The following is a 110689-nucleotide window of genomic DNA, read 5'->3' as shown; positions in this document are numbered from 1 at the left end:
TCAAGGGACCATAGCCCATGTCGAAACGCCCGCCCACGAACACCGGCGGCGAGTTGACCGAGGCGCCGATGGGCTGCTTGCGCAACCGGTAGACCGTGCCGTCGGCGTCCTTCTGCGGGTCACTGCCCAGCAGGTAGCGGACAAAGCTCTCGTCGGGGGCCTGTTGCTTGTCGACATTGAGCAAGGCGCGGAAATCATCTGGCAGTTTGTCCAGTCTGGTGCCGTAGGTCAGTGCCATGCGCAGGGCCGTGGCGGGCATCGTGGGATCGTAGTTCGACAACGCGAAGATCGTTCGCTTGTCGGCGGCCGGCATCCTGGCATTGGCGGACCAGGCCGGGATCGGCTTGCCGGCTTTGTCGACCGCGTTGTAGTCGCCGTCGGCATTCAGTTCGAAGGCCTTGATGTCGCCGCTGTTGTCCGCGGTCTGGTATTCGGTCGTGTACTTGTATTGGCCTTGCAGCGTCTGGAACTCGTTGCTGTTGCCCGACACGGCCACGCCGGCGTCGTTGCCGGATCCGACCATGCTGCTCAGTGCGTTGTCGAGTGCCCGGCGCACGTCGTCGCCCGAGTACACGCTGTAGGCACGGCCGCCGCCGGTGAAGCCGGCGCGGATGAAGTCGTCCACGCGCTGTGCATCTGTCGTCTTGCTGCCGTCGTTCAGGTCACCGGTGGGCCAGTTGGGTTTCTTCGCCGTGTTGCCGGCGAGCCAATCGTTGTTGTAGCTCTCGATCTGCGCCCAGGTCAGCCCCCCGGTCTTGCCTGCGTCGCCCGAGGGCGTCAGGCCCCAGCCGATGGTGAAGGTGGTCATGTTCTGCCAGAACGTGGGGTTGTGCTGGCCGCCCATGGGGGGAACGTCGTTGGGGAGCGTCTTGGAGAAATCCGTATGCCAGAAGTAGCGGGCCGTGAGGTCGGCAAACCCGTTGCTGCTGGTGCCGCCGTCGCCGTAGGGGATGTACGTGTTTCTGGCGTTCAGCTTCTTGATCGCATCCGTGTTGTCGTAGCCGGGCGCACCCTTCGGGTCGTAGCTGAATGCAGTGGCACTTGCAGACGGCTTGCCGTCGAAGTTGATGCTTGCGCTGCTGGCGGTATAGCGCGTGTCGATGCCTTGCGCGGTCTTCGCGTTCCAGGCGCCGTCGGACAACACGATGCTGTAGGCGCGCCGGCAACTCAGCTCACCGCTCTTCGGGTCGTTGGGGTCGTTCTTCCAGGGGCTGCTCAGGGGGGAGGAGGTGATGGACTTCGTTGCGGTGCCGGCGTAGTAGCTGGCTGCGAGCACCAGGGCGTTGTGGCTGGGTGTTCCTCCCTTGGGGTTGATGCCGTAGATCCAGTCGTAGAAGCTGGTCTTCCACTTCTTTCCGTTCGCGGCCGCTTCGTCCCTGAAGTAGTTGACGCCACTCACGATGCCCAGCGCATCGTCTCCGTTGTTGTTGTACTGGACGTAGCCCACCCGGAACTTGTTGTCGTAGCTTTGCATCGCCAGGCCCAGGGCCGTGCTGACCGCCAGCGTGCGCGAGCGGTACCACTCATACCAGTTCGCGATGTTCTTGCGTTCTTGCTCCGTGGTGCACCGGGTGGCGTTCGGCCCGCAGTCGGTTCGCCTGTGTCCGCCGGGCAGTTCGACGGTGTCCGTGGTGGATGGCGCGCTGATGGTGGTCACGGACCTGTTGGTGGCCATGGCGCAATTGGCGTCCTTGCATTGCACGTAGGTGAACTTCCTGGAACCCGCCGTGGTTCCGGATTGGTGATTCGGACTCGTGTCGTTCGACGACTGGTTGTCCACGAAGAAGGTGGGGTTCGTCTTCGGCGTGCCCTTCGAGTCCACCCTGGCTGCATAGGTGATGGACGGGTTGTAGTACTGCGTATTGACGTTGCTCGATCGCATGGCATACCAGCCGAACTTGTCTTCGCAGTTGTGGCCGCCATCTCGGCCACCGTCCCTGCCGCCGTCCCTTCCGCCTTCGCTGCTGCCATCCTTGCAGTTGTCCCGGACCGGATAGCCTTCCTGCGACTCCTCGTCCATCGACCCGGAGTTGTCCAGCACGAACATCAGGTTGGGCTTGGCGCCCGGCACGGCGTTGTAGAGCGGGGCCTGGCTCGGCGTCGTGGCAGCCAGCGCATCGCCAATGGGAACAAGCGCCGCGCCCCAAGCGGCAGCGAGACTGATGAACGTTCGCAGCGTGCGTTCGGCCTTGGCGGCCGCCGGAACAAGAAGTTGGCGCGTGGCGGTCATGCGGTTTTCCTTGCGGTTGAAAGTGGGGCGCTGAGGAGGCGTGCGAGATTCATCGCCAGCACTCCTTCGTCAGCAGTCCCGTGACTTCGTCGTCCATGTCCTTCACCCCTAGGCCGCTCAAGGTCAGCGTGCCGCACCGGTCGCCGGCCATGCTGCCGGTGCGGGTGGCCTTGAGCATGTAGCTGGGTGGGTTGTCGCGCGCGAAGACGGCGATGGTGTAGTTGGCGGTGCCGGATTTCGGCGACTGCTGCAAAGCCTTGGGCAGCAGGCTCTCCGCGCCTTTCTTCTGCTCGGTCTCGTCGCCGGCATCCCCTGCGACAGCGGTGTAGCGGTCGTTGGCCGAGTAGTAGCGCTGCATGAACTGTGCGGCTTCCATCAGGATGCCCTGGGCTTCCGCGCGCTTGGAACGGCGCACGTGCTCCTGGTAGTTCGGCAGCGCGATGGCGGCGAGGATGGCGACGATCGCGACGACGACCATGACCTCGATCAGTGTGAAGCCGCGGCGGGAGCGCGAGGAAGCGGAAGGCAGGTATGTCATGGCGATGAGGGTCATGAAGTCATTTGTCGCGCGTCAGCACGGACTGCAGCCACGCTTCGGCGCCCTGGGTGGCGACGCCGGTCGACGTCTCGAACCGGGCGTTGTTGGCAAAGCCCCGGGCGGTGATCAGGTAGCCGGTCAGCTTGGGCGTCGAGGTGGTGGCGATCTTCTGGATGAGGCAGCGCGGTTCGATCTCCAGGGGCGTGGCGTCGACCGTGGTGCCGGTGGGCTTCTTGTTGACATACGCCTTCGGAACGGCGATCGCGCTGTTGCCGACCCAGCTGGCCTTCTTGCGCCATGCCGCGTCTTCGTCGAACTCCGAGCCGATGGGGGTCGTGATGATCCGGGCGCGCATGCCGACGGAGGCGTACTCGGTGTAGTCCTTGTCGTCACCGTCGAAGATGGCCACCTGTTCGCAAAAACGCAGCGCGGTCTCGGCGGCCTCGCGCGCGACCTCGGTTGAACGGATGCCGTTCACGCTGCGCTCGCTCTGCGTGGCATTGCGGATCGCGAAGGTGCCGACCAGCGACAGGATCACGACCAGGATCAGCGTGACGATCAGTACGACGCCGCGTTCGTACGCACGGCCGGCGATGCGGCGCGGAAGAGGGGATGGCTTCGTGTTCATGGGGTGATCAGGCGGTTGCGCAGCAGCACCGTGGTGGTGAAGGTCCTGCGCAGGTAGCCGTCGGTGCCGGTGCGGTCGGTGTTGTCGCATCGCTTGTAGGCAAGGCCACCGTCGGGCACGTCGCGCACCGGCCGGTCGCTGCGCATCTGCAGGCACACGCGCACGCTCAGCACGCGGCTCCAGCGGTCTTCGGCGAGATCGGCAAGAACGCCGCTGCCGGGCAGGGCATCGACACCCGCGGCATCCAGGTACTTGACGATCTGGTGTCGCAGCGGGTCGTAGGTGGCCGCCAGTTCGATGCTGGGACGGTTGGCCACGCCGTACAGAATGCGCATGCTCTCGACGTTGGCGAGCAGCGGTTGCGAGGCACCGATGGCGTTGACGGCGTCGCGCTTTTCCATGCCGCGGCACGACAGCATCGGCGCCGTGCTCGCGTCTGTCACCAGATAGCGGTTGTCAGCCAGTGCGTAGTTGGCGGGTGGGGGCGCGCCGGGGGCAGGCGTGGGAGGCGGGCTCACCTGCGATGGCGTGAGCGCGTTGATGCCGTTGCCCAGACAGTTCGTTGCCAGCTTGGCGTCGGTGCCCGTGGGCATGGTGTTGTCGGTGGTGGCTTCGTAGCGGATGGCGATGGCGTCGCTGCCTTTGCCCGTGCACGACAGCTTGTCGAAGGCGGCTGCGGCGTCGGTGAATCCGCCGGTGCAACCGCGCACGGCGGGGCCGGCGTAGTTGCCCATCACCGTGGCGCCGTTGCTCGGGATGAGCTGCTGCGAATAGCCGGCCTGCTTGAGCTGCTGCTGGATCAGGTTGAGCGCGAGGATGCCGTCCTCGTTCAACTGCGTCTCGGCCTGCGACAACTGGCTGCTGCGGCTGGAGGTCGAGAACGTGGACAGAGCGGCGGCCAGGATCACCAGCCCGATCGTCAGCGAGATCATCAGCTCGATCAGCGTGAAGCCGCGGGCCGGGTTGCGCCTTCGCGGGGGAGCAGCGAAGACGGCGCTCACAGCGTGACCCGGAAGTACATGCAGTTCACCTCTGTCGGGGCCGCGATGTTGGCGCCGGCGATGGGGCAGGCCTGGCGCAGCCCGAAGCCCGTGTCCTCCGCGATGGCGCGCCAGATCAGCCAGATGTTCAGCACGCGCGTGGCCGGCAGGCCGTTCACGCCGGAGGCCGCGTCGACCAGTTCCGTCGTGACGTAGGCCGTGCCGCCGGGCAACCGGTTCCCGACATTGGTGAGCCACTGCGCGAGGTCGTAGGCAGCAATGGTCGCGCCGCAGGTGTTGACCGGTCTGTCGGGAACGGAGGTGTCGACCTCGCAGGCGGCTGGCGGCGGCGTGGGGTCCGTGGAGGCCGCCTCGCGCGCGCTGGCGTTGTAGGCCTTGGCGTGGGTGTAGCCGGCAAAGCCCGCAAGGTTGGCGCGGGCACGTTCCGCGTAGTCGTTCACCAGGCTCAGGCCGGTGGCGCGCATGCGCGAGAACTGGTTGTACTTGAGGGCCGCCGACGTGAGCCCCGCCATGCCGAACAGGCCGATGGCCAGGATGACGATGGCGACCAGCACCTCGAGGAGGGTGGCACCGCGTTGTTGTGTGGGGCGCTTCATTCGTCGTTGCCCGAACAGTCTTCGCCATCTGCGGCGTAGCGGATGCGCCCGGGCTTGCTGATGCACAGCGTCTTGCGTGCCCACGGGGTGGTGCTGGCCGTTTCGAAGCCGGGGGCCTCGACGGTGATGCTGTTGCTCCCCGAGCTCACCAGACCGTTGGGTAGGAAGACGAAGCGGCCTGCTTTGCCGAGGGCGATCTTCGCGATGCCGGGCAGTGCGTCCTGCCGCAGCAGCACCTCGTCTGTCGATTCGGAATAGGAGAAGTCGCCGTCGCGGTCGTTGTTGACGAAGACGATCCAGCCGGCCGCGAAATCGTTGCCATCCGAACCGGTTTCGCAGTCGACCGCGGTGCCAGCGCGCAACTGGCAGACGACGACGGCTCTTGCGCGGGCGATGGCTTCAGTGCGCGCGATGCGCAGCGAACCGGTCACGGCATTGACGGCGTTGGACAGCCGCCATTGCACGACGAAGCGCGACATCGAAGGCGCCGCGATGCCGATCAGGATCGCGAGGATCGCCAGCGTGACCATCAGTTCGATGGCCGTCAGTCCGCGCTGGTCGCGCAGCCGCGCGGGCCGCGAAGAATCGCGTGGCCTCATGTGCATGTCTCTCCCTGTTGTTTTGGAATTTCAGCCGACAACTTCTGGGCGCGAGACTAGGGGGCGATGCACATGTCCGACAACGGCTTGCCGACGTTCGGTGCGTTCGAAAGGATGAGCGGAAATGCATCGAAACGCCGAGTGAAAGTCTGGTATTTCGGGGTGTTTGGCTGGTACTTTTTCTCTTCTGCGGAAGTGGGCTTCGCGCCCACGCCCGCGCGTCGTTTTTCAACCTTGAATCACAATGCTCCGATGACTGCCGCATCCCCTTCCGAATCCGGCTTTGCCTTGTTCCCGACCGCCATCGGCGTCTGCGCGCTGGCCTGGGGACCGCAGGGGCTGGTCGGTGTGCAGCTGCCCGAAGAGCGGGGCGAGGCCGCGACGCGTGCGCGCATGCGTCGGCGCTTTCCTGATCTGGAAGAAGCCCCGCCGTCGCCGCGCGCGCAGCACGCCATCGCGGGCGTGCAGGCGCTGCTCGAAGGCGCGACCGACGACCTGTGCGACATCGAGCTCGACATGCGCGGCGTGTCCGAGTTCCATCAGCGCGTCTATGCGATCGCGCGGCGCATTCCGCCGGGGCAGACGCGCACCTACGGCGAGATGGCCGAAGAACTCGGCGACAAGGGCCTGTCGCGCGCGGTCGGCCAGGCCATGGGCCACAACCCCTTCGCGCCGGTCGTGCCGTGCCACCGGGTGCTGGCCGCGGGCAACAAGCCCGGCGGCTTCTCTGCGGGCGGTGGCGCATTGACCAAGCTGCGCATGCTCGACATCGAAGGCGCCACGCCGAACGGGACGCGCTCGCTGTTCTGAGCTTGAACGGTCAGGCCGCCGGCACGGGCAGCCGCTGCAGTCCTGCGATGCGCGAGCCGAAGATGATCGCGGCCTGCAGCACGAAGCCCGCGAGCGCCAGCAGCAGGCAGGCCGGCTCGCCCCACAAGGCGCCCACCAGGCCGCCGAGCGCTGCGCCGACCGGGCGTGCGCCTGCATTCACCGTCAGGAAGACGGCCGACACCCGGCCCAGCATCGCCGAGGCCGTCACGCTCTGGCGCAGCGTGGTCGAGGTGATGACCCAGACCATCGGCCCCGCGCCGAACAGGAAGAACGAGAGCGCGGCCAGCGAGGCGGTCGGCACGACGAGCGTGGCCGCCATCGTCGCGGCGGCAGCGACCGCCACCGCCGGCCCGACCTGGATTGCGCGCCCGAAAGGCAGGCGCGCCGTCACGCGCGAGGTCAGCAGCGCGCCGACGACCATGCCCGCACCGTACATCGCGAGCGTGAAGCCCACGGCCTGCGCGCCGAGGCCCAGCACGCGCACGGCATACGGCACATAGCCCGCCTGCAGCACGAACCACGAGATGTTGAAGACCGCACCGGTCATCAGCATCGGCCGCAGGAACGCGTGCTGCCAGACGAAGCGCGCGCCATCGTGCACATCGCGCAGCGGATGGCGCGACGGGGCCGTGGGGCGGGGTGCTTCGTGCAACCGCAGCAAGAGGCCCACGGCCGCCACCGACAGCACCGCCGCCAGCACGAAGGCCGACGACGCGCCGGCCCACGCGACGAGCGCGCCCGCGAGCGCGGGCCCGGCCGTGAAGGCGGCACTGCGCGCCAGCTCCAGCCGCCCGTTGGCACGCGCCAGCGCGTCCCGCGGCACGAGCGCCGGCACCAGCGCGGGCGCCGCGACGCTGAAGCCCACGGTGCCGACCGCGCCGAGGAAGCCAAGCACGGCCAGCCCGCCGATGCCCAGCGTCGACGACAGCACCATGCCGAGCAAGGCCAGCAACGACACCGCGCGCAGGCCCTCGGCCCACACCATCAAGCGACGGCGCGACATGCGGTCCGCGAGCAGGCCCATCGGCAGCGAGACCAGCAGAAAGGGCAGCGTTTGCACCGCCGCGAGAAAGCCGATCTCGCCCGGCCCGGCGCCGAGCGCGAGCACGGCCACCAGCGGCACGGCCGCGAGGCTCAGTTGTTCGGCGGACTGCGCCGCCAGATTGGCCCAGGCGAGGTGGGAGAAGGAACGGGGAAGAGGCGAGGGCATGGGGCGTGGCACGAAGAGAAAGACCGCATCCTCGGGGCCGCGCCCGTCTGCCGCTGGCCGTTTACGGACGTGGAAGCCTCAGCCCGCGTTCATCTGTTCGAACCACTCGGCCACGCACGCCGCCTCGGGCGCCGCATCGGGCGCAAGGCCGTAGTAGTAGCGCTCCAGCGTCATCCGCAATTCAGGCAACGGCGATTGCAGCCGCCCCGAGGCCAGGTCGTGCGCCACCAGCGAGGTCGGCGCCAGCGCGATGCCCAGGCCGTCGACCGCGGCCTGCAGCACGAAGTGCAGGTGATCGAACTGCAGCCGACCGGCCGGCCGGGCGCGCGGTGCGCCGACCTGCTTCTTCCAGTCGTCCCAATCGTCCTTGCGCGTGCGCGCCGACAGCAGCACGTGCGAGGCGAGGGCGCGCAGGTCGGGCAGCGGCTGCGCCTTGAACAATGCGGGCGCGCCGACCACCAGCACCTCGTCTTCGAGGAAAGGCCGCACCTGGATCGAGGACGGCCAGCCTTCGAGGCCGCGGCGCACGGCGATGTCGAAGCTGTCCGTGGCCTGTTCGGGCATGACGGTGCTGGTGACGACCTGCGGCTCGATATCGGGATGGCGTTCCACGAACGACGGCAACCGGGGAATGAGCCAGCGCACCGCGAACGAGGGCCGCACGTTGATGCGCACCGCGCGCGCCGGTCCCTGCAGTTGCAGCGCGCGGGCTGCCGCGTGGATCTGCGAGAGCGCGGGTTCGGTCTCCGCGAAGAACTGCTGGCCCTCGGGCGTCAGCGTGACCTGCCGGATGCGGCGCTCGAACAGCGCCACGCCCAGGCAGGCCTCGAGGCTCTTGATCTGCCGGCTCACCGCGCTGTGCGTCACATGCAGTTCGACCGCGGCACGCGTGAAGCTCAGGTGGCGGGCCGCCGCCACGAAGGCGCGCACGGCATGGAGGGGCGGTTCGCGAAGCGGCATGCGTGCGATTTTCTCACGCATGCCGCGCGGGAATGTCGTTTGTCGGCGGGCGTTGCGAGCGGGCACGATATGGGCTCGATGTCCGCTGCACCACCGCTTTCTCCCGCTGTTCCCGTCCGTTCCACCGACCTGGATTCCCGCCACGCCGCGATGGCGCTCGGCCTCTCGCTGCCGGCCGACGTGGTGCTGTACCTGCTGCTGCCCATGTACGCGTCGCAGTTCGGCGTCTCGCTGGCCGAGGTCGGCCTGCTGCTGGCGGCCAACCGGCTGGTGCGCATCGCGGGCTACGGCTGGGTGGCGCGTTTCTATGCGCGCCACGGCGACCGGGCCAGTTGCACGCTGGCCGTGGTGGCCGCCGCGTGTTGCGGGCTGGGCTACGCCACGCTCTCGGGGTTCTGGGCGCTGCTGCCGCTGCGGCTGACCTGGGGCCTGTGCTTCGCGGCGCTCAACCTGTCGACGCAGGCCCTGGCCACGGCCGACCCGATCGGTGCCGCGCGGCGCAGCGGGCGTTCGCGCGCCTTCATCGCGACCGGACCGGTGCTCGCGCTGCCGCTCGGTGCGCTGCTGGCGTACACGGTCGGGCCGCGCGCGATCTTCGGCGTGCTGGCGGTGGTGTCGTTGCTCGCGCTGTTCGTCACGCGGCGGCTGCCGTCGAAGCCGCACCACAGCGCCGCGCCGACACGGCGCTTCCAGCGGCCGAACGCGCTGGACGGCTGGTCGTTCATGGAAGGGCTGGCGCTCGACGGCCTGTTCATCGTGGGCCTGTCGTACCTCGGCAAGGACCTGCTGCCCGGCGGCGCGGTGATCGTGGCCGGCGTGCTGATGGCGCTGCGCTACCTCGCCGAAATCTTCCTCGGACCGGTGGGCGGGCGCATGGCGGAGCACTTCGGCGCCGAGCGCCTGCTCGTGAGCCTGTCTTTGGTGACGTCGCTCGCGCTCGTGGGCTTCGGCCTGGGCTGGCTGTGGAGCTGCGCGGCGCTGATCGTGGTGCTGCGCGCGCTGCAGCTGCCGCTCCTGCCACCCATCGTGGCGCGGCGCACGCCCGGACCCGAACGGGTGCAGGCGCTGGCCGCCCGCGCCGTCTGGCGCGACATCGGCGCGGGTGCCGGGCCCTTGCTGGCCGGCGTGCTGCTGCCCATTGCTTCGCCGCCGTGGATCTACGGCAGTGCCGCGCTGTTGCTGGCGGTGGCGGCGCTGGCCTGTGTCCGGCGCGCATCGCCACCCACCCCGATCCAGGAGAACATCGCCCCATGACCACCATCGACACCGTCGCCCAACTCGAAGCCCTGTTCGGCCAGCCGGGCGAGGCCTCGCTCAAGAAAGAGGTGCCGTACCTGCACCCGAGCTACCAGGCGCTGATCGCCGCATCGCCGTTCGCGGTGCTCGCGACCACCGGGCCCGGCGGGCTCGACGCCTCGCCGCGCGGCGACGCCCCGGGCTTCGTCGCGGTGCAGGACGAGACCACCTTGCTGCTGCCCGAGCGGCGCGGCAACAACCGCATCGACAGCCTGCGCAACATCGTGGCCGACCCGCGCGTGGCCTTGCTGTTCCTGATTCCGGGCGTGGGCGAGACGCTGCGCGTGAACGGGCGCGCACGCATCAGCGTGGCGCCCGAGCTGCTGGCGCGCTTCGCGGTGGAAGGGCGTGCGCCGCAGTGCGTGATCGAGATCAGCGTCGAGACCGTGTTCTTCCAATGCGCCCGCGCCATCCAGCGTTCGAAGCTCTGGGCGCCGGTGCCAGAAGACGCGCCGCGCACCGTGCCGACGCCAGGCGCCATCCTTTCCGCGCTGACCGATGCGGCCTTCGACGGCGCCACCTACGACCGCGAACTGCCGGCGCGCCAGCAGGCCACGCTGTACTGAAGGGACGCGGCGTACCGCCCGGTAGAACGAATGCACTAGCGGCGAAAGCCGGCGACCCCACGCCTGCACCGATTGCGCGCCTTCGCCACAATCGACCCGATGCGTTCTTCTCCGTTCTTCAAAATGGCCCTGCTGCTGGGCCTGCTCTCCGCCATCGGGCCTTTCGCGATCGACATGTACCTCCCGGCCTTGCCCGCCATCGGACAGAGCCTGCATGCGGACATCGGCGCGGTGCAGATGAGCCTCACCGCCTTCTTCCTGTCGCTCGGCGCGGGCCAGCTGCTCTACGGTCCGATCTCCGACATGGTGGGGCGCAAGCCGCCGCTGTATGCCGGGCTGGTGCTGTTCGCGCTGGCCAGCGTGGGCTGTGCGCTGGCGACCGACATCCAGACCCTGATCGCGCTGCGCTTCGTGCAGGGCCTGGGCGCGGCCGCCGGCATGGCGATTCCGCGCGCCGTGGTGCGCGACCTGCACACCGGCACCGACGCCGCGCGGCTGATGTCGCTGCTGATGCTGGTGTTCAGCGTGTCGCCGATTCTTGCGCCGCTCGCGGGCAGCCTGGTCATCGCCTTCACCGGCTGGCGCGGCGTGTTCTGGGCCGTCACCATCGCTGCGGTGGCGGGCCTGGCCATGATGGTCAAGCTGCTCGACGAAACACGCCCGGCCTCGGAGCGTGTCGAAAGCAGCCTGGGCAGCGCGCTGTCGGCCTACTGGCTGCTGCTGCGCGACTGGCACTACCTCGGGCTGGTGTTCATCGGCAGCTTCGCGATGGCGGGCTTCTTCACCTACCTGGCCAATTCGTCGTTCGTGATGATCGACCACTACGGCCTGTCGCCGGCGATGTACAGCGTGGCCTTCGGCGTGAACGCGGCGGCCTTCATCGCGGCCTCGCAGTTCACGGGCTCGCTGGGCGAGCGCTACGGGCTGGTCAACCTCGTCAAGTTCGGCGTGGCCTGCTGCGGCGTGGCGATGGTCGCCATGTTCGTGTACTTCGCGATGGGCGGCGACAACCTGTGGGTGCTGATCGTCCTGTACTTCATCGCCTCGGGCTTCATGGGCCTCGTGATCCCGACCACCGGCGTGCTGGCGCTCGAGATGCATGGCGCCATCGCCGGCACGGCCTCGGCGCTGCTGGGCACGCTGCAGATGCTGACCGGCGCGCTGGCGATGGCGGTGGTGGGCCTGTTCTCCAACGGCCGGCCGCTGCCGATGGTGGCGGGCATGGCCGCCGGCGCGCTCATCGCGCTGGTGCTGACCTGGCTCACGCTGGGCGGTGTGCGCTCGGAGCCGACCGGGGGCAGGGCGCAGGAGGCCTGACATGACGGCCGCCGCAGCAAGCGACGCCAAGCCGCTTCCCCTCGACGGCCTGGCCGCGCCCGCGCGCGGCTGGGCGATGCTGGTCATCATCCTCGGGCTCACGGTGTCGGTGCTCGACGGCACCATCGTCAACCTCGCGCTGCCCGGCATCGCGCGCGAGCTGCAGGCCACGCCGGCACAGGCCATCTGGGTGGTCAACGCCTACCAGATCGCCACGCTGGTGATGCTGCTGCCGCTGGCCTCGCTGGGCGACCTCGTGGGCTACCGGCGCGTGTACCTGGTGGGCATGGCGGTGTTCACCGTGTCGTCGCTGGCCGCGACCTTCGCCAACTCGCTCGCCACGCTGATCGCGTCGCGTGCGCTGCAGGGGCTGGGCGCGGCAGGGATCATGAGCGTCAACGCGGCGCTGGTGCGGCTCACGTTCCCCTCGGCGCAGCTGGGGCGGGGCATGGCCATCAATTCGCTGGTGGTCGCTACCTCGTCGGTGGCAGGGCCTTCGGTGGCGGCAGCGATCTTGTCGGTGGCGTCGTGGCCGTGGCTCTTCGCCATCAACGTGCCACTGGGCATCGTCACCTTTGCGCTGGGCCTGCGGGCGCTGCCGTTCAACCGCGCGGCGCCGGCCGCGGGCGCGCGCTTCTCGCCGATCGACGTGACGCTCAACGTGCTGATGTTCTCGCTGGTCTTCCTCGGCGTGGACCATTTGGGCGTGCGCGAGGGCGGGGTGCAGGCCACGGGCACGCCGTGGTCGGCCTGGGCCACGCTGGGGGCCGGGCTGGCAGTGGGCTTCGTCTACCTGCGGCGCCAGCGCACGCAGGCGGTGCCGCTCTTTCCCATCGACCTGCTGCGCATCCCGGTGTTCGCGCTGTCGATGGGCACCTCGGTGGCGGCGTTCTGCGCGCAGATGCTGGCCTACATCGCGCTGCCGTTCCTGCTGCTCGACGTGTACGGCCGCAGCCACATCGAGGCCGGCCTGCTGATCACGGCGTGGCCGCTGGCCATCGTGGTGATGGCGCCCATCGCCGGGCGGCTCATCGGGCGCTACCCCGACGGGCTGCTGGGCGGCATCGGCCTGGGCCTGCTGGCCACGGGCCTGGCACTGCTGGCGGCGCTGCCGGCGCACCCGGGCAATGCCGACATCGCCTGGCGCATGGCGCTGTGCGGCCTGGGCTTCGGCCTGTTCCAGTCGCCCAACAACCACACCATCGTGAGTTCGCCGCCCGCGCACCGAAGTGGTGCGGCCAGCGGCATGCTGGGCACGGCGCGGCTCACGGGGCAGACGCTGGGGGCCGTGGTGCTGGCGGCGGTGTTCAGCGTCTGGAGCCCGCACGGCGGGCACGGCCCGGTGGTGGCGCTGGTGCTGGCGGCGGGCTGCGCGGCGGTGGCGGCGGTTTTCAGCAGTCTGCGGCTGAAGACGACAAGTCCGCATGCCTGAATAAGGTAGGGTACGGCCTCATGAAGGAAGTACCTGACACCGTGGTCTGCCCGGGCTGCGACGCGGTCTACGCCCGCACGCCGCTGGCGCCGCGCGACGTGGCCGAGTGCCCGCGCTGCGGCACCGAGCTCGACCGGCACCCGGGCGCGCAGCAGCGGCGCATCCTGCCGCTGACGGTCGCGAGCCTGATCATGTTCGCCATCGCCAACCTGTTTCCCATCGTCGAGATCGAGCTGCAGGGCCTGCGCAGCCAGACCACGCTGGCCGGCGCGGTGGTGGTGCTGAGCGCCGAGGGCATGTCGCCGGTGGCGCTGCTGGTGCTGGCCACGACCATCCTGTTTCCGCTGCTGCAGCTGTGCATCCTGGCCTATCTGCTGGTGCCGCTGGCCCGCGCGCACCGGCCCTGGGGCTTCGCGGTGCTGGTGCGCATGATGCAGTCGCTGCGGCCCTGGGGAATGATCGAGGTCTTCCTGCTCGGCGTGCTGGTCGCGATCGTCAAGCTGTCGAGCATGGCGACGGTGGTGCCGGGGCCCGCGCTGTGGGCCTTCGTGGCGCTCACCGTGACGCTCACGGCCGTGCTGTCGTTCAACCCCGGCGCGTTCTGGGAGATGACCTTCCGCAAAGCCGATGAAGAGGATGCAGCCGCGCCGGAGGTGCGCGCATGAACATGCGCGGGCTGCCCGCCCGCCTGGCCTCGGCACGTCCGTGGGAGGCGCAGGTCGACGACGAGCACGACTACGAGAACCCGGTGCCGACGGCCGCCGCGCTCGGCCTGCACGTCTGCACGCACTGCACGGCCGTCTGGCGCGATGCCGAAGATGGCGACGCCTGCGCCCGCTGCGGCACGCACCTGCACACGCGCAAGCCGCAGAGCCTGAACCGCACCTGGGCCTTCCTGATCGCGGCCTGCATCATGTACATCCCGGCCAATCTGCTGCCGGTGATGATCACGCGCACGCTGTTCGGCGCGCAGTACGACACCATCCTGAGCGGCGTCATCTACTTCTGGGTGTCGGGCGCCTGGGGGCTGGCGGCCATCGTGTTCATCGCGAGCTTCCTGGTGCCGTTGTTCAAGCTGGCGGTACTGCTCTTGCTTGTGGTGCTGGCGCAGCGACGCAGCAACTGGCGCCGGCGCGAGCGGGCCAAGCTGTATCACATCATCGAGATCATCGGACGCTGGTCGATGCTCGACGTGTTCGTGGTGTCGCTGCTGACCGGGCTGGTGCAGATCCAGGGCTTCGCGGTCATCACCGCGGGCGTGGGCATTGCGGCCTTCGGCGCGGTGGTGGTGCTGACCATGCTGGCCTCGCTGAGCTTCGACCCGCGCCTGACGTGGGACGGCCCGGTGCCGCAAGCAGACACGGACGAACGACACATTGAAAGCAGGGAAGAAAAAATCGCATGAGTGAAGAAGACACGCAACCGCAAGACCGTCCGGCAGCGTCGGCCCCGCCCGCGCTGCCGAAGCCGAAAGTGGCGCGCCGCCGCGAATGGCTGCCCTCGCTGATCTGGCTGATTCCCATCGTCGCCGCGCTGGTCGGCGTGACGCTGGTGGCCCGCATCCTCATGGAGCGCGGCCCCGAAATCGTGCTCACCTTCAAGACGGCCGAGGGCCTCGAAGCCGGCAAGACCGCCGTGAAATACAAGGACGTGCAGATCGGCCTGGTGCAGAGCCTGCGGCTGGCGCGCGACCGCTCGCACGTGCGCGTGCTGGTGCAGCTCAACAAGGACGCCGAGGGCTTCACCTCGGCCGACTCGCGCTTCTGGGTGGTGCGGCCGCGGCTGGACACCTCGGGCATCTCGGGCCTGGGCACGCTGCTGTCGGGCGCCTACATCGGCGCCGATGCGGGCGTCGAGAAGGAAACCGCGGGCGAGTTCACCGGCCTCGAAGCCCCGCCCATCGTCACGCGCGGCGACTCGGGCCAGCAGTTCCTGCTGCGCGCGCGCGACGTGGGCTCGCTCGATGTCGGCTCGCCCGTGTACTTCCGGCGCATCAAGGTCGGGCAGGTCGCAGCCTACGAGCTCGACGGCGACGGCCGCGGCGTCACGCTGCGGGTGTTCGTGAACGCGCCGTACGACAAGTTCGTCGGCATGAACACGCGCTTCTGGCAGGCCAGCGGCATCGACGCGCAGCTCAGCGCCAGCGGCTTCACGCTGCGCACGCAGTCGCTGGCCACCATCCTGCTCGGCGGCATCGCCTTCCAGGCGCCCGACGATGCCATGGGCCCGCTGGCCAAGGAGAACACGGCCTTCGTGCTGGCGCAGGACGAAAGCGCCGCCATGAAGGAGCCCGACGGTCCCTCGCAGACGCTGCTGATGTACTTCAACCAGTCGCTGCGCGGCCTCACGCCGGGCGCACCGGTCGACTTCCGCGGCGTGGTGCTGGGCGAGGTGAAATCCATCGGCGTCGAGTTCGACCGCGCCGAGCGCGAGTTCCGCATGCCGGTGCTGGTGCAGATCTACCCCGACCGCCTGCGCCGCCGCGAGAGCGGTGCCGGTGCGCAGGCCACGGAGTCGCGCGCGACGCAGCAGGAGCGGCTGCGCTTCCTGGCCGAGAAGGGCCTGCGCGCGCAGCTGCGCAACGGCAACCTGCTGACCGGCCAGGTCTACGTGGCGCTCGACTTCTTCCCGAAGGCGCCGCCCGCGAAGATCGACCTGTCGAAGAGCCCGATCGAGCTGCCGACCATCGCCAACGGCCTGGACGAGATCCAGTCGCAGGTGCAGGAAATCGCCACCAAGCTCAACAAGGTGCCCTACGAGCAGATCGCCACCGACCTGCGCACCACGCTGGCCACGCTCAACAAGACGCTCACCAGCACTGAGCAGACCGTCAGCCGCATCAACAGCGACGTGACGCCCGAGCTGGCCGCCGCCATGAAGGACGTGCGCAAGACCGTCAACTCGGCCGAACGCACGCTGGCCGACGACTCGCCGCTGCAGCAGGACATGCGCCAGACCCTGCGCGAGCTGACGCGCGCCGCCGGTTCGGTGCGCGTGCTGACCGACTACCTCGAACGCCATCCCGAATCGCTGCTGCGCGGCAAACCGGACGACAAGAAATGAAGACGACGACCTTCGCGCTCGCGGGCGCCGCCGCGTTGCTGGTGCTGGCAGGCTGCGCGAGCAAGCCCGACAGCTACTACACGCTGGCCAGCCCGCCCGCGCTCACCGACGCGGCGCCGCGCACTCCTGATGCCGCCGCGCCGCTGTACATCGAGCTCGCGCCCGTGGCCGTGCCCGAGCGGCTGGCGCGCCCGCAGATGGTGGTGCGCCGCCCGACCGGCGGTGTGCAGGTCGACGTGCTCGAACAGCACCGCTGGGCCTCGTCCTTCGAGAACGAACTGCGCGACGCACTCGGCAGCGGCATCGCCAGCCGGCTCGGCGCGCTCGACGTCACGCAGGGCGGCCGCCAGACCTCGCAGCCCGTGTGGCGCGTGGCGGTGCAGGTGCGCCAGTTCGAGATGGTGGACGGCGGGCGCGTGGACGCCGGCTTCACCTGGACCCTGCGCCGCTCCGACGAGGCGCGCACGCTGGTGTGCCGCCTCGACGCGGGCGAAGCCACCGGCGGCGGCATGGACGCGCTGGCGCAGGGCGCGCAGCGCGTGACGGCCGCGGCGGCGGCGGCCATGGCGCGCAGCGTGAATGCGGCGCGGACGAACCCGGGCGCGACGGCGTGCGCGACCTGAGGCTTTCACCTTTCCCCGACGGGGGAAGGCTCCACGCCACCATCCGCTAGAACGGAGGCCCCATGGCACAGATCGGCAAGGCGCCCTGCGACGACACGCTGATCCTGCATGGGTCTCCGCCCCCCACAGAAGAGGGCGCCTGCCCTGAAGCCTCCAAGCCCTGGGTGCTGGCCGCGGCCATCGTCGGCTCGAGCATGGCCTTCATCGACGGCACGGTGGTCAACGTTGCCTTGCCTGCCATCCAGGCCGATCTGCACGCCACGGCCTTCCAGGCGCAATGGGTGGTCGAGTCCTACGCCTTGTTGCTCGCGGCACTGCTGCTGGTGGGCGGCGCGCTCGGCGACCACTACGGACGGCGGCGCATCTTTGCCATCGGCGTGGTCGTGTTCGCCGTGTCGTCAGTGGGCTGTGCGCTCGCGGCCGACGTGCAGCAGCTCATCGCCGCACGCGCGATTCAAGGCGTCGGAGGCGCGCTGCTGGTACCGGGCAGCCTGGCGCTCATCAGCGCCTCGTTTCCCGAGAAGGAACGCGGCAAGGCCATCGGCACCTGGTCGGGCTTCAGCGGCATCACGGCGGCGGTGGGGCCGGTACTGGGCGGCTTCCTGGTCGATCACTTCTCGTGGATCTGGGCTTTTCTCATCAACGTGCCGATGGCGCTGCTGGTGCTGTGGATCGTGCGCCGCCACGTGCCCGAGAGCAAAGGCGCCGCGGCGCGCGGCGGGCTCGACCTGTGGGGCGCGCTGCTGGCGACCGCCGGGCTGGGCGGCATCGTCTACGCGTTCATCGAGGCACCGACGCAAGGCTGGCGTTCGCCGGCCGTGCTCGCGGCGCTGGCGATCGGTGTCGCGGGCAGCGTCGGCTTCGTCATTGCCGAACGCCGGGCGCGCACGCCGATGCTGCCGCTGTCGCTGCTGCGCATCGGCAACTTCAGTGGCGCCAACCTGCTGACGCTGCTGCTGTATGCGGCGCTGGGCGGCGGGCTGTATTTCTTTCCGCTCAACCTGATCCAGGTGCAGGGCTACTCGGCCACGGTGGCGGGCGCGGCGCTGCTGCCGTTCATCTTCCTGATGTTCGCGCTCTCGGGCTGGGCCGGGCAGCTGGTCGACCGCTTCGGGCCGCGCCTGCCGCTGGTCATCGGGCCGGCCATCGCGGCCGTGGGCTTTGCGCTGTTCGCGTTGCCGGGCGTGGGCGCGAGCTACTGGAGCGGCTTCCTGCCCGCCGTGGTGGTGCTGGGCTTCGGCATGACGGTGACGGTTGCGCCGCTCACCACCACGGTCATGAATGCCGTGGGGCCCGACCTCGCGGGCGTGGCTTCGGGCGTGAACAACGCGGTGTCGCGCGCGGCGGCGGTGCTGGCGATTGCCGTGTTCGGCGCCATCATGGCCTGGGCCTTCGACGCGGCGCTGGCCGAGCGGCTGCAGGCGATGGGCGCGTCGGACGAGGTGCGGGCTTTTCTTGCGGCCGAGCGCGACCGGCTGGCGGCGGCCGGTGCGCCGCCGGGGGCCGACGCGGCCACCGTCGCCGCCGTGAAGCGCGCGGTGGCCGAATCCTTCGTCGCGGGCTTTCGCTGGGTGATGCTGCTGAGCGCCGGCCTGGCCGTGCTGAGTGCGGTCAGCGCCTGGCTGATGATCCGGCGCACGCCCGTGGAAAAGCCAGACAACAACAAGCCATGAGACAGGAGACAAACCACCGATGGAAGCAGCACAACCGGCCGTCGCGCCGCCGCACGTCGATGTCCTGATCGTCGGTGCCGGCCTGTCCGGCATCGGCGCCGCCTGCCACCTGCAGGCGCAGTGCCCGGGTCGCAGCTACGCGATCCTCGAAGGGCGCGAACGCAGCGGCGGCACCTGGGACTTGTTCCGCTACCCGGGCGTGCGTTCCGACTCCGACATGTACACGCTGGGCTACGTGTTCCGCCCGTGGACGCAGGCCAAGGCGATCGCCGACGGCCCGTCGATCCTGCAGTACGTGCGCGACACCGCGCGCCAGCACGGCGTCGAGGACAAGATCCACTACCAGCACCGCGTGGTGCGCGCCGCCTGGTCGAGCGCCGACGCCTGCTGGACGGTCGACGTGGAGCAGGGGCCCGACCAACGGCTCGTGCAGTGGCGCTGCAACTTCCTCTTCCTGTGCAGCGGCTACTACCGCTACGAAGCAGGCTACACGCCCGACTTCGCCGGCATGGCCGACTTCAAAGGCCGCATCGTCCATCCGCAGCACTGGCCCGCCGACCTGGACCACGGCGGCCGGCGCGTGGTCGTGATCGGCAGCGGTGCCACCGCGATGACGCTGGTGCCCGCGATGGCGAAGACCGCCGCGCACGTCACGCTGCTGCAGCGCTCGCCGACCTACGTGGTGGCGCGCCCGGCCGAAGACCCGATTGCCAACCGCCTGCGGCGCCTGCTGCCGGCGATGGCCGCGTACCGCCTCACGCGCTGGAAGAACGTGACGCTCGGCATGCTGTTCTTCCGGCTCGCGCGGCGCAAACCGGCGCGCGTCAGGCGCATGCTGTTGGGCGGTGTGCGCCACGCGCTCGGGCCCGGCTACGACGTCGCCACGCACTTCACGCCGCGCTACAACCCGTGGGACCAGCGCCTGTGCCTCGTGCCCGACGGCGACCTGTTCGCAGCGCTCAACGCGGGCCGCGCCTCGATGGTCACGGACCACATCGACACCTTCACGCCCGAGGGCCTGCGGCTGAAGTCGGGCCGCGAACTCAAGGCCGACATCATCGTCACCGCCACCGGTCTCGAACTGCAGGTGCTCGGCGGCATCGAACTGAGCGTGGACGGCCGCCGCGTCGACCCCGCAGCGACCTTCAACTACAAGGGCATGATGTACAGCGACGTGCCCAACCTGGCCTCGTCCTTCGGCTACACCAACGCCTCGTGGACGCTCAAGTGCGACCTGACCTGCGCCTACGTCTGCCGGCTGCTGAACCACATGCACAAGCACGGCTGGCGGCAATGCACGCCGCACAACGCGGGCCCCGACCTGTCGCCCGAACCGTGGATCGATTTCAGCTCGGGCTATGTGCAGCGCTCGCTCGACAGGTTTCCCAAGCAGGGCGCGCACACGCCGTGGAAGCTGCACCAGAACTACCTGCGCGACATCCTCCTGCTGCGCCTCGGGCGCGTGGACGACGGGGTGATGGCGTTCTCGAACCGCGCGGTTTGATCGCGGCCTGACCGCGCTGCGTGACGCGGCGATGTATAGCTCTGCTCAATACAACATCGAAGATTTTTGAATTGGATCGATGGCAGGCGGCGGTGATTTACTCCGCCCGGCGCTGCACTCGCACTGAAAAAACGGCGAGGCGGTGCCCGGGAATCACCCCACGACCCTGTGATGAGGAGACCTCATGAAGTCATCGATCCGTGCATCCCTGGCGGGCCTGCTGTTCGCAGCGCTGGCAGGACATGCAAGCGCAGCCTCGCTGGACGCTTTCGCGGCCACGCCGAATGCGGCCATCTCCGGCAACAACATCGAGAACCTGACGCAGTCGACGCCCGAGATGTGCGCGTCGGCCTGCCTGGGCGCGCCACGCGGCGCCTGGTGCGTCTCGTTCGACTACAACAAGGCGGGCCAGAGCTGCGACCTGAGCGACAAGCGCGCCGCCGACGTGGGCGGACTGAAGACCGACTACCCCGGCAACCCCTACGACCACTACAGCCTCAAGCCCGATCCGCTGAAGCCTTTCGCGCGCACGCCCAATGCGGCCATCAGCGGCTACAACACCGAGGCCCTGCAGGCCGTGACGCCCGCCGACTGCGCCAACGCCTGCACCGACGCGAGCCGCTCGTCGTGGTGCAAGTCCTTCGATTACCACAAGACCAACCAGCGCTGCGACCTGAGCGACAAGCGCGCCAGCGACATCGGCGGCCTGAAGACCGACTACGTCGGCAACCCCTACGACCACTACTCGCTGATCGCGGGCGAGGGCGTTCCCAACCCCGTGCCCGGCAACAAGCACATCCTGCTGATCGGCATCGACGGCCTGCGCGGCGACGCCATCCAGTGCGCGGGCTGCGTGCAGACGCCGGCGATGTCGGCGCTGATCGCCGGCGGTGCCTTCCACGGCAACGTGCTGGCGGGCGGCACCAAGCAGGCGACCGTGAGCGGGCCCGGCTGGTCGTCGGTGTTCACCGGCTTCTGGGCCGACAAGCACGGCGTGACCTCGAACACCACCACCTTGCCGCTGAAGAAGACGCACGTGTTCGACCAGATCAAGGCGGCCTGGCCGACGGCCACGACGGCGGTGGTGGGCGACTGGTTCAACATCACCCACAACCTGCGCCCGGCGCTGGCCGACTTCGTGGTCGCCAACGCAGCCAAGAACTCGCAGCAGGCCACCGATGCGGTGAAAGGCTGGCTGAGCTGGAAGCACCCGCCGACGGCCATCTTCTACTACCTGCACAACGTGGACGTCCACGCGCCGAGCTACGACCCGCTCAATGCCTACTACCAGGGCAAGATCGCCGGCGAAGACCAGCAGATCCAGCAGGTGCTCACGGCGCTCACGTCGCGACCGAACTACGCGAACGAGGAATGGCTGATCGTCGTCACCTCCGACCACGGCGGCACCGGCAGCAGCCACGGCGGGCAGACGGCGGCCGAACGCGACACGCTGCTGATCCTGAACAACAACCACCAGAACCCGCTCAAGCCCAGCTACTGCCTGGGCAACCTCGGGGGTACCGCATTGACGCAGGTGGACGGCACGACGCCGCACATCCTGGACTTTCTGGGCCTGCCGAACACCACCGAAGGGCAGAAGCACCCGGCGTGCGGGAACTGAGGGCAGGCGAGTCCGGACGGGGCCGAAGGGGAGGGTAGCCCGCGCGCATGCCGTCCATGGCAAGCGAAATGCCTACCCTTCGGCGATCGGCGGGTTGAACCCGCACATAATCTCGCGTTTTCTTTTGTTCTGAATCTCTCAGGTAGCCACGCCGTGTCGAAGCCAACCTGCCCCTGGACTTCGACCAACCCTTCCCGGCTGTGGTGCGCCCGTGTTCGAACGCTATTACCGCGAGCTGCTGAGCTTTCTGTCCCGCAAGGTACCCGACCGCGCCACCGCGGCCGACCTGGCGCAGGAGAGCTACGTGCGGGTGTACGAGGCGCAGCGCACCGGCAGCGTGGTGCGCGACCCGCGCGCGCTGCTGTACCGCACGGCCCGCAACCTCGTCACCGACCACCACCGCCGCACCCGCGTGCGCGCGGGCGGCGACACGGCAGCGCCCAATGACGCGCCGCCCGACGCCGACGACTGCATCGGCCCGCCCACCTTCGAGCCCGACGCCATCCTGTCGTCCAGCCAGGGCATGGCGGCCATGGTCGAGACCATCGATCGGCTGCCTCCGCGCTGCCGCGAAGCCTTCGTGCTCTACAAGTTCGACGGGCTTTCGTATGCCGAGGTGGCTGCGCGCATGGGCATTTCGGTGCGGACGGTCGAGATGCAGTTGCGCATTGCGATGGAGGCGTGCTGGGCGTGCCTGGAGCGCACGCGGGGGCCGCAGTGAGATGAGAGAACGCAGAACACGCCCCAGTACAGGGTTTGACCCCGCTCGTGCGTCTACCCCCATAAGAACGATCCCCACGTCATGACCCTCACGTCGCCACCGTCCGAAGAAGCCCTGCGCCTGCGACAGGACGTGCTGGACTGGTTCGTCCGCCGCCAGCGCACGCACTGGAGCGCGTCCGACGAGCGCGCGTTCCAGGCCTGGCTCGGCGCCGATGCGCGCCATGGCGAGGCGTTTCGCGAATGGGAGTCGCGCTGGCGCGCCTTCGACGCGATCGCGCCCGAGACGGTCGCGGGCTGGCGCAGCGGCTTCGAAGGCCGCGCGCCCGCCGCACCCACGCGCCGCGGCTTCCTGAAACCGGCTTTCGTACTGGCAGCCTCCGGCATGGCGGTCGGCGCCGGCTACCTCGGCTGGCGCCATGTGCAGGCCCAGCCCGTGTTCGAACAGGCTTTCGCCACCCGGCGCGGGCAGCAGCTCGAAGCGCCGCTGCCCGACGGCTCCCGGCTGCGGCTGGACACCGCCACCCGCCTCGAAGTGCGCCTGTTCCGCGACCGCCGCGAGGTGACGCTGATCGACGGGCAGGCGGTGTTCGCCGTGCAGTCCGATGCGAAACGCCCCTTCGACGTGCTGGCCGGGCCGCTGCGCGTGCGGGTGGTCGGCACGCGTTTCGCCGTGCGCCACACCCCTGGCATGCCGGGCGCCGACGGCACGCGGGTGTCGGTGGAAGAGGGCAAGGTGCGCGTGGTGCGCCGGGCGCCGGATGCGACGAGCGAAGTCTTCCTGACCGCTGGGCGCCAGGTGGAAAGCGATGCGCAGGGCCGGTTCTCCGCCGTCTCGGCCGTGCCGCGCGACGGCATCGCGCCCTGGCGCGAGCACCGCCTGAGCTTCGTCGACACGCCGCTGGCCCGCGCGCTGGCCGAGCTGGAGCGCTACGGCAGCACCGGCCTGGTGGTGAACGACCCGGCTGTGGCGGCCCTGCGCCTGAGCGGCACCTTCGACCCGCGGGACGCGCGCACGCTGCGGCGCGCCCTGGCCAGCGCCTTGCCGGTGCGGCTGAAGGACACCGGCCCGGTCGCGGAAATCCTGCCGGCCCCCTGAAACAAAAGAATCAAGAATTTCTCGCCGGCACTACGGGGATTCCGCCGGCTCGTGCGTCAGCCCAGATAGGAACCATTTGCATTCACTACCTGGAAGACGTTCGATGACGAAGCGCTTGAGAACAAAGATGACACCCGCGCCGCTGGCCCTGGCCGTTGCACTGGCCCTGGCGAACGCGCCCCTGATGGCCCGGGCGCAGGGCGCGCCCCAGCCGATCCACATCGCGGCCCAGCCGCTGGCCGAGGCGCTGAACGACTGGGCGCGGCAGACCCGCATCCAGCTGGTCGTGCAGCAGAGCCTGGTCGCGGGCAAGACCGCGCCCGCCATCTCGGGCAGCCTCACGGCCCGGCAGGCGCTCGACCGGCTGCTGGCCGGCAGCGGCCTGGCGGCCACGATGGAAGGCAATGCGGCGGTCATCAAGACCGCGCCTGCCACGGGCGGCACCTCCACGCTGCCGGCCGTGACGGTCATCGCCGACAGTGAAGAAAGCGCCACTGGCCGGGTGCAGGGCTATGTCGCCAAGCGCAGCGCCACCGCCACCAAGACCGACACGCCGATCATCGAGACGCCGCAGTCGATCTCGGTGATCACGGCCGACCGCATCGAGGCCATCGGCGCCACCAACCTCAAGGACGCGCTGGGCTACACGCCGGGCGTGTCGACCACCACCTACGGCGCCGACTCGCGCTACGACTGGATCTCGCTGCGCGGTTTCGACGCCTATTCGCCGGGCTTCTATCTCGATGGCCTGCCGCTGCGCAACAACAGCACCTGGGGCGTGTGGCGCACCGAGAACTACGGCGCCGAACGCATCGAGTTGCTGCGCGGCCCGTCGTCGGTGCTGTACGGCATGAGCGGCCCTGGCGGGGTGGTGAACGTGGTCAGCAAGCGCCCCACGGCGGAGCCCGTGCGCGAGCTGCAGCTGCAGGTGGGCGACCACGCCCGCAAGCAGGTGGCGGGCGATTTCTCGGGCGCACTCGACGCCGACGGCAAGCTGCTGTACCGCATCACCGGCCTCGTGCGCGACGCGCAACTGCCGGCAGGCAAGGAGGCCGACGACCGCATGTACATCGCGCCTGCGCTCACCTGGAAGCCGTCGGGCGACACCACGCTCACCTTGCTGTCGCAGTTCTCGCGCACGCGCGGCGGCGTCTATACGCGCGCACGGCCGCAGGTCGGCTCGCTCGATCCGACCGCCATCGGCACCACCATTCCCTCGAAACTGTTCGTCGGCGAGCCCGGCTTCGACCGCTTCGACCAGGACCAGCAGATGGTCGGCTACCAGTTCGAGCACCGCATCAACGACACCTTCACGGTGCGGCAGAACGCGCGCTACGCGCACCAGAAGCTCGACTACACGGGCACGCAGCTGAAGGGCTTCATGGCGCTGAACCCCGACGTGCCGAACGACCCGCTCAACTTCCAGCAGATGTCGCGCAGCGTGTTCGGCAGCCGCGAGAACATCGGCGCCCTGGCACTCGACAACCAGCTGCAGGCGGATTTCCGCCTGGGCGAGACGCAGCACAAGGTGCTGGTCGGGCTGGACTACCAGCGCACGCGCATCGACCAGGTCACCTTCAGCGGCGGCAGCGCCTCGCCGCTGAACATCTACGCGCCGGTGTACGGCGGGCCAATCGAGCGGCCCGCGCCGTACTTCGACGGCATCACCCGGCTCGCGCAGACCGGTGTCTACCTGCAGGACCAGATCAAGTGGGGCGAGCGCTGGACGCTGACGCTGGGCGGGCGCTACGACACCGCCGACAGCACCGTGGACAGCCGCCTCGACGGCTCGCGCCAGCGCATGCGCGACCACAAGTTCACCAGCCGGGCCGGCCTGGTCTACCTGCACCCGAGCGGCTGGGCACCGTACCTGAGCTACTCGGAGTCGTTCGCGCCCACGGCCACCATCGACCCGGCGTCGGGCGACCCGTTCAAGCCCGAAAGCGGCAAGCAGTACGAGGCGGGCGTGCGCTACCAGCCCACGGGCAGCAAGGCGATGTACAGCGCCGCCATCTTCGACCTGCGGCGCAAGAACTACATCAGCTACGACGGCGAGTTCATGCCCAAGCAGACGGGCGAAATTTCGGTGCGCGGCCTGGAGCTCGAGGCCACGGCCGAGATCGCTTCGCGCCTGAACCTCACGGCGTCGTACAGCTACACGCCGCGGGCCATCGTCACGGCCAGCAGCAACACGAGCGAGATCGGCAAGCAGGCCACGGCCGTGCCGCGCCACCGGCTGTCGGTGTGGGCGGACTACCGCTTCGCCGGCGGCGTGAAGGTGGGCCTGGGCGCGCGCTACACGGGCTCGAACTATGGCGACGGCGAAGCCGCGTGGCCGAGCAAGGTGCCTGCGTCGACGGTGTTCGACGCCATGCTCGGCTACGACATCGACCGCTGGAGCCTGGCGCTGAACCTGCGCAACCTGACCAACAAGACGTACTTCGCGAACTGCGGTTACCGCAACTGCTACTACGGCTACCCGCGCACGGCGACGGCCACGGCGACCTACCGCTGGTAACTGCTTTCAGCGCGGTGCGCGCAGCAAATGCCGCCCCAGCGCCTCGAAGGCCGGCAGCGTCACCGGGTCGTTCGCGGCATTGCCCGCGATCGGGTGCGAGGCGTAGCGCACGATCACCATCCCGGCCTTCGGGTCGATGTAGATGCGCTGGCCGTGCACGCCGCGCGCCATGTAGGCGCCGTGGTCGTTGTGCGTCACCCACCACATGTCGCGGTAGCTCCAGCCCTGCAGCAGCGGGTAGCCGCCCTTGACGAAGGCGGCCTTGTCGCCGCCGCGGCGGATGTCTTCGACGGCCGCCTTGGGCACGACCTGCCGGCCTTTCACGCGGCCGTCGTTGCGCAGCATCTCGCCGAAGCGCGCGAGGTCGCGCAGGCCGGTGTTCAGGCCGCCGCCCGCGAAGGGCGTGCCGATGGAATCGACGGTGAAGTAGGCGTCCTGCTCGGCGCCCAGGTGGCGCCAGATGCGCTCCGACAGCAGCTGCGCCACGGTGCGGCCGGTGGCGCGCGCGATCACCCAGCCCAGCACGTCGGAGTTGACGGTCTTGTAGCCGAAGCCCTCGCCATGTTTGCCCTCGGGCTGCACGGTCTGCAGGAACTCGTAATAGCTGCGCGGGCCGGTGTAGTCCTTCGGCTTGGGCAACGGGTTGCCGGCCTGCGCATGGGCCCAGACCTCGGCCTTCGGGTCGGCGTAGTCCTCGCTGAACTTCAGGCCCGTGGTCATGTCGAGCACCTGGCGCACGGTGGCGTTGCCGAAGGCCGATGTCGCCAGTTCGGGCACGTAGTGGGCCACCGGCTTGTTGGCGTCGAGCGTGCCTTCGGCCACCAGCATCGCGCCCAGCGTGCCGACCACCGACTTGGTGACCGACATGGCGCCGTGCTGGCCGTCGTTTCTCAGCACGCCGAAGTAGCGCTCGTAGACCACGCGTCCGCGGTGCAGCACGAGGATGCCGTCGGTGTAGGTGGCGGCGAGCGATGCGTCCCAGGTCATGGGCGTCTTCGCATCGAGCGGCGTGAAGCGCAGCGTGTCGATGTCCTTGCGCAAGGACTGGGGCAGGGCGGTGGGCGCACCGAGCCCGCGCGACACGTTCACGGTCGGCATCAGCTGGCGGAAATTCGACACGCTCCAGCGCAGTGCCGGAAACTGGAAATAGCTGCCGTCGTCGAAGCGCAGCGTGCGGTCGGGTGGCGGCGGCGAACCGGTCATCCAGCCGAGGCGGGCGGGGTCGCTGGCGGCGGCGTCGGGGTAGGTGGCATCGGCCGCGCCGGCCGACACCGCCAGGGCGGCGAGCGCGGCGCTCAGCAAAGCCTGGGCGCCAAGGCGGGTTCTGGAAGGGGCGAACATGGCAGTTCCGAAGCGAAGGACCGGCCCATTGTGGCCCTCGGCCCCGCCTGCGAACTTCTCACTGACAGCCGCGGCGCAGGTTGACAGGGCGCCGCTTCGGCTTTGATACTGAACCCTTCAGTTCATCATTCAACCCAAGGAGATTCCATGCAGAAGATCATTCCCTGCCTCTGGTTCGACGGCAACGGCGAGGAGGCGGTCAATTTCTACACCGCCATCTTTCCGAAGTCGCGCCTCACCGACACGCTGCTCTGGGGCGATGTGAATCCAGCCAAGAAGGGCCAGCTGCTCACCGCGACCTTCGAGCTCGACGGGCAGTCGTTCATGGTGCTCAACGGCGGGCCCGAGTACAAGATCACGCCGGCCATCTCGCTCATCGTGACCTGCGAGACGCAGGAGGAGGTCGACCACTACTGGGACAAGCTGCTCGAGGGCGGCGGCCAGCCCGTGCAGTGCGGCTGGCTCACCGACCGCTTCGGCGTGTCGTGGCAGGTCACGCCGATGCCGCTCATTCGCATGTTCCAGGACAAGGATGCGGCCAAGGCGGCCCGCGCGATGGCGGCCATGATGAAGATGATCAAGCTCGACATCGCCACGGTGAAGAAGGCCTTCGACGGGGAGTGACCCCCGCCGAGGCACTGATCAGACCAGCCGGCCGATCGGCTTCTTGCGCCACACCAGGCGGTAGTACGCGGTCTGCAGCAGCAGCATCGCGCCGAAGGTCACCGGGTAGGCGACCCAGATCCCGTCCAGGCCCATGCCGAAATGACGGCTCATGAGCCAGGCCACCGGCACTTCGACGCCCAGGATGCAGACGATCGAGATCAGCGTCGGCACCAGCACCGAGCCGCTGGCGCGCATGATCCCCGAGATCGCCGAGGCCATGCCGAACAGCACCAGGCTCCACAGCATGATGTGCAGCAGGTTCTGCGCGATCTCGATCACCGGCGCGCTGGTGATGAAGAAGCCCATCAGCGGACGCGAGAACAGGTAGCCCAGCAGCACCAGCCCGCCCGTCAGCACGAGGTTCATGCCCAGCGCGGTCTGCACGATCGCGCCAAGCCGGTTGGCGCGGCCCGCGCCGATGGCCTGCGCGCCGAGGATCGACGTGGTGATGGCGATCGAGATGGCCGGGAACTGCACGTAGGCCACCACCTGGTTCACCGCGCCGTAGGCGGCCGTGGCGTTGGAGCCGTAGCTGTTGACCATCGACAGCAGCACCACTTCGGCCAGCGCCACCACGATCATCTGCACGCCGGTGGGCACGCCGATCTTCAGCACCGCCTTCAGCAGCTGCGGCTGGATGCGCAGGCAGCGCACGAACTCCGCGTCGGGGGCGAGCGGGCTCTTTTTCTGGCGCAGCCGGAAGCCCAGCCACGTGGTCGCGACCGCGAACGACAGCACCGAGGCCCACGCGCCGGCCGCCACGCCCAGTTGCGGCAACCCGCCCCAGCCGCGGATGAGCGCGGGCGTGACCACCAGGCCGATGGCCGTGGAAATCAGCAGCGTCAGCAGCGGCGTGATGGTGTCGCCCACGCCGCGCAGCATGGCCGTGGCCAGCAGGAACAGGAACACGCCGGGCATCGCGATCAGCATGATGCGGGCGTAGCGCGTGGAGTCGGCCAGCACGTCGGGCGGCGTGCCCAGCATGGCCAGCATCGGCGTGGTGAACAGGCCCCCGAACACCGCAATCGCCAGGCCCAGCAGCAGGCCCACCGTGAGCGTGGTGCCCGCCACCGCCTTGGCCTTGGCCGCGTCGCGCGCGCCCCAGGCCTGGCCGATGAGCACGGAGGCGCCCGCGCCCAGGCCGATGATGAAGGCGATGAAGAAGAACATCACCGGGAAGAAGCTCGACACCGCCGCCAGCGCGCTCACGCCTAGCATCTGCCCGACGTAGACGTTGTTGATGGTGCCGGAGAGCGACTGCAGGATGTTGCTGAGCAACATCGGCGCCAGGAAGAACAGGAACACCTTCCACAGCGGACGCGGCGCACCCACCGGCGCCACGGGCACGCCGCGCAGTCCGCTCGGGTTGCCGGGGCTGGTGGAGGTGGTGCTGCTGCTGTCGGGCGCCGCGCTCATGCAGCACCCCAGCCACCGGCCGACAGCTTGTGCAGGTGCACGCGCAGGTCGGTGGGCCAGGGTTCCACGAGGTCGCTGAAGCGCTGATGCTCGCCCGCGAACAACGCGCGCGTGGCTTCCTCGAAGCCGGGCAGGTTGCCTGCGATGGCGGTCATGAAGCGGTAGGTGGCTTCGCGCGCGGCGCGCACCGTGTCGCGGTCGGCGTGCACGTGGCGTGCGTCGTCGACCAGCTTGCGCAGCGCCACCGAGGCGCCACCCGGCTGGCGGCCGAGCCAGTCCCAGTGACGCGGCAGCAGCGTGACTTCGCGCGCCACCACGCCCAGGCGCGGACGGCCGACGCCGCGCGGTGCGTCTTCGTGTTTCTCGGCTTCGAGCGCGGAGGTTTCGATGGCTTTCGGGTCGCGCAGGTCGACATCGAGCTGCTCGCCGGTCTGATCGTCGAACACGAGGCAGGTGGCGGCGTCGCCGCGCTCGCGCAGTTGCGTGAGCACCTGGGCCTTGGTGCCGGCGGCGACGCGCTGGAAGCCGGCAAACGCAGTGAATGTGGTCGGTAGTTCGTCGGGTGACATGCAAATTCTTTTTGGGTTGTCGATCCGGGCGGAACGAAACGAGGTTCGTAATCTACCCGCAGGACGGTTCAGGCGTGCGGCGTGTCGTGATCGCACAGCACCCGCAGCGCGGCATGCAGGTCTGGCAGGCGTTGCGGGTCCAGCGATTTCACGGCATCGACGCAGATCGCTTCGACGGTGGTGATGGCGGCTTGCATCAACTTCTTTCCGCCGCTGCGAATATTCGCATGGCGCCGGGGGTCGCCATCGGTTCCCGTCGTGCGCTCTGCCAGGCCGGTCTTTTCGAGCAGCACCATCTTGCGGATGAGCGCCGACATTGGCAACCCCAGCGTGTGCGCAAGCTCGGCCATCGGCATGGCGCCGTTGCCGGCGCGCAGCAACAGGTGGAGCAGGGTGAAGTCGTCGTAGTCCAGCCCATGGAAGGCGCCCAGGTCTTCGTTGAGTTTGAGGCTCAGGCTGGCGTGGGCGCGGCCGAGGTCGAGGCAAAAGCCCAGTGCGTCGGTGCTCATGGCGTGTTGTAGCCCTTGTCAGTGGTGCACTGGAGTTCCTCGCGCCAGAGTTCCAGCAGCTTTTCCAGCTCCGCCGCGCGGTCGAAGGCGGGGTCGTCGCGCTCCTTCACCCGGTCGATCACCTCGAAGCCGAAGTGCGTCGCGCCCTGCGCCACCCAGTCGCGCTGCAATGCCTTGTTGCGGTGCGAGCGCAGATTCAACTCGAAGCGGGCGCGGTTCATGGCGCCTTCGACGTCGAGGCTGCCGGCCACGTAGACGCGGCCGTCCATCAGGTTGCGGATCACGAAGACGCCGGCGGGGCGCACGCTGTCCTTGTATTGCTTGACGAGGGTACGTCGGGTGGAAGGAGATGGATTCATCTCCAAATATTACCCGGGCAAAATATAAAACACAATACACCCGGGTAAAAATAGATTTACTCGGCGCGCAGCCGATGCCAGCCGCGCAGCACCCGCCGGTGCACCGCACGCACGATCCGCCAGGGACGGCTTTCGCGCACCCGTGTCAGCACGCTGTCTTTCCATGCTTTCCAGCGCGGGTACCAGCGGGCGAACCAGGCCAGCCGCATCAGCGAGCCCTCGACCAGCTGGAAGATCCGCGCGACCACGGCCGTGCCCGCGAGCTTGGCCAGCAGCAGCACGGCCATGCCGCTGAACGCGTGGCCGCGGCCGAACAGGAACAGCGCCAGCAGCTTCACCGGAAAGAGCAGCAGCATCGGCACGAAGAACGCCAGCAGCGCGCCCCAGGGCGGCAGCGCGCGCAGCAGGTTCTCGAGCCGCGCCCAGAAGGGCAGGCGCGCCAGCCGCGCGACCAGCGCCGCGAGCGGGGCCCAGCCCCACTCCTCGAACAGCAGCACCGGCACGAGGATCGTGGTGGCAACGGCGCGAAACAGGGCGCGCAAGGCGCGCACGAGGGGGTTGTGCATGCGCGAAGGGTATACGCACATGGCCGCGCGCCGCCGGGACCTTGCGGACCCGGCGGCGCATCGTTCGAAAAAGCGGGGTCTGCGCGCCTGTCTATTTGCGGCCGACGCTGCTGTCTTCGGCGGGCCGGAAGAACAGGTACTCGCCCCGGCCCAGTTCGGGCGTCACTTCGTAGCCGCTGCACCGCGTGACGTTGCACTGGATGATCACGACGCGCGGCCAGATGGTGGCCGAGGTCGGGAACCCCGGCATGTACTGCGGCACGTGCCAGACGCCGTAGTCGCCCACCGGCTCGGCGTTCTCCGTGCCGCTGGCGTTCTGCAGGCCGCTGCCCATGGGCATCCGCTCGATGCGGATGATCGGCGTGGCGGCGACCGACGCCGTCGCCACGCAACAGGCGGCCAGCCAGAGAGGAACGGTCCTGGTGTTCATGGTGATGGACTCCAGAGCCGGCCTCATTGCGCGTCGGCCGGTGCCGAAGCCACCTCGTCAGCCGGCAGGCGGCGCGTGATGCGCGCTTCCAGGATGTCCGGCTGCGGGGCCACGGCGCTCGCCATGACCGGGGCCGGCTCCGCCGCAGGTGCCGCGGCTTCCTCGGCGGGCGCTGCGGCCACGGGGGCCGGTGCCACTTCCGGCGCGGACACCGGGACGGCGGTCGCGGCCGGCGCGGGTTGCGGCGCCGGCTGTTCCTGCGCCGGGGCTGCCATGGGCATCGCCTCGACCAGCGTGGCCGGTGCGGCGGGCTGCTGCACCGCCACGACCGGCGCGGGCGCCAACGCGACAGGCGCCGCAGGTGCCACGGGCGCCACCGGCTGCGGCACGGCCACCGCCACGGGGGCCGGCGCAGGTGCTGGAGCCGCGGCCACGGGCGCTACCGGCGCCGCCGGACGTGCCGCCACGGGCGCGCCGGCCGACGAGGCCTGCGGTCCGAACGCGCTCACGCGTTCTTCGGCGGTCATCGACTGCGGGCACTTCGAGCCGGTCATCTCCAGGGCCGCCTGGGCCGCCGGGTCCATGCAGTCCATGGCCAGCGACGCTGCCTTCATGCCCTTGTTCCAGAGCTCGCGGCTCATCTTCAGGCGCTTGCAGTGTTCGTCCGTCCAGGTGGTGCCGAAGCTCAGCCCGACCCCTGCGCCGTTGGCGCTGGCGCTGGTGCTGCCCATGCAGGTGTCATTGCTGGTCGTCAGGTTCGGGCCGCTCACGGAGGGCACGTTCTTGACGGTGTAGCTGCCACGGTAGTCGACGGTGCTGGTCGTCGCGCCCGTGTTGTTGATGTTCTGTGTGCTGTTGCTGTCCACCGTGGCCCGGGAGGTGACTTCCGAGGGGGCGGAGCTGTTGAAATTCACCGCCTGGGTGTTGCCCTGGGCGTTGGTGGTGGCTGAACTCTGCGACTGGTTGTTGGCGCCACCCGCCGTGGTCTGCGCCAAGGCGCCGGCGGACAGGCCCAGCAAGGTCAGGGCAATCAATGTTTTCATTTTTTCGACTCCTTTGGGAAGCAGGGGAGGGGCGTGCCCCTCCCCGTTTCTGGTCCAACAACCGATGGTCCGGATCGCTCAGGGAGCGTTGGCCGTTGCGCCGGAGATCGCGCCACCGGCGGTGCCGCCACCGTTGCTGAAGCCCGCTGCGTTGCCCACGGCGAAGTTGATGACGCCCGTGGAACCGCCGGTCGAGCCCGACGTGGCCGAGGTCGTCGTGCCGTTGACGATGCCGTTGACCGCGCCCGAATTGGCGCTGAAGCCGGCCGTCGTGCCCGAGGTGCGCGTCACCACGGCCAGGCCGCCGCCAGGACCTGCAGCGGTGGCTGCGGTGTTGTTGGTGGTGGAGCCGGCTGCGCCGCCTGCAGAGCCGCTCACGGGGTTGGCGCCGCCGCCGGCGTAGTTCGCATTGGCGCTCGAGGTCGCATTGGCCTGTGCGTTCGCACCGCCTGCAGCCACGCCGTTGCCGGTCGTTGCTGCCACGCTGGTCACGCGTCCTTGCGTGGTGGCCGAGCCGCTGGCGGTGGCGCCGCCGACGCGCAGGAAGGCATTGCCTGCTGCGCCGCCCGCCGCGTTGGCCGTGGCCGACGAGGTGGAACTGGCTGCGTTGTAGCTCAGTGCGCTGCCCGTTCCGGAGCTGGCGGCGACCGAGCCTGCCGAGCTGGAGGAGCCGGTCGTGGTGTTGGTGACGGCGAGCGCCACGCTGCTGCCGGTTGCGGTCCCGATGCCAGCCACGAGAACCACTGCCATGGCGATAAGAGTCTTCTTCATGATGCTTCCTCGATAGTGTTGAAACGAACCCGATCGCCGGGGAATCCGGCCATCAGCGACGGTCAGCGAGCACGGATTGAATGGATTCCGTTGCGACCGGGATGCAGTTTCAGCGGGGGGAAGGGATCGAAAAATGCCTCAGGCTGGGTAGTGCAAGGCTATGGCGAAAGCAATGTCCGAGGGCGTTTTGGGCGTTGGCAGAGAGCCGGTTCTAGGCCCTGTTCCCCTCGTGGGAACTATCACTTTGGTTCACAATCTGGCAATATTGCAACCGAAAGAAACCAAGGTAATCAAAAAAGCCGATAGCCGGAAAAAGAGTAGAAATCGATTAACTTTTGTTCACGAAGTCGCGACTTTTATCTGTGACAAGGGGGCTTAAATGGAAAACGATCTCGACATTTCATTGACCGATGTCGGTGGTGGCGCTAGGAAATTCTCCAATCCCGGCCAGTTCGGTGGGCTGCTGGCTCCCTCGGCGGATACCCTGCCGTGGCCGGACTACCTCACGGGCCAGGAAACCAAGCCCGTTCGTGTCCTGCTGGTCGACGACGACCCCTTTGTCCGCCGTGTCATCGCCCAGGAACTGCTGGGCGATCTGCGCATCCAGCTCGAAGGCCAGGCCGGCTCCCTGCGCGAGGGAAGGCGCCTCTTGATGCAGCATGAATTCGATGTGCTCATGGTCGACATCCGCCTCGGAGACGGCAGCGGATTCGAGCTCATCGAAGAGGCCAAGAAGCACCGCAGCGCGGCCGAGATCATCGTCATTTCCGCGCTGGAAGACGAGCCCCAGGTGCTGCACGCCTTCGAGCTCGGCGCCTCGGGTTACCTGGTGAAGAACGCCTGGTTCCAGAGCTATGCCCAGGCCGTGTTGCAGGTGGTGAATGGCGGGGCTGCCATCACCCCCCGGCTGGCGCGGCGGCTGCTCGTTCACCTGGACCACCAGCGCGCCAATCCGAGCCCGGTGCGCCCGCCGGACAGCAAGGCGACCCTGTCGGCACGGGAGCGCGAAGTGTTGCGACTTGTAGCCACGGGATATGTGACGGAAGAGATCGCCCTGCAGCTCACCATCAGTGCCCAGACGGTTAACGCGCACGTCAAGAACATCTACCGCAAGCTGCACGCCCACACCCGCGCGCAGGCCGTGAGTTTCGCCTCGCACCGGGGGCTGCTCTAGGGCGCGCTTCGGGCGCGCCGCGTTCGCAGCGGAGCCACCCATGCGCGCGCCCGCGCCCCCGCTCCCGCCGTATTTCCTGGAGGACCAGTTCGTGTGGCTTTCGATCGCCGCCTGGTGTGTGCTCCTGATCTGGCTGTGGCCGCGTGCCTCGCGCCAGCGGATGCTGCTGTGGGTGGGGCTCGCATTTGCGCTGCACCTGACGCCGGTGGTCGGGCAGGTGATTCGCGCGACCTCGGCGATCACCACACTGGGTACCGAGGTGCCGGCCGCCTTCTGGGCCCTGCAGGGGGTGAACGTCGCCGTGCTCTGCATGATCGTGGCCACCTGGTATTTCACGCGGCGCCGCCTCGTGCGCTACCGCCAGGCGCAGGCCGTGCTCGCTGAGCGCCGCCGCATCGCCAGCGACCTGCATGACGGCGTCGGTTCGCGGCTGGTGGCCCTCATGGCCAGCTACGACCCGCGCTCCGCCGACGCCCGCGAGCTGTCGATGGCCCTGCAGGCCTGCCTGCTGGAGCTGCAGCTGACGGTCGACTCCCTCGACGACCAGGCCGACACCAGCATCGGCGAGCGCCTGGGCCACCTGCGTTACCGACTGCAACCGGCGTTCGACCGGCTCGGCATCACGCTCGTGTGGAACGTGCAGGACGTGGTGCTGGCGCCGCCGCTGTCGCCCGAGGCCGCGATGCAGCTGTGCCGCATCGCGCAGGAGGCCTTGTCGAACGTGCTGCGCCATTCGCAGGCGACCCGTGTGGAAGTGCGCTTCGGCCCGCGCGAGCGCTCGCACGGGCTGGTGCTCGAAGTGCTCGACGACGGCCGCGGCCTGGATGCGTCGGCCGGCGAGGCCGGCGGCAAGGGCCTGCGCAGCATGCGCGAGCGCGCCGACGCGCTGCATGGCGAGCTGGCCGTCATGGACGCAGCGCCGCACGGGCTGCGCATCCGGCTCGTGATGCCCGGCGAAGTGCTGCCGCAGTCGGCGGTCGCGGCGCCGGCCGAGAGCACGTTGTAACCATCCCGCTGCGGTGCCCGGCGGGGGGCCTCGTCGCCTATGGCAAACTTCCGCGCTTTGCCAGGGACGCGCTCAAGACATGCAGAAAATCATTCGCCAGCTCGCCGTTGAAATCAAGGTCGGCGAGCACCAGGTGAAGGCCGCCGTCGAACTGCTCGACGAAGGCGCCACGGTTCCGTTCATTGCCCGCTATCGCAAGGAAGTCACGGGCGGCCTCGACGACATCCAGCTGCGCGAACTGGAAGCCCGGCTGTCTTACCTGCGCGAACTCGAAGACCGCCGCGTGGCGGTGCTCAAGGCCATCGACGAGCAGGGCAAGCTGACCCCCGAACTGCGCGCCGCGATCGAATTCGCGCCCACCAAGCAGGAACTCGAAGACCTGTACCTGCCGTTCAAGCAGAAGCGCCGCACCAAGGGTCAGATCGCCCGCGAATTCGGCATCGAGCCGCTGGCCGACAAGCTGCTGGCCGACCCCACGCTCGACCCGGCCGTCGAAGCCAAGGCCTTCCTGCAACCCGCCACCACGCTGGACGACGGCAAGCCGGGCCCCGATTTCTCCACCGTGCCCCTCGTGCTCGACGGCGTGCGCGACATCCTGTCCGAGCGCTGGGCCGAAGACGCCGTGCTGGTGCAGCGCCTGCGCGAATGGCTCTGGAACGAAGGCCTGCTCAAGTCCACCCTGATGGCCGGCAAGGACGAGAACAACGCCGACATCGCCAAGTTCCGCGACTACTTCGACTACGACGAGCCCATCGGCCGCGTGCCTTCGCACCGCGCCCTGGCCGTGTTCCGCGGCCGCGCACTCGAGGTGCTCGACGCCAAGCTCGTGCTGCCCGTCGAACCCGAGCCGGGCAAGCCCAGCATCGCCGAAGGCAAGATCGCGCTGCACCTGGGCTGGAGCCACGCGGCCCGCCCGGCCGACGACCTGCTGCGCAAGTGCGTGGCCTGGACCTGGCGCGTGAAGCTGGCGCTGTCCACCGAGCGTGACCTGTTCACCCGCCTGCGCGAAGACGCCGAAAAGGTCGCCATCAAGGTGTTCGCCGACAACCTGCGCGACCTGCTGCTGGCGGCCCCCGCCGGCCGCCGCGTCGTGATGGGCCTGGACCCCGGCATCCGCACCGGCGTGAAGGTGGCCGTGGTCGATTCGACCGGCAAGCTGGTCGAGACCGCCACCGTGTTCCCGCACGAACCGCGCAAGGACTGGGAAGGCTCGCTGCACACCCTGGGCAAGCTGTGCGCCAAGCACGGCGTGAACCTGATCGCCATCGGCAACGGCACCGCCAGCCGCGAAACCGACAAGCTGGCCGGCGACCTCATCAAGCTGCTGGCCAAGATGGCCGCGCAGGCCGGCGCGCCCGAAATGACGGTCGACAAGGTCGTGGTGAGCGAAGCCGGCGCGTCCGTCTATTCCGCCAGCGAATTCGCCTCGCAGGAAATGCCCGACGTCGACGTGAGCCTGCGCGGCGCCGCCTCCATTGCGCGCCGCCTGCAGGACCCGCTGGCCGAACTCGTGAAGATCGACCCCAAGAGCATCGGCGTGGGCCAGTACCAGCACGACGTGAACCAGAGCGAACTCGCGCGCACCCTGCAGGCCGTGGTCGAAGACTGCGTGAACTCGGTGGGCGTCGACCTGAACACCGCCAGCGTGCCGCTGCTCAGCCGCGTGTCCGGCCTGTCGGCCAGCGTGGCCAAGGCCGTGGTGCGCTGGCGCGAGGCCAACGGTGCGTTCTCCACCCGCAAGCAGCTGCTCGACGTGACCGGCTTCGGCCCCAAGGCCTTCGAGCAGAGCGCCGGCTTCCTGCGCATCCGCGACGGCGCCGACCCGCTGGACATCACCGGCGTGCACCCCGAAACGTACCCGCTGGTCGAGCAGATCATCGTCAAGACCGGCAAGCCCATCGCCGAGCTGATGGGCCGCGCCGACATGCTCAAGACGCTGAAGCCCGAGCTGTTCGCCAACGAGAAGTTCGGCGTCATCACGGTCAAGGACATCCTGGGCGAACTCGAGAAGCCCGGTCGCGACCCGCGCCCCGACTTCAAGGTGGCGCGCTTCAACGACGGCGTGGACGACATCTCCGACCTCACCGAGGGCATGATCCTCGAAGGCACCGTGAGCAACGTGGCCCAGTTCGGCGCCTTTGTCGACCTCGGCGTGCACCAGGACGGCCTGGTCCACGTGAGCCAGCTGAGCCACAAGTTCGTCAACGATGCACGCGAAGTCGTCAAGACCGGCGACATCGTCAAGGTCAAGGTGATGGAGGTCGACGTGGCCCGCAAGCGCATCGGCCTGTCGATGAAGCTCGACGCCGCCCCCGCACGCCGCGATGGCCCGCGCGACAACCGTTTCGAGGGGGCAGGGCGCGGCCAGCAGCAGCAAGGCCGGCGCGACAACTCGCCGCAGCCCGCGGGGCAGATGGCGAGCGCGTTTGCCAAGTTGCAGGGGTTGCGCAAGTAACCGCCAGCAGATCGAAGGCCATCCCGTTAAACTAGTCATCTAACTAGTCTGATGGGGTGGCGCCAATGAAAACCTGGCCGGTACAAGACGCGAAAGCGCGTTTCAGCGAATTCCTGGAGGCCTGTCTGAACGACGGGCCGCAAATGGTCACCCGTCGCGGTGCCGAGGCGGCCGTGCTGGTGCCGGCCGCGGAATGGCGGCGGCTGCATGCCATCGCCAAGCCCTCGCTCAAGGAGCTGCTGTGCACCGACGAGGCGCGCACCGAGTTCCTCGTGCCCGAGCGCGGCGCCGCGCGCAGGCGACGCGTCACCCCGGCCCGTTGAAGGCGCGCGCAGCATGTACCTTCTGGACACGAACGTCATTTCCGAACTGCGCCGGCTTCGGCCTCATGGCGCCGTCCTGGCGTGGCTGGCGCCCATTCCCGACAGCGAACTTCACCTGTCGGCCGTGACACTGGGCGAGATCCAGGCCGGCATCGAACTCACGCGCGAACAGGATGCCGCGAAGGCGGACGAGATCGAGCAGTGGGTCGAGCTGGTCGCTGCGTCGTACAACGTCCTGCCGATGGATGCAAAAACCTTCAGGCTGTGGGCCCGGCTGATGCACCGCAGCTCCGTCACGCTGTACGAAGACGCCATGATCGCCGCCACGGCGAAACAACACGGGCTGACCGTCGTCACGCGCAACGTCAGCGACTTTGCCGGCTTCGGTGTCGAGGTCTTCAATCCCTTCGAAACGGGTGCCGCATGAAAGCCCTGCGCATCTACGCCGGCCCCGCGGCCCGCCAGCACATCGAGCAGCACGGCCTGCGCCCGCAGGACGTGCGCACCGTCCCCGGCGCGGCGGGCGGGCCCAAGGGGCTGATCCTCGGGCCGCTCGATCGCTTCATCTTCGGGCGCTGGCTCACGCAGTCGAGCCAGCCGGTGGACCTGGTGGGTGCGTCGATCGGCGCGTGGCGGCTGGCCACGGCCTGCCTGTCGGACCCGGAGGCGGCCTTCGGGCGCTTCGAGCACGACTACGTGCGCCAGCAGTTCGAAGTGCCGCCGGGCCAGAAGCGGCTCAGCCCGCACCAGCTCAGCGAACGTTTCGCGGAGAGCCTCGACACCTTCTATGGCGGACGCATCGGCGAGGTGCTGGGCCATGCGCGCTACCGGCTGCATGTGGTGACCTCACGCGGGCGCCACATCCTGGGGCGCGAGGGCAGGGCGCGCACGCCGGTCGGCTACCTGGGCGCCTTCGCGAGCAACAGCCTGCACCGCAAGAGCCTGGGCGCCTGGCTGGAACGCTGCGTGTTCTCCACGCCCGGCGCGGCCTTGCCCTTCGGCACGACCGACTTCCGCACGCGCCAGCATGCGCTGAGTGAGGCCAACTTCAATCGCGTGCTGCAGGCCTCGTGCTCCATTCCGTTCCTGCTGGCGGCGGTGCACGACATTCCGGGCGCGCCGCGCGGCGCCTACTGGGACGGCGGCATCACCGACTACCACCTGCACCTGGACTACCAGCCCGCAGACGAAGGCATCGTGCTGTACCCGCACTTCCAGCAGGCGGTGGTGCCGGGCTGGCTCGACAAGGGGCTGCGCTGGCGCCACAAGTCGACGCGCTTTCTCGACCGCATGGTGGTGCTCGCGCCGAATCCCGACTGGGTGAAGACGCTGCCGCACGGCAAGCTGCCCGACCGCAAGGACTTCATCCGCTTCGCGAACGACGCGCAGGCCCGCATCGCGGCCTGGGGCCAGGCCACGCGCGAGGCGACGCGGCTGTCGGACGAGTTCGAGGCCTGGCTCGGCGACGACGGGCGTTCGCGCGACATCCTGCCGCTCTGAACCCAGCTTGTCCCGTCGGGGACAAACCCTGAGCGCCCGCGCATGAGGGCGCTTCGAGAATGGTCCGATCCATGCCATCCGAAGGGTTCCCGACCATGCCGCACGCCACGCTCTCCCGCCGCCGTTTTTCTCTTGCCACGGCCGCCGCCGCAGCCAGCCTCGCCGCGCCGTCTTTCGCGCAGAGCGCCTGGCCGAGCAAGCCGATCCGCATCGTCGTGCCCTACACGCCGGGCGGCTTCACCGACCAGATGGCGCGGCTGGTGCAGGCGGGCCTGCAGACGCGCCTCGGCCAGCCGGTGGTGATCGACAACAAGCCCGGCGCCAACAGCCTGATCGGCGTCGATGCCGTGGCCAAGGCCGCGCCCGACGGCACCACCTTCGGCGTCGTCATCGCGGCCTACACGGCCAACACCACGCTGTACCCCAAGCTGCCCTACGACCCGCGCAAGGACCTCGTGGGCGTGTCGCTGATGGGCGTGTCGCCGCTGCTGGCGGCGGTCAACAACGACGCGCCGTTCAAGACCGCGCGCGAGCTCATCGACTACGCCCGCAAGCACCCCGGCAAGGTGAGCTTCGGCTCCTCGGGCAACGGCTCGGCCGCGCACCTCACGAGCGAGCTGTGGAAGTCGCTCACGCAGACCTACATGATCCACATCCCATACCGCGGCGCGGTGCCTGCGCTGACCGACCTGATGGGCGGGCAGATCCAGCTGTTCTTCGATGCGCCCACGGGCCTCATCAACCAGGGCAAGGCCGGCAAGGTGCGGCTGATCGGCGTGGCCGGCGACAAGCGCCTGCCGGCCGTGCCCGACGTGCCCACCTTCATCGAGCAGGGCTTCGCGGGCTTCACCGGCAGCACCTGGGCCGGCATGCTGGCGCCGGCGGGCACGCCGCGCGAGATCGTCAAGCGCATGTCGGAGGAGGTGGCGCGCATCATCAAGAGCGACGAGACGCGCACCAAGCTCGATGCCATGGGCACCTTCCCGGCGGGCAGCACGCCCGAGGAGTTCGACGCCTTCATCGCCTCCGAGACCACCAAGTGGGGCAAGGTGATCCGCACGGCGGGCGTCAAGCTCGACTGAGCCTCCAGCGCTGTTTCAGGGGGCCAGCACCAGCACCTTGAACTGGCTGGGCACGATGCGCATGCCCACGATGTTGCAGCGGTTCTGCACCGCCAGGCTGGTCATGCGCGTGCAGGGCGTGCCCTTGAGCAGCACCGTGAACGCGCCGGTGACGTGGCGCGACGGCCCCATCACCGTCTGCGACACCACGCCCATCAGCACGCCGGCGTTGTCGCCGTTGGTGATCGGCGTGGTGGTCGCCATGTTGTGCACGGGCGTGCCGCCGTACAGGATGTTCCAGGCGTTGGGCAGGGCCGTGGGCCCGAGCGCGATGTTGGGGTAGGGCACGGGCAGCGCGGGCGGTGTCTTGCAGACATCGGGAAACGCGAGGTCCATTCCCATCATCTGTGCGTTGGCGAACATGGTTCTGGCTCCTTGTCGGTATCAACCCATGTGGATCTGTTCGGCGTCGACCTTCACCAGCGCCTGGCTGGTGACGAAAGTGTTCTTGGCGTGCAGGCGCAGGCTTTGCGCCGCCTGCATGTCGATCTGGCCCGCGCGCACCTGCTCGACCTCTTCGGTGAGGCGAAAGCTCGAGCGCGTGAGCAGGCTCAGGCGCTCGAGCACGGTCTCGAGCGTGCGGCCCACGAAGCGGGCGACCAGTGTGGTCACGCGCACTTCGGCGCCGCGGTAGGCCATGTCGGTGATGTCGACGGTCGCCTTGTCGGCCTGAAGTGCGAATGCGGAGGCCTGCAGCGCGATGCCGCCGCGCCGCGAGCGGATCGTGAGGTCGCCCTCGGCCACGAGCTGCGACTGGCTGGGGTCTGCCTGCGTGATGACGGCGATCAGGAACAGCTGCTCGCGCTGCGGCCCGGCCACGAGCACGACGTCGCCCACGGCGGGTTGCAGCAGGCAGCTCGCGGCGCGCGGGCAATGCCAGGGCGCGCCGCCCGGCTGTGGTTCGACGACGAAGCGGCCGTCGGGCAGCGATTGCACGACGGTGCCGAGCGCGCTGCCGGTCCAGGCCGGCGCAGCGACCGCGGGCAGCGGCTTGCGCAGCAGCGCGTGCATCTCGGTCTCTGACGTAAGCGATGGCGGCGAAGCAGGTTCGCGAAGGACTCGGTGATTCATGGCGGGGTGTCCTGTGGATCGGGCGGCAGCGGCCGGCCGAAGGTGTCGCGGCCGGCGCGTTGCGGGCGGCTCGCACGGGCCGCGGAAAAGCGCTCGGCTTCGAACTGCGCCGGGTCGCTGTCGAGCACGCCGAGGCGGTCACTCCAGCGCACGCCGGTCTCGATTGCCCGGTGCATCTGGGTGCGGTGGAAGGTGGCGCCGCGCAGGTCGGCATCGCCGAGGTCGGCGTAGGAGAAATCCGCGTACACGAGGTGGCTGCGGGCGAACGTGGTGCGGCGGCAGCTCGCGCGGTGGAACACGCACTGTTCGAGCCGCGCGTCCGACAGGTCGGCGTCGTCGAGCCGTGCGCCGACCCACAGGCTCTGGTCGAAGTGCCCGCCGCGCGCATCCACCCGGCGCAGGTCGGCTTCGGGGAACAGGCACTGCGGCGCCTGCACGCCCGACAGCACCGCGCCTTCGAGCTTCGCGCCCTTGAAGTTGCACTGGCTCAAGCGCGCGCCGGCGAAGTTGCAACCCGTGAGGTCGGCATCGATGAACTGGCACAGATGGAACGACTGCGCTGAGAAGTCCTGCCCCGCGAGGTCGGCCTCGCCGAAGATCACGTTGTGGAAGCTCGCACCTTTGAAGCGCGTGCCGCGCAACGCCGCGCGGTAGAAGACGGTGGTGTTCAGCGCCGTGTCGTCGAAGCGCGTGCCGTCGAGGCGGCATTCGCCGAACACCGCCTTCGTGAGGTCCGCGCGCTCGAAGCCCGCGCCGTCGAGCGTGCTCTGGTGAAAGGTGGCCTGGCCCGCCTGCGCCGCGCTCATGTCGACGCCGCTCAGGTCGGCCTCGGAGAAGACGGCGTGGGCCATCGCCGCAGACCGCAGGCGCGCGCGGGGCAGGGCGCAGCGGTGGAAGGCGGCGTGCTGCAGGTCGGCGCTGTCGAGCACCGCGTCGTCGAAGCGGCAGCTGTCGAACACCGATTCGCCCAGCCGCGTGCCGCGCAGGTTCGCCCGGCGGAAATCGCAGGCGCCGAAGCTGCCGCCGCGCAGGTCCATGCCGTCGAAGTCCATGCCCTGGAAGTCCTGGTCCTGGATGTGGTCGCCGCCGCGGATCTTCGCTGCCAGCTCGGCCGGCGTCATCGGGCCGGGTCCGCGGCGCGGCGCGGGAGGGTCTTGGCCTGTTCGAGGTGCGCGCCGTGCGTGTCGGTCACGCTGTCGATCAGCGTCTGCGAGACGTCGGCGCGGAACAGGTTGGCCTCGCGCAGGTCGGTGCGCACCAGGCGGGCTTTCTGCAGGCTGGCATGCATGAGGTTGGCGCCGCGCAGCGAGGCCTGCGTGAAGTCGGCGCGGATGAACAGGCTTTCGGGCGCATCGCAGCCGCTGAGGTCGGCGCCGGTGAGGCTGCAGGCCGACAGGTCGCAGGTGTCGAGCGTGGCACGCACGAAGCGCGCGCCGTCCAGCGGCATCTCGCGCAGGCCGCATTGCACCAGCGTCGCATCTTCGAAGTCCATGGTGCGCAGGCTGCTGGTGCCGACGAAGCAGGTGGTGTGCAGGGTGGCGCCGCGAAAGACGATGCCGGTGTCGCCCGGCGTGTGGGCCCAGGCGCAGGCTTCGAGCCGGGCGCCGCTGAGATCGAGCCGCTCGGCGATGCACGAGATCAGGCCGACCTTGTGGAGCACGGCGCTGCGAAAGCTGCAGTCCTGCAGGCGGGTCTGTTCGAGGAAGGTCACGTAGGAAAGGCGCGCTGCATCGAAACGGCAGTGTTCGACCTGCAGGCCGAGCACGGTCAGGTGCTCCAGCGAGGCTTGCGAGAAATCGCAATGGTCGAAGTGCGTCTGCTCGAGCGTGGTGTGGTGCAGCTGCGCGCCGGTGAACACGGTGTGGACGCAATGGGCCAGGCTGAGGTTCGCGCGGTGCAGCACACAGCCCGCGAGCGAGGCCCGCGTGAGGCGCGCACGCACGAGCACGGCCTCGGTGGCATCCGCGCCATTGAGCCGGGCGCCTTCGAGGTTCGCGTGTTCGAGCAGCGTGCGGTGCAGGCGCGCGCCGCGCAGGTCCATGCCCGACAGGTCGGCGCCCGTGAGGTCCATCTCCGAGAGATCGCGCGTGGTGGCCATCACGTCCTGCACGCGCTGGCGCGCCTCGGTGGCGCGTTCGCCTTCGAGCACGTCGGCCGGCGACTGGTGCTGCGCGCCCATTCGGTACATGTCGATCAGCCCGCGCTGGCCTTTCTCGACCACCTCCGCGAAGGCCTGCTGCTGCGCGGGCGGCAGCGCGGACGTGCCCGTGGCAGCGGCGATGCCGAACATGCCCTGCAGCACGGTCTGCGCATCGAAGGCGGGCGGGCCCTTGGTCGTGGTGCGGTCGATGTTCGAGACCAGCTCTGCCGAGTCGAATCCGACCTGGCGCGACTCGGCCGCATTGCGTTGTCCCGCGCGCTCGAGCTCGCGCCGCCCGTCTTCGAGCGCCTGGCGCTGGTCCTGCGTGAAGCGCCGCGTGCGCTCGATGAACTCGGGCAGCTCGGCGAGCGTCGGTGCCTTGCGAAAGGGCGCGGGCAGCGGCCGTTCGCGCAGCAGGCGCGGATCGTGGCCGGCCTCGCGCGCCTGCTGCATCAGGTCCGCGCGCAGCCGGTCGCCGCGCTCGCGCATGTTGCGCACCCGCGCGGATTCCTCGCCGTCGTCCAGCGTGTCAAGCCACGGGCCGATGGCCTGCGCGGGCAGCAGCTCATCGTCGCGGGCGGCATGCAGCGCGCCGGTCTCGGGATCGCAACGGCGCTGGAGGAGGGCGAAGTAGTGCGCCAGCGGGCGCGGTGCATCGCCCGCGTCTTCGATGGCGGGCATCACGTGGGTCACGTCGTCGGCGTCGTCTTCCACGATGTCGATCTCGCCGTGGTGGATCAGCGCCACCTGTCCGCGGTGCGGAAAGAACCAGGCCGTGGTGAGGCGCATGGGCACCTCGTCGAACTGCTCTGGCTCGCGGCCGGGCCCGCTTCGGCGCGCGATGAAGGCGCGTGCACGCCAGTCGGGCAGGCGCCCGCGCTGCGCCGGCTGCGTGGGGTGCATGTGCCAGATCTCGTAGGGCGTGCCGCCGGAGATGTGGTCGCGCGCGGGCCAGCGTTGCTGCGGCGGCGCGGCGTTGAAGAAGCGCCAGTCCATGTCCTCCGAAAAACCGGGGAACAGGTGCTCGCGCCAGTGGCCGTCGTACTGCCGGCCGATCAGGCGCATGCGGCTGGGCCGGGTCAGCTCGATCGGGCCGAAGCCGGCCGGCTCGGTCTCGCGATCGGACCGGTCGATGCGCTGCTGCGGGTCTTCGATGTTCGGCAGGCGCTGCACCTGCAGGCCGTTGACGGTCTCGAGCGCGTGGCCGATGCCCTGCGGGTTCTCGGCAAAGCCGGGGCCGCCGTAGGCGCGCGGGGCGTCGAGCCGCATCGACTCGAAGGGCTGCGGCGCGGTGGCGCGGCCGTCGAGCCAGAAGCGGTCGCCGAACACCAGCAGCTGTCGAGAAAGCTCGCCCACGCGCATCGCAACGGCGCAGGCGGTCTTGTCGGCCTGATGGTGCGTGTAAGCGTGGCCGGTGGCCAAGAACTCGGCGTGGGGTTTGGGAATGCCCAGGTCGATGGCGCCCGTGGGGCCGAGCTCTTCGGCGGCGATCTTCCAGAACTCCGGCTCGGGCAGCAGCACGGGCGCGGCGTCCATCGACACCATGCCCATCAGCGTGACGCCCAGGCGTTGCTGGCGGCCCCGCAGGAAGGGGCGCGTGATGACGCTCAGCCGCAGCGGCTTGACGGTTTTCAAGGGGGTCAGCTCCGTGCGGGTGCCACTTCGAGCGGCGTGCGCTGCCGGTCGACCGACACCACATCGGGATGCGCCGGGTCCTGGACCAGGTGCAGGGTCGCGCCCGGCACCGCGAGGCGGGGCAGCAGCAGTTCGTCGACCAGCGTGCGCAGCACCACGCTCGGCACCGGGGACGACGGCGGCATCTGCAGCGTGAATTCGAGCGCGACCATGCACTGGCCGTGGCTGCCCGGGCTGGTGAGCTGGTGTTCGGAGCGCCGCACCTGCGCCACCACGCCGTGCGTGGCCACGCCGGCCCCGCCCAGGCGCTCGCCGATGCGCCGCTCCTGCGTGTACCTGCGCTGCTCGCGCGTGGCCGTGACGACCACCGCGACGCCGGCCAGCAGCGCCCCGCCCATCATCACGGCGAAGACGCTCCAGAGAACCTGTTCCCAGATGGGCATTGGCGATGCGATCGATCGGCGGCTCAGACCTTGACGGTCATCGCCTTGGCGGCGAAGGCCAGGCCGCCGCTGGCGATCTTCATGCCGATGTTTGCGACCTTGAGCATCTTCCCCTCGATCTCGGTGGCCGAGTTCTGCGAGCGGAACACCGCCACGTCGAGCCGGATGCCCGAGAACTGCGAGTTGAGGATGTAGTTCTGCTGGCGCAGCCCCCACAGGTCGAGCGCCAGCCCGACCGCCGAGAAACGCGCCCCCACGCCGCCCGCGCGGTACCAGCGCCAGTCGTTGCTCTTGGCGTAGTTGTTGATGTAGGTCTTCGAGTTGTTCGTGTAGTCGTTCGTGATGTTCTTGTAGGTGTTCGACGTCGTGTTGTAGACGTTCGTGTTGATCACGTGCTGCGTCGTGTTGTGGATGTGGTTCGTGGTGTTGAAGGTCACGTCCGGCGAGGTGTGGACCGTGGGGCCGGTCACCGTGGTGTTCGACGGACCGTTCACATGCACGGTGTTCGACGTGTTGATGGTGTCGTTGCGGCCCGCGCTCACGAAGCGGATTTCCTGGCCGTCGATGGTGCCGTTGAAGCCGCCGGTGATGGCGAGCGTCACGCCGCCGGAAATGGTGTCGTTCAGCCCGCCGCTGAGCGTGCGCGTCTTGCCGCCCGTGATGCGTTGCGTCACGCCGCCGCTCACGGTTTCGCTGAAACCGCCCGTCACGTCGCGCGTGTCGCCGCCGGTGATGGTTTCCGTCGCGCCGGCCGTGATGTCGCGCGTCTCGCCGTCCTGGTAGGTGGCCGACTCGTGGCCCTTGATGAGGGTGGTGCGGGTGCCGTCGGTGGTGTGGGTCTCGTCGGCTTCCACTTCCACGTCGAGGTTGCGTTCGGCGTGCAGCAGGATCTGCTCGGCGCCCGAGCGATCCTCGAAGCGCAGCATGTTGGCCTGGTTGGCCGCGCCGCCGGTGCTGGAGCGCGTGAGGATGCCGCTTGCCGTGGCGTTGGCGGGCAGCTCCCACGGCGGCATCTGGTCGCTGTTGTAGACGCGGCCGGTGATGATGGGGCGGTCGGGCTGGCCGCCGATGAAATCGACGATCACTTCCTGGCCCACGCGCGGCATGTGCATGGTGCCGTAGTTGGCGCCGGCCCAGTTGCTGGACACGCGCACCCAGCACGAGCTGTTCTCGTCCGACTGGCCGTAGCGGTCCCAGCGGAACTGCAGCTTCACGCGGCCGAAACGGTCGGTCCAGATCTCTTCGGGGCCGACCACGGTGGCGGTCTGCGGGCCGTTGGTGCGCGGGCGCGGCGTGGTGCGCGCGGGGCGGTAGGGCACGGCCGAAGGCAGCACGGTGAAGTCGAACTCGCACACCGATTCGCTGCTGCCGCCGGTCGAGTATTCGGGCTCGCGCAGGTCGTAGCGCGTTCCGGTGACGAGGTACTCGCGGTTGTCGGCCTCGCGCGGGCAGTGCGTCATCTCGAACAGATGGCCTGGCGCCATGCCGACCACGTTGGTGTGGCCCGAGGCCAGCTCGTGCGCGCACTGCAGCTCCTGCAGGCGGATCTTCGCGTAGGCGTCGCCTTGCTGGTGCTCGCTGTAGCCACCGAGCCATTCATAGACTTCGTAGGTCGCGTGGTCGTGGCCCTTGGGGTCCTGCTGCACGCTCTGCAGCGAGGCGCGCGACTTCCTGAAGTCGAAGTCATCGAGCATCACGCGGCCCGAGGTGATCTGCTCGGCCACGCGCCAGCGGTCGATGCAGGGCTCCAGCGCATTCACCACGCGGTCGCGCGGGCGGTAGGGAATGCGCGCGTGGCCCGGCAACTGGTGGTAGCCGCCCGTGTCGTCGGCCAGCACCAGCAGGTGCGAGCCGTTGCCGTGTTCGAAGTGGTAGGCGATGCCTTCGTGCTCCATGAGGCGGCTCACGAAGGCGAAGTCGCTCTCCTGGTACTGCACGCAGTATTCCCAGGGGCGGTAGCTGCCGGTGAGGCGCTTCTCGAACTGGAAGCCGTACTTGCCCAGCACCGCATCGAGCACCTCGGGCACGCTCTGGTTCTGGAAGATGCGGCAGTCGGTGGTGCGCGTGAGGTACCACAGCCACGGCTGCACGAGCGCGCGGTAGATGTAGTGGCGGCCGGTCTCGTTGGCGCGGCCAACCAGCTCGAAGCGCACGACGGTGCCGTTGAGGTAGCGCGTTGTGCCGTCGTCGGCAATGGCCAGTGTGAGCGAGGTGCCGAGCAGGCGCTTCAGGTCGAGGTTGAAGCTGGTGCTGACCATGTCGACCTCGAACTCGAAGAGTTGCGAGAGTCCTTCGTGCCCCCGCATCGCGCGGAACTTGAGCTGCTCGGCGCTCAGGACGGTATGGACTTGGACGGTACGCGGCATTCGACACTTCCCTGACCCCTCGGGCTTTCACGGATGCGAAGCCTCTGCAGATGGGGCCAAGCCAGTATGAAAACGCCGCGTGTCACATCCATGACGCGCCACATGCAAAAGGCCGTCGAAACGGCCTTTTGTGAAAGCGAATGCACGCCTGCGCAGCAGGAGTGACGCAAAGGTTTTACATCGACGCTTCGAGCATCGCCTTGTAGTCGTCGCGCGTGGCCAGCCGCGGGTTGGTCTTGTGGCAATGGTCGGCCATGGCGCCGTCGATGATCTGTTCGAACATCGCGGGCGTCACGCCCACTTCGGCCAGGCCCTTGGGCAGGCCCAGGCGCGCGTTCATGTCGCGGATCGCGTGGCCGAGGTCGCCGGCCGAGTCCAGGTGCATGGCCTGCGCCATGCGCTGCAGGCGCTGTTCCTTCTGCACCGACTCGGCGCCCGAATTGAAGTGGATCACCGCCGGCAGGAAGAGGGCGTTGAGCGTGCCGTGGTGCAGGCGCGGATCGACGCCGCCCAGGCTGTGGCTCAGCGAGTGCACGCAGCCCAGGCCCTTCTGGAAGGCCATGGCGCCCTGCATCGACGCGCTCATGAGGTTCAGGCGCGCCTCACGGTCGCTGCCGTCTTTGGTGGCACGTTCGATGTGGCCCCACGCGCGCTCCAGGCCGTCGAGGCCGATGCCGTCGGCCGGCGGGTTGAAGGCGGCCGACATGAAGGTTTCCATGCAGTGCGCGATGGCGTCCATGCCGGTGGCGGCCGTGAGCCGCGGCGGCAGGCCGAGCGTGAGCTCGGGGTCGCAGATGGCGGCCTTGGGCATCAGGAACCAGCTGTGGAAGCCCAGCTTGCGGTGGTCTTCGACGATGACGATGGCGCCGCGTGCCACCTCGCTGCCGGTGCCGCTGGTGGTGGGCACGGCAATGAGCGGCACCGCGCGCTCGGTGATCTTGGGCGAGCCGCCTTCGATGGTGGCGTAGGTCTTGAGCGGGCCGTCGTGCGTGGCCGCGATGGCCACGCCCTTGGCGCAGTCGATGGCCGAGCCGCCGCCCACGGCGATGAGGCCGTCGCAGCGGCCGCTGCGGTACAGCTCGACGGCGGCGCGAACCGCGGCCTCGGTCGGGTTGGAGGGCGTCTGGTCGAACACCGAGACCTCGAGATCGGCGATGGCGTCGAGCGCCTTCTGCAGCACGCCGGCCGCGCGCACGCCGGCGTCGGTGACGATCAGGGGGCGGTTGATGCCGATGCGCGCGCACTCGCTCGACAGGAGCTTGATGGCGCCGAATTCGAACTGGATCTGGGTGAGGTATTGGATGAGGGCCATGAGGGGGAACGCCCGAGGGCAGTACGATTGCTGACCGTTCGAATCTAACAAGAGGGGACATTCTTGCCCACCAACAAAACCCTTGCGTCTGTCGCACTGGGCTCAGCGCTGCTGGCCGCCTCGGTCCAGGCCGCCTGCCTCAGCGACACCCAGGTGGCCGACTTCGCCGCCGCGCAGGCAGCGCGCACGCCCGCCGCCGACATCGAGAACCTCAGCGAGGCCGACGCCGCCTGCACGCGCGCCAAGCTCAACGTGCTGCACGCGCGCAACCTGGGCGAGGTGGTCGGCTACAAGGCGGGCCTCACCAACCCCGCGGTGCAGAAGCGCTTCAACTACGACCAGCCGGTGTGGGGCGTGCTCTACCAGCGCATGCTGCTGGACAGCGGCGCGGTGGTCGATGCGGCCTTCGGCGCGCGGCCGCTGTTCGAGGCCGACATGCTGGTGCGCGTGAAGAGCGCCGACATCCATAAGGCGAAGACGCCGGCCGAGGTGCTGGCCAACATCGACCAGCTCATTCCCTTCATCGAGCTGCCCGACCTCGCGGTGCAGACGCCCTCGAAGCTCAACGGCCCGGGCGTGGCGGCCATCAACGTCGGTGCGCGGCTCGGCGTACGCGGGCTGCCGGTCGATGTGCCGGCGACGGCCGACGGCCAGTCCTGGATGCTCGAGAGCCTGCGCGACATGCGCGTGGTCATGAAGGACGGGCAGGGCAAGGAGCTGGCGACCGGCAAGGGCTCCGACATCCTCGAGCACCCGCTCAATGCCGTGGTGTGGCTGGCCGGCGCGCTGGCCAAGGAAGGCATCGCGCTGAAGCCGGGCGACTTGATCAGCCTGGGCTCGTTCTCGCCGCTGCTGCCGCCCAAGGCCGGACAGACGGTGGTGGTGAGCTACGAAGGGCTGTCGCGCATGCAACCGGTGGTGGTGTCTTTCAAGTGAGCACGACCACGACAGCGAACCGCCTCGCGCAACCCGCACTCACCCCGAAGATGGCCGGCGTGGTCGAGCGCATGGCGCGCGCGGGCCATCCGCCGCTCGACCAACTCACGCCCGACGAAGCCAAGGCCTCGTACGAAAAGGGCGCGGGCGTGCTCGAAGTGCCCAAGCCCGAGCTGGCGCGCATCGAAGACTTCCACATCGCCGCGCGCGACGGCCACGCCATTCCCGCGCGGCTGTATGCGCCGTCGGCCGAGGTGCTGCCGGTGCTCGTGTACTTCCACGGCGGCGGCTTCACGGTCGGCAACATCCGCACGCACGACACGCTGTGCCGCGTGCTCAGTCTCAAGAGCGGCTGCGCGGTGGTGTCGGTCGACTACCGGCTCGCGCCCGCGCACAAGTTCCCGACCGCGTCGAACGACGCCTGGGACGCCTTCCAGTTCATCGCCACGCAGGGCGCGAGCCTGGGCCTCGACGGCACGCGCCTGGCGGTGGGCGGCGACAGCGCGGGCGGCACGCTGGCGGCCGTGTGCGCCATCCTGGCGCGCGATGCCGGCCTGCCGGTGGCGCTGCAGCTGCTCATCTACCCCGGCATGGCCGCGCACCAGGACACCGAGTCGCACCGACGCCATGTCGACGGCCCGCTGCTGACCAAGGCCATGATCGACTTCTTCTTCGCCCAGTACGTGAACACGCCCGCCGACCGCGACGACTGGCGTTTCGCGCCCTTGCTGGCCGACGACGTCGACGACGTGGCGCCGGCCTGGATCGGGCTGGCCGAGGCCGACCCGGTGGTGGACGAAGGCATCGCCTACGCCGACAAGCTGCGCGCCGCGGGCGTGGCGGTCGACCTGGAAATCTACCGTGGCGTGATCCACGAATTCATCAAGATGGGCCGCGCGATTCCCGAGGCGCTGCAGGCGCAGAACGACGCGGCCCGCGCACTGAAAGAGGCATTGAACCCATGAGCGAGAACAACAACACCCCGGTCCGCCGCGAGGACTTCCATTACTTCCACCGCCTGCGCGTGCGCTGGGCCGAAGTGGACATGCAGAAGATCGTCTTCAACGCGCACTACCTGATGTACTTCGACACCGCCATCGCCGACTACTGGCGCGCGATGGCGCTGCCGTACGAAGAGGCCATGCATTCGCTGGGCGGCGACCTGTACGTGCGCAAGGCGACCATCGACTTCCGCGCCTCGGCCCGCATGGACGACGTGATCGACGTGGGCATGAAGTGCGCGCGCATCGGCAACTCGTCGATCATTTTCCAGGGCGGTCTGTTCCGCCAGGACGAGTTCCTGGTGGGCTGCGAGCTGGTCTACGTGTTCGCCGACCCGGCCACGCAGACCTCGAAGCCGGTGCCCGCGGCCCTGCGCGAGACGCTGACGGCCTTCGAGGCCGGCGAGCCGATGCGTACCGTGGAGACCGGCGACTGGGCCACGCTCGGCGAAGGCGCGAGCGCGCTGCGCCGCGCCGTGTTCATCGAGGAACAGAACATTCCCAAGGAACTGGAGTGGGACGCGCACGACGCCGTCGTGCTGCACGCGGTGGCGCGCAACCGGCTCGGCCAGGTCATCGGCACCGGCCGGCTGCTGCCCGCCGAGGACGGCGTCTCGCACATCGGCCGCATGGCGGTGCACCGCACCTTGCGCAGCGGCGGCCACGGCGCGGCCGTGGTGCAGGCGCTGGAAGACGCGGCCCGCGCACGCGGCGACCGCGAGGTGGCGCTCAATGCGCAGCGCAGCGCCGAGCGCTTCTATGCGCGGCTGGGCTACGCGGTGCACGGCCAGCCTTTCGAGGAGGCCGGCATTGCGCACATCGAGATGCGGCGCGCGCTGCGCTGAGCGCAGCGCCTTCAATCAATAGCGGGCCGGCGGGTCCGGCACGTAGCCGGGGTCCGAGCCGGGGAAGGGCGACGGGCCCGACGGGCGCGGCCAGCGCTGCGGCACCGGGATGACGCCCGCGGCGACCAGGTTCTCGCGGCTGTCGTAGCGGATGCGGATCACCTCGTCGGGCTGCGAGCTGGCGCGCTCGAAGGTCGTCTTGCCGACGTACGAGGTCTCGCGCCGTCCGTGGGCCGTGCCCAGGCTCGGGCTGGGCGCCGACTGGCGGGCCATGGCGCTGGCGGACGACTCGGCGGCCATGTCGGCGTTGCCGGCGCTGCCGGCGGGTGGGGCCGCCTTGGCGCGCGCATCGCCCATCGACGACGGTGCCGGCGGCGCCTCGCTGCGCCGTTCACGGCTGCTGTTGCCGCCGCTGTACTCGTCGCGCGACGGATAGGGCGTCACGACCGGCGGCGGCGGTTCCGGCCGGCGTTCGCGGAACATCGCGACGCCGATGACGCCCACGTCGTCGGGTCGGCCGGTGCGGCTCGCGTAGGAATTGCCGGCGGCGGCGAATTCAAACGCCGCGATCTGCGAATCGCTCTTGCGCCAGCCCGCGATGTCGCTGCGCTCGCGCGGGCCGAACACGTAGCCGTTCTGGCCAACGCCGGCGGTTTCGCCGGTGACGACGTTGACGCCGTCCACCGACATCACGGCCATGATGCGTTCGCCCATCGCGTTGCGCGCCCGGATCGCATAGCGCGCGCCAGGACGGCCGGCCACCCAGTACTCGCCGCGGTGGCGGTAGATCGGCAGCTCGGCGCCGCTCGTGCGGTCGACGATGCTGATGTTCATCAGGCCGCCGATGCGGCTGGCACCGGAGGGGTACGGCCGCATCGGGCTTTCCGCCCCCGCCGACAGCGCGGTCAGGGCCAGGACGGTGGTGAGGAGAAGTCTGCGCTGCATCATGGTGGCTTCCTTGCCAGGAGTGGATCGATGCAGGCTTCTACGGCGGGGCCTCGCGAACGGGGTTAAGCGTCGCGTAAAAAAAATGGCGCTGTCGGTGAGACAGCGCCAAGCGCCCCCGGAAAGAAGGCAGGGACGCAGGGGAAATCAGATGTCTTCGAGCAGCGGATAGGGCAGCGGCTCGACCGACAGCGCCGGTCCGCCGGGCGCACCCGCGTGCAGGCCGCCGGCCTCGAGCGCGGCGATCTGGATGGAGATGAGCGCCGACCAGCCGCCATCGGGCGCGGGCGCGGCCTGCGCCACGGTGCCCACGGGCTGTTCGGCGTCGTTGGCCGCGAACACCTCCTGGCCCGCGGCCAGCGGCGCGTCGGTCTGCGCGAGGTAGGTGCGGCGCTTGAGCGTGCCGCGGAACTGGCTGCGGGCCACGATTTCCTGGCCGGGGTAGCAGCCCTTCTTGAAGTTCACGCCGCCCACCGACTCGTAGTTGATCATCTGCGGCACGAAGGCCTCGATCACCGGCGTGGTCAGCGTGACGATGCCGCTGCGCACCTCGCTCCAGGGCCACAGCGCGGCGTCGAGCGTGGGGCCCACGGGCGCCTTCTGGTCGGTCGGAGCGATCCACAGCGCGCGCGGCACGCCGTCGGCCGGGTACAGCGACACCACGCTGATGTCTTCGCCGATGGCCGTGCGGCGACCGGGCGGCAGGGCCGCGTCCAGGCCGTTGGCGGTCAGTGCCGTGCCGGCCACGCCGTGCAGCGCGAACTGCTCGGTGGCATCGGTCAGCTTGACCTTGGCGCGCAGCACGTACATCGACAGGCGCTTGAGCGTGGCTGCCAGGATGTCGCGGCTGCACACCAGCAGGATGAGTTCGGGTTGTGGCCGGATGCCGATGAAGCTGGCGATCACGCGGCCCTTGGCCGTGCAGAGCGCCGCCAGGCGGGCCTCGGTGGCGCCGAGCAGCGAGAAATCCTGCGTGAGCTGGCCGTGCAGAAAGCTGGCGGCATCGGGGCCTTCGGCGCGGATCACGCCGAGGTGGGGCAGGGTGCTCACCCCGTTGAGAACGACTGTGGTCATCGCTGAATTATCATGGCCGTGCCTGTTCCTTCGGGGCGGCAGGGATTCCCCGTCGCAGCGACGGGGCCGGCCGTTCCCGCGGGTCGGTGTCCATCTGCTTGCCAGCCCTTTTTCTTCCTCCGTCTTTTCCTCGGATTCGTGCGCAGCTTCTTCCTCACGCTCTTCCTGCTCGTGGCCCTGGCCGTTCTGGCGCTCGGCGGCGCCGGTCTCTGGTGGGTGCACCAGCCGCTCAAGTTGCCGACGCCCAGCGTCGACCTGTCGGTGGAGCCCGGCACCACGCCGCGCGGCATCGCGCAGGCCGTGGCCGACACCGGCGTCGATGTGCAGCCGCAGCTGCTGTACCTGTGGTTCCGCGTGTCGGGGCAAGACCGCCAGATGCGCGCCGGCAGTTACGAACTGGAACGCGGTGTCACGCCCAAGCTGCTGCTCAACATCCTGGTGCGCGGCGAGGAGGCCACGCGCAGTGTGGTGCTGGTCGAAGGCTGGAACATCCGCCAGGTGCGCGCCGCGCTCGCCAAGGCCGAGCAGCTCAAACCCGAAAGCGTGGGCATGAGCGAAGACGCGCTGATGGCCGCGCTGGGCAAGCCGGGCCTGCACCCCGAAGGGCGCTTCTTCCCGGACACCTACACCTATTCGAAGGGCTCGACCGACATCGCGCTGCTGCAGCGTGCCATGCGGGCCATGGACAAGAAGCTCGAGGCCGCCTGGGCGGCACGCGCGGCCGATTTACCGCTCAAATCGGCCGATGAGGCGCTTATTTTGGCCAGCATTGTCGAAAAAGAGACAGGCAAGGCCAACGACCGTGCGGAGATTGCCGCCGTCTTCACCAACCGGCTTCGCATCGGCATGCCGCTGCAGACCGACCCGACCGTGATCTACGGCATGGGCACCGCCTTCGACGGCAACCTGCGCAAGCGCGACCTGCAGACCGACACGCCCTGGAACACCTACACCCGCGGCGGCCTGCCGCCCACGCCGATCGCCATGCCCGGCAAGGCCGCGCTGCTGGCGGCCGTGCAGCCGGCGCAGAGCAAGTCGCTGTACTTCGTCTCGCGCGGCGACGGCACGAGCCAGTTCAGCAGCTCGCTCGACGACCACAACCGCGCGGTCAACCGCTATCAGCGAGGCGGCGGCAGCCCTCAACCCAAGGCGACCCAATGAGCGACACCGGTCTGTTTCTGACGCTGGAAGGCATCGACGGCGCGGGCAAGTCGAGCCACCTCGACGCGCTGGAAGCCCGCTTCAAGGCACAGGGCCGCACCGTGGTGCGCACGCGCGAACCCGGCGGCACGCCGCTGGCCGAGACGCTGCGCGGGCTGGTGCTCGAACAGCCGATGAACCCGTTGACCGAATCGCTGCTGGTGTTCGCGGCGCGTTGCGACCACATCGCCCAGGTCATCGAGCCGGCGCTGGCGCGCGGCGAGGTCGTGCTGTGCGATCGCTTCACCGACGCCACCTTCGCCTACCAGGGCGCGGGACGCGGCTTCGACACCGCTGTGCTGTCGACCCTCGAACAGTGGGTGCAGGCGGGCCAGGCAGGTCTGCCTGCGTCGCAACTGCTGCAACCCCAGGTGACCGTGTGGTTCGACCTCGCCCCCGAGATCGCCGCCCAGCGCCTGGCCGGTGCGCGCGTGCCCGACAAGTTCGAGGCCCAGCCCGTCGAGTTCTTCCGCCGCGTGGCGCAGGGCTATGCGGCCCGCGCCGCCGCCGATGCCTCGCGCTTCGTGCGCATCGACGCGAGCCAGGCCCGCGACCAGGTCTGGCAACAGATCGACACGGCGCTGGTGGCGCGTGGTGTGCTGTCGCCGGTGCAGGGAGCCGCGCGATGAGCGAGCCGGTGAACACGCTGACCCCGTGGCTGCGCCAGCCCTTGGCCGAGCTGTTGCGCCAGCGCGGGCATGCCTGGCTGCTGCAAGGCCCATCGGGCATCGGCCAGTACGAACTCGCCCTGGCGCTCGCCGCCGCGTGGCTGTGCGAACAGCCGGTGGAGGAGGGCGGTGCCGCCTGCGGCCACTGCGCGAGCTGCCATGCCATCGAGGTCCGCACCCACGCCGACCTGTGCGTGCTGATGCCCGAGGTCGCGATGCAGGAACTGGGCTGGCCGCTCGACGAAAAGGCCCAGTCCGACATCGACGACAAGAAGCGCAAGGCGAGCCGCGAGATCCGCGTCGAAGCCATGCGCGACGCCGTCGGCTTTGCCCAGCGCACCAGCGCGCGCGGCCGCGGCAAGGTCGTGCTCGTGTATCCGGCCGAGCGCATGAACACCATCACCGCCAACGCGCTGCTCAAGACGCTCGAGGAACCCGTCGGCGACGTGCGCTTCGTGCTCGCGAGCGAGGCCGCGTGGCAGTTGCTGCCGACCATCCGCAGCCGCTGCCTGGGCTTCACGCTGCCGTGGCCCGAAACCGCCGAGGCCGAGGCCTGGCTGGTGGCGCAGGACGTGCCGGCCACCGATGCGGCGCAACTGCTGCGTGCCGCGGGCGGACGGCCCAGCGATGCGCTGCGGCTGGCGCGCTCGGGCCAGTCGCCCAAGGCGTGGTCGCTGCTGCCCAAGGCCGTGTCGCGCGGCGACGTGGGCGCGCTGGCCGACCAGGCGCCCGCCCAGGCCGTCGTCTCGCTGCAAAAGCTCTGCCACGACCTCATGGCCGTGGGCCACGGCGCCGAACCCCGTTTCTTCGACGCGGCCGACCTGCCGCCGGCCCCGCACAAGCTGGCGCTGGCGCGCTGGTCGAAGTCGCTCGCCGCCGCCGCGCGGACCGCCGAGCACCCGTTCAACGCCGGCCTCATGCTCGAAGCGCTTGTGAGCGAGGCGCGAAGCACCCTAAACTCTGCCGCTCGCCGCCCATGAACCAACCTGTCGCTCCCGCCGCCGCTTCGTCTGCCACGCCCGCCCGGCCGAGCGTCATCCAGCTCGCCATCAAGGAAAAGGGCGCGCTCTACGCGGCCTACATCCCGCTGTTTGCCGAGGGCGGCATCTTCATTCCGACCACGCGCGAGTACCGGCTGGGTGACGACGTCTACGTGCTGCTCACGCTGCCCGAAGACCCGCAGCGCTATCCGGTGGCCGGCAAGGTCGCCTGGATCACGCCGGCCCGCGCCGCCGGCAACCGGGCGCCGGGCGTCGGCGTGCGCTTTCCCTCGGACGAGAAGTCGCGCCAGCTGAAGGCGCGCATCGAAGCCGCGCTCGGCGGCTCCATGGCCTCCGACCGCCCGACCCAGACCATCTGAGTTCTTTCTCCGCCGCCGTCCCCGTGACGCGGAACTCCGGACACGGCGCGATCTCCCACAGGCGCGCCGCACTTCATCCTTTCCGATGTTCACCGACTCCCACTGCCACCTGACCTTCCCCGAATTCGCGGACCAGATGCCCCAGATCCGCGCCGCCATGGCCGCCGCCAAGGTCGACCGGGCGCTGTGCATCTGCACCAAGCTCGAGGAATTCGACGACGTGCAGGCCCTGGCCGCCAGCTACGACAACTTCTGGGCCAGCGTGGGCGTGCACCCCGACAACGAGGACATCGCCGAGCCCACCGTGGAAGAGCTGGTACGCCTGTCGGCGCGCCCGCGTGTCGTGGCCATCGGCGAAACCGGCCTCGACTACTACCAGATGGAAGAACGCAAGGGCGGGCGGAGCATCGCCGACATGGAGTGGCAGCGTGACCGCTTCCGCGTGCACATCCGCGCCGCGCAACAGACCCGCAAGCCGCTCATCATCCACACCCGCGACGCCTCGGCCGACACGCTGGCCATCCTCAAGGAGGAGGGCGAAGACGGCGCGGGCAGGGCGGCCGGCGGCGTGTTCCATTGCTTCACCGAAACCGCCGAGGTGGCACGCGCCGCGCTCGACCTGGGTTTCTACATCTCCTTTTCGGGCATCCTGACCTTCAAGAAAGCCCAGGACCTGCGCGACGTGGCGGCCTTCGTGCCGCTGGACCGCATGCTGATCGAGACGGACAGCCCGTACCTGGCGCCCGTGCCGTACCGAGGCAAGACCAACAACCCGTCGTACGTGCCCTTCGTGGCGCAACAGATCGCCGAACTGCGACAAATGCCCGTAGAGGACATCGCCAAGGCGACAAGCGACAACTTCGAAGCTTTGTTCAGGGAAGTCAAATCATGAAAAACTACTTTAAGAAGTCGATATATCTTGTTGTCATGGCTGCATCTTTTGCAGCGCATGCGGGTTCGTTCGAAGACTTTTTCCGTGCCGTGCGCGGCGACAACGCCAGCGGTGTGCGCACCCTGCTGAACCGCGGTTTCGACCCGAACACGCGCGACGAACACGGCCAGACCGGCTTGATGCTCGCGCTGCGCGAGCCGTCGCCGAAGGTCATCCAGGTGCTGATGGAGTCGCCGCAGCTCAACGTTGACCTGGCCAACGCCAAGGACGAAACGCCGCTCATGCTGGCATCGATCAAGGGCCAGCAGGACCTGGTGGTGCAACTGCTCAAACGCGACGCCGCCGTCAACAAGACCGGCTGGGCACCACTGCATTACGCGGCCAGCAGCGGGCAACTCTCGATCATGAAGCTGCTGCTCGAGAACCACGCCTTCATCGACGCCCAGTCGCCCAACGGCACCACGCCGCTGATGATGGCCGCGATGTACGGATCGAACGATGCCGTGAAGCTGCTGCTGGCCGAAGGCGCGGACACGGCGATGAAAAACCAGCTCGGTATGACCGCGGTCGACTTTGCAGTGAAGGCCAATCGGGCTGAGTCTGCGGAGTTGATCAAGGCGGCTGGGGATGCGAAGGCGAACGGGGTGAAGGCGGTGCCGAAGGATGGGAAATGGTGAGCGGCTGGATGGGTTGAATGCGGCTGGGATGGCTCATCTAAAATCAACACAATGTGCATTATGTAAAATGACTTGTGCAGGTGCAGACCGTTTGGCGCTATGAACCAGAGAGCCTTGGCAGTCCTCGACTCGAGCCCAATGCCCTTCCGGCCTTCGCACTTCGCACAGCCCTTCATTTCAGGCCTGAGCGAAGTTGCCCTGAATCGAATCAGCTCAGCGTGCTCCCATCCGGCAGCTTCGCAATCACCTTGATCTCGAACTGAAAGCCATAGAGCCACGTCACCCCAATGCCGGTCAGCGTCGGGTGCGGCGCTTCGCCCCAGTACTCGGGCACCAGTTTCCAGATCGTTTCGAAGTTCGATTCCGGATCAACGATGAAGACCGTCACGTCGACCACGTCGTCGAAGGTGCAGCCCGCGGCTTTCAGGATCGCGTTCAGGTTGTCGAACGCGCGCCGCACCTGGGCCTCCAGCTCGGGTTCCGGCGAGCCGTCTTCGCGGCTGCCGACCTGCCCCGACACGAACAGGAAGCCGTTGGAGCGAACGGCCGGCGAATAGCGGTTGCGTTCGTAGAGCGCCTGGCGCCCGGGTGGAAAAACGACGTCGCGTGAGGCCATGGGGTGCTTTCTTTCTGCGGTGAGTGAGGACGATGCAGGGACTTTAGGAAGCCTCGCTTCGGCGATAAACGGGCAATGCCAACAATCACTGTTTGCAGATCCCAAACAATCACGGCACACGCCCCGCAGGAGCCCTCTCATGGACCGTTTCGATGCAATGCAGGGCTTCACCCGCGTGGTGGAAGCCGGCAGCTTCACCAAGGCCGCCGACACGCTGCACATGAGCAAGACCAGCCTGACCCAGCTCGTGCAGCAGTTGGAGGCGCGGCTGCGCGTGAAGCTGCTCAATCGCACGACGCGCAAGGTGAACGTCACGGCCGATGGCGCGGCGTACTACGAGCGTGCGGTGCGGCTGCTGGCCGACCTGGACGATGCCGAGACCAGCCTGTCGAGCGCCGCCGCCCTGCCCCGCGGCCGCCTGCGCGTGGACGTGCCCAGCCCGCTGGCCCGCATGATCCTGGTGCCCGCGCTGCCGGCCTTCCATGCGCGCTACCCCGACATCCAGCTCGACATGGGCGTGAGCGATCGCATGGTCGATGTGATCGGCGAGAACGTCGATTGCGTCGTGCGCGGCGGCGAACTCACCGACCCCTCGCTCATGGCCCGCCGCGTGGGCGACCTGCAGCTCGGGGTCTACGCGACGCCGAGTTACCTGGAACTGGCCGGCACGCCGACGCACCCGCGCGAGCTGGAAGACACGCACCACCGCATCGTCGGCTTCCTGTGGTCGCGCCACGGCAAGACCTTTCCGTACGCCATGCGCCGGGGCGGCGAGCGCGTCGACGTGCAGGGCCGCTACGTGCTCTCGGTCGACGACGGCAACGCCTACCTCGCCGCGGGGCTGGCGGGCCTGGGCATCCTCTGGCTGCCGGACTACATGGCCGCGCCGCACCGGGCGCGCGGCGAACTGCTGCCGCTGTTCGAAGACTGGCAGCTCGATCCGATGCCGCTGTACGTGGCGTTCGCGCCGAACCGGCATGTGAGCGCCAAGCTGCGCGCGTTCATCGAGTGGGTCGCCGGGCTGATGGCGCAGCATGCGCCGGTCATCGTTCGCCCGGGCCCGTCGGGTTCAGGTTGACGCAGCCTCTGCTTCCTGCACCGCCCGCCACATCACCTTGCCGCTGCCGCTCTTGGGCAGCGTGTCGACGAACTGCACCACGCGCGGCGCCTTGTACGCCGCCATGTTCGCGGCGCACCAGTCGATGATGTCCTGCGCGCTCACCGGCGCTTGCGCAGGCTTGAGCACCACCAGCGCCTTGACCGATTCGCCGCGGTAGGCGTCCCGGGTCGCGATCACGCAGGCCTCCTGGATCGCCGGGTGGCGGAACATCAGCGCTTCCACCTCGGCCGGCCAGACCTTGAAGCCGCTCGCGTTGATCATCCGCTTGAGCCGGTCGGTGACGAAGAAGTAGCCCTCCCCGTCCACATGCCCCATGTCGCCGGAGCGGAAGAAGCGCTTGCCGTCGATCTCGACGAAGGCGGCCTCGGTGTCCGCCGGGCGCTTCCAGTAGCCCGCGAAGACCTGCGGCCCGTGGATCACGATCTCGCCCTGCGCACCCGGCACGACCTCGCGGCCCGTGTCGGGGTCGATCACGCGCGCGTCGGTGCTCATGAACGGGATGCCCAGGCACTGCAGCTTGGGTGCGTCGGGCGGGTTGTAGTGCGAGGGCGCGGCGGTCTCGGTGAGGCCATAGGCCTCGACATAACGCAGGCCGTACTGCTCGAACAGCCGCTGTGCCACCGCCTGCGGCATCGCCGCCCCGCCGCCGCCGATGGCGACCAGGCTCGACAGGTCGAAGCGCGCCACGTTCGGGCTGGCCAAGAGGTCGATGACCATGGTCGGGATGTTGGCCCAGTGCGTGACCTGGTGCGTGGCGATCAGCCGGCCCGCCAGTTCGCGGTCCCAGCGCGGCATCAGCACGGCCGTGGCGCCCACCTGCATCGCCGCGTGCATGACGCCGACCATGCCGGTGATGTGGAACATCGGCACGGCCACGAGGTGGATGCTCTGCGGCGTCACGTTGCCCCAGGCGTTGATGGCCATCGCGTTGTGCATCGCGTTCGCGTGGCTGAGCATGCAGCCCTTGGGCAGGCCGGTCGTGCCGCTGGTGTAGGGCAACAGGGCCAGTGCGTCCGCATCGGCGCGGGCCGTGGGCGGTGCTTGTTCGCAGGCCAGGCAGTCGGACCACGCATGCACCGCGCCACCGGCCAGCGTCGGCAGTTCGCGTCGCGGCAGCAGCCATGGCGCCCAGGCTGCCGGCATGTCCTGTTCCAACAGCGCGGCCCGGTCGAAGGCATCGGTGAACTGGGTCACGACGAGGTGGCGCAGCTGCTGCGCCTGCGGCAAGGCGTCGCTGGCTTTCGCGAGCTCGACCGCGAGGTCCGCCGTCGCAATCGCCACCTGGGCATCGGGGTCCACGATGAAATGCTTCAGCTCCTCGGCGCGGTTCATCGGATTGACCGGCACCACCACGGCATCGGCGCGCAGGATCGCGAAATGCGCGATCACCAGCTGCGGGCAGTTCTGCATCGCCAGCAGCACGCGGTCGCCGGGGCGCACGCCCAGCGCATGCAGGCCGGCCGACAGGCGCTCGACCGCGGCCCACAGCTGCGCGTAGCTCATCGTGCGGCCCATGAAGATGAGCGCCGCCTTCTCGGGAAAGCGGCGGGCATTGACCGCGAGGTTGTCCCACAGCGGCGTGCGCGCCGCGTGCAAGGCGCGCGGCAGGCGCCGGGGCCAGAACGTGTGATGCGGGCGGGTTTGCATGGCGTGCTCCTGGTGGGTGGTAACCGATCGTTGGGCGTGGCTGCGCCCTGCCCGCTTCCGACAAGCCGGAAGCGGGAGCGATGCTTCAAGAACGAGACGGCTACGGCTGGCCGGGCGCGATGCCCGCGCGTGCAAAGGCGGCCTGCGACTGGGCGCCGTTCATGTAGACGTCCTTGCGCGTCACCTCGCCGGCGTCGTTGACGTCGACCACGTCGAGCATCTCGACGCGCGCGGTGAACGGCTTCCCTGCCGTGTCCTTCAGTGGCAGCACCATCACCCACTCCAGCACCCAGTGCCGCGCGCCGAACAGGCTGCGCCGCAGTTCGAAGCTGAAGGGATAGCGGGCGAACACGCCGACGCAGTACTGGCGCAGCGCCTCGCGCCCGCGCACCGGTGCAGAACCGTCGTGCAGCCAGTAGGTCGTGTCTTCGGAATGCAGCGACGCGATGCGGTCGGGGTCGCGTGTTTCCCATCCGACGTGGTAGCGCGCGAACAACGCTTCGGTCCCCAGGGCGGGGTCGGCGGGATCGGTCTTGCCAGGAAACGCCATGTCTGTCTCCATCGGATGCGATGTAGAAAATTTACCGACTCAAAGTCGGTTTGTCAATCCGGGGACGAACCCGACCCGTGTTGCTGCAGCCCGCACAGCATGGTTTCGAGCAACCGGCAGTGCAGCTGCACGGCCGCCATCGGGTCTTGCGCCGCCCCGCAGGCCAGCGCCGCTTCGGCCACCGCGCCGGCGACGAGCCGCGTGGCGGCCTCGATCTCTTCGGGTGGCGTGCCCGCCGGCATGATCGCCACCAGCCCGGTGCGGATCGAGTCCATGAAGTGACGGTCGTCGATGCCGCGCCAGCGCTCCCAGCCGAGCACCACGGGCCCGTCAACCAGGATCAGCTGGCGCAGGCCTTCCTGCGTGGCCGCTTCGAGGTAGATGCGCAGGTTGGTCGCGATGGTGTGGGGCGAGCGGTGCCCTTCGATGCGCTGGATGCGTGTGCCGAGTTCCGCCGCAAGCTCGGCCTGCACCGCATCGAGCACCGCCTCGAAGACGTCGTGCTTGGCGCGGAAGTGGTGATACAGGCCGCCCTTGGCGATCCCCGCGCCGGCCGCGATGTCGTCGATGCTGACCGCCGCGAACCCCCGCTCGATGAACAGCTGTCGCGCCGAGGCGAGGATGGCCCCGACGGTGGTTGCGCTGCGCTTGGCCTGCTGGACCATGTGCGTCTTTCTCCTCGATGGCTGCTGCGCCACGTGAACACGCGGGCAGTATGGCACGCAGCATCGGCCCGGCAGGCCCGGGCGCAGCCCTGTCTCCGGCTCAACCCGCCGGCTGCGCCACCTTGTGCCACGCCTCGTACAAGTCCTCATCGGCCTCATCGCGCACCGGCAGCGAATGCAGCTTCATCTCGCGCTGTTCCACCGGCCGGGCGATCTCGACGTAGCCGCGTGCGGCCGACAGGTCGAAGGGTTCGCCGTCTTCGTTCGAGTAGGCGTAGAACACCTCCTTCACGCCCGACAGGTACATCGCCGTCAGGCACATCGAGCACGGGTAGCCGCTGGCGTACACGGTGCAGCCCGACAGGTCGGTGCTCTTCAATGCCTTTGCGGCGGCGCGCACGGCCTGCATCTCGGCGTGGGCCGAGGGGTCGCACAGGGCGTCCACTTCGTTGACGGCGGTGGCAATCACCTTGCCGTCGCGCGCGATCACGGCGCCGAAGGGCCAGGTCTTGCGTTCGCGGATGTTGCCCATGGCGAGGCGGATGGAGTCGAGCAGGTACGCACCTGCGTGGGGGTCATGGGATGTGGTCATTCAGGAAAAGCTCCCGCGGTCAGCTGCCGCGATAGGTGGAAAAAAACCAGGGGGCGCACAGCATCGGCACGTGGTAGTGCTGCGCGGCGTCGGCGATGGCGAAGCGCACGGGCACCACGTCGGACAGCGCATCGGCCGCCTTGAAGTGGTCCCCGACGTGGAACTGCAGCTCGAACTGCCCGGTGCGCGCCGAGGCAGCGGCCAGCATGGGCGCGTCGGTGCGGCCGTCGGCGTTGGTGCGCGTGCTGTTCAGGCGCGTCGGCGGCGTGGTCGCCACGTCGTATAGGTCGACCTTCAGCCCGACGAGCGGGCGGCCGGTGGTGATGTCGAGCACGTGGGTGGTGATGCCGGTCATACGAAGAAAACTCCTTGCAGACGATGAGAACGAGCTGGCTTCGTCGGGTCAGCTGCCGCGCGAGTAGGTGTAGCTCCACGGGCCGAACTGGATCGGCAGGTGGATGCGCTCAGCCACGTTGGCCACGCGGATGCGCACCGGCAGCTTCGACAGGAACGGCGGCGTGGGCAGGCGCGACTGCTTGCGCACAAAGTACTCGTCCACGTGCAGCAGCAGCTCGTAGTCGCCGGCGCGGTAGCTGTCGCCGATCAGCAGCGGCTCGTCGGAGCGGCCGTTGCCGTTCATGGTCACGGTGCGCAGCAGCTTGAAGCCGTCGCCCTCGCGCACCGAGAGATCGATACGCAGGCCGGTCGCCGCGGCGCCGTGAAAGGTGTCGAGCGCATGCACGGTCAGGCGCGGGCTCACGCCGTGCAGCACGATGGGGCCGCTGGCCTGGGCCGGGCCGGCGGGTGCGGCCGTTGTCTGCGCAACAGCGCCGTGGGGCGCCAGGGCTGCGGCGCCGAGCGCGAGGCCCGACAGCGCGAAGCGACGGCGTGCGGGCAGGGAAATTTCTTTCTCAGGCATGGACCGCTCCTTGGGAGGTGGACGCACCCAGCAGCGTGTCGATGCGACCGCGGGTGATGAGGCCGATCTGCGTCAGCGCCGCGCGGCGCTCGGCTTCGGTGGACTCGGCGGCGCGGCTGCGCAGCGCCTCGAAGATCTGGCCCTTGGTGCTGCGCCGCACCGCGATGATGAAAGGAAAGCCGTGCCGCTCGCGGTACACGCGGTTCAGCCGCTGGATCTCGGCCATCTCTTCGCGGCTCAGGGCGTTCAACCCTGCACTGCCCTGCTCGCCGACAGACTCGGCGGTCATCGTGCCGGACTGGGCTTCGCGGCCCGCCAGCTCGGGGTGGCCGCACAGGAAGGCCAGCTGCTGGGCGTCGGGTGCGCGGCGCACCACGTCGAGCATGGCTTCGTGCAGCGCGTCGATGGTGGCGAAGGGCCGCAGCGACCAGGCCGAGCGTGCGACCCAGGGCGAGTTCTCGAAAGTCGGCCCGAGTGCGGCGACGAACGCGTCGCAGTCCATGGCGTTGAGCGCCTGGAGATCGAAACGATGGGCGTGGGAAGGCATGGAGAGCATCTCCTTTGTATTCAGACAGTCGGACGAAGGGGTGGAAGGAATCAGCGCGCGGGCGTCTTGTGCAGGCGCGGCACGAACAGCAGGATCAGCACGGTGGCGCAGATCTCGACCGCCGCGACCACATACAGACCCGGTGCCAGGCTGCCGGTGGCGGTCTTGATGAGGCCCAGCATCCACGGCGCGCCGAAGCCTGCGAGGTTCGCGATCGAGTTGATCAGCGCCACGCCGCCGGCGGCTGCGGTGCCGGCCAGGAAGCGGTTGGGCATCTGCCAGAACACGGGGATGGCGCTCATGGTGCCGACGATGGCCAGCGTGAGGCCCGCCAGCACCAGGGCCGGGCTCTGGCGCAGGAACAATGCGACCACCAGCAACGCACCCGAACCCAGCGCCGCGGCCAGCGCGCAGTGGTAGCGCGACTCCTGGTGGCGGTCGGAGTGGAAGCCGTTCCAGATCATCCCGGCCGCGCCGCACAGGTAGGCGCCGGCCATGATCCAGCCCACGGTCAGCGGGTTGGTGAAGCCGATCTCTTTCACCAGCGTCGGGCCGTAGAAGGTGAGCGACGAGTTCGCCGCGATGATGCAGAAGAAGATCAGGATCAGCAGCCAGAACTTGCCGTTCTTCAGCGAGGCCAGCATGCTGTGCTCGCGGTGGCCCAGCGTCTTGCGGTCGCGTTCCAGGTCGTCGTGCACCAGCTGGCGTTCACGCGCCGTGAGCCAGTGGGCCTGCTCGGGCCGGTCGGTCAGGTAGAAGTAGGTGGCGATGCCGGCCAGCACCGAGGGAATGCCCTCGAGCAGCAGCACCCACTGCCAGCCGGCCCAGCCGTTCACGCCATGCATGTTGTTCATGATGGTGCCGGCCAGCGGCCCGCCGATCACACCCGCGAAGGCCGAGGCCGACATGAACATGCCGAAGGCCTTGGCGCGCCGGCTGTCGGGGAACCAGTAGGTCAGGTACAAGATGATGCCGGGGTAGAAGCCCGCCTCGAACACGCCCAGCAGGAAGCGCAGCAGGTAGAACATCTCGGTGCTCTTCACGAACATCGTGGCGATCGAGGTCAGGCCCCAGCCGATCGTGATGCGCATGATGGTCTTCTTGGCGCCGATCTTCTGCAGCAGCAGGTTGCTGGGCACCTCGAAGAAGAAGTAGCCCAGGAAGAAGATCCCCGCGCCCAGCCCGTAGGCCGCTTCGCTCCACTTCAGGTCGTCCAGCATCGTCAGCTTGATGAAGCCGATGTTGACCCGGTCGATCCAGGCCAGCACCCACAGCAGCATCAGGAAGGGAATCAGGCGGAAGATGATCTTGCGGTAGATGCCGTCCAGTTCCGCCGTGGCGGTGTGTTCCCGGACCGGCGCCATCGTGGCGTCCATGCTCATGGTTGTCTCCATTTCTAGGTGTGGACGGGATGCGCCGCCTGGGACCTTCTGTGGGTCCGCTTGCGGCTGCCGTTCCCGCTGGTGGCGAACTGTAGGCAGATATCGCGGCCCCGGATCACGCTCTCTAGAATGTGCGGCATAACGGTTTGCCATGAGGGGCCTGCCGCCCGTAGCGCCCCAAAGGCCATTTCTCTTCGCCATGTCACGCTCCCACGCCCCCGTCGACACCTACCTGCTGCGCGTGCTGGTCGCCCTGGTGGCCGAACGCAGCGTCTCCCGGGTGGCAGTGCGCATGAACCAGACCCAGCCCGCCATCAGCACCGCCCTGCGCCGGCTGCGCGAGGTGTTCGCCGACCCCATCCTGGTGCGCGAGCGCAGCGGCATGGTGCCGACCGAGCGGGCGCTGCAGCTGCGCGACCGCGCGCGCGGCGCGCTGCTCGAAATCGACCGCATGCTCTCGGGCCCCGAGCAGTTCGAGCCCGCCTCCAGCGCGATGACCTTCCACCTCGCGCTGCCCGACTACCTGGCGATGAGCTTCCTGGCCGACGTGACCACGCGGTTCCGCGCCGAGGCGCCGCATGCGCGGCTGGTGGTGCACCCGCTGAGCGTCACCTACGACTACGAGCGTGCGCTGGCGCAGGGCGAGCTCGACATCGTCATCGGCAATTGGCCGCAGCCGCCCGACCGGCTGCACCTGTCGCTGTTGCTCGAAGACGACCTGATGTGCCTCATGGGCAAGAACAACCCGCTGGCCGCCAAGGGCGCCATGACGATGGAGCGCTACATCGCCGCGCGCCACGTGGTGCCCACGCCGTATGCGGCGTCGCAGCGCGGCGTGGTCGAGACGCACCTGGCCACCTTGCGCCAGACGCGCGAGGCCTGCATTGCCGTGCCCTACTTCACCGTGGCGCCGCACCTGCTGGTGGGCACCGACCTGGTCTTCACCACCGCGCGCCATTTCGCGATGCAGTTCGTGCACACGCTGCCGCTGGTGGCGGTGCCCGCGCCGCAGGGCTTCCCGCGCATGCGCTTCTACCAGCTGTGGCACGACCGCTCGCAGCACGAGCCGGCACACCGATGGCTGCGTGGCATCCTGGCGGCGGTGGCGTCGGGGTTGGCGCGGCCCGATGCGGCGGAAACTGCCGCACCAGCAAGCGCCTAGGCTGATTGCCTTTCGCTCAGACGGGCGAACCCGGCGCAGCGGCTGCGCTCCCCCACGCGCGCTCCCCTGCCCTTCGGACGGGTTCCCGCTGCCGGCTCCTGTTTTCTCCCGGCGCGCTGGCCGTGCTGCTCAACCGATAGCCCTGCCCCGGAACGGCCTGCAGTTCCAACCCATGGCGCCCTGAGCCCAGGCCGAGCTTGCGGCGCAGGCCGCACACGTTCGTGGAGAGCACCCCGGAGCCGCAGCGGTGGCCGCTGTCCCAGACCAGCGCGCGCAATGCATGGTGCGTCAGGACCTGATCGATGTTCCTGAACAGCACGATGGCCAGGTCGAATTCATTGGGCGTCAATTCGACCCGGATGCCGGCCACCTGCGCACTGTCCGCGGACAGGTCGAAGCGGAACGCCCCCCATTCGACGAACTGGCCCGCCACCTGTGCCCGGCGCCACTCCAGGAAGCACCGCATCAGCAGGTACGCCTCTTCGAAGGAAGACGGCGCGACCTCCACGTGGTCGGATTCGCGCGCATGCAGGACCGCCAGTTCACGCAGGCCGCGCTTGCCGCCGCTCAGGACCAGGGGGCACTCCGGGCCCACCTGCTCCCGCACCTGGGCGATCAGTGCGCCCGCCGCGCCGGCGTCCACCGGACAGGCCACGACCACGGCGTCGAAGCGAAGGTGGAGGTAGCGGCACGCCTGCATCAATTCCAGCGCGCTGGTGAAGACCAGCGGCCAATGGCCGAGCCTGCGGATGGCCCGCCCCATCTGCTGTCGGGGCCGCAGTTCGGGGTCGATCACCGCAATGGTGGCGCACGCGGTCTCGCCCCATGTGATGGGCAGCCGCAGCGTGGAGGGGATGGCGGTGGGGACTGTGCAATGACTCGGCTTCAAGGGTCGCTCCAGAGGTAGATGGATCGGATGTCGAATCGCCTTGTGGGCGAACCGAAGGGGTGGCCTGTGCGCCGGATGACGGGCTAACGGCTCAGAACTTCGAAACGCCCCGCGCCTTCCCAGGTGCTTTCGGCCGCGACGCGCGTCGCGGCGGTTCCCACGAAGGGCTCGATCTCGAGCTGGACCGTCAGGCGTTGGCCCTGGGCCAGGCCTCCGCCGTCCATGGGCGACATCCGGTCGCCGGGCCGAAGGAACGACGAAGGGGCCGCGCCCGTGGCATCCGCATGCGATGCGGCCAGGCGAACCGGCTTGCCGTCGAGCTGCGCCTGCACGATCCGCAGGGTGAAGCGACCGTTCCCGGCGAACCGGAACCCCGTGTCGTCCGCCGCCGCGCCCTGGAACGACAGCGCCATCACCGTGCGTTCGGCGCACACCGCCGTGAGCGTCACGAGGCGCTTGCCCAGCGAGGCGCGGGCGGGGTCGGGCTGGCGTTCCAGCAGCAGTGCGCGGGTCATCCGCCCGTAGTCGACGAGCGACTCGCTCAGTTGCGCATCGCAGCGTGCCGAGGCTTGTGCATGCGCCGGCATTGCTGCCAGCGCGACAAGTGCCATGCCAAACGTCGCGCCCATTCGGCGCAGGCTTTTCATCGTGATCATTGGTGTGCTCCCATGGCCGTGCAGGTGGCATCGGCCGATTCAAAGTAGGCGGAGGCGTCCGGCTTTTCCGGCAGCGAAAACGCGAGCCTGCAGCTGTCGCCGTTCGACAGCGTGACCCGCAGGTCCGCGCCGTCCCGCACGTCGGGCAGAAAGACCTGCCCGCCGTCGACGACCGAGGTGACGTACTGGTTGTCGCCGTCGACCACCGCCCCGCCCTTCTCGAGCACCTTCCCTGCGGGACCGACGGCTTTCAAGAGCACCCGGCGGGCGTTGACCACGCCGAAGCGGATGTGGTTGACCGATCCGCGGCCCGCATCGAGCTCCTGGTAGCCGTTCACCAGGTCGACGTTGCGGGGCAGCGACCGGGTCGCGACCTCCAGCCGGCTCGTGTGGTACGGGAACAGCTGCGGGGCCACCGCGCGCCCCCAGGCATCGGTCCACACCGGGCCTTGCGGCGTGCCGATCCGGACGCCGGACACGCCCCCCACCGAGACGATGCCGAAGGTGTCCTGCACGGGGTACGGCGAGAACGTGATGCCGTCCTTGTGGGCGACGATGCCGCCTTGCAGTTGCCCGCTGTAGGTGGTGCTCGCGCCGTTGCGCGAGAAGCCCAGGTTGGCCTGCGTGTAGCGCGGCAGCAGGCTCACGCGCCCCGCGAAGTCATTGCGCCCGTCGCGGCTGTCCCGCTCGGCCGAGACCTGGTAGCTCGTGGTGTCGTTGATGCGCTCGTTGAGCGTGACGCCGGCGCGGGTCCGGTCGTCGTAGCGGTTGACGTACGCCTTGACCGTCTTCGAGCCCAGCGGAATGCTCACCGTGACATAGGCCGCATACGGGTTGTCGAAGCGCCCCAGGTCGCCGGTGCTGCGTTCCAGGTTGAGCGACACCGTGGCGTGCGGGAACGACTTCACCCACGAGCCGATCACGCGCTGGATGTGGCGTCCGTCGAAGCTCGAGGAGGCCGAATAGGCCAGCCGAAAACCGCCGAGGTCCGCGTGGGTCCAGCCGATGGAGCCCGTGTACTGGCCCTTGTGGCGCTGGCGCGTCCAGCCGGTGTCGAACAGGTCCGGGTTGACCGTGTCCGCCAGGTCGCGAAAGCCCCGGGTCTGTTGCGTGGCGCTCATCGACGCCGACAAGGCGGGCGAGATCACGCTGCTCAGCGACGCGTTGACCTGCGTGCCGCGCACGCCCTCTCCTGTGGCGTTGGACACGGCCTGTCGAAACCCCGCCATCGTGCCCGGCACCACCATGCGATTCACCGCCCATGCCGCGGCCTGGTAGCGCGACGCCGCCATCGCACCCGCCGTCAGGTGCGTGCGCTTGTCCAGTGCCCAGGTGCCGGTGCCCGTCGCCACCCAGGGCTTGTCCTGCCGTTCGCCGTGGCCGTACGGGCGGTAGCGGCCGACCGCGAACGAGTAGCCGGCCGTCGTGCGAAGCGCGGTCGCGCCCAGGGCGGCCGCTGGCACCGTGAACGGCCGGCGGGAACCGTCGGCCTCGACGACCGTGACTTCCAGGTCGCTCGCGCCGCTGAGCAACGGCAGGCCCGTCAGTGAGAACGGCCCCGGCGGGACGACCGTCGAGTAGATGAGCGCCTGGTTCTGCCGCACCTCGACGCGGGCCTGCGTGTGGGCGATGCCTTCGACCACAGCGCCGTTGTCGCGTGCGTCCGCGCGCAGGGCGTCCTCCGGGACGATCTGCACGCCCAGGATCGGATCGCCCGGGAAGATCGAGCTGGCGATGGTGATCTGGCCGCCCTGCACCGTCGAGCCCAAGCCGGTCAGCGTCTTCTGGCCGTAGGCATACAGGTGCTGGAGTTTTTCCTTGCCATTGTTCGAGGTGTAGCTCTGGCGGCTTCGGAAGATCCAGTCGCCGACGTTCAGGCCGGCCTCGGTGCCCAGCGAGTGGAAGCTGCTGGTGCCGCCGGCATGGCGGCTGTCCATGGTCAGCAGGTCGTAGTTCAGCAGGCCGGCAGCGCCGCCGCTGCTGAAGGTGTCGGCGCGCTCGCGGGCTCGGAACGCGTCCGTCGGCACGATGAGGCGGACTTCGTCCCTGCCGGGGCGCAGCTCGACGATCGTGCTGGGAAACTGGCGCTGGAATTCATCGCAGGCCGTGGCGCCCGCAGCTGCGTTGTCCGCCGCGCGGCCCGCGACGAGGCCGGCCTTGTCCCGCAGCGTCTCGTCGAAGCACAGGCGGCCGTCCACATCGAAGGTGGCGGGCACCAGCCCGCGCCGCTCGCCGTTGACGAACAGCGTCACCACGCTGGTCCCGGCGCGAAAGCGGGCTTCGCGGCGGAAGTAGTCCGCCAGCTTCGGATCGATGCCGCGGTGCCTGAGCACGTCCAGGTCGAAACCGGCGCCCTGCTTCTCCTTGATGAACTGCTCGATGACGTCCGCGCGATCCTCGCCAGCCAGGGCAAAGGCCGACGGAGAGGCCAACAGCACGCAGAGCATCGCCGGCAGGCCGGCCGAAGTGCCTTTCGCGCGCTCGCCCGTGACGGCCGCCGGGACCACGGTGCGCAAGGACGACAGCCCAGCCATCGTCAGTGCGCCGCGAGCCTGACGTCGTAGCTGGCCACGGTGAAGCCGTACACCGTCGCCGGCACCAGCCGCACCGTGGCGGCCCCCTTCGCAGCGGCCGGCAGGGGCACTTCCACCGTCTCGCCGGGAAGCACGTGGGGGCGCGGCAAGTCGACCGTCGCGGTCGACGGGAGCAACTGGACCTCGGTGGCCATGCGCACCACGTACGGGCTGTCGTTCACGACGCGCAGCGTGCCGGTCCCGACCGACCACTTCAGTCGCTTCCATGGCTGGTCGTCCTTGGCCAGGCCCTTGGGGTGGATCAGCACCGGCAGGTTCTGGCGCACGTTCATGGTCACGCGCAGGCCCGGCTCCGTGTTCTTCGGCGGGATGCCTTCGAAGATCACGCGCCGCAGGCGTTGCGTCTTCAGCGGCTCCTTGGTCTGCAACAGAAAACGCACCAGCTGTGTCTCACCCGGCTCGACCCGGGCGACCGGCGGGGTCACGATCAGCAGGGTGTCGTCGTCCCCGGGAATGCCCGTCAGCGACGTGAACATGAGCGCCGGCTTGGCGTCCGTGTTCTTGACGTTGATGCTGGCCTCGCCGTCGCTCTCGTTGACGATGACGACCGAGGTCTCCGGCAGCATGCCCGCGGCATGCAGCGGCAGCGGGGCAAGGCCCGCGATCCATGCGGTCGAGGCGGACAGTGCGAAAACAAATCTGGCGGGGATGAAGTTCACGGTTCTCTTTCCTGTGGTCGGACGAGCGCGTCCGCCGTCTCGAAAGGGGCGCTTTCGAGAAGAATCAAAAATGGGAATGGACCGACGGGCCGTTCGCCAGCCGTGGCACCGCGTCGATCCCGAACGGTCCGGACGCGATGCCGGCCGGTGCTCAATGCCGCAGCGGGCTCGAGAGCGGGATGTCCTGGAAAGGGTTGCGCCAGGCGCCCTGCCCGGCACCACCCTGTATCGGGCGGAAGGACCGCCCGATACAGCCGTGTGGCTTACAGGTAGACGAGTTCGAAGGTCGACAGGCCATCCAGCGGGATCGCGTGGGTCAACGGCAGGTTGCTGCTCTTGTCTATGGCGGTCACCACGCCGATCGTGGTCGTGATGGACTTGTGGGGATTCGGCGTCGTGGTCGTGGAGCTGTTGACGGCCCCAATGAGCCTGCTCCCATCAGCAACCAGGGCAGATTTTGAGCCAACTTGGCTCCAGCTGGTGCCGCCGTTATCGCTCTGAACGATATACGCGCCGCCTTCACTGGTGATCAGACCCAGGAGCTTCAACGAATAGGCGCCAATCTTCTTGCCATCCGAAGTGCCCAAGCCGAGCTTCATGTTCGGGGCGGCCCCCTGGATCGTTTCAAGCGAAGTGATCGCGCTCGCGGCGCGTTCGTCAATCACCTTGAAGCCGAACCGCGTAGGCGCATCGCAGGTCATGATCAGTTCGATCGACTTTTCCGCGAGCGTGGTCTGGGCCGTCGGGCTCAGCGAGCTGGCGGGAATGTTGCCGTAGTCGACCACGCCTCCGCCCGTGAAAACGGGCGTGCAAGGGGATGGCGTGATGGTTCCGGCGATCCGGAGCTCGGCACTGTCGGCGCTCGCCTGGCCGGGCACGAACATCACGGCGGCCACGCTGGCGACAGCGGCAAGAGTTGCAATTTTCTTCACGAATAATTTCCTCAAGAACTTCAAAAAAGAGATTTCAACGAAGGATTCGTTGACGCCCGCCATGGCCCCGAAACGCTGCCCTTGACGGCAGAAGAAACAAGAGCGGAAAGGGATCGACGGGCTGTTCGTCAGTTGCTGCTTACAGGTAGACGAGTTCGAACGTCGACAGGCCATCCAGCGGGATCTGCTGGGTCAGCGGCAGGTTGCTGCCCTTGTCGATGGCGGTCACCACACGGATGTCGGCCGTGATGGCGGTGTGGGCGCCCGGCACCGTTCCCGTGGCACTGGCGGCGAAGGCAACGAGCGTGCCGCCGTCGCCGGTCATGCCGCCCGCAAAGTCCGACCAGGTGGCTCCGCCGTCCACGCTGTTGATGTGTTTGGTGCTGCCTTGATCGGCCGTCTCTTTCGTGATCTGCAACGAATAGGCGCCGATGTTCTTGCCATCCACAGCGCCCAGGCCGAACTTCGCGTTCGTGGCATACCCCGGGATGGTTTCCAACGCGGCGACCGCCGTCGCAGCGCGTTCGTCGATCACCTTGAAGCCGAACAGCACAGGCGCATCGCAGGTCAGCGTCAGCTGGGTCGACTTGTCCGCGAGCGTGGTCTGGGCCGTCGGATTCAGCGAGCTGGCGGGAATGTTGCCGTAGTCGACCACGCCGCCGCCTGTGAAAACGGGCGTGCAGGCGGCCGGCACGATGATGCCGGCGATCCGGAGCTCGGCACTGTCGGCGCTCGCCTGGCCGGGCACGAACATCACGGCAGCCGCGCAGGTGGCAGCGGCAAGGGTTGCAATTTTCTTCACTGGTATGTCCTCAAGAACTTCAAAAAAGGGTTCAACGAAGGATTCGTTGAAACCCACCCATGGCCTCGAAACGATGCGTTGGACTGCACCGCAGCGAACCCAATCCAACCGCCGATGCGTCGGGTTTCGCGTCGCAAGGGCCTTGCGCCTCTTGCAGCGAGTGCCCTTGAAAGTGCGCACGGAAAGCGTGTGAGCGGCGGCGTGTTTTGTTCCGGTGAATTGTTCTTTTCGGGTGCTTTTCCCGATATAGAAATACAACGAAAAACCGGGAGGTCGACTTAGGGATCGTTCGAAAATTCGAACCCGGGGCGGCGCGGGCTCGTACGGCGTGCGCTCACGCATCCCCTCGTTGTGATGGTGTCGACGTGGGGGCGAGCCGCCTACGATCCGCCCACTGGGAGGGTCCTCATGGCACACCACCTCGCCGCGCAGCCGCTTCGCCTGATGGTGCTCGACGACCACGCGGTCGTCCGGCATGGCCTGATCGCCAGATTGGCGGACGAGCCCGACCTGTCGGTGGTCGGCAGCCATGCCACCAGCCGCGAACTGCTCGATGCCCTGGCCACCGTGGCGGCGGATGTCGTGCTCGTGGATTTCTCGCTCGGCCCTTCGGACATCGACGGGCTCAACCTCCTGCGGGCACTGAAGGTCCGGCATCCGCGCAGCCGGACGATCGTCATCTCCGCGCACTACAGCGCGGCCACCGTGGCACTGGCGTTGAAAGCCGGCGCGCGCGGCTATGTCGGCAAGAGCCAGGAACTGGACGAGCTCGTGGCGGCCGTGCGCACGGTGAGCAAGGGCCGCATCCACCTGCATCCCGACATGGCGGCGGACATCGCCACCCTTTCCGAGGCCGCGTCGCCCCACACCGACGCCGAGGCGCTCACGAAGAACCCGCTGCTGTCCCCGCGCGAGCGCGAGGTGCTGCGCTGCTGCCTGGAAGGCCTGTCGGTCACGCAGATCGCCGCGAAGTTCTCCCGCAACGTGAACACCATCAGCACGCAGAAACACGCGGCGTTCCGCAAGCTGGGCATCCGCACGGACAACGAGCTGTTCAAGATCCGCCACCAGCTGGACAAGACATGAATCCCTGGCGCGCTCTCGGGCGAGCGGCCCGGTGGACGATGTGCGGCGCGATGGCCCTCCCCGCCGGCCCTGCCTGGGCGCAGGCGCAGCCCCTCTTCACCGACGAGGAACAGCGCTGGATGAAGGCCAACCCCGTCGTGCGCTATGCCGCCGACACGCGGCTGAGCCCGCTGGAGTCCATCGAGCACGGCCGCTACAAGGGATTGATCGCGGAGTACCTCGACGCGGTCGCCCGCAAGTCGGGCCTGCGCTTCGAGTTGCACGCCACCCCCGACTGGCAGGAAGCCCAGCAGGCCTTTCTCGACGGCAAGGTCGACATGTTCCCGAACGCCAGCGCCCAGCGAACCACGCGCGAGGTCGGCGCCCGGCTGCGCCTGACCGATCCCTTCTTCGTGGCGCAGACGATCATCGTCACGCGCACCGACGCCCCCTTCGTCCTGCACATGAAGGACCTGGACGGCAAGGTGGCGGCCGTGCGCGGCGGGGGCACCTACGCCCATGTGTTCGCCGAGCGCTACCCCGGCGTGCGCGTGCTGCCCACCAGCGAACCGATGGAAAGCCTCGATGCGGTGATCACCGGCGAGGCCTACGCCGCCATCGGCTCCGACGCGGTGTTCCTGCCCATGATGCGCCGCAGGCATGCGCGCCAGCTGAGCATCTCCGGCACGATCGGCGATCTCCTGTACGTGGCCCAGATGGGCGTTCGCGCCGACCTGCCGCTGCTGCATTCCATCGTGGAGAAGTCGCTCGCCAGCCTCTCGGCGGCGGAGACCGGCCAGATGAACGACCGGTGGCTGGAGCAGACCGACTTCGGCGAGCCGTCGCTGCTGTCGATCGTGCGCTACCGCCTGCCGCAGCTGTTGCTGCTGCTCGGCGGCGTCGTGCTGCTCGGCTGGTTCGCCTGGCGCGCCCGCGTGGCGCAGCGCGCGGCGCAGAAGAGCGAGCGCACCAAGTCGAACTTCCTGGCGGTCATGAGCCACGAGATCCGCACGCCCATGAACGCGGTGCTGGCCTCCATCGAGATGCTGGCGCACACGCCGCTGGATGCGCGCCAGACGCGCTTCACACGCACCGCCTCGGCAGCCGCCGAAGCCCTGCTGTCGCTGCTGGACGATGTGCTCGACCTCTCGAAGCTGGACGCCCGGCGCCTCGCGCTGGAACTGGTGCCTACCGATGTCGACGCGCTGGCGCAGAAGGTGGCGCATGTGGCGCGCGTGAACGCGCAGGACAAGCCGCTGGTCATCGCGGTGCGCACGCACAACCCGTCGGGCCGGCAGGTGCTGATCGACCCGACGCGGCTGCGACAGGTGCTGCTCAACCTGCTGGGCAATGCCGTGAAGTTCACCGAGCGCGGGCGCATCGACGTGACGCTGGAGCTTCTGGACGATGGCGACATGAACGGCCTGCTGACGGTCACGGTGAGCGACACCGGCATCGGCATTGCGCCCTCGCAGCAGGCCACCCTCTTCGATGCCTATTCGCAGGCCGACAGCTCCACCACCCGGCGCTTCGGCGGCACTGGCCTGGGGCTGACCATCTGCAAGGAGCTGGTCGAGTTGATGGGCGGCGAGATCCGGTTGACCAGCCGCCTCGGTGCAGGCACCTCGGTCGAGTTCGCCCTGCCGGTGAAGCTTGTGTCGCCTCCGCAAGAACTGTCCAAGGATGCCGCTGCGGCGCAAGGCAAGCCGCCCTCCGGTCCTGCGGCCACCGTGCTGGTCGTGGAGGACCACCCGGGCAACCAGTTCATCATCGCCGAGCAGTTGCGCATGCTGGGCTACGACGCCCGGATCGAAGCCGACGGCGTGGCGGCGCTGGCCGCGCTCGCGCCGCCACATCCTTTTGCGCTCGTGCTCATGGACTGCCACATGCCCGGGATGAATGGCTACGAGGCGACGCGCCGCATCCGGGAGCGCGAGGCCGGCGCCCCCCATCTGCCCGTGATCGCGATCTCGGCCGCGACCGACTCGGCGCACCTCGACGAATGCATGGAAAGCGGGATGGACGGCGTGCTCAAGAAGCCGCTGCGCCTGGACGAACTGTCGAGCATGCTGCAGCTCTGGCTGGGCGGGACGCCGTCGTCGCCGCAAAGTCCCGACACGGCCTTGCCGCCGCAGTTTCACGAGGCCATGGCGGAAGACCTTGCGGCGTTGCGCCGGGCGTTCGCTGCGGGCGACAACGCGAGTGCGGCACACCATGCGCACCGCATCAGGGGTGCTGCCTTGATGGTCGACGCTGCGGCCGTGGCAGCGCCCGCCGATGCACTGGAGGAAATCGCTCGTGGCGAAACCGCTTCGGATCACATGCGCGTGGCGGACCTGCTGGACGAACTCCAGCTTGCGCTGTCGGCGCAGGCGGCGTCCTGAGCAGACGGCGCCCTACGCCCCCGCCATCCGTTCCTTCATCAACCGGCGAAGAATCGCCAGCGCCGGCGCCTCGGTGCGCTGGCGCAAGGTCACCAGCCCGAAGCGCGCCGTGCCGCGCATCGGCGGCTCCATCCGCAGCTCGACCAGGTCGGGTGCCGACTCGTGCACCGCGAGCAGCACCGTGTCGCTCTGGCGCACCACGTCGGCGATGCTGGGCAGCTCCTCGCACTGCAGCGTCACGCAGTTGGCAGGATGTGCCTGCGGGCCGTAGGTCTCGACCAACCCGCGCGCCACCTCGTCGCTCAGCGGCGTCGAGGCGATCGGGTAGCGCTGCACCGCCTCGAAGCTCACGCCCTTGCGCAGCCGCGTGAGCGGATGGCCGCGGCGGCACAGGAAGGCGCCACGCAGCTCGTACACGTGGGTCAGCACCAGGTCGGGCGCGGGCTTGAGCGCGCGCGCATCGACCACCAGCGCGTCCAGGCTGCGCTCGCGCAGCGCCTGGGCCAGCAGGTCGGTGCTGCCGCGCGCGATCACGGTGCGCACGGCCGGATGGTGCGTTGCCATGTGCAGCAAAAAGGGCGTCATCAGCAGCGCACCCGGCCCCGAGCCCAGCCCGATGCGTACGGTGCCGCCCTCGCCTTCGCGCATCTGCCGGCCGCGGTCGCGCAGCGCCTCGGCCTCCGACACCAAGAGCCGCGCGCGCTCCAGCACCTCGCGCCCGAAGACCGTGAGCTCGTTGCGCCGGCCGATGCGGTCGAACAGCGGCATGCCCAGCTCGTCCTCGAGCGCGCGCACGCTGCGGCTGAGCGCGGGCTGCGTCAGGTGCAGCGCCTGCGCCGACTGGCTGAACGAGCCCGTGTGGGCCAGCGAAATCAGGTGCCTCAGTTGGACCAGCGTCATGGCGAAAGCCTCGTTTTCAGGAATGCATTGGACTCATGCTAATGCAGCCAACAATGCATTGGACGTTGCGTCGGGCCGCTCCTAGCATTCCCCTGCATCCGGCCCCACGAGCCGGCACCACCCCAGGAGACATGACTTTGACGACGACTTCGCTCTTCCGATCCGCGCTGCTGTTCGGCTGCGGGCTGATGCTGCTGGCTGCGGGGCCCGCCCGCGCCGACGGCTTTCCCGCCAAGCCCGTGAACCTGATGGTTCCCTACCCGGCTGGCGGCCCCTCGGACGCCACCGCGCGCATCTTCACCGTGCCGCTGGGCAAGGCACTGGGCCAGCAGGTGGTCGTGGAGAACCTGGGCGGCGTGAGCGGCGCCATGGCCGCGCAGAAGGTGCTGGCCGCGCCGGCCGACGGCTACTACCTCTTCCAGGGTTCGCCCAACGAGATCATCCTTGCGCCGCTGGCCAATGCGGCCGTGAAGCTCAAGGCCGAAGACTTCCGCATGGTGCACCCGGTGGCCGAAGCGGTGATGGTCTTCGTCGCCCGCAAGGACCTGCCGGCCAACAGCGTCGACGAGCTCATTGCGCTGGCGCGCAAGTCGCCCGACAAGCCGCTGTCGTACGGCAGCGTGGGCATCGGCTCGCTCTACCACCTGATCCTCGAGAAGGTGCAGCTGGACACCGGCGTGAAGCTCATGCACGCGCCCTACAAGGGCAACGCGCCGCTGCTGCAGGACATCGGCGGCGGCCAGGTCGACTTTGCCGTGCTGGTCTACAGCGCCGCCATGGGCGCGCTGGCCGACCAGGGCCGGCTGAAGATCCTCGGCCAGCTCGGCGGGCAGCGCTCGGAGCTGCTGAAGAACGTGCCCACCGCCAGCGAAGGCAAGGAGCTGAAGAACGTCAACTACAAGACCTGGAGCGGCTTCTTCGTGCGCAAGAACACACCTGAAGACGTGGTGCAGAAGCTGCACCAGGCCGTCGGCGCGGCGCTGAAGGAAACCAGCGTGCGCGAGCAGCTCGCGGCCCAGACGCAGCTGGCCTCGCCGCAGACGACGCTGGCCGAATCGGCGAAGTTCTACGAAGCCGAGATCGCGCGCTACCGCGACATCGCCAAGTCCATCCGCCTGGAACCCCAATGAGCACCACCGCCCTCCTGAACGACCTGCACGCCAGCGCCGACACCTTCATCGGCATCCGCCGCGACATCCACCAGCACCCCGAACTCGGCTTCGACGAGCACCGCACCTCGGCGCTGGTGGCCGACAAGCTCGAAGCCTGGGGCTACACCGTCGAGCGCCACATCGGCGGCACCGGCGTGGTGGGCCGGCTGGTGCGCGGCAGCGGTACGCGCCGCCTCGGCCTGCGCGCCGACATGGACGCCCTGCCCATCGACGAGGCCACGGGCCTGGCCTACGCCAGCGCGCACACGGGCGTGATGCACGCCTGCGGCCACGACGGCCACACGGCGATGCTGCTGGCGGCGGCGCAGCACCTGGCCGAACGCGGGCGCTTCGACGGCACGCTGAACCTGATCTTCCAGCCCGCCGAGGAAGGCGGCGGCGGCGCGGTGCGCATGATCGACGACGGCCTGTTCGAGCGCTACCCCTGCGACGCGATCTTCGCGATGCACAACATGCCCGGCATGGCGCAGGGCCGGCTGGCGATGCGCGAAGGCCCGGCCATGGCTTCGTCCGACTACGCCACCATCACGCTCACCGGCGTGGGCGGCCACGGCGCCATGCCGCACCGCGCGGCCGACCCGATCGTGGCCGCGGCCAGCATCGTGATGGCGCTGCAGAGCGTGGTCTCGCGCAACATCGATCCGCTGCAGATGGCGGTGGTCACGGTGGGCGCCATCCACGCGGGCAAGGCCAACAACGTGATTCCGCAAGGCGCCGTGCTCGAGCTGAGCGTGCGCGCCCTCGACCGCGAGGTGCGCAAGAAGATCGAAACCCGCATCAAGGCGCTGGTCGCCGCGCAGGCCGAGAGCTTCGGCGTGCAGGCGCAGATCGACTGGCGGCCCGGCTACGCGGTGCTGGTCAACACGCCCGAAGAAACCGCCTTCGCGCGCACCGTGGCCGAAGAGCTCGTGGGCCCGGCACAGGTCACCTGGCAGACGCCGCCGCTGCCGGGCAGCGAAGACTTCGCCTTCATGCTGGAGCGCGTGCCCGGCTGCTACCTGCTCATCGGCAATGGCGACGGCGACGCGCACGGCGCCTGCATGGTCCACAACCCGGGCTACGATTTCAACGACAGCAACGTTGCCGTGGGCGGCGCCTACTGGGTGCTGCTGACCGAGCGCTTCCTGCGCGCCGCGAACTGAACGTTCAAGAGGACTGCCGCGCGAGCCATTCGCGCGGCGACACGCCCACCTTCTGCGCGAACAGGCGCGACAGCGCCGAAGCGTTGGCGTAGCCGAGGCTGTCGGCAATCGTCTTGACCGACGCGCCCGTGCGCAGCTCGGCCTGCGCGATCGTCAGGCGCCACTGCGCGAGGTAGTCGGCGGGCGTCGCACCCACCACCGCCTTGAAGCGCGCCGCGAACGCGCTGCGCGACATGCCGGCCTCGGTGGCCATCTGTTCGAGCGGCCACGGCTCGCCCGGGCGCTCGTGCAGCGCGACGAGCACGCGCACCAGCTGTGGATCGCCCAGGCCCGTCAGCAGGCCAGCGGGCACGCCGCTTTCCTGCGGATGGTCGAGCAGCCAGCGCAGCAGCTGGATCAGCACCACCTCGAACAGCCGGTCGGCCAGCAGGCGGTGCCCGCACAGCACGCGCCCGGTTTCCGCGAACAGCAGCGCCAGTGCCGCTTCGAGGCCGTCGACCGCATGCAGCGGCAGCAGCACCAGCGGCGGCAAGGCACGCACCAGCGGATGCGCCTCGCCGCCGTCAAAGTCGACCGTGGCGCAGACGAAATCCGAACCTTCCGTGGGCGCGTTGTGGAAGTCGTGCGCCAGCGGGCGCGGATAGAACAGCAGGCTGGGCTCCTTCACGACCAGCTTGCGCGGCACGCCGGCCGCGCGCACCGACGGGGCCGAATGCGTGACCACCATCTCGCCGCGCCGCATCACATGCAGGAAGCTGCGCCCCTCTTTCGCCGCGAAGTGCGTCACGCCGCACAGCGGCCCCGTGTGGAACAGATGCGCCCGGACACGGAAGCGTTCGAGCAGGGACGAGAGCCTGTCGATGGGCGGCGGCGGTGTTGCGCTCGGCATTGGACGAAAAGATATGTTGAATGGATGAAAGCGTTCAAATCATACGGATTTCCGGAAGACACTGCCTCCATCGTCATCACCGAAAGGAAGTCTTCATGCCCCGCGTCAACCTCGTCACCGACACCGCCGCCACCGGCGACGCCCAGGTCTTGCTCTCCCAGATCCACGGTGCCTTCGGCGCCACGCCCAACATGTTCCGCGCCGTCGCCAACTCGCCCGCGGCGCTGCGCAGCCTGTGGGGATCGTTCGGCGCACTCGGCGGCGGCGTCATTCCGGCGCAGCTCGGCGAGCAGATCGCCGTGGCCGTCGCCGACCGCAACGCCTGCCACTACTGCCTCGCGGCCCACACCGCGCTGGGCCGCAAGGCGGGCGTGTCGGCCGCCGACATGGCGGCCGCGCAGGCCGGCGAATCGGCCGACCCGCGCACGGCGGCGGCGCTGCGCTTTGCGCTCAAGCTCGTCGATGCACGCGGCCAGGTCAGCGACGCCGACGTGCAGGCCCTGCGCGCCGTGGGCTTCGACGACCGGCACATCGTCGAGATCCTGGCCCACGTCGCGCTGAACCTGTTCACCAACTACGTGAACGTGGCGTTCCAGGTGCCGGTGGATTTCCCGCAGGTGAAGCTGCGCACCGAGGCGGCCTGACATGGCCTGGCCGCGCCCCGAGGCGCCCGAGCTGCAGGTCGCCCGCTGGCTCAACACCGACACGCCGGTCACGCTCGCGTCGCTGCGCGGTCGGGTCGTGGTGCTGCACGCGTTCCAGATGCTGTGCCCGGCCTGCGTGTCGCACGCCTTGCCGCAGGCGAAGAAGACTCAGAAACTGTTCGCCGCGAAAGACGTCGCGGTGATCGGCCTGCACTCGGTGTTCGAGCACCACGACGTCATGACGCCCGCCGCGCTCGACGCCTTCGTGCGCGAGTACCGCCTGGGCTTTCCGATCGGCATCGACCAGCCCTCGCCCACCGGCGGCATTCCCGCCACGATGCGCGACTACCAGTGGCAAGGCACGCCGAGCACGGTGCTGGTCGACCGGCAGGGGCGCCTGCGGCTGAGCCACTTCGGGTTGATCGACGACATGGCCTTGGGCGCCGCCATCGGGCAGCTCGCGGCCGAAGAGGCGCCTGCGCACCTCATTGCACAACCTGCAAACGATGCATCGCCAGACGGCCCGTGCGACGACACCGCCTGCCGCGCCTGAACGAAGAAAGGACACTCGCCGCATGCCATGCATCGCCCTGCAACACCTCGCCTTCGAAGACCTCGGGCGCTTCGCCAACGTACTGACCCAGGCCGGCCACGCCATCGACTACCGGCAGGCGGGTCCGTCCGCGCTCAGCGCCGACGAGTGGCGCCACGCCGACCTCGTCGTGGTGCTCGGCGGCCCCATCGGGGCCTACGACACGGCGACCTACCCCTGGCTCGCCGAAGAGATCGCCGGCCTGCGCGAACGGCTGGCGCTGCGGCGCCCCACGCTGGGCCTGTGCCTGGGCGCGCAGCTCATGGCCCGCGCGCTCGGCGCGCGCGTGTACCCGTCGGGGCACACGGAGATCGGCTGGGCGCCGGTCGACCTGAGCGCGGCGGGCCAGGCCTCGTGCCTTGCGGCGCTGGACGGCGAACCCGTGCTGCACTGGCACGGCGACACCTTCGACCTGCCGCCCGGCGCCGAACTGCTGGCGAGCACCGCGCGCACACCGCACCAGGCCTTCCGCCACGGCCATCATGCGCTGGCGCTGCAGTTCCACCCCGAGGCCGACCCCGCACGCATCGAGCCCTGGCTCATCGGGCACCACCACGAACTGGCCGCGGCCGGCATCGACATCCCCGCGCTGCGCGCCCGCAGCGCCGAGCTGGCCGAGGTGCGCTCCGATGCCGCGACGCGCATGCTGACCGTATGGCTGGACCAGCTCGCATGACGCAGCCCGCCCTGCCCATCGACGCGCTGCTGGTCGGCTCCGTGGCCTTGCTGCCCGACGGCCGCACACGCAGCGGCATCCGCAAGACGCCGACGGCCGATGCGCTGTGGCTGTCGTCCACCGGCCTGCAGGGCGATGCGCAGGCCGACTTGCGCATCCACGGCGGTGTCGAGAAGGCCGTGCACCACTACCCGCGCGAACACTACGCGGGTTGGGCGGCGGGCGGCCACCGCACCGAACTGCTGGCGCACGCCGGCGCCTTCGGCGAGAACATCTCGACCACGGGCTGGGACGAATCGACCGTGTGCATCGGCGACGTGGTCCAGCTCGGCGACGCGCGGGTGCAGGTGTCGCAGGGCCGGCAGCCCTGCTGGAAGCTCGACGCGCACTTCGGCCGGCCCGGCATGGCGCGCGAGATGCAGGCGCGCGGCTGCACGGGTTGGTACTACCGCGTGCTCGAGCCCGGCTGGGTGCGGGCCGGCGCGATGGCCACGCGCGTGGAACGCCCACACCCGGACTGGCCGCTGTCGCGCCTCATCGCGTTGCTGTTTTCGCGCGACGCGCGCTTCGCCCCCGAATGGGAACAGGCCGCCGCCCTGCCCGCCCTGGCCGAGCGCTGGCGCGCCACGTTTCGCAAGCGGGTCGATGCGGGGCGCGTCGAAGACTGGGAGCCGCGCCTGCGCGCACCCACGCCCGCCCCCTGAGCGCCCTTCAGTCGTCCAGCGTTTCCACACGCAACGCGGTCACGGGCCCAGCCACGACCGGGCTCGCTTGCAACGCATGCAGCGCAAGATCGACCGCGCCTTGCAGCGCAGATTCAGTGATCACCAGCACCTGCGGCGCCGCCTCCGCCGGCCCGTTCGCCAGCACCAGTTGCCGCACCGGCAACCGCTGCGCGGCCAGCAGCTCGGCCACGGCCGCGATGTCGGTCGCCGCCTGCACCGGCACGCGCAGGTAGTGCGCGCTGCGCACGGCCGCGCGCGGCAGCACCGGCAGTTCGCGCACCGCATGCGCATGAAAGCCCGTGTGCGGCACGCGCTGGCCGGCGTGGGTGCCGTCCAGGCGCGCCACGTCGACCAGGTCGGCGATCACGGCCGAGGCGGTCTGCTCCGAGCCGGCACCCGCGCCGTAGTACATCGTGACGCCCGCCGCGTCGGCCTTGACCATGATGCCGTTCATCGAGCCGTTCACCTGCGCGAGCAGGTGCGTCGCCGGCACCAGCGCGGGCTGCACGCGCAGCTCCACGCCTTCTTCACGTCGGCGCGCCACGCCCAGCAGCTTGACGCGAAAGCCCAGCTGTTCGGCACAAGCCACATCGAGGCGCTGCAGCGCCGTGATGCCCTCGACCTGCGCGTCGGCAAAGCGCACCGGCATGCCGAAGGCGTTGGCGGCCAGCAGCGCGGTCTTGTGCGCGGCGTCGACGCCCTCGATGTCGAAGGCCGGGTCGGCCTCGGCATAGCCCAGCGCCTGGGCCTGTGCGAGCGCGTCGCCGAAGTCCAGGCCCTCGTCGCGCATCTTGCTCAGGATGAAGTTGGTGGTGCCGTTGACGATGCCCGCCACCCACTCGATGCGGTTGGCCGTGAGGCCCTCGCGCAGCACTTTCACGATGGGGATGCTCACCGCCACCGCGCCCTCGTACATCACGGCCACGCCGTGCGCGCTGGCGGCGGCGAAGATCTCGGGGCCGTGCACGGCCAGCAGCGCCTTGTTGGCCGTGACCACGTGCTTGCCGTGCGCAATGGCGGCCAGCACCCAGTCGCGCGCCGGGCCGGTGCCGCCGGCCACCTCGACCACCACATCGACATCGGGGTCGGTGGCGACCTGCATCGGGTCGGCCGTGAGCGCCACGCCCTCGCCCACGATGCCCTGGGCGCGCGCGAGGTTGCGCGCTGCCACCACCGTCACCTCGATGCCGCGCCCGGCGCGGGCGGCAATGAGGTCCTGGTTGCGGGCCAGCACGCGGAAGGTGCCCGCGCCCACGGTGCCGATGCCGATCATGCCGACGCGCAGGGGGCGAATGGCCGCAGGATGGCTGGGCTGGGGCAGGAAGGACGAGACGGGATCGCGGTACATGGGCTTCTCCAAACAACGAACGAACGAGACAAACAAAAAAACCCAGCTGCCAGCTGGGTTTCGTTCATTCGGGAGAAGAGACACCAGGTGGCTGCCGGAGCGGCCACCCTGCGCGTGCTCAGGGGGCCGCGGCGGTCATGGTGGTAATCATTCGTGCATTCACTGCGTCGCTCGTTCGCACGCAGGCGGCGAACGGCATCGTGCGGCCGACAACGGCGGCGCTGGATGCTGCAACGGGGGAAAGTGAAAGGCACGACATGAGCCGGCGAGTGTACACGCGGTGCTTGCGGCACGCCCCGATCCGGGCAAACTAGGGCATGGACAAGCATTTCCTGACCCCCCTGTTCGCCCCGGCGTCGATCGTGGCCTTCGTCGGCCAGCCCAGCGATCCGGGGGGGCAGACTGCCCTGGGCCGCACGCTGCGCGAAGCCTTCCGGGCCGACCGCTTCGACGGCACGCTGCGCTTTCTCGACGTGCGCACCCAGGGCACGCTCGAAGAGCTGGCGCAGACGCATGCCGACCTGGCGCTGATCGCGCTGGCGCCGCACGACGTGGCGGCTGCCCTCGAGATCGCGGGGCGCATCGGCTGCAAGGCCGCGGTGGTCATCTCCACCGGCATCGCCGCCGAGCAGGCCGCGCAGTGGCGCAAGATCGCGCGCCGCGAAGGCGTGCACCTGCTGGGCCCGAATTCGCTGGGCTTCCAGCGCCCGCCGCTGCACCTGAACGCCAGCGTGGCCGGCCCGCTCGCGCGCACCGGGCCGCTGGCGCTGGTGTCGCAGTCGGGCGCGCTCACGGCCTCGATGCTCGACTGGGCGCGGCAGAACGGCGTGGGCTTTTCGAGCGTGGTGTCGCTCGGCCCGCACACCTCGGTCGACATCCCGCAGGTGCTCGACTTCCTGGCCAACGATTCGAGCACGCACAGCATCATCGTGTACCTCGAAGGCATTGCCGATGCGCGCCGCTTCATGAGCGCGTTGCGCTCGGCCTCGCACGCCAAGCCGGTGGTGGTGCTCAAGGCGGGCCGCAAGCCGGCCGGCAACGAGGCCGCGCAGACGCACAGCGCGGCCATCGTGGGCAGCGACGACGTGTTCGACGCCGCCCTGCGCCGCGCGGGCGCGGTGCGGGTGCGCTCCTTCGTCGAACTGTTCTCGGCCGCCAAGTGCCTGGCCTCGCGCTACCGGCCGGTGGGCAAGCGGCTGGCCGTGGTCACCAACGGCGGCGGCCCCGGCGTGCTCGCGGCCGACTGGATCAACGAGATCGGCCTGGACCTGGGCCGCCTCTCGGCCCCCGCGCAGCGCTCGCTGCAGCCCTCGCTGCCGGCGCTCGCGTCGCTCACCGACCTCATCGACCTGTCGGAAGACGCCACGCCCGCGCACTTTCGCGCCGCCATCGACACCGCCTCGGCCGACAGCCAGATCGACGGCGTGCTCGCCATTTTCTCGCCCAAGGCCGGCGTCGACGCGGCCGCCACGGCGCGCGCGCTGGCCGACATTCCGCGCCCCATGCCCAAGCCGCTCTTGTCGTGCTGGATGGGCGATGCCTCGGTGGGCAATGCGCGGGCGGTGCTGGCCGAGGCCACCATCCCGAGCTTTCGCACGCCCGAGGCGGCCGTGGGCGCCTTCGGCAACATCGCGGCCTTCTACCAGAACCAGCAGCTGCTGCAGCAGACGCCGCCGCCGCTGTCGGCGCTGGCCAAGCCCGACATCGACGGCGCGCGCCTGCTCATCGAGAGTGTGCTGGCCGAGCGGCGCAAGGTGCTGACCGAGATGGAGTCGAAGTCGCTGCTGTCGTGCTTCCACATCCCGATCACGCGCACCCTGCTCGCGCGCAGCGCCAACGAGGCCATGATGATCGCCACGCAGCTGGGCTTTCCGGTGGCGCTGAAGATCGACTCGCCCGACATCTCGCACAAGTCCGACGTCGAGGGCGTGGCGCTGAACGTGATGAACGGCACCAGCGCGCGCGACACCTACCTGGAGATGATGGAGCGCGTGGCGCGCCTGGCGCCCGACGCCCGCATCAACGGCGTGACCGTGCAGAAGATGGTGCGCGCGCGGCGCGGGCGCGAAATCTACGTGGGCCTGGTCACCGACCAGCCCTTCGGCCCGGTGATCGTCTTCGGCGCGGGCGGCACCATGATCGAGCTCATGAACGACCGCGCCATGGAGCTGCCGCCGCTGAACCAGTTCCTGGCGCGCCACCTCATCGAGCGCTCGCGCGTGGCCGAGACGCTGGGCGAATGGCGCGGCGCCAACGCCGTGAACATGGAGGCCATCGAGGACGTGCTGCTGCGCGTGTCCGAAATGGTGTGCGAGCTGCCCGAGCTGCGCGAGATGGACATCAACCCCATCATCGTGGACGAGCACGGCGCGGTGTCGGTCGATGCGCGCATCGTGGTCGACAGCAGCACGCAGGCCGTGGCGGGCCCGGTGGGCAACGGCTACCAGCACCTGGCCATCATGCCGTACCCCGCGCGCTACCGGCGCGAATGGCCGCTGCCCGGTGGCGGCGCGTACGTCGTGCGGCCGGTGCATCCGAACGACGCGCAGATGCTGCAGGCGCTGGTGCAGGGCCTGTCGCCCGAGAGCCGCTGGTTCCGCTTTGTCTCGCGCTTCCACGAGCTGCCGCCGTCGATGCTGTCGCGCTTCACGCTCATCGACTACGACCGCGAGATGGCGCTGGTCGCCACCGTGATGGAGCGCAGCACCGCGCCCGACGGCAGCATCCTCGAGAGCGAGCGCATCGTGGGCGTGTCGCGCTACATCACCAACCCCGACCAGACCAGCTGCGAGTTCTCGCTCGTGGTGGCCGACGAGTTCAGCGGCAAGGGAATCGGCTCGCGTCTCATGGAAAGCATCATCGACGTGGCGCGCGACCGGGGCCTTTCGGAAATGGACGGGCTGGTGCTGGCCGGCAACCCCGACATGCTCAAGCTGGTGCGGCGGCTCGGCTTCTCGGTGAAGTCCTTCCCCGAGGACCCGGACTTCAAGCTCGTGACCTACCCGCTCTAGCCCGACGGCGGCGGCTGCAACTCGACGAGAATCGGCCGCCCTCCACCTCCGCGTTTCTTCATGCTCCGAATCCTCCTGCGCTCCCTCGGCCGTCTGCTGGTGAGCTTCGCCGTGCTGCTGTCGGCCGCCTGGGCCTGCGCGGCCCTCTGGTATCAGCTGCCCGCGACGCTGCCGCTCAAGATCGGCGCGATGGTGCTGTGGGGCCTCTTCGGCCTGGCGGCGATCGTGCTGCTGTGGCGCGGCAAGGCCGGCCGCTCGCTGCTGGCCTACGCCATCGGCTTCGTCGTGCTGCTCGAGTGGTGGGGCACCATCGCGCCCTCGCAGCATCGCGAATGGGCCGACGACGTGGCGCGCTACCTGACGCCGCGCGTCGAAGGCAACGTGGTCACGATGGAGAACGTGCGCAACTTCGACTGGCGCAGCGACACCGACTACACCGTGCGCTGGGACACGCGCCGCTACGACCTGGACCGCCTGCGCTCGGTCGACGTGTCGCTGTCGTACTGGACCGGCCCGGCCATCGCCCACACGCTGGTGTCCTTCGGCTTCGACGACGGACAGTACGTCACCTTTTCCATCGAGATCCGCAAGGAGCGCGGCGAGAGCTTCTCGTCCGTGGGCGGCTTCTTCAAGCAGTTCGAGAACAGCCTCGTGGCCGCCGACGAGCACGACATCCTGCGCGTGCGCACCAACGTGCGCGGCGAAGACGTCTACATGTACCGCGTGCGCCTGCCGCAGGCCGAGATGCGCTCGCTGTTCCTGGGCTACGTGGGCGAAGCCAACGCGCTGGCGCGCGCGCCGAGCTTCTACAACACGCTCACCGCCAACTGCACGACCATCGTCTACAGCCTCGCCAGGCACGTCGTGCCCGGCCTGCCGATGGACTACCGCCTGCTGGCCTCGGGCTACCTGCCCGAGTACCTGCACGACGTGGGCGGCCTGACGCCCGGCCTGAGCATGGACGCGCTGCGCGCCGGCGGCCGCATCACCGACCGGGCCATCGCCACCGACCAGCAGCCCGGTGTGAACTTCTCGCAAGCCATCCGCCACGGCCTGCCGGGCGTGACGCCATGAGGCGCATCGGCTTCCTCCCCGCCCTGCTGCTGGCGCTGTCGCTGCTCACGGGCTGCGCGGGCGTCACGGTCGGCACCATCTCGCCGGCCGACTACCTGGCGCAGCGGCGCGGCGACGTGCTCACCACCGGCCAGCTCAGCAGCTCCGCACAAGAGGTGCTGCGCGTCATCGGCTCCGATGCCGACCAGTGCCGCAAAGACGGCCGCGCCTGCCGCCAGAACCTTGCCACCTCCGCCGGCCTGAGCGACGAGCAACGCATGTCGGCGCTGTCCGAGGTGTGGCTGCAACTGGCGCTGGCGGGCGGTGTCGGCGGCCCGGCCGCGCAGCCCATGGCGCCCGAGGCCATCGAGGCCTGGCTGGAAACCGCGCGCCACGCCTACGCCTACCTGTTCCACACGGCGCGCAAGCCGCGCGACCGCGCCTTCGAAGACCGCCAGACGCAGGTGCGCGACTACTACAACTACGCGGTGCAGCGCGCCATCACCGGCCTGTTCAGCCGCTACCGCAAGAGCGACATGTCGGTGGCCGCCATTCCGCAAGTGAGCGGCTGGCGCATCGATGCAGACCTGTCGGCGCTGCAGCTCGCGCCCGACGCGCCCCCGCCCAAAGAGCTGATTCCCGCCGCCTCGCTGACCTTCTCGGGCCTGCGCAACATCTATCGCCGCGACGGCTTCGGCGCCGAGCTGGTCGCCGCGGGCGACGACCGTCCGACCGCGGCCCAGGCCGACGAAGACGCCCCGCCCTTCAGCGAAACGCCCTTCCCCGCCCTCACCGCGCTGCTGCAGTTCGACGGCGCCACCCTGCAGGACGTGCTGGCCACGCGCACGCTGCGCATCGCCGTGTTCGACCCCTACCGCACCAGCACGATCAAGCTGGCCGGCGAAGAGATTCCGCTGGCCGCCAATTTCACCTCAGGCTACGGCCTGTGGCTGGCCCGCTCCGACTTCGCGCTGCAGGCGCTGCGCAGCCTGTTCGGCGGCGCCGAGGGCCTGACCCGGCCGCACATCTATCTGATGCAGCCCTACGACCCGAAGCGCCGCACCATCGTCATGCTGCACGGCTTGGCCAGCAGCCCCGAGGCCTGGATCAACGTGGCGAACGAAGTGCTGGGCGACGAGACGCTGCGCCGCCGCTACCAGATCTGGCAGGTGTACTACCCGACCAACGCGCCGCTGCCGCTGAACAACCTGGCCATCCGCGAAGCCATCACGCAGACCTTGGCGCACTTCGATCCGCAGGGCCGCGCCGAGGCCTCGCGCAACGTCACGCTCATCGGCCACAGCATGGGCGGCGTGCTCTCGCGCCTCTTGGTGTCGTCGTCGGGCGACGTGCTGTGGGATGCGCTGCGCGAGGGCTACCCGATGCCGGCCGCGCAGCGCCGCCGCATCGAGGAAGGGCTGGGGCCCTACCTGCGCTTCGAGCCGCTGCCCCAGGTCAGCGACGCCATCTTCATCGCCTCGCCGCACCGCGGCACCTCGTTCGCCAACAAGCGCATCTCGCGCTGGGTGGCCAACCTCATCACGCTGCCGGTGGCCATGCTGGGCCAGCTCAACGACATCTCGCGCGAGCTGATGCGCGTGGCGCCCAGCTCACAGGACATGGGCCCGCTGCGCATTCCCAACAGCATCGACAACCTCAGCGACCGCGATGCCTTCGTGCGCCTGTCGTCCGGGTTGCCGCTGAGTCCGAAGGTGCGCTACCACTCGATCATCGGCAACGACACGCCCGGCCTGCCGCTGGCCGAGTCGAGCGACGGCATCGTGCCCTACACCAGCGCGCACCTCGACGGCGCGGTGTCGGAGCTGGTGATTCCGTCGGCGCACAGCGTGCAGGAGCACCCGCTGGCGATCCTGGAGATCCGGCGCATCCTGCGCGAGCAGCTGCAGCGCGTGCCCTGAGGGCACTTCATGCCGTGGCGAGCACGGCCGCAGCCGGTGCGTGCCGCATGTCCGGCACCGCCGCCATCAGCGCCCGCGTGTACGCGTGCTTCGGCGCATCGAGCACTTCGGCCGCACTGCCCTGCTCCACCAGCCGCCCACGCTGCATCACGCCCACGTCGTCGCACATGTGGCGGATCACCGCGAGGTTGTGGCTGATCAGCAGGTAGGTCAGGCCGAACTCGTCCTGCAGGTCGCGCATGAGGTTCAGCACCTGGGCCTGCACCGACACGTCGAGCGACGAGGTCGGTTCGTCGCAGACGATGAACTCGGGCTGGCTGGCCAGCGCCCGCGCGATGGCGATGCGCTGGCGCTGGCCGCCCGAGAACTGGTGCGGGTAGCGCCGCCCGTCGTCGGGCGACATGCGCACGCGGCGCAGCGCCTGGGCCACGCGCTGGGCGGTTTCGTCGGCGCTGGCGGCCAGGCCCAGCACCTCGACCGGCTCGGCGATGAGCCGGTCCACGCGCCAGCGCGGGTTGAGGCTGGCATGCGGGTCCTGGAAGATCATCTGGAAGCGCCGGCGCAGCGCGGCTGTCTGCGCGGCGTCGCCCCAGCGGTCGATGCCGTCGAAATGCACGCTGCCGGCCGTGGGCCGCGTGAGGCCGGCGATCATGCGCGCCACGGTCGACTTGCCCGAGCCCGACTCGCCGACCAGCCCGAAGGTGCGGCCGCGCGCGATGTCGAAGCTCACGCTGTCGACCGCGCGCAGCACCTTCTTCGGCTGGCGTGCGAGCGTGCGCACGAGCCAGCCGGCCGAGAGATCGAATTCGCGTGACAGGCCCTGCACGCGGATCAGCGGCGGGCTGTCGGCCAATGCTGGCGCAGCCACGGTCTCGGCCTGCGCGGGCGGCAACGCGGCGGCCACGGCGATGTCCGCGCCGATCTCCGGCACCGGCAGCCGATGCAGCCGGTCGTGCACCGAGGGAATCGCGGCCATCAGTGCGCGCGTGTACGGCTCGCGCGGGTGATCGAGCACCTGGCGCACCGGGCCGGTCTCGAGCACGCGGCCCTGGTACATCACCATCACGCGGTCGGCCGCCTCGGCGATCACGCCCATGTCGTGCGTGATGAGCATCGCGGCCGTGCCGCGCTCGCGGCAGACGCGCCGGAACACGCGGATCACCTGCGCCTGCACCGACACGTCGAGCGCGGTGGTGGGCTCGTCGGCAATCAGCAGCTGCGGCTCGGCGCACAGCGCGAGCGCAATCGCCACGCGCTGGCGCATGCCGCCCGAGAACTGGTGCGGGTACTGGTCGATGCGGCTTTCGGGGTCGGGAATCTCCACGTCGGCCAGCAGCGCCAGCGCGCGCCGGCGTGCCTCCTGCTCGCTCACGGGCAGGTGCGTGCGGATGGTCTCGATGAGGTGCCGGCCGATCGGGTAGACCGGGTTCAGGCTGGTCAGCGGGTCCTGGAACACGCTGCCGATGCGGCGCCCGCGCACGCGGCGCATGTCTTCGCCGCGCAGCGTGTCGATGCGCTCTCCATGGAGCTCGACCGTGCCGCCCGCGATGCGCCCCGGCGGCGGCACCAGCCCGATGACGGCCGCGCCGACCATCGACTTGCCCGCGCCCGACTCGCCGACCACGCCCAGGATTTCGCCCGGTGCGATCTCGAAGGAGACGCCGCCCAGCACCTGCACCGTGCCCCGGTGCGTGTCGAAGGCCACGTCCAGCCCGCGCACCCGCAGCACGGGCGTTTCGCGATTGGGTTCTGGCGATGGGTCGCGCGCGCTCATTGCAGCCTCGGGTTCAAGGCGTCGCGCAGCCAGTCGCCCGCCAGGTTGACCGACAGCGCCAGCGCCAGCAGCACCAGCGCGGGAAACAGCAGGATCCACCACTCGCCCGAGAACAGGAAGCCCTGCCCGATGCGGATCAGCGTGCCCAGCGACGGCTGCGTGGGCGGCAGCCCCACGCCCAGGTACGACAGCGTCGACTCCGCCACGATGGCCAGCGCGAAGCTGATGGTGGCAATCACCAGCACCGGCGCCAGCAGGTTCGGCAGGATGTGCCGCACCAAAATGCCGGTGCGCGAGCGGCCGATGATCTGCGCGGCGGCCACGTAGTCCTTGTGCTTCTCGAGCATCACGGCGCCGCGCACCGTGCGCGCGTACTGCACCCATTCCGACAGCCCGATGGCCGCCACGATCACGTACACCGCCATGTCGTCGCGGTAGCCCTCGGGCAGCAGGCCGCGCGCAATGCCGAAGATCAGCAGCGCGACCAGCAGCACCGGAAAGGTCAGCTGCACATCGGCCACGCGCATCACCAGCGTGTCGAACCAACCGCCCGCGTAGCCGGCCGCCAGGCCGAGCGGCACGCCGATGGCCAGCGACAGCCCGACCGCGCTCACACCCACCAGCAGCGACATGCGCAGCCCGTAGAGGATGGCCGAGAACACGTCGCGTCCCTGGTCGTCGGCGCCCAGCGGGTAGAACGCGCCCGAGGCGCCCTGCTGCCCCGGCGGCGTGAAGGCATCGATCAGGTCGAGCACGGCCGGATCGAAGGGGTCTTGCCGCGCGATCCACGGTGCGAACAGCGAGGCCAGCGCGACCAGCAGCAGCACGAAGGCCGCCAGCTGCACGGTGCGCGAGCGTGCGAAGGCGCGCAGCACGGGCGACTCGGCGTTGCGCCAGCGGCGCGGCGCGGGGGCGCCGGTCGGGGAAGGAAACGTCATTCGGAAAAAAAGCAAGAAAGGAGTCAGGCGCGTCGCAGGCGCGGATCGACCAGCACGTACAGCAGGTCGACGATGAAATTGATCGCCACGTACAGCAGCGCGATCAGCAGCAGGTAGGCCGCCACCACCGGCACGTCCACCCCCTGGATCGAGGTGATGAACAGCAGCCCCACGCCCGGCCACTGGAACACCGTCTCGGTGACGATGGCGAAGGCCACCAGCGAACCGATCTGCAGTCCGGTGATGGTGATGACCGGGATCAGCGTGTTGCGCAGCGCATGGCCGTAGTTCAGGTCGCGCTCGCGCAGCCCGCGCGCGCGGCCGAAGCGGATGTAGTCGGCGCGCAGCACCTCCAGCATCTCCGCGCGCACCAGCCGCATGATCAGCGTCAGCTTGTACAGGCCCAGCGTCAGCGCGGGCATCAGCAGCGAGGCCCAGCCCGAGGCCGTGAGCAGCCCGGTGCTCCAGCCGCCCAGCTGCACCGTGTCGCCGCGCCCGAACGAGGGCAGCCAGCGCAGCTCGACCGCGAACAGGTAGATGAGCCCGATGCCGATCAGGAAGGTCGGCAGCGACACGCCGACCAGCGACACCGCCATGACCGCGCGGCTGGCCACGCTGTCGCGCCGGATCGCGGTGTACACGCCCAGCGCCACGCCGCCCGCCACCGCCAGCACGGCCGCCACCAGCGCCAGCTCCAGCGTGGCCGGCAGCCGCTCGGCGATGAGCTCGACCACCGGCCGCTTGAGCCGGTACGACACGCCCAGGTCGCCCTGCAGCGCGTGGCCCACGTAGCGCAGGTACTGCACGGGCACCGGGCGGTCGAAGCCCAGCTCGGCCGTCAGCGCGGCGCGTTCTTCCAGCGTGGCGTCTTCGCCGAGCAGGCTGATGGTCGGGTCGCCGATGTGGCGGAACACCAGGAAGGACACGAACGACACCGCCAGCAGCACCAGCACGGACTGGCCCAACCGGCGTAAGAGATGAACCCACATGACGTGTGTGCAGTCAGGGTTTGGCTACCTTCACATTCTTGAAGAACACGCTGCCGTCGGGGCTCACCGGAATGTCCAGCTTCGGGGTCGAGGCGAAGTTGAGCACCTGGTCGTGCAGCGCGATGTAGATGCGCTCCTTCTGCACCGTCTGCCAGATGCTCTTGATGGTGGCGTCGCGCTTGGCCTTGTCGCTCTCGGCGGCCAGCGATGCGATCTGCGCATCGACCTCGGCATTGCTGTAGCCGGTGGCGTTGGTCGGGCCGCGGCCGTCCTTGCCGCGCGTGTGCACCAGGTAATCGAAGATGTAGGCCGAGTCGTAGGTCGGAACGCCCCAACCGAAGAGGTAGAAGTCGGTGTCGGCCGAGTTGATGGCGGTGCTGTGCAGCGCGATCGGGCGCGCCGCCACCGTGGTCTTGATGCCGATGCGCCCGAGAAAGCTCGACACCGCCGTGCTGATGGCCTCGTCGTTCACGTAGCGGTCGTTCGGCGTGTGCAGCGTGATCGCGAAGCCGTTCGGGTAGCCGGCCTCGGCCAGCAGCTTCTTCGCCTGCGCGGCATTGGCCTTCGGGTAGGCCGCGAAGCCCTTCTCGTAGCCGTGCACGAACGGCGGCGCGATGATGCCCGAGGGGTTCGACAGCCCGCGCATCACCGCCGCCTTGATCGCGTCGCGGTCGATGGCCAGGCCGATGGCCTCGCGCACCTTGGGGTCGGCCAGCGGGTTCTTGCCCTTCACGTCGGCGTACTTGAGTTCCTTCGCGCCCACGTTCAGGCCCAGGAAGATCGAGCGGTTCTCGGGCCCTTCGGTCACGCGCAGGCGCTTGTCGGCCTTGAGGCGGCCCACGTCCTGCGCCGGCAGGTCCTGCACGAAATCGACCTCGCCCGACAGCAGCGCGGCCACGCGCGTGGCGGGCGACTTGATCGGCACGTAGACCAGCTCGGTCACGTCCAGCGGAAACTGGCCGCGGCCCCAGTACTGCGGAAACTGCTTGAGCACCGTGCGCGCATCGACCTCGCGCGAGGCCGGCACGTAGGGACCGGTACCGTTCTCGTTGCGGGTGGCGAAGTTCTCGGTCTTGCTGGCCACGTCCTGCGACTGCTCGGCCTTGTTCGCCTTGGCCCAGGCCTCGTTGAGGATGAAAAGGTTGGTGAGGTTGTTCGGGAAGATCAGGTTCGGGCCCTTGGTGCGCACATGCACCGTGAGTGGGTCGACCTTCTTCACCTCGGCCACCGACGACAGCAGCGACTTGAGCGCCGAGCTCGGCGCCTGCGCGCGCTGCAGCGAGAACACCACGTCGTCGGCCGTGAGCAGCGCGCCGTCATGGAACTTGACGCCGGGGCGCAGCTTGAACTCCCACACCGTCGGGTCGGCCGTGAGCTTCCACGAGGTGGCGAGCGCGGGCTGCAGCTTGCTGTCGGCGCCGCGCAGGATCAACGGTTCGTAGATCTGGTGCAGCAGCCCGAAGTTGGTGCCGGTGTTGACCGCGTGCGGGTCGAGCGTGGCGGGGTCGGCGCTGCGTGCCCATCGCACGGTTTCGGCGGCGGCAACAGGCGCGTGCAGCAGGCCGGCGGCCAGCAGGGCCGCGGTCAGGAGTGGTCGGAGCATGGAATCCCTCGGGTGTTCTTTGGAAGAGAAGACAGGCGGACGACCGCGCGGGGCGGCGTTGTCCTGTGCCTGTGCGTGAGGGACTGTGCCCTGCCCCGCGCCGTCCCGAAAGAAGGACTCCGCATATGGAAATGCGGTGTCTGCCGCGTGACGATGAACCGAGCGCTACGCCCTCGTCGCCAGCCGCTTCAATCGCAATCCACCCCACACCGCCAGCAGCACGCTCGCGCCGAACACCCACCCCGACAGCGCACCGGCCATCGTGCCCGACAGCAGGTTGCCGACCGTGCAGCCCAGCCCGGTCATCGCGCCCCACCCCAGCAGCACGCCGCCGCTGAGGCCGCGCACGACCTGCCCCACCGTGGGCCATGCGGGTTTGAACTGGCCGCTTGCGAGCGCCGCGGCCAGCGCGCCGGCCACGAGGCCGCCGACCAGCAACGCGTTGGGCGTCTGCCAGAGGCTTTCGACCACCGCCGTGACGCAGCCGCCGAAACCGTCGAGCCCGTCCAGGCGCTGCGGCAGCAAGCCGTGCGCGTTGCCGAAGTCGCGCGCGGCGCTGCCGAGCGCCGCCGTCACGCCCAGCGGACGCAGCCGCAGCACCACGATCACGGCGATCGCACCGACCGCGAGCCCGCCCCACGCATACGGCCAGCGCCCGTGCAGCAGGCGGCGCGCGGCGTCGATGAAGCGGCGCGGCGTGGGCGACGGTGCCTCGCCCGCCGGCAGCTTTCGCCAGAGCCAGGCACTCAGCGCCGCGAGCAGGGCCAGTTGCAGCGCCGCCGAGCCCGCATAGCCCAGGTGATGCGGCAACCACACCACGGGCGCGGTGGCGATGGTGGCGCTGTAGAGCCAATTCCAGCTGCCGAACCCCAACAGGAATCCCGCGCCGGCACCGAGCAGCGCAAAGGGCGCGGTCGGCGAGCCTTCGCCCAGCCGGTACCAGTGCGCGCTGATGCACGAGCCCGACACCACCATGCCCGCGCCGAAGGCCAGCCCTGCGAGCACCAGGGCGCCGCTGACCGGCCCGATGTGCGCATCGGGCGGCAATCGCCCCGGCTGCGGCACCGGCAGCCAGCCCGTCATGACGACGTGCATGCCCACGGTGCCGACCGCCAGCGCGGCCACGATGGCCAGTAGGCCGCGTGCGTCGCCGCCTTCAAAGTAGTCGCGCGCATGGCAGTAGAAGCAGAAGCGCGAGCGCTGCAGCACCACGCCGAGCACCGCGCCCAGCCCGAGCGCGAAGGCCAGCGCGCGGCCGCCGCTGCGCTCGCCGAGCAGGTGCACGCCGGCGGCGACCAGCAACAACACGACGACCGCAACGGCCAGTCCCGTGCGAGAAAGCGGCGAAGGCGCCGCATGGATTGACGAAGCGGACATGCCCCGGTTCCCCTTTCTTCGGTCCAAAAAAAAGCGAGCCCGAGGGCTCGCCCAATGTCGCTCATCAGAGAGGCCGCGAGGTCCCTCCAACGCCGACTCACCTCGAACTCATCTCACCTCAACTCATTCATTTGGACGCCCACACCGTGCCGGCCGGGTTGTTGACCGGCACGCCGACGGCGTTGCCGTACTCGGTCCACGAGCCGTCGTAGTTGCGCACGTTCTTGTAGCCCAGGATCTTGTGCAGCGCGAACCAGGTGTGGCTCGAGCGTTCGCCGATGCGGCAGTAGGTGATGGCCGGCTTGCTGCCGTCGATGCCGACGGCCGCGTAGATCGCCTTCAGCTCGGCGGCCGACTTGAAGGTGCCGTCTTCGTTCACCGCGCGGCCCCAGGGCACGTTGGCCGCGCCGGGCACGTGGCCCGCGCGCACCGCCAGTTCGGCGGCGCCGGCCGGCGCGAAGATCTTGCCGCTGTATTCGTCGGCCGAACGGATGTCGACCAGCTTCGCGTCGGAACGGCCCTCGGCCACGGCCAGCACGTCGGCCAGCCGCGCGCGCAGCTGCGGGTTGGGCTGCGTCACCTTGAAGCGCGTGGCGACATGCTCGGGCGCGCGGTTGTCGAGCACGCGGTTCTCGGCCTCCCACTTCTTGCGCCCGCCGTCGAGCAGCTTCACGTTCTGCACGCCGTACTGGTCGAACACCCAGGCGCCCCAGGCGGCGAACCAGTTGTTGGTGTCGCCGTAGAGGATCACGGTGGTGTCCTTGTCGACACCGGCTGTCGACAGCAGCTTCTCGAATTCGGCCTGGCTCACGATGTCGCGGCGCACGCGATCGTTGAGGTCGTTGTGCCACGAGAAGTTCACCGCGCCCGGGATGTGGCCGCGCTCGTACAGGCCCGGGTTCACGCTGACCTCGATCACGCGCAGCTTCGGGTTGCGCAGGTTCTTCTCGAGCCAGTCGGTGGAGACCAGCGGACCGCTGCCGTCGGCCGAGGCCTGCGCGAAGGCCGACGGTGCGGTGGCCAGGAAGGTCAGCGTGGCGAGGGACGCGGCGCGCCACCATCTGCTGAAGATCGACATGCGGGATTCCTTGTGTTGAATGGAAGACATCAGAAACAGATCAGAGCGAACTCTAGGCAGGCAGCGCGCGATCACCAACGAAGCGTTTGCGATAAGCGCATGCGCAAAGCGTCTGAGGCTCAGGCGAGTGCGGCCTCTTGATGTGGCAGCTCGGCGCGCACGCGCCAGCCCAGTTCGGGCGCGATGCGCACCGCCAGGTCGTCCAGGATCTGCTCGTAGGCCTCGCTGTCGAAGTTGTAGGGCAGCTCCACGCGCAGCTCGCTCACCAGCGGCAGCACCGGGTCGCGGTGCAGGCGCTCCAGGATCTCGTCGGCGCTACCCACGAGGTCGCCAGCGAACAGCGTGCGGCGCTCGCCCTGCGGCGACAGGGTGCGCTCGACGCGGCCCGCGGCGAACGCGCGATAGCGCCGCCGCGTGGCCGCATCGGCGCCGTCGAGCGGCACGATCACGCGGCCCAGCGCGATCCGTCCGCGTCGCGCGCCCGGCACTTCGCTGGCGCGGTAGCGTTCGACGAGGCCGGTCTGCGCCTCGAGGAAGTCGTCGGTGGTCTCGCCCGTGAGCACGTTGCCCAGCAGCAGGTGAAAGCCGTTGCGCCCCGCCCATTCGGCCGAGCGCAGCGACCCGCCGCCGTACCAGAGCCGCCCGACCAGCCCGGGCGCATAGGGCTGCACGCGCGGACGCACGCGCCCACCGGCCGATTCGACCACCGTGTCTTCGTCGCCCAGCAGCACGTCTTCGAGGTTGGCGCGCAGCCGCGCCACGCGCTTGTGCGTGAAGTCGACCGTGGCCGGCGGTGCGTCCTGGAAGCGCCCGCCCAGCAAGGCGCCGTGCGGCGGCGCGCCCGCGCTCAGGCCCACCTGCAGGCGCCCGCGCGAGAGCACGTCGACGGTGGCCAGGTCTTCGGCGAGGCGGAACGGGTTCTCGTAGCCCATCTGGATCACGGCCGCGCCGAGTTCGATGCGGCGCGTGCGCTGCGTGGCGGCGGCCAGGAAGGTCGGCGCCGACGACACGGCACGCTCCAGGTGGCGCTGGCGCACCCAGGCGCTGTCGAAGCCGCGCCGCTCGCCGAATTCAAAGAGCCGCAGCGCGGCCTCGAGGCCCGCGTGCGGGTCGGCCTCGTCGTAGTTGCCGGGCGTGAGAAAACCGATGTGGTGGATGGTCATGGTGTGTCGCTCGCAGGGTCAGAACTTCGGCAACCCCGGCGGGTTGACTTCCGATTTCGGCAGCGCCTCTTCCGCCAGGCGCCAGCGCGCGAGCGCCTTGGCGTAGGTGCCGTTGCGGATCAGGTTGTTGGCCGCGGTGGTGAGTGCCACCGCCAGGCCGCTGCCCTTGCGCGTGGCCACGGCCACGTCCGACTTCAGCGGCCAGCCCGCGTTCACGGTGCCGGCCAGCCGCAGCTGCCCGTTCTTCGCGGCCTCGTAGGCCTGCGGCGCGTTGGGGTTGAAGTTGGCGTCGACGCGCTTCGTCGTCACCGCCAGCCAGCGCGTCACATCGTCGTCGTAGTACTGGATCGACACCGGCTTCAGGCCCGCGGCCACGTTCTGCCGGTCCCATTCGAGCAGGATGCGTTCCTGGTTGGTGCCCGCGCCGGTCGTGAGCTTCAGGCCCGCCACGTCCTTCGGCTCCTTGATCGACTGGATGGCGCTGTCGGTGCGCACGTAGAAGCCGTGCAGGCCGAGCCGGTAGGTCGAGAAGTCGAACTTCTCCTTGCGCTGCTCGGTCACGCCCACGTTGGAGATCACGGCGTCGTACTTGCCCGAGCTCAGGCCCAACGGCCAGTCGGCCCAGGCGACGGGCCGCAGCTCCAGCTTCAGGCCCAGCGCCTCGGCGATGAGGTGGGCAAAGTCGGGGTCGAAGCCCACCACCGTCTTCGCGTCGGTGGCATAGGTGGAGATCGGCGGCGCGAACGGCGCGATGGCGATGGTCAGCACGCCGTCCTTCACGAACTTGAAGCTCGGCGGAATGGCGTTGACGGCCTCGGCGTCCTTGCCGGTGTGCAGGCGGCCCTTCTGCTCGGGGCTGAAGTCGAAGGTGTCGGCGGCGTGCGCCGGCGCGAACGCCATCAGCCCGAGGGCGGCCAGCGCCCCCAGTGTCTTCTTGAGCGACATGGTCCCCTCCCCTCAGTTCTTCGGCAGGCCGGGCGGGTTGGTGCGCGCCACCTCGATGGCCTCGGAGGCCAGGTTCCAGCGCGACAACGCCTTGCCGTAGTTGCCGTTCTTGATCTGCGTGTTGAGCGCCAGCGTCACGGCCTCGGCAATGCCCGAGCCCTTGCGCGAGGTGACGGCGATCTCGGCGTTGAGCGGCCAGCCGCCCGACACCAGGCCCGCGAGCCGCGTCTTGCCGTCGCGCGCCTCGTAGGCCGCGATGGCGTTGGGGCCCACGTACGCATCGGCGCGGCCCGACTGGATGGCCAGGCGCTGCACCACATCGTCGTCGTAGTACTGGATCTCGATGGGCTTCAGGCCGGCGGCCAGGTTCTGCTTGTTCCAGCGCAGCAGGATCTGCTCCTGGTTCGTGCTGGCGGTCACGATGAGCTTCAGGCCCGCGATGTCCTTCGGCTCCTTGATGGCGCCGAGCTTGCTGTCCGACTTCACGTAGATGCCCAGCTGGTCGTTGCGGTAGGTCGAGAAGTCGAACTTCTCCTTGCGCTCCTCGGTCACGGTCACGTTGGACACCACCACGTCGAACTTGCCCGACTGCAGGCCCAGCGGCCAGTCGGCCCAGGCGGTGGACACCAGCTCCAGCTTGCGCCCCAGGCTGTCGGCCACGAGCTGCGCGATGTCGGGCGCATTGCCCACGGGCGTCTTCGTGTCGGTGGCGTAGGCCGCGAACGGCAGCCGGCCGGTGGTGGTGCCCACGACGAGCACGCCTTCCTTGAGGAACTTGAAGTCCTTCGCGAGCCGCACGGCCTCGTCGATCTTCTGCGCGCGCGGGCGACCGGGCTGCTCGGGGCTCAGGTCGGGCGCCGGAGCGGTCTGGGCCGTGGCGGCGATCGGCAGCAAGGCCGCCAGGAGAACGGACAGGAGAAGGCGTCGATGGGTCATGAAAAACGGTCGGTTGGAAAAGAGAAAAAGGGAAAGAAGCTCAGAGCACCTTGGCCAGGAATTCGGCCGTGCGCGGGTGCCTCGGCGCGTTGAACACCTGCTCGGGCGTGCCGGTTTCGAGGATGCGGCCCTGCTCCATGAAGACCACGGTGTCGGCCACCTCGCGGGCGAAGCCGATCTCGTGCGTCACGATGACCAGCGTGGTGCCGGAGCTCGCGAGCTCCTCGATCACCGCGAGCACCTCGCCCACCAGCTCGGGGTCGAGCGCCGAGGTGGGCTCGTCGAACAGCAGCACCTTGGGCTTGAGTGCCAGCGCCCGCGCAATCGCCACGCGCTGCTGCTGGCCGCCCGAGAGCTGGCGCGGGTAGGCGTCCTTGCGGTCGGCCAGGCCGACACGGGCCAGCAGGTCGGTGGCCAGCGCCTCGGCCTCGGCGCGCGGCAGGCCGCGCACCGACTGCGGCGCCTCGACGATGTTCTCCAGCACCGTGAGGTGCGGGAACAGGTTGAAGTTCTGGAACACCATGCCCACGTCGACGCGGCGCGCGAGGATGTCCTTCTCGTGCAGCTCGTACAGCGTGTCGGCATCGCGCCGGTAGCCGATGAGCTCGCCGTCGATGGCAATGAAGCCGTCGTCCACGCGCTCCAGGTGGTTGATGGTGCGCAGCAGCGTCGACTTGCCCGAGCCCGAGGGGCCGAGGATCACGGTGACGCTGCCGCGAGGCGCGGTGAAGGTCACGTCGTCGAGCACCTGCAGCGCGCCGAAGCGCTTGGACACGCCGTGGATCGTCACCTCGCCCCCCGGGGCGCGCGAACCGTTCCAGCGCGGCACCTGTGCGGGGGCCGGTGCCGGTGCCGACATGGGCACCACGGCCGGCGCCCTGCCCCGCGCCCACAGCCCGTGCACCACGCCGCCCAGCCACGAGCGCGGCGCATGGCGCAGCGCCCCGCGCGAGAAATGCCGCTCGATGTAGTGCTGTGCCACCGACAGCACCGTGAGGATCACGAGGTACCACACGGTCGCCACCATGAGCAGCGGAATCACTTCCAGGTTGCGCCGGTAGATGATCTGGATCGTGTAGAACAGCTCGGGCAGCGCCAGGATGTAGAGGTTCGAGGTGCCCTTGGCCAGCCCGATGATGTCGTTGAAAGCCGTAGGCAGGATGCTGCGCATGGCCTGCGGCAGCACGATGCGCGAGGCTTGGCGCCGGCGCGAAAGGCCCAGCGCAGCCGCTGCTTCCAGCTGCCCCTGGTCCACCGACAGGATGCCCCCGCGCACGATCTCCGAGGCGAAGGCCGCCTGGTTCAGCGTGAGGCCCAGCAGCGCCGCCACGAAGGGGCTGATGAGCTGCGTGGTCGGGTACGAGAAGAAGGTCAGGTCGGTGAACGGCACGCCCAGCGACACGGTCTCGTACAGGTAGCCCAGGTTGTTGATGATCAAGAGCAGCACGATCACCGGCACCGAGCGGAAGAGCCAGGTGAACACCCAGGCCAGCCGCGCCAGCAGCGGCGAGCGCGACACCCGCGCCAGTGCCAGCCCCGTGCCGAAGAAGAAGCCCAGCACCGCGCCCAGCGCAGTGAGCAGCAGCGTGCGGCCCAGCCCGGCCAGCACCGGCTCCGAGAAGAACCACTGCGCGAACACCGGCCAGCCCCAGCGCGGGTTGGTGAGCACCGAATGCAGCACGAGGCCGATCACCGCCACCGCGAAGACGGTGCCGACGGTGCGCGCCGGGTAGGTCGCGGGGACGATGCGAAAGTGCGAGTAGTCGCCCTTGGCGGGCGATGCCGCATCGCTGCGGCGAAGGGGTGCCGTGGGGGTACGAGGCTCCGGGCCGGCGTCGAGCAAGGTGGTCGTGTTCATCGCGACACCGCCCCGCTCAGTGCCGCACCCACGCGGCCTTGCGCGGCCCACTGCGCCAAGTGCTTCTCGAACGGCAGCTTGCGCGGCGTCTCGGGGTCGGCGTCGTCCGCGAACAGCGCCGTGTAGCCATGGCTGCGGTACAGGCCCACGGCCTCGGGCTGGCGAAAGCCCGTCGTGAGGTAGATGCGCTCATAGCCCTGGCGCAGCACCTGCGCCTCCAGCTCGGCCAGCACGCGGCTGGCCAGGCCCTGGCGGCGCAACGCGCCGTGCGTCCACACGCGCTTGAGTTCGGCCGTGCGCTCGTCGTGGCGCATGAAGGCCCCGCCGCCGATCGCCACGCCGTCGCGCAGCAGCAGCACGAAGTTGCCGTGCGGCGGCGCGAACACCTCGGGCGCGTAGCGGTCGATCTCACGCGGCGCACCGGGTTCGCGCAGCACGTCGCCGTAGCGGCTGTCGTACTCGAAGGTGAGCCCCTCGATCAACGGCCGGGCCAGCGGGTCCAGCGGCGTGGTGTAGAGAAACTGTTCGCTCATGGGGTGGTTTCCTGGGTGTCGCCGTCGGCGGAAAGAAAGCGCTCGGCCAGCCGGGCCCAATACACGGCCGCGGGCGCGAGGATCGCGTCGTTGAAGTCGTAGCGCGGGCTGTGCAGCGAGGCGCTTTCGCCGTTGCCGAAGAACACGTAGCTGCCGGGACGCGCCTGCAGCATGTAGGCGAAGTCTTCGCTGGCGGTGCGCGGGCGGAAGGCCGGGTCGACGCGCTGCGCGCCGAAGGTGTCCAGCGCCACGGCGCGCGCGAAGGCGGTTTCTTCCGCGTGATTCACCACCGGCGGAAAGCCCGGCCGGTAGTCGACCTCGGCCTGCGCACCGAAGCTCTCGGCCTGCGCCCGTGCCAGCGCGGGAATGCGCTGTGCCAGCAGCGCGCGCACCTCGGGCTTGAACGAACGCGCCGTGAGCTTGAGCTCGACCGTGTTCGGAATCACGTTGGAGGCCTCGCCGCCGTGGATGGAGCCCACCGTGACCACGCCCATGTCCAGCGGATCGACATTGCGCGACACCACGGTCTGCAATGCTGCGATCAGGTGCGCGCTCGCGACCACGGGGTCGACCGTTTCGTGCGGCTGCGCGCCGTGGCCGCCCTTGCCGCGCACCGTGATGTGCGCCTGGTCGATGGCGGCCATCGCGGGCCCGGTGACGCAGCCCACGTGCCCTGCCCCCACGCCGGGCCAGTTGTGCAGGCCGAAGACGGCGTCGCACGGGAAGCGCGTGAACAGGCCTTCGTCGATCATCTTCTTGGCGCCCGCGCCGAGTTCTTCGGCGGGCTGGAAGATCAGGTGCAAGGTGCCGCGAAAGGCGCCCGCCTCGGCCAGGAAACGCGCCGCCGCGAGCAGGATCGCCGTGTGGCCGTCGTGGCCGCAGGCATGCATCACGCCCGCGTTCTCGCTGGCGTACGGCAGGCCCGTGGCTTCGTGGATCGGCAGCGCGTCCATGTCGGCGCGGATGCCGAGGCTGCGCTCCGGTCCGCGCCGCAGCGTGCCCACCACGCCGGTGCCGGCCAGGCCGGTCGTGACCTCGTAGCCCCAGGCCGCGAGCCGCTCGGCCACCAGGGCCGAGGTGCGGTGCTCCTTGAACGACAGCTCGGGGTGGCGGTGAATGTCGCGCCGCAGCGCAATGAATTCGTCGCCGTAGCCGGCAATGGTGGATTCGACGCGGTGGATGTCCTTCAGGGCCGGTCGTGGCAGCGCGGCGCCCATCAGGCGGCCTTGCGCTCGGCGGTGGCGCCGCCCTGCGGTGCGGCATGGCGGCTCGCCTTGCGCGGCAGGCCCAGGTGGTCGCGCAGGGTCTTGCCCGGCAGCGTGCGCTGGTAGCGGCCGCGTGCCTCCAGCGCGGGAACCACGAACTCGATGAAGTCGTCCAGGCCTTGCCCCAGCACCGGGAAACCGAGGATGAAGCCGTCGGCCGCGCCCTCGTCCACCCAGCGGATGATCTCGTCGGCGATGCGCTCGCCGGTGCCCACGAACTGCGTGCGCGGCGTGGCGACTTCGAGTGCCACCTCGCGCAGCGTCTGGCCCTTGGCTTTCGCATTGGCCTTGATGCGGTCGGTGGTCGAGCGGAAGCTGTTGCGGCCGATCTCGCCCAACTCGGGGAACGGCGCATCGAGCGGGTACTGGTTGAAGTCGTGGTGGTCGAAGAAGCGGCCCAGGTAGGCCAAGGCCTCCTCGACCGTGAGCAGCGCGCGGATGGCGAGGTACTTGGCCTCGGCCTCGGCTTCCGTGGCCGCCACCACCGGGCCGATGCCCGGGAAGATCTTCACGTCGCCGGCCTGCCGCCCCTGCGCCACCGCGCTGGCCTTCACCTGCTTGAGGAACGCACGCGTGTCTTCGAGCGAGGGCGAATGCGTGAACACCGCGTCGGCGTACTTGCCTGCGAGGCCGATGCCCGCGTCCGACGAGCCGGCCTGGAAGATCACCGGCTGCCCCTGCGGCGAGCGCTGGATGTTCAGCGGCCCCGCCACCTGGAAGAAGCGGCCCTTGTGGTCCAGCGTGTGCAGCTTGTCGCGGTCGAAGAAGCGGCCGCTCTCGCGGTCGCGCACGAAGGCGTCGTCGTCCCAGCTGTCCCACAGGCCCTGCGTCACGGCCAGGTACTCGTCGGCGATTTCGTAGCGCAGCGCGTGCTCGGGGTGGGCGCGGCTGTAGTTCTTGGCGCTGCCTTCCAGCGGCGTGGTCACCACGTTCCAGCCCGCGCGCCCGCCGCTGATGAGGTCCAGCGACGCGAACTGCCGTGCCACCGTGAACGGGTCGCTGTACGAGCTGGAGATGGTGCCCGCCAGGCCGATCTTCGTGGTGACGGCGGCCAGCGCCGACAGGATCGAGATCGGCTCGAAGCGGTTGAGGAAGTGCGGGATCGACTTCTCGTTGATGTAGAGCCCGTCGGCCACGAAGGCGAAGGCGATGCCCGCGGCCTCGGCCTTCTGCGCGTTGCGGATGAAGAAGTCGAGGTTGACGCTGGCATCGGCCGGGCCGCCCGGGTGCTTCCACGCATTCATGTGGCTGCCGGCCCCTTGCAGCATGACGCCGAACTGGATGTTGCTCATGACGATCGTTTTTGTGGTGGGAAAAAAGAAAAAGACTCAGGCCAGCGCGGGTTCGCGGGCCTGCGCCAGCAGCTCGACCGCCGTGGCGCGCGCGCCGAAGTCCGCCACCGGGATGTCGATCACGAACTCCTCGATGCCGTGGCGCGCGCTGAGGGCTTCGAGTGCGTCGCGCACCTCGTCGCCGGTGCCGGCGATGACATGCGGGCGCCGCTCCTCGGTGCGGTAGTCGCTGGCGCCGGCCTGCCGCGCGAACTCGGCGGCGGCTTCGAGGCTGGGCAGGTTCACGCTCTGGCCCGTGGGCAAGGTCACGCGGAAGCTGCGCAGCGCGCCCACGCGCTCGGCGGCCTCGTCGTGCGTCTCGGCGGCGAAGGCGAACAGCGCGAGCAGCGGCGCGCGGCCGGTCGCGCCGCGGTAGGCGTCGATCGATTGCTCGATGTTCACGGGGTCGCCGTTGAAGTGGCCCGCATAGACGAACTGCCAGCCCAGCCGCGCCGCGAGCAGCGCACTCTCGGGGCTGCCGCCGAGCAGCACGCGCTGCGGCGCCACCGGCGGGAACGGCGTGGCCACGGCGCCGGCCAGCGCGTGGTCGGCGGGCACGCCGTCGTGCAGGAACGCATCGAGCTCGCGCAGGCGGGTTTCGAAATCAAGGGCCTTCGCCTTCGCCGGGTCGTGCAGCGATTGCAGCGCCTTGCTGGTCAGCGGCAAGCCGCCCGGCGCCTTGCCGATGCCCAGGTCGACACGGCCCGGCGCCAGCGAGGCCAGCACCTTGAAGGTCTCCGCGACCTTGAACGGGCTGTAGTGCTGCAGCATGACGCCGCCGGTGCCGATGCGGATGCGCGAGGTCTTCGCGAGCAGGTGCGAGGCCAGCACCTCGGGCGCCGAACCGGCGTAGGTGCGGTTGCCGTGGTGCTCGGCCAGCCAGTAGCGGCGGTAGCCCAGCCGTTCGGCGCGCCGGGCCAGCGCGATGGTGTGCTGGAACGCCTGCGCGGCGTCGGCACCTTCGGGGATCAGGCTCTTGTCGAGCAGGGAGAGCGAGTAGGACACGGTGTTCGGCGATGGCGCAGTGGAAGCGGGTGTGCTTCAAATTCTGCGAGCCATCGCACGGGCCGTTTGCGCTGAATTCCTCTATCGATATCTGGAATCTGCGGGGTCGCGCGACTCACCATGCATAGGGCAGGAGCGCCGCCACGGCCGTGGCGTGCAGCCTCCTGCGCACGCGCAGCGGCACATGGCCATGCGGCGCACGGCGTGCCACTTCATGCGGCGACGCCGGCGCGATGCACCAGGCAATGGCGGTCAGCGCAAGGACGTGGCGGGCCTGTGCGGCCGGGGACGAAGAGGCGACGGTGTGCAGTGGCATGGCGGGCGGTTTCCCTGGTTCGATGCCGCCGATTCTGCGAAGCGCATCCGCCGTTGCCAACGACGGATTGCGAATGTCCTGATGCGGTTTGCATCGCATCCGCGCGCCCAAAGGTGTTGCCTCGCGCCCCATGCGATGGCTACGATGGGCACGCAACCACCCAAGGAGCAGCCGCCATGTCGAACCATGTCTACAAGTCGCTCGAGCTGACGGGCTCGTCCAAGACCAGCATCGAGGACGCGGTGCAGACCGCCATCGCGAAGGCGCACGAGACGGTGCGCAACATCCAGTGGTTCGCCGTCACCGAGACGCGCGGCCACGTGGTCGACGGCAAGGTCGCGCACTGGCAGGTGACGGTGAAGATCGGCTTCACGCTCGAGTAGCCGAAGCGCGGCCCCGGCCGCTCAGGCGCTGCGCAACGCCGACGTGCCGTCGTAGATATAGCGGCGCGACCACGGCAGCGTGCTTGCCGCCCTGCCCGCCTTGC

106 protein-coding genes (2 of these 106 cut by a window edge) are annotated in these 110689 nt (G+C 69.2%); 46 read left to right on the top strand and 60 right to left on the bottom strand.

Annotation, left to right across the window (positions count from 1 at the left end; all coding sequences use genetic code 11):
• The 6 genes in view from AC1RGU_RS09895 to AC1RGU_RS09870 are tightly spaced (at most 49 nt apart) and all read right to left on the bottom strand, a layout consistent with a single transcriptional unit that may run on beyond the window.
• A protein-coding gene (locus tag AC1RGU_RS09895; RefSeq protein ID WP_492696257.1) for a pilus assembly protein crosses the window boundary here: on the bottom strand, positions 1–2230 show its 5' portion. 1613 nt of this gene lie to the left of the window's left edge; 2230 of the gene's 3843 nt are visible here — the first part of the coding sequence; it begins with the start codon at positions 2228–2230; its stop codon lies off the left edge, out of view.
• A 49-nt stretch (positions 2231–2279) separates the two neighbouring features.
• Positions 2280–2783, bottom strand: a complete 504-nt coding sequence (locus AC1RGU_RS09890; RefSeq protein ID WP_492696255.1) for a type IV pilin protein — start codon at positions 2781–2783, stop codon at positions 2280–2282.
• Positions 2784–2787: 4 nt separating this feature from the next.
• On the bottom strand, positions 2788–3396 hold the full coding sequence (locus AC1RGU_RS09885) for a pilus assembly PilX family protein (RefSeq protein ID WP_492696253.1): 609 nt from the start codon (positions 3394–3396) through the stop codon (positions 2788–2790).
• A complete protein-coding gene (locus AC1RGU_RS09880) occupies positions 3393–4397 on the bottom strand; it encodes a PilW family protein (protein WP_492696252.1) in 1005 nt (334 codons plus the stop codon). Before AC1RGU_RS09880 ends, AC1RGU_RS09885 begins: the two co-directional genes overlap by 4 nt.
• Positions 4394–4993, bottom strand: coding sequence for a type IV pilus modification protein PilV (pilV, locus tag AC1RGU_RS09875; protein ID WP_492696250.1), 600 nt, complete (start codon positions 4991–4993; stop codon positions 4394–4396). The genes AC1RGU_RS09880 and pilV overlap by 4 nt, the downstream gene beginning before the upstream one ends.
• Positions 4990–5592, bottom strand: a complete 603-nt coding sequence (locus tag AC1RGU_RS09870) for a GspH/FimT family pseudopilin (RefSeq protein ID WP_492696249.1) — start codon at positions 5590–5592, stop codon at positions 4990–4992. The genes pilV and AC1RGU_RS09870 overlap by 4 nt, the downstream gene beginning before the upstream one ends.
• A 252-nt stretch (positions 5593–5844) precedes the next feature.
• Between AC1RGU_RS09870 and AC1RGU_RS09865 the strand changes: the two genes are divergently transcribed.
• Complete coding sequence (locus AC1RGU_RS09865) at positions 5845–6402, top strand: methylated-DNA--[protein]-cysteine S-methyltransferase (protein WP_492696247.1); 558 nt, start codon at positions 5845–5847, stop codon at positions 6400–6402.
• A 10-nt stretch (positions 6403–6412) separates the two neighbouring features.
• Here AC1RGU_RS09865 and AC1RGU_RS09860 read toward each other — a convergent pair whose 3' ends face one another.
• Both AC1RGU_RS09860 and AC1RGU_RS09855 read right to left on the bottom strand, forming a co-directional pair.
• On the bottom strand, positions 6413–7633 hold the full coding sequence (locus AC1RGU_RS09860) for an MFS transporter (RefSeq protein WP_492696245.1): 1221 nt from the start codon (positions 7631–7633) through the stop codon (positions 6413–6415).
• Positions 7634–7711: 78 nt separating this feature from the next.
• Positions 7712–8593 carry a LysR substrate-binding domain-containing protein gene (locus AC1RGU_RS09855; protein WP_492696244.1) on the bottom strand — a complete coding sequence of 294 codons (882 nt, stop codon included), beginning with the start codon at positions 8591–8593 and terminating at the stop codon, positions 7712–7714.
• Between the two features lie 78 nt (positions 8594–8671).
• On the opposite strand from AC1RGU_RS09855, the gene AC1RGU_RS09850 reads away from it, so the two are divergent.
• From AC1RGU_RS09850 to AC1RGU_RS09785, 14 genes are all read left to right on the top strand, one after another.
• Positions 8672–9847: an MFS transporter gene (locus tag AC1RGU_RS09850; protein WP_492696243.1), complete on the top strand. Its 1176-nt coding sequence runs from the start codon at positions 8672–8674 to the stop codon at positions 9845–9847.
• Positions 9844–10455, top strand: coding sequence for a pyridoxamine 5'-phosphate oxidase family protein (locus tag AC1RGU_RS09845; protein WP_492696241.1), 612 nt, complete (start codon positions 9844–9846; stop codon positions 10453–10455). The genes AC1RGU_RS09850 and AC1RGU_RS09845 overlap by 4 nt, the downstream gene beginning before the upstream one ends.
• Positions 10456–10554: 99 nt before the next feature.
• Positions 10555–11772 carry a multidrug effflux MFS transporter gene (locus AC1RGU_RS09840; protein ID WP_167395025.1) on the top strand — a complete coding sequence of 406 codons (1218 nt, stop codon included), beginning with the start codon at positions 10555–10557 and terminating at the stop codon, positions 11770–11772.
• A 1-nt stretch (position 11773) separates the two neighbouring features.
• Positions 11774–13204: an MFS transporter gene (locus AC1RGU_RS09835; protein ID WP_492696240.1), complete on the top strand. Its 1431-nt coding sequence runs from the start codon at positions 11774–11776 to the stop codon at positions 13202–13204.
• 20 nt (positions 13205–13224) lie between these two features.
• Positions 13225–13869, top strand: a complete 645-nt coding sequence (locus AC1RGU_RS09830) for a paraquat-inducible protein A (protein ID WP_062480238.1) — start codon at positions 13225–13227, stop codon at positions 13867–13869.
• Positions 13870–13871: 2 nt separating this feature from the next.
• Positions 13872–14609, top strand: a complete 738-nt coding sequence (locus AC1RGU_RS09825) for a paraquat-inducible protein A (protein WP_492696457.1) — start codon at positions 13872–13874, stop codon at positions 14607–14609.
• Positions 14606–16267, top strand: a complete 1662-nt coding sequence (locus tag AC1RGU_RS09820) for a PqiB family protein (RefSeq protein ID WP_070060642.1) — start codon at positions 14606–14608, stop codon at positions 16265–16267. Before AC1RGU_RS09825 ends, AC1RGU_RS09820 begins: the two co-directional genes overlap by 4 nt.
• Positions 16264–16890, top strand: a complete 627-nt coding sequence (locus tag AC1RGU_RS09815) for a PqiC family protein (RefSeq protein WP_369647046.1) — start codon at positions 16264–16266, stop codon at positions 16888–16890. The genes AC1RGU_RS09820 and AC1RGU_RS09815 overlap by 4 nt, the downstream gene beginning before the upstream one ends.
• Positions 16891–16952: 62 nt before the next feature.
• Positions 16953–18563, top strand: coding sequence for an MFS transporter (locus tag AC1RGU_RS09810; RefSeq protein WP_492696239.1), 1611 nt, complete (start codon positions 16953–16955; stop codon positions 18561–18563).
• 19 nt (positions 18564–18582) lie between these two features.
• A complete protein-coding gene (locus tag AC1RGU_RS09805) occupies positions 18583–20067 on the top strand; it encodes a flavin-containing monooxygenase (RefSeq protein ID WP_492696237.1) in 1485 nt (494 codons plus the stop codon).
• Positions 20068–20251: 184 nt separating this feature from the next.
• Positions 20252–21688: a PAN domain-containing protein gene (locus tag AC1RGU_RS09800; RefSeq protein ID WP_492696236.1), complete on the top strand. Its 1437-nt coding sequence runs from the start codon at positions 20252–20254 to the stop codon at positions 21686–21688.
• Between the two features lie 211 nt (positions 21689–21899).
• Complete coding sequence (locus AC1RGU_RS09795) at positions 21900–22409, top strand: RNA polymerase sigma factor (protein ID WP_492696235.1); 510 nt, start codon at positions 21900–21902, stop codon at positions 22407–22409.
• 81 nt (positions 22410–22490) lie between these two features.
• A complete protein-coding gene (locus AC1RGU_RS09790; RefSeq protein ID WP_492696233.1) occupies positions 22491–23507 on the top strand; it encodes a FecR family protein in 1017 nt (338 codons plus the stop codon).
• 103 nt (positions 23508–23610) lie between these two features.
• A complete protein-coding gene (locus tag AC1RGU_RS09785) occupies positions 23611–26025 on the top strand; it encodes a TonB-dependent siderophore receptor (RefSeq protein ID WP_492696231.1) in 2415 nt (804 codons plus the stop codon).
• A 6-nt stretch (positions 26026–26031) separates the two neighbouring features.
• Here AC1RGU_RS09785 and AC1RGU_RS09780 read toward each other — a convergent pair whose 3' ends face one another.
• Complete coding sequence (locus tag AC1RGU_RS09780; RefSeq protein WP_492696456.1) at positions 26032–27228, bottom strand: serine hydrolase domain-containing protein; 1197 nt, start codon at positions 27226–27228, stop codon at positions 26032–26034.
• Between the two features lie 285 nt (positions 27229–27513).
• On the opposite strand from AC1RGU_RS09780, the gene AC1RGU_RS09775 reads away from it, so the two are divergent.
• Positions 27514–27990 carry a VOC family protein gene (locus AC1RGU_RS09775; protein ID WP_492696229.1) on the top strand — a complete coding sequence of 159 codons (477 nt, stop codon included), beginning with the start codon at positions 27514–27516 and terminating at the stop codon, positions 27988–27990.
• 18 nt (positions 27991–28008) lie between these two features.
• On the opposite strand, the gene AC1RGU_RS09770 is transcribed toward AC1RGU_RS09775, so the two are convergent.
• The 8 genes from AC1RGU_RS09770 to AC1RGU_RS09735 all read right to left on the bottom strand — a co-directional run bounded on the left by AC1RGU_RS09770 (position 28009) and on the right by AC1RGU_RS09735 (position 33695).
• Complete coding sequence (locus AC1RGU_RS09770; RefSeq protein ID WP_070060636.1) at positions 28009–29448, bottom strand: MATE family efflux transporter; 1440 nt, start codon at positions 29446–29448, stop codon at positions 28009–28011.
• Positions 29445–30017 (bottom strand): DUF2239 family protein, encoded by a 573-nt coding sequence (locus tag AC1RGU_RS09765; protein WP_070060635.1) that lies wholly within the window; start codon positions 30015–30017, stop codon positions 29445–29447. Before AC1RGU_RS09765 ends, AC1RGU_RS09770 begins: the two co-directional genes overlap by 4 nt.
• Before the next feature lie 68 nt (positions 30018–30085).
• On the bottom strand, positions 30086–30526 hold the full coding sequence (locus tag AC1RGU_RS09760; RefSeq protein ID WP_492696227.1) for a MarR family winged helix-turn-helix transcriptional regulator: 441 nt from the start codon (positions 30524–30526) through the stop codon (positions 30086–30088).
• Positions 30523–30885: a GIY-YIG nuclease family protein gene (locus tag AC1RGU_RS09755; protein WP_492696225.1), complete on the bottom strand. Its 363-nt coding sequence runs from the start codon at positions 30883–30885 to the stop codon at positions 30523–30525. The genes AC1RGU_RS09760 and AC1RGU_RS09755 overlap by 4 nt, the downstream gene beginning before the upstream one ends.
• A 56-nt stretch (positions 30886–30941) precedes the next feature.
• Positions 30942–31451: a hypothetical protein gene (locus tag AC1RGU_RS09750; RefSeq protein ID WP_070060632.1), complete on the bottom strand. Its 510-nt coding sequence runs from the start codon at positions 31449–31451 to the stop codon at positions 30942–30944.
• 91 nt (positions 31452–31542) lie between these two features.
• Positions 31543–31881, bottom strand: a complete 339-nt coding sequence (locus AC1RGU_RS09745; protein ID WP_062480212.1) for a hypothetical protein — start codon at positions 31879–31881, stop codon at positions 31543–31545.
• 23 nt (positions 31882–31904) lie between these two features.
• The gene (locus AC1RGU_RS09740; RefSeq protein ID WP_492696223.1) at positions 31905–32924 is read right to left on the bottom strand and encodes a hypothetical protein; all 1020 of its coding nucleotides are present in this window, start codon (positions 32922–32924) and stop codon (positions 31905–31907) included.
• Positions 32925–33002: 78 nt separating this feature from the next.
• Entirely contained in the window at positions 33003–33695 is a 693-nt protein-coding gene (locus AC1RGU_RS09735; RefSeq protein WP_062472930.1) for a hypothetical protein, read from the bottom strand.
• Between the two features lie 379 nt (positions 33696–34074).
• Between AC1RGU_RS09735 and AC1RGU_RS09730 the strand changes: the two genes are divergently transcribed.
• From AC1RGU_RS09730 to AC1RGU_RS09700, 7 genes are all read left to right on the top strand, one after another.
• On the top strand, positions 34075–34869 hold the full coding sequence (locus AC1RGU_RS09730) for a LuxR C-terminal-related transcriptional regulator (RefSeq protein WP_062472928.1): 795 nt from the start codon (positions 34075–34077) through the stop codon (positions 34867–34869).
• A gap of 91 nt (positions 34870–34960) precedes the next feature.
• On the top strand, positions 34961–35875 hold the full coding sequence (locus tag AC1RGU_RS09725) for a sensor histidine kinase (protein ID WP_492696221.1): 915 nt from the start codon (positions 34961–34963) through the stop codon (positions 35873–35875).
• Between the two features lie 79 nt (positions 35876–35954).
• Positions 35955–38330 carry a Tex family protein gene (locus AC1RGU_RS09720; protein WP_070060629.1) on the top strand — a complete coding sequence of 792 codons (2376 nt, stop codon included), beginning with the start codon at positions 35955–35957 and terminating at the stop codon, positions 38328–38330.
• Between the two features lie 65 nt (positions 38331–38395).
• Positions 38396–38653, top strand: a complete 258-nt coding sequence (locus AC1RGU_RS09715) for a type II toxin-antitoxin system Phd/YefM family antitoxin (RefSeq protein WP_056580961.1) — start codon at positions 38396–38398, stop codon at positions 38651–38653.
• 13 nt (positions 38654–38666) lie between these two features.
• Positions 38667–39080, top strand: coding sequence for a type II toxin-antitoxin system VapC family toxin (locus AC1RGU_RS09710; RefSeq protein WP_070060628.1), 414 nt, complete (start codon positions 38667–38669; stop codon positions 39078–39080).
• A complete protein-coding gene (locus AC1RGU_RS09705; protein WP_492696218.1) occupies positions 39077–40153 on the top strand; it encodes a phospholipase in 1077 nt (358 codons plus the stop codon). Before AC1RGU_RS09710 ends, AC1RGU_RS09705 begins: the two co-directional genes overlap by 4 nt.
• A 95-nt stretch (positions 40154–40248) precedes the next feature.
• Complete coding sequence (locus tag AC1RGU_RS09700) at positions 40249–41235, top strand: tripartite tricarboxylate transporter substrate binding protein (RefSeq protein WP_492696455.1); 987 nt, start codon at positions 40249–40251, stop codon at positions 41233–41235.
• A 15-nt stretch (positions 41236–41250) separates the two neighbouring features.
• On the opposite strand, the gene AC1RGU_RS09695 is transcribed toward AC1RGU_RS09700, so the two are convergent.
• The 7 genes from AC1RGU_RS09695 to gbd all read right to left on the bottom strand — a co-directional run bounded on the left by AC1RGU_RS09695 (position 41251) and on the right by gbd (position 50241).
• A complete protein-coding gene (locus AC1RGU_RS09695; protein ID WP_492696216.1) occupies positions 41251–41637 on the bottom strand; it encodes a DUF4150 domain-containing protein in 387 nt (128 codons plus the stop codon).
• Between the two features lie 21 nt (positions 41638–41658).
• The gene (locus AC1RGU_RS09690) at positions 41659–42285 is read right to left on the bottom strand and encodes a DUF3540 domain-containing protein (RefSeq protein ID WP_492696214.1); all 627 of its coding nucleotides are present in this window, start codon (positions 42283–42285) and stop codon (positions 41659–41661) included.
• Between the two features lie 56 nt (positions 42286–42341).
• The gene (locus tag AC1RGU_RS09685) at positions 42342–43466 is read right to left on the bottom strand and encodes a pentapeptide repeat-containing protein (protein ID WP_492696212.1); all 1125 of its coding nucleotides are present in this window, start codon (positions 43464–43466) and stop codon (positions 42342–42344) included.
• Positions 43463–46120, bottom strand: a complete 2658-nt coding sequence (locus AC1RGU_RS09680; RefSeq protein WP_492696211.1) for a DUF2169 family type VI secretion system accessory protein — start codon at positions 46118–46120, stop codon at positions 43463–43465. Before AC1RGU_RS09680 ends, AC1RGU_RS09685 begins: the two co-directional genes overlap by 4 nt.
• 5 nt (positions 46121–46125) lie before the next feature.
• Positions 46126–46563 (bottom strand): hypothetical protein, encoded by a 438-nt coding sequence (locus tag AC1RGU_RS09675; protein ID WP_492696209.1) that lies wholly within the window; start codon positions 46561–46563, stop codon positions 46126–46128.
• A gap of 23 nt (positions 46564–46586) precedes the next feature.
• Entirely contained in the window at positions 46587–48929 is a 2343-nt protein-coding gene (locus AC1RGU_RS09670; RefSeq protein WP_492696207.1) for a type VI secretion system Vgr family protein, read from the bottom strand.
• A gap of 175 nt (positions 48930–49104) precedes the next feature.
• Positions 49105–50241 carry a 4-hydroxybutyrate dehydrogenase gene (gene gbd, locus AC1RGU_RS09665; RefSeq protein WP_492696205.1) on the bottom strand — a complete coding sequence of 379 codons (1137 nt, stop codon included), beginning with the start codon at positions 50239–50241 and terminating at the stop codon, positions 49105–49107.
• 63 nt (positions 50242–50304) lie between these two features.
• Here gbd and AC1RGU_RS09660 point away from each other — a divergent pair, with 63 nt between their 5' ends.
• The 3 genes from AC1RGU_RS09660 to AC1RGU_RS09650 are packed head-to-tail and all read left to right on the top strand — an operon-like array spanning position 50305 to position 53023.
• On the top strand, positions 50305–51177 hold the full coding sequence (locus AC1RGU_RS09660) for a 2-keto-4-pentenoate hydratase (protein WP_492696203.1): 873 nt from the start codon (positions 50305–50307) through the stop codon (positions 51175–51177).
• A 50-nt stretch (positions 51178–51227) separates the two neighbouring features.
• Positions 51228–52142 carry an alpha/beta hydrolase gene (locus AC1RGU_RS09655; protein ID WP_159278324.1) on the top strand — a complete coding sequence of 305 codons (915 nt, stop codon included), beginning with the start codon at positions 51228–51230 and terminating at the stop codon, positions 52140–52142.
• Positions 52139–53023, top strand: coding sequence for a YbgC/FadM family acyl-CoA thioesterase (locus tag AC1RGU_RS09650; RefSeq protein WP_095745275.1), 885 nt, complete (start codon positions 52139–52141; stop codon positions 53021–53023). The genes AC1RGU_RS09655 and AC1RGU_RS09650 overlap by 4 nt, the downstream gene beginning before the upstream one ends.
• 15 nt (positions 53024–53038) lie before the next feature.
• Here the strand turns inward: AC1RGU_RS09650 and AC1RGU_RS09645 are convergent, their stop codons facing one another.
• Entirely contained in the window at positions 53039–53968 is a 930-nt protein-coding gene (locus tag AC1RGU_RS09645) for a hypothetical protein (RefSeq protein WP_390349914.1), read from the bottom strand.
• A gap of 147 nt (positions 53969–54115) precedes the next feature.
• The gene (gene ygfZ, locus AC1RGU_RS09640; RefSeq protein WP_492696201.1) at positions 54116–55042 is read right to left on the bottom strand and encodes a CAF17-like 4Fe-4S cluster assembly/insertion protein YgfZ; all 927 of its coding nucleotides are present in this window, start codon (positions 55040–55042) and stop codon (positions 54116–54118) included.
• 138 nt (positions 55043–55180) lie between these two features.
• Here ygfZ and mltG point away from each other — a divergent pair, with 138 nt between their 5' ends.
• The 6 genes from mltG to AC1RGU_RS09610 all read left to right on the top strand — a co-directional run bounded on the left by mltG (position 55181) and on the right by AC1RGU_RS09610 (position 59839).
• The gene (mltG, locus tag AC1RGU_RS09635) at positions 55181–56203 is read left to right on the top strand and encodes an endolytic transglycosylase MltG (RefSeq protein ID WP_492696199.1); all 1023 of its coding nucleotides are present in this window, start codon (positions 55181–55183) and stop codon (positions 56201–56203) included.
• On the top strand, positions 56200–56871 hold the full coding sequence (gene tmk, locus AC1RGU_RS09630) for a dTMP kinase (protein WP_492696197.1): 672 nt from the start codon (positions 56200–56202) through the stop codon (positions 56869–56871). Before mltG ends, tmk begins: the two co-directional genes overlap by 4 nt.
• On the top strand, positions 56868–57890 hold the full coding sequence (locus tag AC1RGU_RS09625) for a DNA polymerase III delta subunit-related protein (RefSeq protein ID WP_492696196.1): 1023 nt from the start codon (positions 56868–56870) through the stop codon (positions 57888–57890). The genes tmk and AC1RGU_RS09625 overlap by 4 nt, the downstream gene beginning before the upstream one ends.
• On the top strand, positions 57887–58270 hold the full coding sequence (locus tag AC1RGU_RS09620; RefSeq protein WP_062472893.1) for a PilZ domain-containing protein: 384 nt from the start codon (positions 57887–57889) through the stop codon (positions 58268–58270). The genes AC1RGU_RS09625 and AC1RGU_RS09620 overlap by 4 nt, the downstream gene beginning before the upstream one ends.
• An 85-nt stretch (positions 58271–58355) precedes the next feature.
• Complete coding sequence (locus tag AC1RGU_RS09615) at positions 58356–59162, top strand: TatD family hydrolase (RefSeq protein WP_492696194.1); 807 nt, start codon at positions 58356–58358, stop codon at positions 59160–59162.
• Positions 59159–59839: an ankyrin repeat domain-containing protein gene (locus tag AC1RGU_RS09610; RefSeq protein ID WP_095745272.1), complete on the top strand. Its 681-nt coding sequence runs from the start codon at positions 59159–59161 to the stop codon at positions 59837–59839. Before AC1RGU_RS09615 ends, AC1RGU_RS09610 begins: the two co-directional genes overlap by 4 nt.
• 208 nt (positions 59840–60047) lie before the next feature.
• On the opposite strand, the gene AC1RGU_RS09605 is transcribed toward AC1RGU_RS09610, so the two are convergent.
• Entirely contained in the window at positions 60048–60455 is a 408-nt protein-coding gene (locus AC1RGU_RS09605; RefSeq protein ID WP_095745271.1) for a RidA family protein, read from the bottom strand.
• 139 nt (positions 60456–60594) lie between these two features.
• On the opposite strand from AC1RGU_RS09605, the gene AC1RGU_RS09600 reads away from it, so the two are divergent.
• Positions 60595–61533 (top strand): LysR family transcriptional regulator, encoded by a 939-nt coding sequence (locus AC1RGU_RS09600; RefSeq protein WP_492696191.1) that lies wholly within the window; start codon positions 60595–60597, stop codon positions 61531–61533.
• Here AC1RGU_RS09600 and AC1RGU_RS09595 read toward each other — a convergent pair.
• From AC1RGU_RS09595 to AC1RGU_RS09560, 8 genes are all read right to left on the bottom strand, one after another.
• Positions 61525–63222 carry a long-chain fatty acid--CoA ligase gene (locus AC1RGU_RS09595; protein WP_492696190.1) on the bottom strand — a complete coding sequence of 566 codons (1698 nt, stop codon included), beginning with the start codon at positions 63220–63222 and terminating at the stop codon, positions 61525–61527. The two genes, AC1RGU_RS09600 and AC1RGU_RS09595, sit on opposite strands and share 9 nt — an antisense overlap.
• 100 nt (positions 63223–63322) lie before the next feature.
• Positions 63323–63772: a nuclear transport factor 2 family protein gene (locus tag AC1RGU_RS09590; protein WP_492696188.1), complete on the bottom strand. Its 450-nt coding sequence runs from the start codon at positions 63770–63772 to the stop codon at positions 63323–63325.
• 53 nt (positions 63773–63825) lie between these two features.
• Positions 63826–64437, bottom strand: a complete 612-nt coding sequence (locus AC1RGU_RS09585) for a TetR/AcrR family transcriptional regulator (protein ID WP_492696186.1) — start codon at positions 64435–64437, stop codon at positions 63826–63828.
• 100 nt (positions 64438–64537) lie between these two features.
• Positions 64538–65029: a nucleoside deaminase gene (locus AC1RGU_RS09580; RefSeq protein ID WP_492696184.1), complete on the bottom strand. Its 492-nt coding sequence runs from the start codon at positions 65027–65029 to the stop codon at positions 64538–64540.
• A 19-nt stretch (positions 65030–65048) separates the two neighbouring features.
• Positions 65049–65384 (bottom strand): hydroxyisourate hydrolase, encoded by a 336-nt coding sequence (uraH, locus tag AC1RGU_RS09575; protein ID WP_062472877.1) that lies wholly within the window; start codon positions 65382–65384, stop codon positions 65049–65051.
• 48 nt (positions 65385–65432) lie between these two features.
• Positions 65433–65948: a hydroxyisourate hydrolase gene (locus AC1RGU_RS09570; RefSeq protein WP_492696182.1), complete on the bottom strand. Its 516-nt coding sequence runs from the start codon at positions 65946–65948 to the stop codon at positions 65433–65435.
• On the bottom strand, positions 65941–66495 hold the full coding sequence (uraD, locus tag AC1RGU_RS09565; RefSeq protein ID WP_139705971.1) for a 2-oxo-4-hydroxy-4-carboxy-5-ureidoimidazoline decarboxylase: 555 nt from the start codon (positions 66493–66495) through the stop codon (positions 65941–65943). Before uraD ends, AC1RGU_RS09570 begins: the two co-directional genes overlap by 8 nt.
• A 50-nt stretch (positions 66496–66545) precedes the next feature.
• The gene (locus AC1RGU_RS09560; protein WP_070060608.1) at positions 66546–67877 is read right to left on the bottom strand and encodes an MFS transporter; all 1332 of its coding nucleotides are present in this window, start codon (positions 67875–67877) and stop codon (positions 66546–66548) included.
• A gap of 199 nt (positions 67878–68076) precedes the next feature.
• On the opposite strand from AC1RGU_RS09560, the gene AC1RGU_RS09555 reads away from it, so the two are divergent.
• Positions 68077–69039, top strand: a complete 963-nt coding sequence (locus AC1RGU_RS09555; RefSeq protein ID WP_492696179.1) for a LysR family transcriptional regulator — start codon at positions 68077–68079, stop codon at positions 69037–69039.
• A gap of 16 nt (positions 69040–69055) precedes the next feature.
• Here AC1RGU_RS09555 and AC1RGU_RS09550 read toward each other — a convergent pair whose 3' ends face one another.
• The 6 genes from AC1RGU_RS09550 to AC1RGU_RS09525 all read right to left on the bottom strand — a co-directional run bounded on the left by AC1RGU_RS09550 (position 69056) and on the right by AC1RGU_RS09525 (position 75913).
• A complete protein-coding gene (locus tag AC1RGU_RS09550; RefSeq protein ID WP_492696177.1) occupies positions 69056–69928 on the bottom strand; it encodes a winged helix-turn-helix transcriptional regulator in 873 nt (290 codons plus the stop codon).
• A gap of 83 nt (positions 69929–70011) precedes the next feature.
• A complete protein-coding gene (locus AC1RGU_RS09545; RefSeq protein ID WP_492696175.1) occupies positions 70012–70584 on the bottom strand; it encodes a DUF1120 domain-containing protein in 573 nt (190 codons plus the stop codon).
• Positions 70581–73118, bottom strand: a complete 2538-nt coding sequence (locus AC1RGU_RS09540; RefSeq protein WP_492696173.1) for a fimbria/pilus outer membrane usher protein — start codon at positions 73116–73118, stop codon at positions 70581–70583. Before AC1RGU_RS09540 ends, AC1RGU_RS09545 begins: the two co-directional genes overlap by 4 nt.
• Positions 73119–73120: 2 nt before the next feature.
• Positions 73121–73837, bottom strand: coding sequence for a fimbria/pilus chaperone family protein (locus AC1RGU_RS09535; protein WP_492696171.1), 717 nt, complete (start codon positions 73835–73837; stop codon positions 73121–73123).
• A gap of 263 nt (positions 73838–74100) precedes the next feature.
• Positions 74101–74832 (bottom strand): DUF1120 domain-containing protein, encoded by a 732-nt coding sequence (locus AC1RGU_RS09530; protein WP_492696169.1) that lies wholly within the window; start codon positions 74830–74832, stop codon positions 74101–74103.
• A 76-nt stretch (positions 74833–74908) separates the two neighbouring features.
• Positions 74909–75913, bottom strand: a complete 1005-nt coding sequence (locus AC1RGU_RS09525) for a DUF1120 domain-containing protein (RefSeq protein ID WP_492739332.1) — start codon at positions 75911–75913, stop codon at positions 74909–74911.
• A 66-nt stretch (positions 75914–75979) separates the two neighbouring features.
• Between AC1RGU_RS09525 and AC1RGU_RS09520 the strand changes: the two genes are divergently transcribed.
• Positions 75980–76657, top strand: a complete 678-nt coding sequence (locus AC1RGU_RS09520) for a response regulator (protein ID WP_492696165.1) — start codon at positions 75980–75982, stop codon at positions 76655–76657.
• 50 nt (positions 76658–76707) lie between these two features.
• Positions 76708–79020, top strand: a complete 2313-nt coding sequence (locus tag AC1RGU_RS09515) for an ATP-binding protein (RefSeq protein ID WP_492696163.1) — start codon at positions 76708–76710, stop codon at positions 79018–79020.
• A gap of 12 nt (positions 79021–79032) precedes the next feature.
• On the opposite strand, the gene AC1RGU_RS09510 is transcribed toward AC1RGU_RS09515, so the two are convergent.
• Positions 79033–79920 carry a LysR family transcriptional regulator gene (locus AC1RGU_RS09510; RefSeq protein ID WP_095745258.1) on the bottom strand — a complete coding sequence of 296 codons (888 nt, stop codon included), beginning with the start codon at positions 79918–79920 and terminating at the stop codon, positions 79033–79035.
• 131 nt (positions 79921–80051) lie between these two features.
• Between AC1RGU_RS09510 and AC1RGU_RS09505 the strand changes: the two genes are divergently transcribed.
• Positions 80052–81050 (top strand): tripartite tricarboxylate transporter substrate binding protein, encoded by a 999-nt coding sequence (locus AC1RGU_RS09505; RefSeq protein ID WP_492696161.1) that lies wholly within the window; start codon positions 80052–80054, stop codon positions 81048–81050.
• Positions 81047–82234 carry a M20 aminoacylase family protein gene (locus AC1RGU_RS09500; RefSeq protein ID WP_492696159.1) on the top strand — a complete coding sequence of 396 codons (1188 nt, stop codon included), beginning with the start codon at positions 81047–81049 and terminating at the stop codon, positions 82232–82234. Before AC1RGU_RS09505 ends, AC1RGU_RS09500 begins: the two co-directional genes overlap by 4 nt.
• 4 nt (positions 82235–82238) lie before the next feature.
• Here the strand turns inward: AC1RGU_RS09500 and AC1RGU_RS09495 are convergent, their stop codons facing one another.
• A complete protein-coding gene (locus tag AC1RGU_RS09495) occupies positions 82239–83123 on the bottom strand; it encodes a cupin domain-containing protein (protein ID WP_492696157.1) in 885 nt (294 codons plus the stop codon).
• 95 nt (positions 83124–83218) lie between these two features.
• On the opposite strand from AC1RGU_RS09495, the gene AC1RGU_RS09490 reads away from it, so the two are divergent.
• From AC1RGU_RS09490 to AC1RGU_RS09475, 4 genes are read left to right on the top strand one after another with little or no spacing between them, the layout of a single operon-like run.
• A complete protein-coding gene (locus tag AC1RGU_RS09490; protein WP_492696155.1) occupies positions 83219–83767 on the top strand; it encodes a carboxymuconolactone decarboxylase family protein in 549 nt (182 codons plus the stop codon).
• 1 nt (position 83768) lies between these two features.
• Complete coding sequence (locus AC1RGU_RS09485; protein ID WP_492696153.1) at positions 83769–84320, top strand: peroxiredoxin family protein; 552 nt, start codon at positions 83769–83771, stop codon at positions 84318–84320.
• Between the two features lie 22 nt (positions 84321–84342).
• Positions 84343–85035: a glutamine amidotransferase gene (locus tag AC1RGU_RS09480; protein ID WP_492696151.1), complete on the top strand. Its 693-nt coding sequence runs from the start codon at positions 84343–84345 to the stop codon at positions 85033–85035.
• Positions 85032–85739 carry an MOSC domain-containing protein gene (locus tag AC1RGU_RS09475; RefSeq protein WP_492696149.1) on the top strand — a complete coding sequence of 236 codons (708 nt, stop codon included), beginning with the start codon at positions 85032–85034 and terminating at the stop codon, positions 85737–85739. The genes AC1RGU_RS09480 and AC1RGU_RS09475 overlap by 4 nt, the downstream gene beginning before the upstream one ends.
• Positions 85740–85746: 7 nt before the next feature.
• Here the strand turns inward: AC1RGU_RS09475 and AC1RGU_RS09470 are convergent, their stop codons facing one another.
• Positions 85747–87108, bottom strand: coding sequence for a homoserine dehydrogenase (locus tag AC1RGU_RS09470; protein WP_492696147.1), 1362 nt, complete (start codon positions 87106–87108; stop codon positions 85747–85749).
• A 317-nt stretch (positions 87109–87425) separates the two neighbouring features.
• Here AC1RGU_RS09470 and AC1RGU_RS09465 point away from each other — a divergent pair, with 317 nt between their 5' ends.
• The 3 genes from AC1RGU_RS09465 to AC1RGU_RS09455 are packed head-to-tail and all read left to right on the top strand — an operon-like array spanning position 87426 to position 93091.
• Positions 87426–90119 carry a bifunctional acetate--CoA ligase family protein/GNAT family N-acetyltransferase gene (locus tag AC1RGU_RS09465; protein ID WP_062472839.1) on the top strand — a complete coding sequence of 898 codons (2694 nt, stop codon included), beginning with the start codon at positions 87426–87428 and terminating at the stop codon, positions 90117–90119.
• Positions 90120–90179: 60 nt separating this feature from the next.
• Positions 90180–91193 carry an Lnb N-terminal periplasmic domain-containing protein gene (locus AC1RGU_RS09460; protein ID WP_492696145.1) on the top strand — a complete coding sequence of 338 codons (1014 nt, stop codon included), beginning with the start codon at positions 90180–90182 and terminating at the stop codon, positions 91191–91193.
• Entirely contained in the window at positions 91190–93091 is a 1902-nt protein-coding gene (locus AC1RGU_RS09455; RefSeq protein WP_492696143.1) for an esterase/lipase family protein, read from the top strand. The genes AC1RGU_RS09460 and AC1RGU_RS09455 overlap by 4 nt, the downstream gene beginning before the upstream one ends.
• Before the next feature lie 7 nt (positions 93092–93098).
• On the opposite strand, the gene AC1RGU_RS09450 is transcribed toward AC1RGU_RS09455, so the two are convergent.
• The 15 genes from AC1RGU_RS09450 to AC1RGU_RS09380 form a co-directional block, all read right to left on the bottom strand.
• Complete coding sequence (locus tag AC1RGU_RS09450; RefSeq protein ID WP_492696141.1) at positions 93099–94865, bottom strand: dipeptide ABC transporter ATP-binding protein; 1767 nt, start codon at positions 94863–94865, stop codon at positions 93099–93101.
• Positions 94862–95803 carry an ABC transporter permease gene (locus AC1RGU_RS09445; protein ID WP_307583636.1) on the bottom strand — a complete coding sequence of 314 codons (942 nt, stop codon included), beginning with the start codon at positions 95801–95803 and terminating at the stop codon, positions 94862–94864. The genes AC1RGU_RS09450 and AC1RGU_RS09445 overlap by 4 nt, the downstream gene beginning before the upstream one ends.
• Positions 95804–95826: 23 nt before the next feature.
• Positions 95827–96792, bottom strand: coding sequence for an ABC transporter permease (locus AC1RGU_RS09440; protein ID WP_070060589.1), 966 nt, complete (start codon positions 96790–96792; stop codon positions 95827–95829).
• 13 nt (positions 96793–96805) lie between these two features.
• The gene (locus AC1RGU_RS09435) at positions 96806–98395 is read right to left on the bottom strand and encodes an ABC transporter substrate-binding protein (RefSeq protein WP_492696139.1); all 1590 of its coding nucleotides are present in this window, start codon (positions 98393–98395) and stop codon (positions 96806–96808) included.
• Between the two features lie 165 nt (positions 98396–98560).
• Positions 98561–99772 (bottom strand): YeeE/YedE family protein, encoded by a 1212-nt coding sequence (locus AC1RGU_RS09430; RefSeq protein ID WP_492696137.1) that lies wholly within the window; start codon positions 99770–99772, stop codon positions 98561–98563.
• Positions 99773–99899: 127 nt separating this feature from the next.
• On the bottom strand, positions 99900–100850 hold the full coding sequence (locus AC1RGU_RS09425) for a sulfurtransferase (protein ID WP_095947672.1): 951 nt from the start codon (positions 100848–100850) through the stop codon (positions 99900–99902).
• 119 nt (positions 100851–100969) lie between these two features.
• Entirely contained in the window at positions 100970–102013 is a 1044-nt protein-coding gene (locus AC1RGU_RS09420) for an LLM class flavin-dependent oxidoreductase (RefSeq protein ID WP_307638257.1), read from the bottom strand.
• Positions 102014–102031: 18 nt separating this feature from the next.
• Entirely contained in the window at positions 102032–102958 is a 927-nt protein-coding gene (locus AC1RGU_RS09415; protein ID WP_492696136.1) for an ABC transporter substrate-binding protein, read from the bottom strand.
• Positions 102959–102970: 12 nt separating this feature from the next.
• Positions 102971–103894 carry an ABC transporter substrate-binding protein gene (locus AC1RGU_RS09410; protein WP_159271873.1) on the bottom strand — a complete coding sequence of 308 codons (924 nt, stop codon included), beginning with the start codon at positions 103892–103894 and terminating at the stop codon, positions 102971–102973.
• Between the two features lie 40 nt (positions 103895–103934).
• Positions 103935–105752: an amino acid ABC transporter permease/ATP-binding protein gene (locus AC1RGU_RS09405; protein WP_492696134.1), complete on the bottom strand. Its 1818-nt coding sequence runs from the start codon at positions 105750–105752 to the stop codon at positions 103935–103937.
• Positions 105749–106285, bottom strand: coding sequence for a GNAT family N-acetyltransferase (locus AC1RGU_RS09400; protein ID WP_492696133.1), 537 nt, complete (start codon positions 106283–106285; stop codon positions 105749–105751). Before AC1RGU_RS09400 ends, AC1RGU_RS09405 begins: the two co-directional genes overlap by 4 nt.
• Entirely contained in the window at positions 106282–107502 is a 1221-nt protein-coding gene (locus tag AC1RGU_RS09395) for a M20 aminoacylase family protein (protein WP_492696131.1), read from the bottom strand. Before AC1RGU_RS09395 ends, AC1RGU_RS09400 begins: the two co-directional genes overlap by 4 nt.
• A complete protein-coding gene (locus AC1RGU_RS09390; RefSeq protein ID WP_492696129.1) occupies positions 107502–108842 on the bottom strand; it encodes an LLM class flavin-dependent oxidoreductase in 1341 nt (446 codons plus the stop codon). Before AC1RGU_RS09390 ends, AC1RGU_RS09395 begins: the two co-directional genes overlap by 1 nt.
• 36 nt (positions 108843–108878) lie before the next feature.
• Positions 108879–109886, bottom strand: a complete 1008-nt coding sequence (locus AC1RGU_RS09385) for an LLM class flavin-dependent oxidoreductase (RefSeq protein ID WP_492696127.1) — start codon at positions 109884–109886, stop codon at positions 108879–108881.
• 115 nt (positions 109887–110001) lie between these two features.
• A complete protein-coding gene (locus AC1RGU_RS09380; protein ID WP_062482175.1) occupies positions 110002–110202 on the bottom strand; it encodes a hypothetical protein in 201 nt (66 codons plus the stop codon).
• Positions 110203–110378: 176 nt separating this feature from the next.
• Here AC1RGU_RS09380 and AC1RGU_RS09375 point away from each other — a divergent pair, with 176 nt between their 5' ends.
• A complete protein-coding gene (locus AC1RGU_RS09375; protein WP_492696125.1) occupies positions 110379–110585 on the top strand; it encodes a dodecin in 207 nt (68 codons plus the stop codon).
• Between the two features lie 21 nt (positions 110586–110606).
• On the opposite strand, the gene AC1RGU_RS09370 is transcribed toward AC1RGU_RS09375, so the two are convergent.
• On the bottom strand, positions 110607–110689 hold the 3' end of the coding sequence (locus AC1RGU_RS09370; RefSeq protein ID WP_492696123.1) for a class I SAM-dependent methyltransferase. Its footprint extends 1150 nt past the window's final position; the window shows 83 of its 1233 coding nt (coding positions 1151–1233); its start codon lies off the right edge, out of view — the gene reads right to left on this strand; the stop codon is at positions 110607–110609.

This window comes from Variovorax sp. GW823-FHT02B07, assembly GCF_058797695.1.
The sequence above is the reverse complement of the archived record's forward strand: the minus strand, read 5'-3'. Positions and strand labels throughout refer to the sequence as shown.

What these genes read in the sequence shown, in the direction of transcription:
- AC1RGU_RS09890 (WP_492696255.1), bottom strand. Translation starts at nt 2,783, where the DNA reads ATGACCCTCATCGCCATGACATACCTGCCTTCCGCTTCCTCGCGCTCC.
- AC1RGU_RS09885 (WP_492696253.1), bottom strand. Translation starts at nt 3,396, where the DNA reads ATGAACACGAAGCCATCCCCTCTTCCGCGCCGCATCGCCGGCCGTGCG.
- pilV (WP_492696250.1), bottom strand. Translation starts at nt 4,993, where the DNA reads ATGAAGCGCCCCACACAACAACGCGGTGCCACCCTCCTCGAGGTGCTG.
- AC1RGU_RS09870 (WP_492696249.1), bottom strand. Translation starts at nt 5,592, where the DNA reads ATGAGGCCACGCGATTCTTCGCGGCCCGCGCGGCTGCGCGACCAGCGC.
- AC1RGU_RS09865 (WP_492696247.1), top strand. Translation starts at nt 5,845, where the DNA reads ATGACTGCCGCATCCCCTTCCGAATCCGGCTTTGCCTTGTTCCCGACC.
- AC1RGU_RS09860 (WP_492696245.1), bottom strand. Translation starts at nt 7,633, where the DNA reads ATGCCCTCGCCTCTTCCCCGTTCCTTCTCCCACCTCGCCTGGGCCAAT.
- AC1RGU_RS09855 (WP_492696244.1), bottom strand. Translation starts at nt 8,593, where the DNA reads ATGCCGCTTCGCGAACCGCCCCTCCATGCCGTGCGCGCCTTCGTGGCG.
- AC1RGU_RS09850 (WP_492696243.1), top strand. Translation starts at nt 8,672, where the DNA reads ATGTCCGCTGCACCACCGCTTTCTCCCGCTGTTCCCGTCCGTTCCACC.
- AC1RGU_RS09845 (WP_492696241.1), top strand. Translation starts at nt 9,844, where the DNA reads ATGACCACCATCGACACCGTCGCCCAACTCGAAGCCCTGTTCGGCCAG.
- AC1RGU_RS09840 (WP_167395025.1), top strand. Translation starts at nt 10,555, where the DNA reads ATGCGTTCTTCTCCGTTCTTCAAAATGGCCCTGCTGCTGGGCCTGCTC.
- AC1RGU_RS09835 (WP_492696240.1), top strand. Translation starts at nt 11,774, where the DNA reads ATGACGGCCGCCGCAGCAAGCGACGCCAAGCCGCTTCCCCTCGACGGC.
- AC1RGU_RS09830 (WP_062480238.1), top strand. Translation starts at nt 13,225, where the DNA reads ATGAAGGAAGTACCTGACACCGTGGTCTGCCCGGGCTGCGACGCGGTC.
- AC1RGU_RS09825 (WP_492696457.1), top strand. Translation starts at nt 13,872, where the DNA reads ATGCGCGGGCTGCCCGCCCGCCTGGCCTCGGCACGTCCGTGGGAGGCG.
- AC1RGU_RS09820 (WP_070060642.1), top strand. Translation starts at nt 14,606, where the DNA reads ATGAGTGAAGAAGACACGCAACCGCAAGACCGTCCGGCAGCGTCGGCC.
- AC1RGU_RS09815 (WP_369647046.1), top strand. Translation starts at nt 16,264, where the DNA reads ATGAAGACGACGACCTTCGCGCTCGCGGGCGCCGCCGCGTTGCTGGTG.
- AC1RGU_RS09810 (WP_492696239.1), top strand. Translation starts at nt 16,953, where the DNA reads ATGGCACAGATCGGCAAGGCGCCCTGCGACGACACGCTGATCCTGCAT.
- AC1RGU_RS09805 (WP_492696237.1), top strand. Translation starts at nt 18,583, where the DNA reads ATGGAAGCAGCACAACCGGCCGTCGCGCCGCCGCACGTCGATGTCCTG.
- AC1RGU_RS09800 (WP_492696236.1), top strand. Translation starts at nt 20,252, where the DNA reads ATGAAGTCATCGATCCGTGCATCCCTGGCGGGCCTGCTGTTCGCAGCG.
- AC1RGU_RS09790 (WP_492696233.1), top strand. Translation starts at nt 22,491, where the DNA reads ATGACCCTCACGTCGCCACCGTCCGAAGAAGCCCTGCGCCTGCGACAG.
- AC1RGU_RS09785 (WP_492696231.1), top strand. Translation starts at nt 23,611, where the DNA reads ATGACGAAGCGCTTGAGAACAAAGATGACACCCGCGCCGCTGGCCCTG.
- AC1RGU_RS09780 (WP_492696456.1), bottom strand. Translation starts at nt 27,228, where the DNA reads ATGACCGGTTCGCCGCCGCCACCCGACCGCACGCTGCGCTTCGACGAC.
- AC1RGU_RS09775 (WP_492696229.1), top strand. Translation starts at nt 27,514, where the DNA reads ATGCAGAAGATCATTCCCTGCCTCTGGTTCGACGGCAACGGCGAGGAG.
- AC1RGU_RS09770 (WP_070060636.1), bottom strand. Translation starts at nt 29,448, where the DNA reads ATGAGCGCGGCGCCCGACAGCAGCAGCACCACCTCCACCAGCCCCGGC.
- AC1RGU_RS09765 (WP_070060635.1), bottom strand. Translation starts at nt 30,017, where the DNA reads ATGTCACCCGACGAACTACCGACCACATTCACTGCGTTTGCCGGCTTC.
- AC1RGU_RS09760 (WP_492696227.1), bottom strand. Translation starts at nt 30,526, where the DNA reads ATGAGCACCGACGCACTGGGCTTTTGCCTCGACCTCGGCCGCGCCCAC.
- AC1RGU_RS09755 (WP_492696225.1), bottom strand. Translation starts at nt 30,885, where the DNA reads ATGAATCCATCTCCTTCCACCCGACGTACCCTCGTCAAGCAATACAAG.
- AC1RGU_RS09750 (WP_070060632.1), bottom strand. Translation starts at nt 31,451, where the DNA reads ATGCACAACCCCCTCGTGCGCGCCTTGCGCGCCCTGTTTCGCGCCGTT.
- AC1RGU_RS09745 (WP_062480212.1), bottom strand. Translation starts at nt 31,881, where the DNA reads ATGAACACCAGGACCGTTCCTCTCTGGCTGGCCGCCTGTTGCGTGGCG.
- AC1RGU_RS09740 (WP_492696223.1), bottom strand. Translation starts at nt 32,924, where the DNA reads ATGAAAACATTGATTGCCCTGACCTTGCTGGGCCTGTCCGCCGGCGCC.
- AC1RGU_RS09735 (WP_062472930.1), bottom strand. Translation starts at nt 33,695, where the DNA reads ATGAAGAAGACTCTTATCGCCATGGCAGTGGTTCTCGTGGCTGGCATC.
- AC1RGU_RS09730 (WP_062472928.1), top strand. Translation starts at nt 34,075, where the DNA reads ATGGAAAACGATCTCGACATTTCATTGACCGATGTCGGTGGTGGCGCT.
- AC1RGU_RS09720 (WP_070060629.1), top strand. Translation starts at nt 35,955, where the DNA reads ATGCAGAAAATCATTCGCCAGCTCGCCGTTGAAATCAAGGTCGGCGAG.
- AC1RGU_RS09715 (WP_056580961.1), top strand. Translation starts at nt 38,396, where the DNA reads ATGAAAACCTGGCCGGTACAAGACGCGAAAGCGCGTTTCAGCGAATTC.
- AC1RGU_RS09710 (WP_070060628.1), top strand. Translation starts at nt 38,667, where the DNA reads ATGTACCTTCTGGACACGAACGTCATTTCCGAACTGCGCCGGCTTCGG.
- AC1RGU_RS09705 (WP_492696218.1), top strand. Translation starts at nt 39,077, where the DNA reads ATGAAAGCCCTGCGCATCTACGCCGGCCCCGCGGCCCGCCAGCACATC.
- AC1RGU_RS09700 (WP_492696455.1), top strand. Translation starts at nt 40,249, where the DNA reads ATGCCGCACGCCACGCTCTCCCGCCGCCGTTTTTCTCTTGCCACGGCC.
- AC1RGU_RS09695 (WP_492696216.1), bottom strand. Translation starts at nt 41,637, where the DNA reads ATGTTCGCCAACGCACAGATGATGGGAATGGACCTCGCGTTTCCCGAT.
- AC1RGU_RS09690 (WP_492696214.1), bottom strand. Translation starts at nt 42,285, where the DNA reads ATGCACGCGCTGCTGCGCAAGCCGCTGCCCGCGGTCGCTGCGCCGGCC.
- AC1RGU_RS09685 (WP_492696212.1), bottom strand. Translation starts at nt 43,466, where the DNA reads ATGACGCCGGCCGAGCTGGCAGCGAAGATCCGCGGCGGCGACCACATC.
- AC1RGU_RS09675 (WP_492696209.1), bottom strand. Translation starts at nt 46,563, where the DNA reads ATGCCCATCTGGGAACAGGTTCTCTGGAGCGTCTTCGCCGTGATGATG.
- AC1RGU_RS09670 (WP_492696207.1), bottom strand. Translation starts at nt 48,929, where the DNA reads ATGCCGCGTACCGTCCAAGTCCATACCGTCCTGAGCGCCGAGCAGCTC.
- gbd (WP_492696205.1), bottom strand. Translation starts at nt 50,241, where the DNA reads ATGGCCCTCATCCAATACCTCACCCAGATCCAGTTCGAATTCGGCGCC.
- AC1RGU_RS09655 (WP_159278324.1), top strand. Translation starts at nt 51,228, where the DNA reads ATGGCCGGCGTGGTCGAGCGCATGGCGCGCGCGGGCCATCCGCCGCTC.
- AC1RGU_RS09650 (WP_095745275.1), top strand. Translation starts at nt 52,139, where the DNA reads ATGAGCGAGAACAACAACACCCCGGTCCGCCGCGAGGACTTCCATTAC.
- AC1RGU_RS09645 (WP_390349914.1), bottom strand. Translation starts at nt 53,968, where the DNA reads ATGCAGCGCAGACTTCTCCTCACCACCGTCCTGGCCCTGACCGCGCTG.
- ygfZ (WP_492696201.1), bottom strand. Translation starts at nt 55,042, where the DNA reads ATGACCACAGTCGTTCTCAACGGGGTGAGCACCCTGCCCCACCTCGGC.
- tmk (WP_492696197.1), top strand. Translation starts at nt 56,200, where the DNA reads ATGAGCGACACCGGTCTGTTTCTGACGCTGGAAGGCATCGACGGCGCG.
- AC1RGU_RS09625 (WP_492696196.1), top strand. Translation starts at nt 56,868, where the DNA reads ATGAGCGAGCCGGTGAACACGCTGACCCCGTGGCTGCGCCAGCCCTTG.
- AC1RGU_RS09620 (WP_062472893.1), top strand. Translation starts at nt 57,887, where the DNA reads ATGAACCAACCTGTCGCTCCCGCCGCCGCTTCGTCTGCCACGCCCGCC.
- AC1RGU_RS09615 (WP_492696194.1), top strand. Translation starts at nt 58,356, where the DNA reads ATGTTCACCGACTCCCACTGCCACCTGACCTTCCCCGAATTCGCGGAC.
- AC1RGU_RS09610 (WP_095745272.1), top strand. Translation starts at nt 59,159, where the DNA reads ATGAAAAACTACTTTAAGAAGTCGATATATCTTGTTGTCATGGCTGCA.
- AC1RGU_RS09605 (WP_095745271.1), bottom strand. Translation starts at nt 60,455, where the DNA reads ATGGCCTCACGCGACGTCGTTTTTCCACCCGGGCGCCAGGCGCTCTAC.
- AC1RGU_RS09600 (WP_492696191.1), top strand. Translation starts at nt 60,595, where the DNA reads ATGGACCGTTTCGATGCAATGCAGGGCTTCACCCGCGTGGTGGAAGCC.
- AC1RGU_RS09595 (WP_492696190.1), bottom strand. Translation starts at nt 63,222, where the DNA reads ATGCAAACCCGCCCGCATCACACGTTCTGGCCCCGGCGCCTGCCGCGC.
- AC1RGU_RS09590 (WP_492696188.1), bottom strand. Translation starts at nt 63,772, where the DNA reads ATGGCGTTTCCTGGCAAGACCGATCCCGCCGACCCCGCCCTGGGGACC.
- AC1RGU_RS09585 (WP_492696186.1), bottom strand. Translation starts at nt 64,437, where the DNA reads ATGGTCCAGCAGGCCAAGCGCAGCGCAACCACCGTCGGGGCCATCCTC.
- AC1RGU_RS09580 (WP_492696184.1), bottom strand. Translation starts at nt 65,029, where the DNA reads ATGACCACATCCCATGACCCCCACGCAGGTGCGTACCTGCTCGACTCC.
- uraH (WP_062472877.1), bottom strand. Translation starts at nt 65,384, where the DNA reads ATGACCGGCATCACCACCCACGTGCTCGACATCACCACCGGCCGCCCG.
- AC1RGU_RS09570 (WP_492696182.1), bottom strand. Translation starts at nt 65,948, where the DNA reads ATGCCTGAGAAAGAAATTTCCCTGCCCGCACGCCGTCGCTTCGCGCTG.
- uraD (WP_139705971.1), bottom strand. Translation starts at nt 66,495, where the DNA reads ATGCCTTCCCACGCCCATCGTTTCGATCTCCAGGCGCTCAACGCCATG.
- AC1RGU_RS09560 (WP_070060608.1), bottom strand. Translation starts at nt 67,877, where the DNA reads ATGAGCATGGACGCCACGATGGCGCCGGTCCGGGAACACACCGCCACG.
- AC1RGU_RS09555 (WP_492696179.1), top strand. Translation starts at nt 68,077, where the DNA reads ATGTCACGCTCCCACGCCCCCGTCGACACCTACCTGCTGCGCGTGCTG.
- AC1RGU_RS09545 (WP_492696175.1), bottom strand. Translation starts at nt 70,584, where the DNA reads ATGATCACGATGAAAAGCCTGCGCCGAATGGGCGCGACGTTTGGCATG.
- AC1RGU_RS09540 (WP_492696173.1), bottom strand. Translation starts at nt 73,118, where the DNA reads ATGGCTGGGCTGTCGTCCTTGCGCACCGTGGTCCCGGCGGCCGTCACG.
- AC1RGU_RS09530 (WP_492696169.1), bottom strand. Translation starts at nt 74,832, where the DNA reads ATGGCGGGCGTCAACGAATCCTTCGTTGAAATCTCTTTTTTGAAGTTC.
- AC1RGU_RS09525 (WP_492739332.1), bottom strand. Translation starts at nt 75,913, where the DNA reads ATGCGTGAGCGCACGCCGTACGAGCCCGCGCCGCCCCGGGTTCGAATT.
- AC1RGU_RS09520 (WP_492696165.1), top strand. Translation starts at nt 75,980, where the DNA reads ATGGCACACCACCTCGCCGCGCAGCCGCTTCGCCTGATGGTGCTCGAC.
- AC1RGU_RS09515 (WP_492696163.1), top strand. Translation starts at nt 76,708, where the DNA reads ATGGCCCTCCCCGCCGGCCCTGCCTGGGCGCAGGCGCAGCCCCTCTTC.
- AC1RGU_RS09510 (WP_095745258.1), bottom strand. Translation starts at nt 79,920, where the DNA reads ATGACGCTGGTCCAACTGAGGCACCTGATTTCGCTGGCCCACACGGGC.
- AC1RGU_RS09505 (WP_492696161.1), top strand. Translation starts at nt 80,052, where the DNA reads ATGACTTTGACGACGACTTCGCTCTTCCGATCCGCGCTGCTGTTCGGC.
- AC1RGU_RS09500 (WP_492696159.1), top strand. Translation starts at nt 81,047, where the DNA reads ATGAGCACCACCGCCCTCCTGAACGACCTGCACGCCAGCGCCGACACC.
- AC1RGU_RS09495 (WP_492696157.1), bottom strand. Translation starts at nt 83,123, where the DNA reads ATGCCGAGCGCAACACCGCCGCCGCCCATCGACAGGCTCTCGTCCCTG.
- AC1RGU_RS09490 (WP_492696155.1), top strand. Translation starts at nt 83,219, where the DNA reads ATGCCCCGCGTCAACCTCGTCACCGACACCGCCGCCACCGGCGACGCC.
- AC1RGU_RS09485 (WP_492696153.1), top strand. Translation starts at nt 83,769, where the DNA reads ATGGCCTGGCCGCGCCCCGAGGCGCCCGAGCTGCAGGTCGCCCGCTGG.
- AC1RGU_RS09480 (WP_492696151.1), top strand. Translation starts at nt 84,343, where the DNA reads ATGCCATGCATCGCCCTGCAACACCTCGCCTTCGAAGACCTCGGGCGC.
- AC1RGU_RS09475 (WP_492696149.1), top strand. Translation starts at nt 85,032, where the DNA reads ATGACGCAGCCCGCCCTGCCCATCGACGCGCTGCTGGTCGGCTCCGTG.
- AC1RGU_RS09470 (WP_492696147.1), bottom strand. Translation starts at nt 87,108, where the DNA reads ATGTACCGCGATCCCGTCTCGTCCTTCCTGCCCCAGCCCAGCCATCCT.
- AC1RGU_RS09465 (WP_062472839.1), top strand. Translation starts at nt 87,426, where the DNA reads ATGGACAAGCATTTCCTGACCCCCCTGTTCGCCCCGGCGTCGATCGTG.
- AC1RGU_RS09460 (WP_492696145.1), top strand. Translation starts at nt 90,180, where the DNA reads ATGCTCCGAATCCTCCTGCGCTCCCTCGGCCGTCTGCTGGTGAGCTTC.
- AC1RGU_RS09455 (WP_492696143.1), top strand. Translation starts at nt 91,190, where the DNA reads ATGAGGCGCATCGGCTTCCTCCCCGCCCTGCTGCTGGCGCTGTCGCTG.
- AC1RGU_RS09450 (WP_492696141.1), bottom strand. Translation starts at nt 94,865, where the DNA reads ATGAGCGCGCGCGACCCATCGCCAGAACCCAATCGCGAAACGCCCGTG.
- AC1RGU_RS09445 (WP_307583636.1), bottom strand. Translation starts at nt 95,803, where the DNA reads ATGACGTTTCCTTCCCCGACCGGCGCCCCCGCGCCGCGCCGCTGGCGC.
- AC1RGU_RS09440 (WP_070060589.1), bottom strand. Translation starts at nt 96,792, where the DNA reads ATGTGGGTTCATCTCTTACGCCGGTTGGGCCAGTCCGTGCTGGTGCTG.
- AC1RGU_RS09435 (WP_492696139.1), bottom strand. Translation starts at nt 98,395, where the DNA reads ATGCTCCGACCACTCCTGACCGCGGCCCTGCTGGCCGCCGGCCTGCTG.
- AC1RGU_RS09430 (WP_492696137.1), bottom strand. Translation starts at nt 99,772, where the DNA reads ATGTCCGCTTCGTCAATCCATGCGGCGCCTTCGCCGCTTTCTCGCACG.
- AC1RGU_RS09425 (WP_095947672.1), bottom strand. Translation starts at nt 100,850, where the DNA reads ATGTCGATCTTCAGCAGATGGTGGCGCGCCGCGTCCCTCGCCACGCTG.
- AC1RGU_RS09420 (WP_307638257.1), bottom strand. Translation starts at nt 102,013, where the DNA reads ATGACCATCCACCACATCGGTTTTCTCACGCCCGGCAACTACGACGAG.
- AC1RGU_RS09415 (WP_492696136.1), bottom strand. Translation starts at nt 102,958, where the DNA reads ATGTCGCTCAAGAAGACACTGGGGGCGCTGGCCGCCCTCGGGCTGATG.
- AC1RGU_RS09410 (WP_159271873.1), bottom strand. Translation starts at nt 103,894, where the DNA reads ATGACCCATCGACGCCTTCTCCTGTCCGTTCTCCTGGCGGCCTTGCTG.
- AC1RGU_RS09405 (WP_492696134.1), bottom strand. Translation starts at nt 105,752, where the DNA reads ATGAACACGACCACCTTGCTCGACGCCGGCCCGGAGCCTCGTACCCCC.
- AC1RGU_RS09400 (WP_492696133.1), bottom strand. Translation starts at nt 106,285, where the DNA reads ATGAGCGAACAGTTTCTCTACACCACGCCGCTGGACCCGCTGGCCCGG.
- AC1RGU_RS09395 (WP_492696131.1), bottom strand. Translation starts at nt 107,502, where the DNA reads ATGGGCGCCGCGCTGCCACGACCGGCCCTGAAGGACATCCACCGCGTC.
- AC1RGU_RS09390 (WP_492696129.1), bottom strand. Translation starts at nt 108,842, where the DNA reads ATGAGCAACATCCAGTTCGGCGTCATGCTGCAAGGGGCCGGCAGCCAC.
- AC1RGU_RS09380 (WP_062482175.1), bottom strand. Translation starts at nt 110,202, where the DNA reads ATGCCACTGCACACCGTCGCCTCTTCGTCCCCGGCCGCACAGGCCCGC.
- AC1RGU_RS09375 (WP_492696125.1), top strand. Translation starts at nt 110,379, where the DNA reads ATGTCGAACCATGTCTACAAGTCGCTCGAGCTGACGGGCTCGTCCAAG.